Genomic DNA, 111,330 nt, shown 5'->3' with positions numbered 1-111,330 from the left:
CAGGATCCAGACCCCGAACGTGCCGGCAAATTGCACCACAGTGCCGCTCGCCGGGTCCTCGATCCGGCCCAGCGTCATCAGAGACAACCGGCCAAGCAGATAGCCGGCCGCAAGACTGCCGAGCGTGGACAGCAGGATCATCGGAACGGCGCTGCTCAGCAGAATGGAGCCTGCTGCCGCAGAAATCGCCATTCGGTAAATCAGCAGCGCGGTGGCGTCGTTAAGCAGGCTCTCGCCTTGCAGAATGGCAGTGATGCGATGCGGCACCTTGAACTGGCCAAGCACGGCCGATGCCGCAACCGCATCGGGCGGCGCCACGATGGCGCCAAGCGCTATGGCCGCGGCAATCGGCAGACCTGCCATCGCCCAGCCGGCCAGCGCCACCGTCGCTGTCGTGAAAAGGACGGCACCAAGCGCCAGCAGCACAAGCGGCACCTTGTAGCGGTTGAGATCGCGCAGCGACGTGTCATAGGCGGCGTCGAGCAGCACCGGCGCGATGAACAGGGCAAGCGCCAGTTCCGGGTCGATCTCGATGGTCGGCACGCCAGGCACGAAGGCGATGGCCACCCCTGCCAGCGCCAGCAAAGAGGGATAAGGAACCTGCACGCGCCGCGACAGCGCCGTCAGCGCAACGGCGATCAACAGCAGAACGAGTGTCAGTTCGAAAAGAACCATGGCCTCTTATAGCCGGGAAGCGAGATTCTGGCAGCGGCAAAGCGGCTGGAAATTGTTGATTGCCCGGCAAGCTCGAGCCGGCAGAAAATACCTCGAATTGCTTCCTGACAAATCGCCGTCCACACCGACATTGAAATCATCTGATATGGGGCTCGCTTAAACGCGGACTTCCCTGCACTGCAGCCCATGCCACGCGGGCGGAAGCATCCTTCCCCCTTCGCTAACCGGGATACAGCCATTCATTCCAAACAAGCGCAGCAGCCTAGTGCAGCACGAGCATATCGCTCGAAGAAAACGAGATCTCGGCCTTCTCACCAACTGCGGGGGGCGGCGTTGCCGGGCTGTTGAACGTGTCGAGCGAGACCGTGTTGCCGCCGATGCCGACACGAACCCGGATGACCGATCCGAGGAAATGCACTTCGGAGATTTCTCCGGATAGGCTGGAGTCACGGCCAGGCTGGCGGCCCAGCGAAATAGCTTCCGGACGCAGCGCCAGGGACAGCGTGTCGCCCGACTTGGAACCGTTGAGCTTGCCCTTGAGCGAGACCTGTTCGGAATTGACCCGCACCGTGCCCGCGGCGGCATCGGTGACGGTGCCTTCCAGCACATTCAGCGTGCCGACGAAATTGGCGACGAACTTGGTTGCCGGCCGGTTGTAGATCTCGAATGGCGTGCCGACCTGCTCGGCCTTGCCGCCATACATGACGGCGATGCGGTCCGAGATCGACAGCGCCTCTTCCTGGTCGTGCGTGACGAAGATGGTGGTGATGCCGAGCTTCTTCTGGATCGACCGGATTTCCTCGCGCAGCGACACGCGCACCTTGGCGTCGAGCGCCGACAGCGGCTCGTCGAGCAGCAGCAGCTTTGGCTTCGGCGCGATGGCGCGGGCTAGCGCGATGCGCTGCTGCTGGCCGCCCGAGAGCTGGTAGGGATAGCGATCCGCCATCTGCGGCAGCTTGATGATGCCGAGCATCTCGGCGACGCGGGCATCGATGTCCGCCCTCGGCATGCCGGCGACCTTCAAGCCGAAGCCGATATTCTGCGCCACGGTCAGGTTCGGGAACAGCGCATAGGCCTGGAACACCATGCCGACATTGCGCTGGTTGGGCTTCAGTCTCGTAATGTCCTTGCCGCTGACGACGATCGTGCCCGCGCTCGGCTCCTCGAAACCGGCAACCATGCGCAACACCGTCGTCTTGCCGCAGCCGGATGGCCCGAGGAAGGAGACGAATTCGCCGCGCTCTACGTCGAGATTGAAATCCTCCACCACCGTGGTGGCGCCGAAAGATTTTCGAACGTGCTGGATGGAGAGGAATGGGTCGGCCATGGCGTGGTTCTCTCGATCAATTTGGGCGGTTCGCCGATTTCGGCGCGAAGCGGGACAGGATCTGGATCAGCGACATGCAGCCCCAGGTGATGGCGAAGGCGATCACTGCAAGGGCTGCGGGCTCGTATGCACGGTTGGCGCCGATGTTCTGCAGATACGGGCCGAAAGCCGGACGGCTGAGCAGGCTGGCCATTGTAAACTCGCCAATGACGATGGCGAAAGTCAGGAATGCGCCGGACAGCACCGCGATCAGCACATTGGGCAGGATGACGCGGGTGATGATGGTGCCCCAGCCCGCACCCAGAATTTGCGCGGCTTCGGTCAGCGTACGCACATCGATGGTGCGCAGACCGGTGTCAACGGCCCGATACATGTAAGGCAGAGACAGCGTCGTATAGCCAATGACAAGCAACGCGTTCGCACCCCAATTGCTTGCCAAGAATGGCAGCGGCGAGTTCGAGCCGTACATCCTGATATAGCCGAAGACGATGACGATTGCCGGAATGACCAGCGGCAAAAGGGTGATGAATTCGACGATTGGCCTGAGCTGAGGCAGACGCAGCCGGATCCAGTATGCCGCCGGCACCACGATCAGCACCCCCAGGATAATGGTGCAGAGCGCAGCGATGACTGAAAAGAGGAAAGTTGACTGGAAGCGCGCGTCTCCCAGCACGACTTGATAGGCGTCGAAGGAGTGGACGCCGCGCCGCATGCGCAGCGAGAACTCGACCGTCGCCATCAACGGAATAAAGAAATAGGCAGCCCCGACAACAAAGACGACCCAGGCCCAGAACTTACCCGACTTCATTTGAGCCACCTTTCGGACCGAGTCCGAAACCAGATGTAGAAGACATTCGCAAGCCCGGTGATGACGATCATGCCAAAGGCTATGGCATAAGCGAGTTGCGGGTTGTGCAGCACGTCGCCATTCATCTGCGAGTAGAGCTTGATCGGAACGATATTAAGCGTCGGACCGGCAAACGCATAAGCGGTGGCGATGGCGCCGAAGGCGTTCGCAAACAACAGGATGACCGTACCGAGAAAACTCGGCCATATCACAGGGATGACAACCATGCGCCAGTACTGCGCCTGCGTGGCACCGAGCGTGGCCGCAGCCTCGCCCCACTCCTTCTTCAAGCCGTCGATGGCTGGTACGATGATGACCACCATCAGGGGAATCTGAAAGAACAGATAGACCGCGATCAGGCCCGTTGTGGTGAGAAAATTGAAGCCCATCGCGTAAATGTTGATGTTGAGCACGTCACGCAGAAGCGTCGTGACGATACCGACGCGGCCGAGCGTAGCCAGGAACGCGAAGGCGAGCGGCAAGCCGGCAAAATTCGAGGCGACGCCCGAAAACGTCAGGGTCGCGGAGCGCGTCCAGCTTGGCAGTCCGCCGCGCACGATCGCGATCGCGATGGCGAGCCCGGCAAACGCCCCGATGATGGCCGACCAGAAACTGATCTTGATCGAAGACCAGTAGGAATTGCTGATCGACGGATCGCTGACCAGCTGCAGAATATTGTCGAGCGTGAACCCGCCTTCACCGTTCCGGAAGGCTCCCACGACGAGATAGAGCGTGGGCAGGATCAAGAACATTAGGGCAAAGATGAAGAACGGCGCCACGCCGATCCATTGCGTTGGCAAGCGGAAGGCGGTCGCCTCCTTCGGCGGCACCGGCTTGGTGGCGAATGCCTGATTTGAAAGCGAGAGATCGGTCATGCGCCGGCTACCGTCTTCGAGGAAGGACCGGGCGGCCTCGCGGCCGCCCGGTGGATTTCAAGTCTTACTTGACGTTGGCGCCGACAGTGGCGTCCCAGTTCTTGCTGATAGCTTCCTTGGCCTTAGCCTGCTCGTCGAGCGACGGGAACGCGGCCGAGGCATAGGATTCCGCCGGCGGCAGCTTGGCCAGCACGTCCGCCGGGATCTTGCCGTTCTTGGCGAGATCGTTGAAGCGGATCGGGTGGCAATAGCCCTTCAGCCAGCCGATCTGGCCTTCGTCGGAGTAGAGGTATTCCATCCACAGCTTGGCTGCATTCGGATGCGGCGCGTAGGCGCTGATCGCCTGCACGTAGACGCCGGCGACGACGCCGGTCTTCGGCACGATGACGTCGACGGGCGGGTTGCCCTTCAGCGTGTCGCGGCCGGCGAGCGCGTTGTAGTCCCAGTTGATCAGGATCGGGGTCTGACCCTGGGCAAGCGTTGCCGGCTTGCCCACGACCGGAACGAAATTGCCGGCGGCGTTGAGCTTCTTGAAGAAGTCTAGGCCAGCAGTGCCGGCAGCTTCACCGGCTGCGGCGCCACCGGAAAGGCCGGCGGCGTAGACAGCCTGGATGGCCTGGTTTGAAACGCGCGGATCGCCGGCAAGAGCGACCGCGTTGGCGAATTCCGGCTTCAAGAGGTCGGCCCAGTCGGTGGGCGATTCCTTGATCAGGTCCTTGTTCACCATGAACGACAGAACGCCGTAATAGTCGCCGTACCAGAAGCCGTCGGCATCCTTGGCGCTGTCGGGGATCGAGTCCCAGGTCGACACCTTGTAAGGCTGGATCAGGCCATCGGCCTTGGCGGTCGGGCCGAAGGACAGGCCGACGTCGATGACGTCGGGCGCCTGCGGGCCCTTGTTGTCCTTGTTGGCCTTGATCGCCTCGACCTCGTCGCCGGAGCCGGCGTCGGGGTTGAGTTCGTTGACGGTGATTTCCGGATACTTCGCCTTGAAACCTGCGATGACATCGCCATAGCCGCACCAGTCATGCGGCAGCGCGATGGTGGTGAGCTGGCCTTCCGCCTTGGCAGCCTTGACGAGATCGTCCAGCGAATCCGCGGACGAAATCACCGTCGACGCGAAAAGCGCCGCGGCCGAAAGGGAAAGCACTTTCCCCGTGAACTTGAACATGTGTTCTCTCCGTTGAACTGACGCCGTTGGACGCCTGCGATGCGGTATCGTTTTCATGTGACAGCCAGATGAAAGCTTTGTGAAAGCGGCTGCTCGCAGTGCGAAAAAGTAAACTCTTTTTAACCTGATGTAGCAATCGCTCCGCGATTCTTTTTCCGGCTAACTAGTTTGTGCCTTGCCCGTCATCCTCCCCCTTGTTTTCATAGCCCCTTTTCAGATCACTTTGCGGCGCGGAAAACGCCTCAGACCGTGCCGGCAATGGCGTTTTCGAGCAAGGTCAGCGCCGCCTTCTTGGTCAGCTTGACCGGGTTACCGCCGGCGGTCGGATCGACCACCGCCATGTCGGCGATCAGCGCCTTGCGTTTCTTGTCCATGTCGAGCCCCTTGATAAGGCCCGGCAGCGCATGCGGCACCTTCAATTCCTTGCGCAGCTTGATAATCGCCTTGGCGAACCCGTCGAAGCCGCCCTTGATGCCGCAATAGGCGGCGAGCCGGCCGATACGCTCCTCGATGGAGTCACGGTTGAAGGCGAGCACATAGGGCATGAACACCGCATTGGTCATGCCGTGATGGGTGTCATAGAGCGCACCGACCGGATGCGACAGCGAATGGATGGCGCCGAGCCCCTTCTGGAAGGCAGTGGCGCCCATGGCGGCGGCGCTCATCATGTGGGCGCGCGCGACGAGATCCCTGCCGTTGGCATAGGCCTTCGGCAGGTTCTCGAAGACCAGCCTCACACCTTCGACGGCGATGCCGTCGGCCATCGGATGATAGCCCGGCGCGCAATAGGCCTCGAGACAGTGGGCGAGCGCATCCATGCCGGTGCCGGCGGTGATGAAGCCGGGCATGCCGACCGACAGCTCCGGATCGGCAATAACGATTGCTGGCAAAAGTTTCGGATGGAAGATGACCTTCTTGGTGTGCGTCGCCTCATTGGTGATAACGCCGGCGCGGCCAACTTCCGATCCGGTCCCGGCGGTGGTGGGCACGGCGATGATCGGCGCGATGGCGTCCGAATTGGCGCGCGTCCACCAGTCGTCGACATCCTCGAAATCCCATACCGGCCTGACCTGCCCGGCCTGGAAGGCGATCAGCTTGCCGAGATCGAGCGCCGAACCGCCGCCGAAGGCGATGACGCCGTCATGCTTGCCCTTCTTGAACACGGCGATGCCGGCGGTCAGATTGGACTCGACCGGGTTAGGCCTGACCTCGGAGAAGACGCCGTAGGGAACCTTGGCGTCGTCGAGTATCTTCAGCGTCGAGGCAACGACCGGCAGTTTCGCCAGTCCAGGGTCGGTGACGAACAACGGCCGCTTGATGCCGGTGGCCGCCAGCACCTCAGGCAATTCCTTGATGCGGCCGGCGCCGAAGCGGACGGTGGTGGGGTAGTTCCATTTGGAGATCAGCTTGGACATTTTTGTCTTTCAATAAATCAGATGGCTTCGCGCAGATGGAATGATTTCGGCCGGGTCAGATTGTCGTAGCCGATGGCCGACAAGCCCGCACCCTTGCCGGTGTCCTTGACGCCGGTCCAGACCAAGGCGGGGTCGAGGTAGTCGCAGCGGTTCATGAACACCGTGCCGGTCTCGACGCGGTTGCCGATCGCCACGGCATGCTCGGTATCACGCGTCCAGATCGAAGCGGTCAGCCCGTAGGGACTGTCGTTCATCAGCGCGATCGCCTCTTCGTCGTTGCGCACCTTCATGATGCCGACGATCGGGCCAAAGCTTTCCTCGCGCATGACGCTCATCTGATGATCGACTTCTGTCAGCACCTCAGGTGCCAGATAAGGCGAACCAGCCTTGTCGTTAGCCACCTTCATGTTGATGTGCGCCTTGGCACCCTTGCGCAGCGCTTCCGCCTTCTGTTCACGGATCAGGTCAGCAAAGCGCGCTTGCGCCATCGGTCCCATCGTCGTCGCCTGGTCGAGCGGATTGCCGACGACATAGTTCTTGGTCTCGGCGATGAAGCCTTCGACGAATTCGTCATAGACCTTCTCGTGCACATAAACGCGTTCGATGCCGCAGCAGCACTGGCCGGAATTGTAGAAGGCGCCGTCGACCAGATTGGCGACCGCATGGTCCATCTTGGCGTCGGGCAGCACATAGGCCGGATCCTTGCCGCCAAGCTCGAGGCCGAGCGTCATGAAGGTGCCCGCCGCCGCTTTTTCGATGGCGCGGCCGCCGCCGACCGAACCGGTGAAATTGACGTGGTCGATCTTGCCCGAGCCGAGCAGCCTTTCGGTCTGGGCGTGGTTCAGCACGACATTCTGGAACACACCCTTGGGCAGGCCGATCTTGTCGAAAGCCTGCTGAAAGCGCTCGCCGACCAGCAGCGTCTGCGCCGCATGCTTCAGGATCACGGTGTTGCCGGCCATCAGCGCCGGCACGATGGTGTTGACGGCGGTCAGATAGGGATAATTCCACGGCGCGATCACCATGACGACGCCGAGCGGGTCTTTCTTCACATAGCGGCGGAAACCGTCCTTCGGGTTGGAGGCCGGCACCGATTTGAGCGCCTGCTCGGCGATCTCGACCATGTAGTTGGTGCGTTCCTTGACGCCGCCGAATTCGCCGCCATAGCGCACGGGGCGCCCCATCTGCCAGGCGATTTCCGGCACGATCTCGTCGGTCATCGCGACCAGCGCTTCCAGCATAGCCAACATGTACTTGCCGCGCTCGACGATAGGTGTCTCAGCCCACTTCTCTTGCGCCGCCTTGGCGCGTTCCACTGCGGCGTTGATCGCCTGGTCTGTAGCAATCGGCCGCTCGGCATAGATCGAGCCATCGACGGGGGTAATGAGTTTGACCGTCTCGGTCATTTTGTAAGTCCTCGTATTCTACAACAAAATCGTGTGGCCTGGCGCTGCCCCTCGTCTGCCTGCCGGCAGCCTCTCCCCACGGGGAAAGGCTAAGAGTGAAGGGGTGGCGCCGACGAACCGCCGATACCTAATACCGCTCGAAACCTCTGTGCAGTTCCCAATCCGTAATCCGGCGGTCGTATTCGAACTGCTCCCACTTTGCGGTGTGGACATAGTGTTCGAGCACATCCTCGCCGAGCGCCTGCTTGAGCATCTTCGACTTCGCCAGCGTGTCGGTGGCATCGCGCAGCGTCTTCGGAATCTCCGGCAGGCGAGATGCCTGATAGGCATCGCCGACGAACGGCTTCTGCAATTCCAGCTTTTCGTCGATGCCGGCAAGGCCGGCGGCGATCAGGGCTGCGAAAGCAAGATACGGGTTGAGGTCGGCGCCACCGATGCGGCATTCCATGCGGATGCCCTTGGTGCCCTCGCCGCACAGGCGGAAGCCTGCGGTGCGGTTGTCTTCGCTCCACATGATCTTGGTCGGCGCGAAGGTGCCGGCCTGGAAGCGCTTGTAGGAGTTGATATAGGGCGCCAGGAACCAGGTGAATTCCTTGGCGTATTTGAGCTGGCCGGCGGCCCATTGCTGGCCGAGTGTCGACAGCGTCCAGTCGGCCTTTTTGTCGAAGAACAGCGGTGTCTTGCCGTCGGCGCTCCACAGCGAATTGTGGATGTGGCTGGAATTGCCGGCGAGCCCGTAATTATACTTGGACATGAACGAAATCGCCTTGCCCTCGGACTCGGCGATTTCCTTGGCGCCGTTCTTCAGGATGACGTGGCGGTCGGCCATGTCGAGCGCCTCGGCATAGCGCACATTGATCTCTTCCTGGCCAGGACCCCACTCGCCCTTGGAATTCTCGATCGGAATGCCGGCCGCTTCCATTTCGTTGCGAAGCCGGCGCATGACGCCTTCTTCCTTGGTGGTGATGCCGATCTGGTAGTCGCCGATATAGGGCGATGCGGTGTCGAGACCTTGCCAATGCTTCTTGCGGGCCGAATCGTAGGTCTCGTTGAACAGATAGAATTCGAGCTCGGATGCGAAATAGCCGATATAGCCGCGCTCGCTCAGCCGCTTGACCTGCTTCTTCAAGATGGCGCGCGGCGAATGCGGCAGGTCGTCATGCGTGTGGTGGTCGAGCACGTCGCAGATCACGAGCGCGGTCTTTTCCAGCCAGGGAATGCGCCGCAGCGTGGCGAGATCCGGCTTCATGACGAAATCGCCATAGCCCTTCGACCAGCTCGCCGCCTTATAGCCCGGCACCGGCTCCATATCGATGTCTGCGGCCAGCAGATAATTGCATCCATGCGTTTCGTCATGCGCGGAATCGACGAAGTACTGCGCCAGGAAGCGTTTTCCCGCCAGCCGTCCCTGCATGTCGACGATGCAGGCCAGCACGGTGTCGATCTCACCGCTGGAGACCGCTTTCTTCAACTGATCGAACGAGAAATTTCCGGCCATTCCTTTGGCACTCCAGCGCTTGGGCTTTGAATGAGTTGAACGAAACCATGGCCGGCACGATGCCGGCCATGGCCATGATGGTCGAGGTCAGTGGCCGGTTTCGCCGACTGCCTGTTCGGCCGCCTTGATGGCCGCCTGACGCGCCGCAATGATGTCGCCGAGCGGCGGCCCCTGGAAGCGGCGCTTCTCGAAGCCGAACCAGACGACTGCCGTCAGGATGAAGAAGCCGACGGTGATGTAGAGCGCCCAATCGTTCGGCGGCTGGATGCCGATGATGAAGATCAGGATCATTGAGACGATCGACAGGAAGGCGAACAGCATGAACACGCCGCGCCCCATGTTCCAGGGACCCATCTTGTCCCACTTCGGCGTGCCCCAGGCGAGCATGCCGAGCACGATCGGCACGGTGAAGGAGAGGAACAGGAAGATGACGGTGCAGGAAACCACGATGGTGTAGGCCGAAGTGCCTGCGACCGAAACCAGCGTCGAACCCCAGACGAACAGCACCGACAGGATCGAAGCCGTCCAGATCGCCGCCACCGGCGTGCGGTAGGTCGGGCTGACCTTGGCGAGTGCCGCCGAACCCGGCAGGCCGCCGTCACGCGAGAAGGCGAAGATCATGCGCGAGGCAGACGTCACCGTGGCAAGGCCGCACAGCAGCTGCGCGACGAACACGACGAGGTAGACGAACTCCTTGATGCCGGGGCTTACACGCTGGTCGAAGGCCCAGAAGAACACGTTCCAGCCCTGCTTGGCGGCATCGTCCATGTTCGGGATCATCAGCACGAAGGCGGCCAGGAACAGATAGCCGAAAACGGCCGACCAGATCACCGACATGACCATGGCGCGCGGCACGGAAGAAGCCGCCTTGATGGTTTCCTCCGAGGTGTGCGCGGAAGCGTCATAACCGGTGATCGTGTAGATCGGCAGCAACAGTCCGAGCGCGAACACCCAGGCATTCGAGACGGATGGCCACACGCCGGCGCCTGCGTCCCCGGAATAGTTCTTGAAGGTGAAGAGACGGCTGAAATCCCAGGTCTCAGCGGAAGCCAGGCAGACGATGGCGATCAGGATCGAGCCGAAGAAGATGAGATAGCCCGAGAAATCGGTCAGCTTCGCCGTCAGCTTGATGCCGAGATGGTTGATCAGCGCCTGCGCGCCGGTGATGATGATCAGAAAGATCATCTGGTTTGTCAGCGTGCCTTCGATTCCGAGCGTCGGGCCGAAAGCGCCGATGAAAAACGTCCAGGTGCCGACATTGATGGCGCCGAGCACGGTGATCAGGCCGAGCAGATTGAGCCATGCGGTGACCCAGCCGGTGCCGCGGTTGCCGAGGATCGAACCCCAGTGATAGAGGCCGCCGGCCGTCGGATAGGCCGAGCTGATCTGCGACATGGCGACCGCAAAGGTCAGCGAAACGAAGCAGCCGACCAGCCAGCCGATGCCGATGCCGATGCCGCCGGCGCCGGAGGTGGCCTGGGCCAGCGAATTGATGCCGCCCGACAGGATGCAGATGATGGAGAAGGAAACGGCGAAGTTCGAAAAGCGACTGAGGCGCCGCTCCAATTCCTGGGCATAGCCCATGCTGTGGAGGTGCTTTACGTCCTCCGCCTTGTCAACTTCAGTATAACCCGGTGCTGCCATTTTAGTGTCCCCTGTTGGTTTTCGGGTCGGGATGAGATCCCGCCCTAGCTAGCCGATTGAACTGACTTTCCGACTGAATGCGATCTGGTGTGTCCGGCCTCCTCTGGCTCCAGATCCGAAAAAATGCCCGTGAGCAGATCCGCCCATTTCCGCTGCCCGGTCTCGCCGGCGATTTCGTCATTGCGGATTTCGATCATCGCGCAGGGCAGTCCGCGCGAGCGCGCATGCCGTTCCAGCGTGAAATAGACTCGGTCATCAGGTGAATACGGCTCGTTGACCCCGACGGTGACACCGGAAAGCCGCTTCAGCGCCGATATCAGCGGCGCCGCCAGCCGGCGATCCTCGTCATGGATGATGCCGATATGCCAGGGCCGGTTGCGGCCCTTGTATACCGGCGTGAAGGAATGGACCGAAACCAGCCGCGTTTCCTGACCGTGTGACAGCCTGTGGCTGATGATATCCGCAATCGTATCGTGGAAAGGGCGCCACGAAAGCGCGACACGCGCGGCACGCTCACTTTCCGACAGGCCGGCATTGCCCGGTATGGCCGTTGTCTCACTGACCGGCGGCACCAGGTCGGGCGCGTCAAGCGGCCGGTTGCAGTCGATGACAAGGCGCGAAATGCGGGTTTCGACCAGCGTCGCGTCGAGCGCCTGCGCCATGCGGCGGGCAACCGGCAGCGCGCCGGGATCCCAGGCGATGTGGCGCGACAGGTCCTCGACAGCAAGGCCGAGCGTGCCGAATTCGGCGGGCAGGAAGTTCGAGGCGTGATCGCAGGTCAGCACGAAAGGGCTTGATCCGCCGGGGTTCGTCACCCTTACGGTATCAGACGATGCAAGGCTGGCGGGCCGTGCTTTCTCCATACTCTGCCGTCCCCGGGGAGCGCTGTATCGTATGTTACGTATTTTGCCTCATTGCGTCCCTGTGGATGATTTCATACAGTTTGTCCGGCTTTGTCAAATGCGATTTCGGAAAAGACCATCGACCGAGCCAGGGGTGGGGAAAAGATGATTTCCAACATTGCCGAACTGATCGCCGACCGCATCGGCACGATGCCGGCCAGCGAACGGCGCGCGGCCCAGACACTGATTGCCTTCTACCCGATGATCGGCCTGAAAACGGTCGCTGAATTCTCGGCCGCAGCCGGCGTTTCCTCGCCGACGATCCTGCGTTTCGTCGCCCGGTTGGGCTTTCAGAACTATCCGGAGTTCCAGTCGAGCCTGCAGGACGAACTGGCGGCGCAACTGCAATCGCCGGCGACAAGGACGCTCAATCCGCCCTCGCCCGGCGGCGGGACCGTGTCGCCGATGCTGGAAGCGACGCTCGACAATATGCGCGAGACATTCAGGCACCTGTCCGACAAGCAGCTTGCCGACATCGCCGCTCGGCTAGCGGACCGGCGCGGCAAGACCTTCCTGATCGGCGGCCGCTTCACCGATCCGCTGGCGCGCTACATGGCCGCCCACCTCGCCATCGTCCAGCCGGATGTCTTTCACCTCGCCGGGCAGGAAAGCATGTGGCGTGACCGGCTGATCGACATGGGCAAGCGCGACGTACTGGTCATCTTCGACATCAGGCGCTACCAGGACAGCCTCCTCCGCTTCGCCGAGAAGGCGCATCAGCGTGGCGTGCAGATCGTGCTGTTCACCGACCAGTGGCTGTCGCCGATCGCCCGCCTTGCTCGCCATGTCATCGCCGGACGAACCGCAGTGCCGTCGGCATGGGATTCATCGGCGGCCCTTTTCGTCGTCGCCGAAACGCTGATCGGCGCCGTCACCAGGCAACTGGAAGCAGAAGGCGCCAAACGCATTCGCGAGATGGAAAGTCTGCGTTAGTGCATGTGCGATGATCCGAAGCGTTACGCATATTTTCTCAAACGTTACATATATTTAATGTGCGCAGCCCCCGGAGAATTGTCATAAAGACGCGATATCGAGGCGGCTTCTTTGCCTTACAATAGCCTCGCTGCGTCTGCTTCATTTCGGGAAACCGGTAGACGGAAGGATTGTTTTACCAACCGGAGTGCTGATGGCCGCCTGGAAACAGATACTTTTTGCACTCGTGGTGCTGGTGGTGGCGGCAGCCGCCTGGCTGCGCTTTTATCCCGGCGCACCGGACGTGCTGGCACGTTGGGGCATCGACTGGGCTTACGCGGCAACGCCCCCGGCTGAAACCGGTGCCGCCAACGCGAGGCAGGCAAACGGCCGCAACGGCAACCAGCGGGTAAACGTGGTCGCCTTGGCGGCCACTTCGGCTGTTATCAACGACCGCCTGCAGGCGATCGGCACCGGCCGTGCCAACGCCTCGGTGACCGTCAATCCTTACAGCTCCGGCCGCCTCGCCGAACTGCTGGTCGAATCCGGCAGCCATGTCGAAAAGGGACAGATCCTCGCCACCCTCGATTCCGAGACCGAAGTGATCTCTCAGGACCGTGCCAAGCTCGCCTTGCAGGATGCTCAGTCCAAGCTCGACCGCGTCAAGTCGCTGCGTGCCTCCAATGCCGCGACCCCGGTAGCCGTGGCTGACGCCGAGGTGGTGCTGGCGGGCGCCAAGCTGGCGCTTCAGGACGCGGAACTTGCACTGCAGCGCCGGTCGATCCTGGCGCCGATCGCCGGCACCGTCGGCATCCTGCCGATCTCGGCCGGCAATTATGTCACCAACCAGTCGGCCATCGCCACGCTCGACGACCGGTCCTCGATCCTGGTCGATTTCCTGGTACCCGAGCGCTTCGCCGCCGCCGTCAAGGTCGGTGCGCAATTGACGGCGACGCCGATCGCCAATCCCAGCAACGCCTATAGCGGCACCGTTTCGGCCATCGACAACCACATCGATGAAAAGAGCCGCACCCTGCTGGTCAAGGCCAAGATCGCCAACCCGGCCGATTCGCTGCGCGCCGGCATGTCGTTCGGCATCACCATGAAATTTCCGGGGCAAACCTATCCGGCCGTCAGCCCGCTGGCGATCCTGTGGGGGTCGGACGGCGCCTATGTCTGGCAGATCGAGGATGGCAAGGCCAGGCGGGTCCCGGTGCGCATCATCCAGCGCAACACCGAGACCGTGCTGATCGACGCCGAGATCGACAATGGCGACATGGTGGTCACAGAAGGCACCCAGAGCGTCAGCGAGGGCGGCGCGGTTCGCCTTGCCGGCGAAGAGCAGCGCGCCGCGGACGCCGCCGCAGGCTCATGACCGGAACCATCAACACCGCCAGCGAGACCGGCTTCACCGCCCTGTTCATCCGCAGGCCGGTCATGGCCTTCGTGCTGAACACACTGATTGCGGTCGCCGGCCTGGCCGCTTTCTACGGCGTCGAGATCCGCGAACTGCCTGATGTCGATCGCGCGGTCGTCACTGTTTCCACCACCTTCGAGGGCGCGGCGGCCGAGACCGTCGACCGCGAACTGACCGACACGATCGAGGGCGCCGTCGCCCGCGTCTCAGGCGTCAAGTCGATCTCGTCGTCTTCCTCGTTCGGCTCGAGCCGCGTCACCATCGAGTTCAACGACGGCGTCGATCTGAATGTCGCCGCCTCGGACGTGCGTGATGCCGTCGGCCGCGTCGCCAATCAGATGCCCGACACCGCCGATCCGCCGCGCATCGTCAAGGCCGACGCCAATTCCGACGCGGTGATGCGACTGGCGGTGACCTCGGACAACATGTCGATCCAGGACATGACCGTGGTGGTCCAGGACCAGATCGAGGACGAGCTTGCCGCCGTGCCCGGCGTTGCCGACGTCCAGGTCTATGGCGACCGCGACAAGATCTTTCGCATCGATGTCGACCAGAACAAGCTGGCCAGCCTCGGCTTCACGGTTGCCGATCTCAGGGCCGCCCTTGCCTCGGTCGCTTTCGATTCCCCTGCCGGTTCGATCACCACGACCAACCAGGACCTGATCGTCCGCACGACTGCCGACGTGACCACGCCGGAAGAGTTCGAAAACATCATTGTCGGCGGCACGACGCGCATCCGCGACGTCGCCACCGTCACGCTCGGTCCCGACGTCGGCCAGACCACGCTGCGCTCGGACGGCAAGACCGGCATCGGCATCGGCATCATCCGCCAGGCGGAATCGAACACGCTGGACATCTCGACCGGTGTCCAGGCCGCCGTCGCCAAGCTGCAGGAAAACCTGCCCAAGGGCATGTCGATCAAGATCACCAGCGACGACGCCGTCTTCGTCAAGGGCGCGGTGCACGAGGTCGAGATCGCACTCGGCCTGTCCGTGACCATGGTGCTGATCGTCATCTATGTGTTTCTCCTCGACTGGCGCGCGACGCTGATCCCCGGCCTGTCGATGCCGGTCGCCATGATCGGCACCATCGCTGCCATCTATCTGGCCGGCTTCTCGGTCAACATCCTGACCCTGCTCGCTCTGGTGCTGGCGACGGGACTGGTCGTCGACGACGCCATCGTCGTGCTCGAAAACATCGTGCGACGACGCAATGAGGGCATGGGGCCCCGCGCCGCCGCCGTGCTTGGCGCGCAGGAAGTGTTTTTCGCCGTCATTGCCACCACCTTGACGCTGGTCGCCGTCTTCGTGCCGATTTCGTTCCTGCCCGGCCAGACCGGCGGCCTGTTCCGCGAATTCGGCTTCGTGCTTGCCATGTCGGTGCTATTGTCCTGCGTTGTGGCGCTGACGCTGTGCCCGATGCTCGCCTCGCGCATGCTGACCAGCGCATCGCTCCACCACGAAGGGGGCCATGGCATCGGCGCCCGCATCGGCGGCGCGCTCAGTACGGCCTACAAGCGCGGCCTACACGCCTGCCTCGACGCGCCATGGATCGTGCTTCTGGTCGCGGTGCTGTTTGCCGGCACCGCCTTCACGCTGTTCGGCACCATCCGCCAGGAGCTGACGCCGACCGAGGACCGCGCCGCCGTCCTTCTGCGCATCAGCGCCCCGCAAGGCGTCAGCCTCGACTATACGACGCAGCAGATGCAGAAGATCGAGAGACTGATCCAGCCGATGCGCGATTCCGGCGAGATCCGCTCGACCTTCGAGAATGCCGGCCAGAACGGCTCCTACAATTCCGGCTTCATGGTGATGACGTTGGCGCCGTGGAACGAGCGCAGCCGCAGCCAGCAGGAGATCATGGCCGAGATCAGCCAGTTGACCAGGCAGGTGCCGAGCGTGCGCATCTTCCCGGTACAGCCCAACAGCCTCGGCATCCGTGGCGCCGGCAACGGCCTGCAGTTCGCGCTGGTCGGCAACGACCGCAAGGCGCTCGGCGACGCAGCCGTGAAGATCATCGCCGAGATGCAGAAGGACGCGCGCTTCCAGACACCGCGCCTGTCGATCGACCCGACGCAACCGCAGCTCGCCGTGGCCATCGACCGCGAGCGCGCCTCCGACCTCGGCATCGACATATCGGGACTGGCCAACACCTTGCAGGCCATGCTCGACGGCAACGATGTCGTCGACGTCTACATCGCCGACCGCAGCTACGGCGTGAAGCTGGTCTCGACCACCAATCCAATCAACGATCCGACCGATCTGGAAAACATCTTCCTGAAGACGGCAGACGGACGTTTCGTGCCGATGTCGACCATCGCCACGCTGACCGAACGTGCCGTGCCGCCATCGCTGTCGCGCGAACAGCAGCAGCCCTCGGTGGCCATCACCTCCAACCTCAGTGGCGACTTCGCACTTGGCGACGCGCTCACCCGCGCCGAGGAGATCGCCACGCCGCTGCTGCCTGCGGGCAGCCGCATCCTGCCTCTGGCCGAGGCGGCGACGCTGGGCGAAACCAACAGCGCCATGATCACCATTTTCGGCTTCGCGCTGGTCATCATCCTTTTGGTGCTGGCCGCCCAGTTCGAAAGTTTCGTCAGTGCCGTCATCATCATGGCGACGGTGCCGCTGGGACTGGCCTGCGCGATTTTCGCGCTTCTGCTCTCGGGCACCAGTCTCAACGCCTACAGCCAGATCGGCCTGGTGCTTTTGGTTGGCGTCATGGCCAAGAACGGCATCCTGATCGTCGAATTCGCCAACCAGCTGCGCGATCGCGGGCTTGGCGTGCGCGAAGCGATCGAGCAGGCCTCGATCATCCGCGTGCGGCCGGTGATGATGACGATGATCTGCACCGTGCTCGGCGGCTTGCCGCTGGTGCTGGCGAGCGGCGCCGGTGCCGAGGCGCGCGTCGCGCTCGGCTGGGTCATCGTCGGCGGCCTGGGGTTGGCCACCGTCTCGACGCTGTTCCTGACGCCGGTCGCCTATCTCTTGCTTGGCCGCTTCGTCACGCCGAAGACCCATGAGGAAGCGCGACTGAAGCGCGAGTTGGAGGAAGCCGCCTAGACCAATGTGGAACCGGCGGAGTAAAGAAATCCAAGGAAAAGTGTGTAGCGGTTTTCCGTCCGGAATTTCGTAAGAAAAATAGTTCCGCCTATCTCAAGAACCGGCCTTCGATCGACCAGCGCGCGGCGAGGAAATTCAGCACCGCCGCCACCACGACACCGGCGATCTTTGCCGGCCACACTCCGGCGATGCCGGCAAACAGCGCGATGGAGAGGCTGGAGACGCCGAGCGAAATCAGCCCTCCAAGCGAGGCGAAGCGAAGGAATGCGTCACGCAGCCGGATGGCTCGATTGCGCTCGAACGACCAGAAGCCGTTCGCCGCGAAGGAAAAGGTGACGGCGATGAACCAGGCAGCAACGTTGGCCGGCAGCGGCGAAGCACCGAGCTTGAGCAGCAGGAAGAAGCTGGCAAGGTCGATGGCTGTGTTGGCCAGTCCGACAATGGCAAAGCGGACGATCTTGCTGCCGGTCGAACGCGGGGGCCGCTCGGCGTCGTTCATCCCCTGCCATCCATGATTGCGACATTGGCGCGGGCCAGGCTGGCTCCGAACGCGTCCGATGCCAGGGCCGCGAATTCGACCTCGCGCGCACCTTGCATCGTGTCGCGCGCGCGCAGCGTCTCGTCGACATGGCCGGGATGGCACATGAACAGCCCTTGTTCCGGCAACCCTTCGACGGCGGCCTGCAGAACCGCAGTGAACTTTTCGGGCTGCCGCCAGTCATAGATGCCGGCGAGCGGCTGGAAAACGATGAAGCCGGCGCGCTGCATCGAACGGTTGAACCCGGCAGCGAGCGCGGCAATCGCGGCGACCTTCGACCCTGCGGCCAGCGCCGGGCCGCCGCGTAGGGCCGGCCTGTCGGCGCCTTCTGGAAACCGCGCGCGCAGCCATGTGCGCACGACGGGAAGGAAATGCACATGCTGATGCCCGTCGACGAAATCGGGGCGGCGGCCAAGCGCCTCGACGAAGCGGCTGTACTGGGCGTCAAGCTCGGCATGAACATGGCGCTCGCCGATGCGGCCGCGCAAAACAGGCAAGGCCAGTGCGCGGAGCGGTGGCAGCCGGCCTTCCGGCGCCAGGTTCGACCGGCCGGTAATGGCCAACTGGTCGGTCAAGGTGAGATGCAGCCCGACCGCGGCCCGGCCGCACAGCGGTTTTATGCGCGCTGCCTCCGCTTCCCATTCCGGAAACCCGGTCATGCAGCTGGTGCCGGTCAGGCGGCCGCGATCGAGCAGGTCGAGAATCGCGGCGGAAACGCCGGGCGCCAGGCCGTAATCGTCGGCGATCAGGCGGATGCGCCGCGTCATCTGTTCGAAGTGCCCGGCTCCGGCCGATCGGCGGGGGCCACGCTGCGCACGACGTCGCGCACGAGATAGACCGGGCGATCCTTGCTCTCGCTGAGCGTGACCCAGACGTATTCGCCGATCAGGCCAAGCAAGGTCAGGTTGAGGCCGCCGAGCAGGACGACGGCAACCAGCAGGCTGGGGTAGCCCGGAACGGCAATGCCGTAGAAGATCACCTCGAAGAGCACCTTGGCGCCATAGAGCGCACCGGCCAACGCCGCGAGCAGCCCGCTGAGGCTGATGAGACGCAAGGGAATGACGGAAAAGGAAGTAAAACCTTCGAGCGAGAAGGCGATCAGGTTGAGCCGGCTCCATTTCGACGTGCCGCTGGCGCGGCCTTCCGGCGAATAGGGCAACGCCATCTGGCGAAAGCCGGCCCAGGCAAACAGGCCCTTGTTGAAGCGCCGCTTGTCGCGCAGGCTGGTCAGCGCGCGCGCCACGGCGCCGCGCATGACGCGAAAGTCGCCGGCATTTTCGGGAATATCGAAACGCTGGCTCGAGTTGATCAGGCTGTAGAAAAGCCGTGCAAGCTGGCTGCGCCGCCAGCTCGCCTCGCGGCGGTCGTTCTGCGCATAGACGACGTCGATGTCCGGATGGTCCACCAGCTCGGCGATCAGCTTCAGGCTGATGTCCAGGGAATGCTGGAGGTCGGCGTCCATGATCAGCACCATGTCGCCGCGCGACTGGTCGAGGCCGGCGAGCACCGCGACTTCCTTGCCGAAATTGCGGCTGAGGCGCACGATCTCCCACGACCCCGTCAGCGCTTGCGAAAACCGCACGGCACCATCGTCACGACTGCCGTCATCGACGAGGATCTTGTGTACGGTCATGCCGAAGCGTTGTGCCACGGCCACTTCGAGCTCGCCCAGCAGGCACGCGAAGGCCGATGCCGATGCCGCCTCGTTGAAGAACGGTGCGACAATATCGAGGCTCGGCCGCAACTCAACCATTCGCGACTCCCGCATTCACCACCTTTTCCCGTGCCTTGGCCCAGAACCACCAGATCAGCGAACCGGCGATAAAAGTGACGGCGACCGGCCGGAACCAGGGGAAGAGGAAATCGTGCACATGGCGCTCGACGCCGCTCAACCCGGTCACGAACAGCGTCGTCGACAGCACCGAGGCAAGGACGCCGCCCCGTTCTTCGCGCCACAACAGGGCGATGGCAAGACCGGCTGGTACCGCGATCATGGCAAAGGTGTTTGGCTCGACGCGCGGGTTGAAGACGCACATGTAGAAAGTGGCTGTCAGGAAGATCGCCAGCGCCGCCTTTCCCTGTTCGAGCCTGCGGTCGAACCAGATGACGGCAGAAAGCGTAAACAGGGCCATGACCATGCGCACGATCGTTGCGCCGATTTCCGGTATCGGCAGTCCTATCGTGGTGAACGGTGCCGTGAAATCGGTGGGCACGAAATGGCTGGTGTTGTCGACGGCCATGGAGGTCAGCATCTGGATGAAGACACGATACTGATCGTTGAGATAGCCGGCGGGAGCAAAAGCGTAAGGCAGTGCCAGCACGAACAGCAGCGCCAGCACCAGCACCGGTATCAACCGGAGCCGAAGGGCTCCTACCAACAACAGCATTATGATCGCGGTCGGCTTGGCGATGATGGCAAGCGAAGCCCAGAAGAACGTCTCCGCCCGCCGCCCTTCCAGCGCCGACAGGGTGAGAAGCCAGCAAGCGCCGGTCAAAAGGATCGTCGCCTGGCCGTTGCGGATCGCCCCCACCGCCATCGGCAAAGCGAGGAAAAGACCGAAAGAAAGCAGCCATGTCAGTTCGCCGCCGCCGAGCTTGCGCACCTGCCGCATCGCGGCGTAGGTCAGCACCGCAAAGCCAATGGAATGCCAAACCAAGCCGCCCAGATGCGGACCAAGCTTGACTATTGGAGTGTAGAGCGCGGCAAAGGCCGGCGCGTAGAGATACCCCATCTCGGACTGGGTGTCGTAGAGCGGCAGACCGGCCTGAAGCGCCACGCTGCCGTCGATATAGGCCTGCCATACCGTCCGCGTGTGCGGTGACCACAGGACCAGGGCAAGAACGACCAGGAACGCTCCGATCCACAGGCCAAACCCCAAACGGTCGAAAACCGGCTTGGAAATCGTCATCAAGGCGCTCCACACAATCCCGGAACTGGATCAGTCCAGCCTGTCCCGGCATTCGATGGCGGCGGCATATCACGGACGAAGCGGCGTGGCATAGGGGGCTGACGAACGTCAGGGCCGCACCTCCTTCGCCTCGAATATGCGTTCCCACCTTCATGGCTGCCGTCCGAGGCTGGCGACCTGACTAATCGTCAGTGAATTCGGGCAAACGAAAATAGGGGTTGCGCGGATCAAAGGGATATTTCGGCTCGCCCTTACCAGCAAGAACAGCCCCCGGAATCAGCACGCCTTTCGGCCCGAACTGATAGTCGATGCCGGCACAGAGGTGAGCGAGATCCTGGTAGTTGAAACTGCGCAACGCACTGCCACCTTCAAATGCAGCTGTTTTGAGTTGCTCAGGCATGAGCGGCCCGATCATCCTGTCGCGATAGGCTTTGATCTTGGCCTTGTTGAGTCTGGAGGCCTGACATTCGGCGCCGACGACCCGCGCCAGCATGATATTCCTGACCGCAGTCCCGGCAGGATCATCCAGCGGGGCCGAATATTTCTTGAGAAAGTAATTCGTACCGGGATCGTTCGTCATCGCCTTGCGCCAAAACGGCGGGAACTTTTCGGCAGCCTGTTCTCACAAGCAGCCCCTTTTTTGCAGTAACTGGACTTCGCTCGCCAGCCATTTTCGTTCAAGGCCGGATGAACACCTTGCCGTTGGGTTTGGCCAGTTCGGCTGGCAGCCGCGCCATTGCTTCGGCAAGCGGCACCACCGCCGTCACGTCGGTCGACCAGCGCCCATCGGAAAAACGCTTCTGCGCTTCCAGGATCGCCGGGCCGCGACGGTCGCGGAACTGGCGCATCCACTCACTCAGCCAAAACCCTTCGATATGCTTGTGCTGGAAGATCAGTTGGCCGGGCTCGCGGATAACGGTGGCTTCGGGATCGAGCCGCCCATAGATGATCCAGCGCGACCGCTTCGGCATGACGTCGAAGATGGCGGAGGCAAGCGGCCCGGTTACCGCGTCAAGGAAGATGCGCGGCTGTTCGGCCTTCATCACCTCGCGCAGCGCCGCCTTGAAATCCGGCGCCCTTTCATTGAGCACGTGCGCCGCGCCAAGCGCATTCAGAGCCGCGATCTGGTCGTCGCGGCGCACGGTGACGATCGGCCGGAAACCCTCTTCGCTGGCCAGGCCGATGATCAGCTTGCAGAGCTGGCTGGCGCCGGCGGTCATGACGAAGGCCTTCTCGCCTTCCTCCTTGACGATGTCGAACATGGCGAGCGCCGTGAGCGGGTTGACGATCATCGCCGCACCGTCCTCGTCGCGAACGGTGTCGAGCAGCGGGATGCAGGCAGCCGCCTCGGCGACGGCATAGTCGGCCCACGAGCCCCAGTTGGTGACGCCGGTGGCAAAAGCCACGCGCTTGCCGATCAGGCTTTTGGGATAGGGCTCGTCCCCGCTGGCAACGACAATGCCGACACCCTCGAAGCCGGCCGGCTGGCCCTTGGCACGCGGCTGGCCGTACTGGCCCTTGACGAAGGCGACATCGGACGGATTGATCGAGGCGAGGCTGACCTTGATCAGCACCTGGCTGGGGCCCGGTGTCGGCACCGCGATGCTGCCCGGCTCGAGATAGGGCTCCATCGCCTCCAGCACACTGCCGCTCCGCGTCCTGGTGTAGCCATCGCCGACAAGCAGCAGCGCCTTCATTTCGGATGGGACGGTCATCGGAACACTCCTCGCTCGAGCCTCGGGTCGCGCCCGCATGACGATGCCGGCGCTCAGACCTTCTCCTGCGTGTATTTCCTCAACTCCGTCCGCGCCACCTGACGGCGATGCACGGCGTCCGGCCCGTCGGCAAGGCGCAAGGTCCGCAGATGCGTCCACGACCGCGCCAGCGGTGTGTCCTGGCTGATGCCTTGCGCGCCGAACATCTGCACCGCCTCGTCGGTGACCTTGAGCGCGACGCGCGGTGCGACCACCTTGATCTGGCTGATCCAGGGAGCAGCGGCCCGCGCATCGCCCTGGTCGATCATCCACGCCGCCTTGAGGCAGAGCAGCCGCGCCATCTCGATCTCCATGCGGCATTCGGCGATGATGTCGAAATTGGCGCCGAGCTTTGCCAGCTTCTGGCCGAAGGCCTCGCGGCGCACGGAACGCTGGCACAGCATCTCGAGCGCCATCTCGGCCTGTCCGATGGCGCGCATGCAGTGGTGGATGCGGCCGGGACCGAGCCGCCCTTGCGCGATCTCGAACCCCCTGCCCTCGCCGAGGATCAGGTTCGACGCCGGTACGCGCACATTGTCGAAGCGAAGATGCATGTGACCATGCGGCGCGTCGTCATCGCCATAGACCTGCATGGCCCGGACCTTGGTCACACCTTTCGTGTCGGAAGGCACCAGGATCATCGAATGACGGCGGTGCTGCGGCTCCTCATCGCCCCCGGTCCTGACCATGACGATGTAGATGGCGCAGCGCGGATCGCCGGCGCCCGAAGCCCACCATTTCTCGCCATTGAGCACATAGTCGCCGCCGTGGCGTTCACAGCGCATGGCAATGTTGGTGGCATCGGATGAAGCGACATCCGGCTCGGTCATCAGATAGGCCGAGCGGATATTGCCGTCGAGCAGCGGTTCCAGCCATGCTTTCTTGTGGTCGGCCGAGCCGTATCGCTCCAGCACCTCCATGTTGCCGGTGTCGGGCGCCGAGCAGTTGAAGGTCTCGGCGCCGAGATGCGCCTTGCCCATCTCTTCGGCCAGATAGGCGTATTCGACGGTGGAAAGGCCATAGCCGCGTTCCGAGCCGGTCAGCCAGAAATTCCACAGGCCGCGCTCTCTTGCGGTCTTCTTCAGCCCTTCGAGGATCTCGCTCTGACGCGCACTGTAGACCCAGCGGTTGCCTGCCTTGCCCACTTCGCTGAGGAATTCATGGTCGAGCGGCATGATCTCGTCGCGCACCATGGCCGCGACGCGCGCCTGGATTGGCTTCAGCCGCTCGGTCATGCCGAGATTCATCTCCGTCATCGGTCGCTAACCCTTCATACACGCCAGGCATTTTGTCAGTGGCAAGGATGACCGTACTTCGGATAGCCTTGTCAACGAACTGTTTGCCCGCATGCCGAGCGCGGAGAATTGTGATGAGCTATCTGGACGAACTGTTTTCGGTGGCCGGCAAGACCGCGCTGGTGACGGGTGCGGCGACCGGCATCGGCCGCATGGCGGCGACCGCGCTGGTCAGGGCCGGCGCCAGCGTGATGATCGCGTCGCGCAAGGGCGAGGATTGTATCAAGGTCGCCGAAGAGTTGAACCAGCTTGGTGCACCGGGCCGGGCCGACGGCTTCGTCGGCGACGTTTCCAGCGAAGCCGGCATCGCCGCACTCGTCGCCGAGGTCAAATCGCGCACCGAACGGCTGAACATTCTGGTTAACAACGCCGGCGTCTCCTGGGGCGCGCCGCTGGAAAGCTTCCCCTATTCGGCATGGGCCAAGGTGTTTGGCGTCAACGTCACCGCGGTCTTCCACCTGACGCGCGAATTGCTGCCGCTGCTCGATGCCGCCGCCAGCGACGCCGATCCGGCCAGGGTGATCAACCTCGGTTCGGTAATGGGCACGCAGCCGCTGGCCGACGACGCCTATTCCTACACCGCCTCGAAGGCTGCGGTTCATCATCTGACGCGCACACTGGCGCTCGAGTTCGCCGCCCGCCGCATCACCGTCAACGCCTTTGCCCCCGGCCCCTTCCAGAGCCGGATGACGGCATTTGCCACCGCCACAGAGGAACAGGCCAGGCACGTCGGCAGCCATGTTCCGATCGGCCGTATCGGCGCACCGGATGACATTGCCGGCGCAACGCTCTATTTGTGCAGCCGTGCAGGCAGCTATGTCACTGGCGCCATCCTGCCGATCGACGGCGGACAGTCGGTGCAGCATGGGCTGACCTTGTTCAAGGAATGACATTTTCCGGCCACAGAAGCCGGGGGTGAACTGGAGGACATGAGCGTGGAACCGATCAGTCTCGATGTGCTTCTGGCCAGTGTCGGCAAGGAGGTCGGCGTGTCGCCGTGGCGGGTGGTCACGCAACGCATGATCGACCAGTTCGCCGACGCCACGGACGACCATCAGTTCATCCACTGCGATCCGGAGCGGGCGATGCGTGAAACGCCGTTCGGCGGCACCATCGCGCACGGCTTCCTGTCGCTGTCGCTGTTGTCGGCGATGACCTTCGAGACCATGCCGCCGCTGGAAAACGGCAAGATGGGCGTCAACCACGGCTTCGATTCGCTGCGCTTCCTGGCGCCGGTGAAAACCGGCGCGCGCATCCGCACGCGTTTCGTGTTGGCCGACGTCAAGGTCAGGCCGTCGGGCTGGGTGCAGACCGCGCATGACGTGACGATCGAGATCGAGGGTTCGAAGAAGCCGGCACTGACCGCGCGCTGGCTGACGCTGACCTTGATCGAACGCCAGCCCGAGACGGCATGAGTGATCCCGTTCTCGACCAGGCAGCGCTTGCGCCTTACCTCGAGGCGAACATACCGGGCTTTTCCGGGCTTGCGGCAGTCGAGAAGTTCAAATCCGGCCAATCGAACCCGACCTACCTTTTGACGGCGGCAAGCGGCCGTTACGTGCTGCGCGCCAAGCCGCCGGGGCAATTGCTGAAATCGGCGCACCAGGTCGACCGCGAATTCAGGGTGATGAGCGCGCTTGCCGGCACCGCCGTGCCTGTGCCGGCCATGCTGCATCTGTCGGCGGAAGGCTCGCCCATCGGCCGCATGTTCTACGTGATGGATTTCCTCGACGGCCGCATTTTCTGGGATCCGGCCCTGCCGGAGGCTGGCGACAATGATGAACGCGCCGCCATCTACGATGCCATGAACGACACCCTCGCCGCCCTGCACGAGGTCGATGTCGAAACAGTGGGACTCGGCGATTTCGGCCGGCCGGGCAATTATTTCGAGCGCCAACTGGCGCGCTGGACGAGCCAGTACCGTGCCTCGGAAACCGGCACCGTCGCCGACATGGACCGGCTGATTGCCTGGTTGGAAACGCATATGCCCGTAGATGACGGCCGGATCTCACTGGTCCATGGCGACTACCGGCTGGACAATCTGATCTTCGCGCCGGACCGGCCAACGGTTCTGGCAGTGCTCGACTGGGAACTTTCGACATCAGGCCACCCCTTCGCCGATATCGCCTATCAATGCATGCAATGGCGGCTGCCGCACGCTTCCGGCTTTCGCGGCCTGGGCGGTATCGATCGTTCCGCACTCGGCCTGCCTTCCGAAGAGGACTACGTCGCCGCCTACTGCCGGCGGCGCGGGCTCACCGGTATCGGCAACTGGACGTTCTTCCTCGCCTTTTCCTTCTTCCGGCTGGCTGCCATCTGCCAGGGCGTCTTCAAGCGGGCGCTGGACGGCAACGCCTCCAATCCCGAGAAGGCGAAAACCTATGGCGAGGCGGTGAAACTGCTTTCGTGTCTTGCCGCAGAACTGATCAACAGGGAGGCGTGATGGGCCATTTCGAGAGAGGAACGGTGCTGATCACGGGGCTGCCAAAATTCGAAAAGCGTCGGCACGATCCGAAGCATACCGTTTGGGAACTTCCCGTGCCCTTGTCCGTTTCCGTACAGCGTATATAATTTAGCCAGCCACCAACCCAACCGAAGGCACCAGATCTTGCCGCAGAGCGTCCAGACACGCCGCGAGAAACAAAAAGCAGAACTGCGCTCCGAATTGCTCGAGGCCGCGCATAAGCTTGTCCAGGAAGAGGGCTATGAGGGCCTGACCATCCGCAAGCTGGCCAAGCGGGTCGGCTACGCCCCGATGTCCGTTTATTCCTACTTCGCCGACAAGCAGGACATCCTGTTCGCTCTGGCCGAGGACGCATTCGAGACGCTCGCTCGCCGCATCGAGGAGCATCCGTCCGACGATCCGATCGCAGCCTTGCAGGCGGTGATGACGGAATATGCCGCCTTCGGGCTCGGCAATCCCAACGAATACCGCACCGTATTCATGACCGAAAAGACCAAGCTGCCGGAAGGCAGGAGCTACGACGACATGGAAGAGAGCAACCCGGCGATGAAGGCGCTGATCAGCCGGGTCGAGGCCTGCGTTGCCGCCGGAAAATTGCAGGGCGATCCGCGCGCCATCGCCACCATGCTGTGGGCGGTCGGCCACGGCACGATCTCGCTGCTCATCACCTTTCCATTCTACCCCTTCGGCGACCCGCAGGCCTTCGTGAAGCGGATGTGCGATTTCACGCTCGCCACGCTCAGCACGCAAAACGTCCCGCCATTGACCGAGACACCGGTCAACTGCTGAACGCCGTTCCCTTTCATTTCCATATTTTCTCTCCGCCCCAGCCAAACCCTGGGGGGATTTCTTGGTTAACGAAAAATTTATCGTACGCGTACGGTTTTCCCTTGAATTCCCAATCGACGGTGTATACGTACAGCCTATCGTACATGTACGAGAAAAATTCACCCGTCGGTACGAATTGAATTCGACCCGGAAACCGGAGACTGACAATGAAAAAGACACTCCTCACCCTCGCCGCCGTGCTGGCACTTTCGGGCTCGGCTTTCGCCGCCAACACCACCCCTCCGGTCAAGCATGCGCCGGTGGCGGCCTGCGTTGACACCAAGACCAATCTGAAGCTCGATTGCGCTTCGACCGGTTCGGTCGAGAAGAAGGGTGCCACGGAAAACACCGCTGAAGGCAAGGGCCCGCGGCTCGGCATCAGCATCAATCCGTGGATTGTGCCGAGCGCATTCTGATATCAGCAAAGATCACGTCTGGCCGGCACAAGCCGGCCAGCTTCAAGCGACCGAAATCGGCAGCTTCGCCGCTGAACTCTCAAAGGCTGCGTCGATCAGCTTCTGCATGTCGGCGGCGCGCCGGAACGACGGATCGCCATTCCGGCCTGCATCCAGCGCATCGGCAAAGCGTCGCGCATTGCGCTTGACACTGGGCAGATCCAAAGTCCGCCAGCGCTGAAGATCGACATCCCCGCCGAGGCAGGCCGACAGGCTCGATGCCTTGCCGTCGGTCTCGACCTTGATGGCGCCCTGGGTGCCGTGCAGGGCCAGCGACAGATCGTTGGCGTGGCCGGTCATATAGCGGCTCGCCACGATCGTGGCGAGCGCGCCGCAATCGAGCCGCGCCGTCATTGCCACGCTGTCATTGGCGTCCAGCACATAGTCGCCGATGCGCTCGCCCTCGGCCTTCGGAAACGTCACCAGATCGGCATGCAGGCTGACGATATCCTGGCCGGCGCCATAGGTGGCGAAATCCAGGATATGGATGCCGACATCGCCCAGCACGCCGGTCGAACCGTGCCGGCTGGACAAGCGCCACAGCCATTTGTCCTCGACCCGCCAGTCACCCCATGATTTGCTGACCAGCCAGCTTTGCCGGTAGCTCGCCTCGACATGGCGCAACGCGCCGATCGCGCCGGCCTGAACCATGCGCCGCGCCTCGTGGATCGCCGGTGAGTTGCGATAGGTAAGGTTGACCATGTTGATCACCCCGGCAGCCTCGGCCGCTTCGGTCATAGCAAGTGCGTCGGCATGATTCGGCGCCAGCGGCTTTTCGCAAAACACATGTTTTCCCACGCCGAGCAGCGCCAGCGTCGTCGCCCTATGCGCACCATCCGGCGTCGCGTTGATGGCGGCATCGAACTGGCCCCAGGCGATCGCCGCCTCCAGGCTCTCGAAAGAATCGCCGATCTTGCTGGCCGCGGCGAACGCCGCAGCGCGACCGGGCACCTGGTCGACACAGGCGACGATGCTGCAGCCGGGAATCCCGGCAAACTCCTCGACATGATGCCCGGCGATACCGCCGGTGCCGAGCAGAAGAATTCGATGCATTAGCCCCAAGCCCCCAAAATCAACTCACGCCTTGGGCAACTCAGGCCCCGATCAGCTCAGGCCGCCCCAATCAGCTCAGGCCCTTATCGCCATCGGCATGCAGGCGCAGCCCCTTCTGCACGATCTTCTCCTTGGCCGCATCCGTCGGCACGTTCGGCGCATTGGTGATGCCGGACCATGCCGGCGCCGGGTTGTGCGCCCAATGGACGGCGTTGCGCAGCACCTGCTGCACGCCCTCATTGTGATAGATCGGATAGGTCTCGTGGCCGGGCGAGAAGTAGAAGATCCGTCCCGCGCCGCGCTGGTAGGTCAACCCGGACCGGAACACCTCGCCGCCCTCGTACCAGGAGACGAACACCGTCTCCAGCGGCTCCGGCACCGCGAACGGCTCGCCATACATTTCGGTCTCGCCGATCTCCAGGCACTCGCCAATGCCTTGCGCGATCGGGTGGCCGCGGTTGATCGCCCAGACGCGCTCGCGCTCGCCCGCCTCGCGCCATTTCAGCGAACAGGGCGTGCCCATCAGCCGCTTGAAGATCTTTGAGTAGTGACCGGAATGGAGCACGATCAGGCCCATCCCTTCCCACACCCGCTTCTGCACCCGCTCGACGATCTCGTCCTTGACCTCGCCATGCGCCGCGTGGCCCCACCACAAAAGCACGTCGGTGGCCGCCAGGCGCTTTTCGCTCAGGCCGTGCTCGGGCTCCTGCAAGGTGGCGGTGGCCGCCTCAATGTCCTTGTCCTGGTTGAGCGCGGCGGCGATGGTGCCGTGCATCCCCAAGGGATAGAGTTCGCGCACGGCTTCATTGGTCTGCTCGTGGACGTTCTCGCCCCAAACGATCGCTTTTGTCGGCATTTTCATCTCCCAAAGCGCTTTAAATAGCACGCCCAAGGAGATTGAGAAGGTCCGATGCGATCTGGCCCGATGGAATACTAGGTCTTGCGCTTCTTGCGCCCCGGCACGGTCTTGGCCTTGCCCGGTTTCGCCGGTGCGCCGGGGATGGCGGTTCCGGTAATGGATACCGGATCGCTGGCCGGGAACGTGTCTTCAAGGCCTTCCTCGAGTTCCTCTTCGGCGCTCGGGGCTTCACGTCGCTCATGTTCGAGCGAGCGGACGGCCGATGTCTTTTTGACCGGCGACTTCGGCGCGGAATTCGACGGCATCGGCATTCTCCCTCGGCGTGCGGATGCAGAACGAGCGCGCCCTGCAAAACGTTCCGAGCTCAGACCGCCGCGTCCCGCGATCCCTCGGACAGGAAAGTAAAGACATAGTCCGAGAAGGAACGCCAGCATTCGACCCGGAAGGCATCGGCGGCTGTGCGCAACAGCACGATCTCGGTCTTGCCCAGGATGGTGCGCGACGCCGCGCCCACCGGGAAGGCGTCGAGCGACAGATCCTGCGGGCAGCCCGCATTGATTGTCGCCGCTGCCCCAGTGCCCGTCACTGATATCGCGATGTTGCGATGCGAGACGCCAACCGCCGAATGCAGCGCGGATACTTTGGCGCAATCGGCGAGCGGATCGTTGCCGGCCTCATCGATGACAAGCCATTCGTCGGGGCCGAGCCACAGAGCGATGCGCCCACCCTTCGAGGCGGATGTCTTCGGCTTTTTCGGCAAGGTCACGCCGAGCACCTTCGAAAGCGCTGCGACCGAAGCCTCCGGCGCACGCAGCGAAATGCGCTCGGCCGGCGGCAGCACCTCGACCTTGACGGCGGCGGCAGTGGTGCTGCGACCGGCCAGCGCCGGACGGCGTTCTACCGAAGACGATGCAGCTGGCGTCGTCTTTCTTGCAGCGGCCTTAGCCATTGAGGCGCCCTCCCGTTTCGTCGAAGAACACCATGCCGGTAACCTCCACTTCGATCACCCCGTTCGGCATCGGCACGTAGAGTGTCTCGCCCATGCGGTCGCGACCGCCGGCGACCAGCGCCAGCGCGATCGAGCGGCCGCAATTTTCCGACCAGTAGCTCGAAGTGACATGGCCGATCATCTTCATCGGGATCGCCTGCTTCGGATCCTCGACGATTTGCGCGCCTTCTTCGAGCACCACCTTGGGATCTTTGGTCTTGAGGCCCACCAGCTGCTTGCGGCCCTTGGCGACAAGGTCCGGCCGAGTCAGGCCGCGGATGCCGACGAAATCGGCCTTCTTTTTGCCGACCGCCCAGTCGAGCCCGGCGTCGTTCGGCGTCACCGTGCCGTCGGTGTCCTGGCCGACGATGATGTAGCCCTTTTCAGCGCGCAGCACGTGCATGGCCTCGGTGCCGTAGGCGGCGGCGCCATGCTTCTGGCCTTCGGCCCACAGCGCTTCCCAGACCGCCTGGCCATAATCGGCCGGCACATTGACCTCGAAGCCGCGCTCGCCTGTGAACGACATGCGGAACAGCCGCGTCGGCACGCCGCAGATCTTGCCTTCGCGCACCGACATGTGCGGCAGCGCCTCGTCCGACATGTCGATGCCTTCGACCAGCGGCGCGATGATGTCGCGCGACTTGGGTCCCTGCACGGCGATGACCGCCCACTGCTCGGTGATCGAGGTCAGCCAGACATTGAGATGCGGGAACTCGGTCTGGAGATAGTCCTCCATGTGGTTCATGACACGCGGCGCGCCGCCGGTCGTCGTCGTCACATGGAAACGGTCGGGCGCCAGCCTGCCGACGACGCCGTCATCATAGATGAACCCGTCCTCGCGCAGCATGATGCCATAGCGGCAGCGGCCGGGTTCCAGCTTCTCCCAAGGGTTGGTGTAGAGCAGCTCCATGAATTTGGCCGCATCCGGCCCGGCCACTTCGATCTTGCCCAGTGTCGAGGCATCGAACAGGCCTGCCGTCTTGCGCACGGCGACGCATTCGCGGTCGACCGCGGCATGCATGTCCTCGCCCGCCTTGGGGAAATACCAGGCGCGCTTCCACTGGCCGACATCCTCGAACACCGCGCCTTGCGCCTCGGCCCAGGGATGAATCGCCGTTTTGCGCGTGGGGTCGAACAGCGGCCCGCGCGCATGGCTGACGATGGCGCCGAAGGTCACCGGCGTATAGGGCGCCCGGAACGTGGTCAGGCCGACCTCCGGGATCGGCTTTCCCAGCATCTCGGCGGCAATCGCCAGGCCGTGCATGTTGGAGGTCTTGCCCTGATCGGTGGCCATGCCGTTGGTGGTGAAGCGCTTGACGTGCTCGATCGAGCGCATGCCTTCGTGCACCGCCTGGCGGATATCCTTGGCGGTGACGTCGTTCTGGAAGTCGACAAACGCCTTCACCGTGGTGTCCGGCCCGGCGCCAGGAGCCGCACCCAGCATGCCGCGCGACCAGCTCTCGGAGGTGTCGACCTTCGGCTTCGTACCCTTGGCGGTTTTCGCGCCCGCATCCCTGGCCGCTTTGGCGCCCGCGGCATAGGCCTCGTCGACCGTCGCCGATAGGCCGTCGGTACCATTGCAGGCGCCGACAGAGACACAATCCTGCGCATAGGTGCCCGGCACGAAGCGCTTGGTCTCGTCGTTGAAGGCGACCTTGCCGCGCGACTGCGAGAACAGATGCACCGACGGCGTCCAGCCGGCCGACATCAGGATCGCGTCGACTGGAATGGTGCGTTCGCCGCCGCCATTCTTCGGCTGCACCGTCATCGAGGAAACGCGCAGCTTGCCGCCGGCGCGGATCACCGCGCGGCCGAAATTGACCTCGATGCCGAGCGCCCTCGCCTCGTCGATCACCGGTCCGGTCGGATTGTCGCGCAAATCGACGATCGCCGCCACGTTGACGCCGGCCTTCTTCAGGTCGATCGCCGCTGCATAGGCGGAATCATTGGCGGTGTAGACGCCGACATTCCTGCCGACCGCGACGCCATAGTGGTTGAGATAGGTGCGCGCGGCACCCGCCAGCATGATGCCCGGGCGGTCGTTGTCGGCGAACACCATGTGGCGCTCGATGGCGCCCGAGGCCAGCACCACGCGCTTGGCCCTGACCTGCCACAGCCGCTCGCGCGCCAGATCGTGGCCAGGAGCCTTCAGATGATCGCTGACACGCTCGACCAGGCCGACGAAATTCTGCGCGTAATAGCCGAACGCCGTCGTGCGCGGGAGCACGCGGACATTGTCCATCGCGGCGAGCTTCGCCACCGCAGCTTGCGCCCAGGCAAAGCCGTCCTGGCCGTCGATTTTCGCGCCGCTCTCGAAACGCAGGCTGCCGCCGAACTCGGCCTGCTCGTCGGCGAGGATGACGCGCACGCCGGTCTCCGCCGCTGCCAATGCCGCAGCGATGCCCGCCGCACCGCCGCCCAGCACCAGCACGTCGCAATGCGCATAGCGTGACGAATAATGGTCGGGATCGGGCTGGTCCGGGGAAACGCCAAGACCGGCCGCGGCGCGGATCTTTGGCTCGTAGAGGCTCTTCCATGCCGCCTTCGGCCACATGAAGGTCTTGTAGTAGAAGCCGGCCGAAAACATCGGCGACGCAATGTCGTTGACCGCACCGACGTCGAAGGACAGCGACGGCCAGCGGTTCTGCGACTGCGCCTCGAGCCCGTCATAGAGTTCTTGCACAGTCGCGCGCACGTTCGGCGTCTTGCGTGCCGCGTCGCGCCTGATTTCGACCAGCGCGTTCGGCTCCTCGGCGCCCGCCGACAGGATGCCGCGCGGACGGTGGTACTTGAACGAACGGCCGACCAGATGGACGCCATTGGCGAGCAGCGCCGAGGCCAGCGTGTCGCCCTCGATGCCGGCATAGGACTGGCCATCGAAGCTGAAACGCGCGGTCTTGGCTTGGCTGAAGCGGCCGGCGCCGGAAATGCGGTACGACGCGCCGCTCATTTGCCAACTCCCGGCAGCTTGGAGGGTTTGGGTTCGCCGGCCTTGTAGGTCATGACGAACCTGTCGGTGACGGTGTCGCGCACGGCATTGAAGAAACGCGCGCAGCCATGCATGTGCCGCCACCGCTCATAGATGATGCCCTTGGGGTTGGAGCGGATGAAAAAGAACTTTTCGAAATCGTCGTCGCTCTCGCCGGCCATATTGGCCGAGCGCGCGATATGCGCCTCGCCGGCGTTGCGAAACTCGAGTTCCGGACGCTCTTCCTCGCAATAGGGGCAGCGGATGAGAAGCATTTGTTCGTTCCTACAATTCGCCGTGGCCGACGCGGGCGCCCGCCGGTTGATCGCAAAGCTTCTGTCCCAGGGTCGCGAACGGCGCGACGAGCCGGATACGTTCCTCCAGGCTTGCAGCGGGACGAAACAGATCGCGCGACGCCATGTTGCCGAGAGTGAGTTGCATCGGATCGGTGGTGACGATGACTTGACGCGGCTGGAATGTCTCGTCTTCGTCAAGCCCTTCGGGACGTCCCTCGAAGAACATCACCACCCGCTGGCCGCCGCTCCAGACGCAGGCCAGCGTGCCGTCGTCGACCGAAAACGGCCAGACGGTCTCGTTGCCGGTGCGGCTGATCGGTTGCGTGCGCACTTCGTCAGCCGACGGAAAATGGAACATGCCCCGTTCCCCCGCCAGCACGTGTTCCCCCGCCAGAATCAGCGGCATCGCGACAGCCATCCCAGCCATCATCAGTGCGCCACCGCCGCCGCCGCCGCCTCGTCGATGAGCCGGCCGGTGCGGAAGCGCTCGATGGTGAAGGGCGCATTGATCGGATGCGGATCGTCTTTGGCGATGGTGTGGGCAAAGACATGGCCCGAGCCCGGCGTCGCCTTGAAGCCGCCCGTGCCCCAGCCACAATTGACATAAAGCCCGGGCACCGGCGTCTTGGCCAGGATCGGCGAGCGGTCGGGCGTGACGTCGACGATGCCGCCCCACGAGCGCAGCATCTTCATGCGCGTGAAGATCGGGAACATCTCGCAGATGGCGTCCAGCGTGTGCTGCAATATGTGCAGGCCGCCGGTCTGCGAATAGGAGACATACTGGTCGGTGCCGGCGCCGATCACCAGCTCGCCCTTGTCGGACTGCGAGATATAGGCGTGCACCGTGTTCGACATGACCACGCAGGGCACCACCGGCTTGACCGGTTCCGACACCAGCGCCTGCAATGGATAACTCTCCAGCGGCATGCGCACGCCGGCCATGTTCATGATCACTGAGGAATGGCCGGCGGCAACGACGCCGACCTTCTTGGCACCGATGAAGCCGCGCGTCGTGTCGACGCCCATGACCGCGCCATTGGGCGCCCGCTTGACCCCGGTGACCTCGCAATTCTGGATGATGTGCACGCCGCGCGCCGAGGCGCCGCGCGCATAGCCCCAGGCAACCGCATCGTGGCGCGCCGTGCCGCCGCGCCGCTGCAGCGCCGCACCGACCACCGGATAGCGCGCGTCTTTGGAGGTGTTGAGCGGCGGGCAGAATTCCTTCGCCTGCTCCGGCGTCAGCCACTCATTGTCGATACCGTTCAGCCGGTTGGCGTGCACGTGGCGCTTCAGCACCTGCACGTCGTGCACATTGTGCGCGAGCATCATGACGCCGCGCGCCGAATACATGACGTTGTAGTTGAGCTCCTGGCTCAGCCCATCCCACAGCTTCAGCGCATGGTCGTAGATGCCGGCGCTCTCGTCATAGAGATAGTTGGAGCGGATGATGGTGGTGTTGCGGCCTGTGTTGCCGCCGCCGAGCCAGCCCTTTTCCAGCACCGCGACATTGGTGATGCCGTGAACCGTGGCGAGGTAATAGGCGGTGGCCAGGCCATGGCCGCCGGCGCCGACGATGATGACGTCGTATTCTTTCCTGGGCTCAGGCGAGGACCACTGTTCTTCCCAGCCCTTGTGACCGCGCATGGCTTCACGGGCGATGGCGAATACCGAATATTTCTTCAACGTCCCAACCTCGCCCCAAAAAGGCTTCGCGAATGGCGGCCGGCGTTCATTCGGTCCCGGCGCGCGAGGTGTATCACTAGCGAAACAGCGCTTCCACCCTTGCGCTGTTTGCGACGGCGCTTGCCGTTTTGCGCCGTGGTGAAAAAGACGCATCCGGCGCGTCGGCGCTTTCCAGCATCTTGGCGGGTATCGGGTGGCTCGCCTGGCCTCGATCTGCGACCAAGCATCCCAACTGCCGGTCAAGCCGGCGCGAAGAAAAGGATGCAAAAATGTTCGCACTCGCCAACAAGGTCGCCATCGTCACCGGCGCCAGTTCCGGCATCGGCCGCGCCACGGCAAAACTCTTTGCCGAGGAAGGCGCCAAGGTCATCGTCGCCGCCCGCCGCCAGGCCGAGCTCGACGCGCTTGTCGCCGAAATCGCGGATGCCGATGGCATCGCCATCGCGCTTGCGGGCGATGTCCGCGACGAAGCCTACGCAAAGGCCCTTGTCGATCTGGCGGTCGAAAAATTCGGCGGGCTCGACATCGCCTTCAACAATGCCGGCGCTGTCGGCCTGATGGGACCGATAGCCGAACTGCCGCTGGAAGGCTGGCGCGAGACGCTCGACACCAATCTCACCAGCGCGTTTCTCGGCGCCAAATACCAGGTGCCGGCAATGGTCGAGCGTGGCGGTGGTTCGCTGATCTTCACCTCCACCTTCGTCGGCCACACAGTCGGCATGCCAGGCATGACCAGTTATGCCGCGAGCAAGGCCGGCCTGATCGGACTGACACAGGTGCTGGCCGCCGAATACGGCCCGAAAGGCGTGCGGGTCAACGCGCTGCTGCCCGGCGGCACAGACACGCCGGCGGCAACCTTCAAGACTCCGGAATCACGGGCCTTCGTCGAAGGCCTGCATGCTTTGAAGCGTGTCGCTATGCCGGAGGAGATTGCCCGTTCGGCGCTCTATCTCGCCTCCGATGCCTCGAGCTTTACCACCGGAGCCGCTCTGTTTGCCGATGGCGGCGTGTCGATCAACCGGACGTGAAGACTTTTCGCGTCCGGAATGCATGTTCATAGCCGCCAGGCAGACGGCCGGTCTTGATTTTTTGCCGCGATTTGGCGATTCCGTTTCTGTCCAAAAGCGGGGTCTGGAACCATGTTGCTGATCAGAACCTATGTGACTGCGAGTGCGATCGAAGGCGTCGGCGTGTTCGCTGCGGAGCCGATCAGGAAAGGGGCTTCGATCTGGCGGCTCGATCCGGATTTCGACCGACTGGTCCCCATGGACAAATACGAAGCGGCACCCCCGCATCTCAGGGAACTGCTCGACCGCTATGCCTATCCCAGCCCCGACCGGCCAGGTTTCATGGTCTATGAAGTCGACAATGGCCGCTTCATGAACCATTCCAGCAATCCGAATACGGATTTTTCGCAATATGGCGGGGCCACCGCGACCCGCGACATCGCCGTGGGCGAGGAGATCACCTGCGACTACGGCGAGTTCTTCGAGGATTTCGAGCTGCTGCACCTCGCGACGGCCTAGTCGGCTCCTTATCTCAAGGCAAACAGACTGCGGCTGGCACCGCAAATTCATTTCCGCTGTGGACAGCGCGGCATGATTCTGCTATCAGCCGCCACAATTCGTGGTGTAAACCGCCGCGGAGGCTAGCGGCTATGATCGCTTGCCTGTTGATATCAAACCCGAAAGACAGGATTGCCCGTGCAGGTACTCGTCCGCGACAATAACGTTGATCAGGCGCTTCGCGCTCTCAAGAAGAAGATGCAGCGCGAAGGCATTTTCCGCGAAATGAAGATGCGCGGTCACTACGAGAAGCCGTCCGAGAAGCGCGCCCGCGAAAAGGCTGAAGCCGTTCGCCGCGCCCGCAAGCTGGCCCGCAAGCGCGCCCAGCGCGAAGGCCTGCTGCCGATGACGCCGCGCCCTGTTGCTGCCGGCGCCGCTGGTGGTGCAGCTGGCGCTCCGCGTCCGCCGCGGTTCTAACGCCAATTTTTCGTCCTTTTCGAAGGATATCAGAGGTGGCGCGATGTGGAATCGCCGCCACCTTTTTGTTTTGATGTGACCGGTCCGGAGGGGGAGCCGGATCTGAACGACGCGGCTTGAAGTGAGGACAGGGCAGACATGAACGCAACGAGCGTGGAGCGCGGGACCGCATTGCGTGGTTTCGCCCTGACAGCGGCCCTGCTCTCCGGACTGGCGCTTGCCGGCTGCCAAACGGCGGGCCCGACCGGTGAATTCAACAACATCGACAAGGCGCAAGGCTCGAGCGAGAACATTTCCTCGCTGTCGGCGGTCATCCAGCGCAATCCCCAGGATCCCGAAGGCTACAATGTGCGCGGCTCGGCCTATGGCCGTGGCGGTCAGTACCAGGCGGCGCTCAAGGATTTCAATCAAGCCATCCAGCTCAATCCGAATTTCTTCCAGGCCTATTCGAATCGTGCGCTCATCCAGCGCTTCCTCGGCAACCAGGAAGCCGCGCTCGCGGACTACAACCGTTCGATCCAGATCAACTCGAACTATGACGCCGCCTATATCGGCCGCGGCAATCTCTACCGCAAGGCGGGTCGCACCCAGGACGCCTTCAACGACTTTCAGAAGGCGATCCAGCTCGATACGACCGACGCGCGCGCCTACCACAATCGAGGCCTGATCTATCAGAGCCAGGGCCAGCACAAATTCGCCATCGAGGATTTCTCGACCGCCATCTCGCTGGCGCCGGACGCCGCCGAGCCCTACAACGGCCGCGGCCTCTCCTATCTGGCGACCAATGACGAGGACAACGCCTTCTCCGATTTCAACATGGCGATCAAGCTCGACGGCAAGAACGCCGAGGCCTGGGCCAACCAGGCGCTGATCTACGAGCGGCGCGGTGACAAGGCGAAAGCCGCGAAATCCTATAAGGAAGCCGTTCGCCTCGACCCGACCTACCAGCCGGCCAAGGATGGCCTCGCCCGCGTCAGCTGATCTCGGTTTCGGCAAACGCTTCCCATACAAATCCGCGTGACATCCAAATGCCGCGGGATCCTTGGCGTGTCCGAAAAGACGCACTTCGCAACCGCGCATTAACCCCGGCAGGAGGCTTTCGGCCCCTGCCTTGATCGCGCCAAGTTTTCAGCGGAACGGTCTGGCCTCCCAAGCCGTTATCGAAAAGCAATTTGCGAAAGGACCCTCCCATGATCAAGAAACTCGCCTGCGCCGCTGCCCTCGCCACGACGATGTTCGCGGTGGCTCCAGCCAGCGCCGGCAAGCTGCAACTCGGCACGCTCGATTGCACCATCGACGGCGGCACCGCTTATATCGTCGCTTCCAACAAGGGCGTGTCCTGTGTCTTCCGGCCTCATCATCACGGGCCGTCCGAGGTTTACACAGGCGTCATCTCCAAGATCGGCCTCGATGTCGGCCAGACGCATCAGGGCCAGCTCGTTTGGGCCGTGCTGGCTGCGACCCGGGACCGTGACGGAGGCGATCTCGCCGGCAGCTATTACGGCGTCAACGCCGAGGCGAGCGTGGTGACCGGCGGCGGCGCCAATCTGCTGGTTGGCGGCTTGGACAGCGCCTTCATGCTGGAGCCGCTCAGCGTCCAGGCGCAGACCGGCGTCAACCTTGCCGTGGCCGTGACCTCGCTCCAGCTGATCCATTCATTCAAGTGATCGCATGGAGCCGTGCGCTCCATGACCCCTCACCCCGCGGCGCGGAACCAGATAGGATGGTTCCGCGCCGTTGATTTTTGAGGGGACCATCATGCTGAAGACAGCCATCGCTGCCATATTCGCTACCGTGTTTGTCGGAGCAGCGCAGGCGCAGGACCGAGGCATAGAGCTCGGTACGCTTGACTGTGCCATTGGCGGCGGCACCGGCTTCATCTTCGGCTCGAGCAAGGATCTGAGCTGCACCTTCAACCCCGCCGACAAGAGCTTCGCGTCGGAAGCCTATTTCGGCGCCGTCAACAAATACGGCCTCGACATCGGCACGACGAAGCAGACGGTCATGCAGTGGATCGTGCTGACGCCGCTGAAGAACATCTACGCGCCGGGTGCGCTGGCCGGCGACTACATCGGCGCCAGCGCCGAGGTGACGGCCGCCGTCGGCGCCGGCGCCAATCTGCTGGTCGGCGGCTCCGCTCAGGCCTTCACCTTGCAGCCGCTCAGCTTGCAGACGCAGACCGGCATGAACCTCGCGATCGGCGTCAGCCAGTTCCAGCTGCGCAGCACCGAGAACTGATCGCGCAACGAACCCGCCAATCGGAAAGGCTGCCGCGCGAACGGTCCTCAAAAAACCGCTTGAGCTCAACCCCGGTTGAGGTTTTACAAGCCTGCCCCGAACGAAACAACGCCTCGATGCGGCGCCCGATCCGGCGCTGTCGAACCGCATGGTCCTGCCGGAAAGCCGCACTGGCTTCTGGCGTCCTGCGCTGGCGTCGAGATATGCAAGACAGGGGTGGAAATGACCGAGATCAGCACAAACAAGGTCGACTGGCGCGGATTATGGGCAAGCGGCGACCTGGCGCGCTTCTGCTTCATCAGCCTCGGCATCCTGTTGCACGCCACCAACGAGACGATGGTGGCAACGGTGATGCCGGCCATGGTCGGCGAACTGGCGGGCGTGCAGCTCGTCGGCTGGTCGCTGGCGATCTACGAACTCGGTGCCATCGTTGCCGGCGCGGCCGCCGGACGGCTGGTGAGTTATGTCCCCTTGCGCACCAACATGGTGGTCGCAGCCCTGCTCTACGCAGCAGGCGCCCTGATCTGCGCCACCTCGCCTTCCATGCAACTGTTCCTCGCCGGCCGCCTGATCGAAGGACTTGGCGGCGGTGCGCTGGTGTCGCTGGCCTTCGTCTCGGTCGAACGACTGTTCTCGCGCGCCATCTGGCCGCAGCTTTTCGGCATCATGTCGGCGATCTGGGGCGTCGCCGCCTTCAGCGGACCATTGCTCGGCGCGATCATGACCGAGCTTTTGTCATGGCGCTGGGCCTTCGGCATCTTCACCCTCGGCGGCGCAGCCATGGCGCTGGCAAGTTTCATCGTGCTCGACACGCCGGAGGCGACGAGGCCGAAGGCGAGCGCAGGCGGGGCGCCGCCCTTCCCGTTCGCGGCCCTTGCCTGCCTTGCCGTTGCCGTGGTGCTGATCGCCTCGGCCGGCGTCGACATCGCCTTGCTGCGCTCTTCGCTGCTGATGGCCTTCGGCCTCATCGGCCTGCTGCTGTTCTTCACCATCGACGCGCTGAAGCCGCTTTCGCGGCTGTTCCCGGCGCGGCTGTTCTCATGGCGCACGCCGGTCGGCGCCGGCATGACCATGGTTGCCGCTTTTTCGGTGGCCACCTGTTCCTTCGGCGTCTACGGGCCGCTGCTGCTGACCAGCCTTCACGACATTCCGCTGCTGACCACCGGCTACATCATCGCCGCCGAATCGATCGCCTGGTCGATCCTGTCGATCCTGGTCGCCAACGCGCCGCCGCGGCGCGAGCGGCTGATCATCATCGGCGGCGCGGTGATGATCGCGGCCGGCATCGCCGGCTTTGCCTACACGATACCCCTGGGCTCCATCCCGCTCATCCTGATCTGTGCCCTGTTGCAAGGCGGCGGCTTCGGCATCGCCTGGCCGTTCCTGACACGCGTCATCGTCGCCTCCGCCCCGAAGAGCGAGCAGACCATCGCCTCGGCGGCGGTGCCGACCATGCAGCGCATCGGCTACGCCGTGGGTGCAGCCCTTGCCGGCATCGTCGCCAATGCCAGCGGCTTTTCGCAAGGTTTGAACCACGACGCGGCGGCGAATGTCGCGTCCTGGCTGTTTCTTGCCTTCGTCCCGCTCGGCATTGTCGGCTGTCTCGCGGCCTTGCGGGTTTCCAGGCCGCTTGGCCAGCAGCTGGAAGCTACTGGCTAGAAGCGCCCAACCCGCTCATTCGACCTCGCGCAGGCGGTAGCCGACGCCGGTCTCGGTGGTGATGTAGCGTGGCTGGTCGGGGCTCTTCTCGATCTTCTGCCTGAGCTGGCGCACATAGACCCTGAGATACTGCACGTCGGACGAGTCGCCCCAGACCTGCTTCAACAGGAAATGGTGGGTCAGCACCTTGCCGGCGTGCTGCACCAGCATGCGCAGGATGTCGTATTCCTTCGGCGACAGCTTTACCTCCTTGCCCTCGACCTTGACGATGCGCTTGACCAGATCGACGCTGAGATCGCCGGTCTGGAAAATCGGCTTCTCTCCCTGCTGCTGGAACTTGTGGCGGAGCGCCACGCGGATGCGTGCGACCAGTTCGTTCATGCCGAAGGGTTTGGTGACATAGTCGTCGGCGCCGAGCTCCAGGGCCTGGACGATACCGGCCTCGTCGGTCCGGCTGGACAGGATGACCACCGGAATGTCGAGGCCGTCGTCGCGCCATTTGCGCAGCAACTCATGGCCGCTCATGCCGGGCAGGCCAAGGTCGAGCAGGACGAGGTCCGGCTTCTCCGCCTCCATCAGCTCGATGGCCGCCCTGGCATTCGGCGCCTCGCTGATCGCGTAGCCCTGGCTGCCGAGGCCGACGCGCAGCAGCTTGCGGATCGGCGGCTCGTCATCGACGACCAGTATCCTGACGTTCGAGTTTGTCATGCCAGGTCACCCACATCGTCGGTATTCGAAGCGTCGAAGTTGGGCGGATTTGCCGGCTTGGGCATTTTGATGGTGAAGACCGCGCCCGAACCGTCGGTCCGGTTTGCCGCCGTGATCGTGCCACCCATCGCCTCTATGAAGCCGCGGCAGATCGACAGGCCGAGCCCGGTGCCGGCGCGGATCTGGTCGCGCTTGCGCACCCGGTAGAAGGTGTCGAAAATCCGTTCCAGATCGCCGGGAGGAATGCCCGGCCCTTCATCCATGATCTGCAGCAGGACGGAGCCATTGTCGGTCCAGCCCTGGACGCGGATCGTCGAGCCGGCCGGGGCATATTTCGCCGCATTGTCGAGAAGATTGAACAACGCTTGCTCGAACAGCACCGGGTCGACCTTCAACATCGGCAAATCCCTGGGGATGTCCGTCTCGATCTTGTGCTCGCCGATGATTTTCCTGGCCCTTTGCAGGGCGGAGCCGACGATGTCGCCGACATAGTGAAAGGCGCAGTTCGGCTCCATCGCGCCGGACTCGATCTTGGTCATGTCGAGCAGATTGGCGATGAAGCGGTTCAACCGCTCGGATTCGTCGAGCACCGTCGACAGCAGTTCGGCCCGATCCGGTTCGGGAAGTGCTGCTGAAAAATCCCGCAGCGTGCCGGCGGCGCCCATGATGGCGGCGAGCGGCGTCTTCAGATCATGGGAAATGGAGGTGAGCAGCGCCGAGCGCAGCCTGTCCGCCTCGGCGGCGAGCTTGGCCCGGTCGACGTCGGCGACCAGTTGGATACGCTCGATGGCGACTGCCGCCTGGTCGGCCAGTGCGTCGAGAAGCCGCTGCTGCTCGGGCGTCAGCAGCGGTCCCTGCTTGTCGTTGTCGAGGCCGACGACGCCGATGGCCGTGCGCCCGGTCCGCAAGGGCAGATAGAGGCGCTTGGCACCCGGAAGCGTGTCGGCGCCGCGACCTGCGGCACGATTGTGCTCCCAGGCCCAGCGGGCGGCGGCGATGTCGGCTTCGGCCAGCGTGTCATCAGGCGGATAGCCGGCCTTGACGGTGATCGTCCCGTCTTCCGGCAAAAGCAGCACCACGCGCAGCTTCAGCATCGAGGCGATCTGGAAGGCGGTGGCCCAGAGGACGTCGTCCAGCGTCCCGGCGCCGGCGAGCTTCTTCGAAAAGAGGTAGATATCCTCCGTCGCCCGCGCCCGCGAGCGGGCGGCGACCGCCTGGCGCTGCACGCGCGCCGTCAGATTGCTGGCAATGACCGCAACGACGAGAAAGACGCCAAGCGCGACGATGCTCTCCGGATCCCTGATCGTCAGCGTATAGCGCGGCTCCAGGAAGAAATAATTGAAAGCAAGGGCGCTGACGAAACAAGCATACAGAGCCGGCCACAGGCCGCCGGTCACCGCCGATGCCAGCACCCCGATGAGCAGAATGATCGCCAGATTGCGAACGTCGAGAAACTGATCGAGAAGGACGGCGAAGGCGAGCGAGCCGATGACAAAGGCCGTCGCCTTGAGATAGGGCCAGATTTCGAACTGCCACTGCTCGTCGGCCGCCTTGACGCTCCGCGACGCCGCCTCGGTGCCGCGTTCGCTTCCCGAAATGACATGGACGCTGATATCGCCGGCATTGCGGATGAGATCGTAGGTGAGCGAGCCTTCGATCAATTCGCGCCAGCGCGACCGGGTCGGCCTGCCGACGACGATATGGGTAAAATTGTTCGCCGTCGCATAACGCACGATGTCCTGCGCCACATTCTGACCCGGAATGGTCGTCACCTCGGCGCCAAGCTGCTGGGCAAGGCGCAGGTTCGTCGCCAGCCGGTCCTTGTCATTCTCGGGCATGCTGGCCGAGCGCGTGCTGTCGACGTGCAGCGCCGTCCAAGGAGCACGCAGCCGGTCGGCCAGCCTGCGCGCATAGCGCACGCGGGCCGCTCCTCCAGGTCGCGCGTCGAGGCAGACGAGGACCCTTTCGCCTGCCGCCCACGGTCCTGGAATGGCGTGCGCCTGCATATGGATGAGCAACTGGTCGTCGACACGCTGCGCGGTGCGGCGCAGCGCCAGTTCCCTGAGCGCCGTCAGATTGCCCGGCGAGAAATAGTTCTCGATCGCGCGCTGCGCGGTGTTGGGGAAATAGACCTTGCCTTCCTCGAGCCGCTTGATCAGGTCGTCGGGGGTGAGATCGATGATCTCGACATCGTCGGCCTGGTCGATGATGGAATCGGGAACCGTCTCGCGAACCCTGACCTTGGTGATCTGGGCGACGACGTCGTTCAGGCTTTCGACATGCTGGATGTTAAGCGTCGTATAGACGTCGATGCCGTGCGTCAGGATCTCCTGGACGTCGAGGTAGCGCTTGGGGTGGCGGCTGCCGGGCGCGTTGGTGTGGGCGAGCTCGTCGACAAGAACCAGCGCCGGGCGCCGGGCGAGGATGGCGTCGATATCCATCTCGTCGAGGATACGCCCCTTGTAGTCGACCTTGCGGCGGGGAATGACCTCATAGCCCTCGACCAGGGCCGTTGTTTCCTTGCGGCCATGCGTCTCGACGACGCCGATCACCACATCCACGCCGTCGGCCAGCCTGGCGCGGCCCGACATCAGCATCTCATAGGTTTTGCCGACGCCCGGTGCCGCGCCGAGGAAAATTCTCAGGCGGCCGCGACCCTCCCGCTCGGCATGGTCAAGCAGTGCGTCGGGCGAGGGTCTGGTGTCGCTGCTTCTGTCGTCAGGCATCGGGATCGATCATGGATGGCGCCGGGGGTACTGTCGATCCCCGGCCGCCGCCATTCACTCTTTCGCTACGTCCAGCGCAAGGTTGAGGCCAAGCACATTGACCACAGGCTCGCCCATGAAGCCGAGTTCCCTGCCCTCGACTTGGGCATCGACAAGCGCCTTGACCCTGGCTTCCTCGATGCCCCTGGCCTTGGCCACCCGAGCGACCTGGAAGTAGGCGGCTTCCGGGCTGATGTCGGGATCGAGGCCACTGCCGGACGTCGTCACCAGATCCATCGGAACAGGCTGGTTCGGGTTTTCCGCTTTCAACTTCTCGGCGTCGCCCTTGATGCGGTCGATCAGCTTGGGACTGGTCGGGCCGAGATTGCTGCCGCTCGAGGAGGCTGCATTGTAGCCGTCGCCGGCAGCCGAAGGGCGGCCGTGGAAATACTTGTCGCTGGCAAACCCCTGGCCGATCGATTCGGAGCCGATGATCTTGCCGTCCCTCTCGACCAGGCTGCCATTGGCCTGCCGCGGAAACAGCGCCTGGGCGATGCCGGTCATGCCCAGGGGATAGATCAGGCCGGTCAGGACCGTGAAGAAGACGATCATGATGATCGCGGGTCTTATCTGGGTGAGCATGGAGATGTTCCTCAAAGCAATTCCAGGAAAAGTGTGAAGCGGTTTTCCCTAGGGAATTGCGTTAAAACAAAGAGTTAAGCGAGGCCAAGCGTGGTGACGATCATGTCGATCGCCTTGATGCCGACGAAAGGCACGATGAGGCCGCCGAGGCCGTAGACGAGAAGATTGCGGCTGAGCAGCGCGCCGGCGCCGATGGCCCGATATTTGACGCCCTTCAGCGACAGCGGGATCAGCGCGATGATGATCAGCGCGTTGAAGATGATGGCCGACAGGATGGCACTCTGCGGCGTCGCCAGATGCATGACGTTGAGTGCCTGCAGCGGACCGGTCGTCTGTCCCGGTGCGACGTAGAAGACGGCGAACATCGCCGGGATGATGGCGAAATATTTGGCGACGTCGTTGGCGATCGAGAAGGTCGTCAGCGAACCCCGCGTCATCAAGAGCGCCTTGCCGATCTCGACGATCTCGATGAGCTTGGTCGGATCGCTGTCGAGATCGATCATGTTGCCGGCCTCGCGGGCGGCGACCGTGCCGGTGTTCATGGCGACACCGACATCGGCTTGCGCGAGGGCCGGCGCATCGTTGGTGCCGTCGCCGCACATGGCAACCAGCTTGCCCTTGGCCTGTTCGTCGCGGATCAGCTTCAGCTTGTCCTCCGGTGTGGCCTGGGCGAGGAAGTCGTCGACGCCGGCTTCCGCGGCGATCGCCGCCGCCGTCATCGGGTTGTCGCCGGTGATCATCACCGTGCGGATGCCCATGCGGCGCAGTTCGGTGAAGCGCTCCCTGATGCCGCCCTTGACGATGTCCTTGAGGTGGATGACGCCGAGCAGGCGGCCGTCGCGTTCGACCGCCAGCGGCGTGCCGCCGGACTTGGCGATCTCGTCGGCGATGGCCTGGAGATCCCTGACGGTATCGCTGCCGGGCCGCGTGGCATGGGCTGCGACCGTCGATTGGTTGACATGGGCAAGCACGGAATCCACGGCGCCCTTGCGCACCGACGAACCATCGATGTCGACGCCGCTCATACGGGTCTGTGCTGTGAAGGGCACGAAGGTGGCGTGCAGCGTTGCCATGTCGCGGGCGCGGATGGCGTATTTCTCCTTGGCCAGCACGACGATGGAACGGCCTTCCGGCGTTTCGTCGGCGAGCGAGGCAAGCTGGGCCGCGTCGGCCAGTTCCTGTTCGGTGACGCCCTTGACCGGGCGGAACTGCGTCGCCTGGCGGTTGCCGAGCGTGATCGTGCCGGTCTTGTCGAGCAGCAGCGTGTCGACGTCGCCTGCGGCTTCCACGGCGCGACCCGACATGGCCAGCACGTTGAATCGCACCAGACGGTCCATGCCCGCGATGCCGATGGCCGAAAGCAGCGCCCCGATCGTGGTCGGGATCAAGGTGACGAACAGCGCCACCAGAACGGTCACCGAAATATAGCCGCCCGAATAGGAAGCAAAACTCGGGATCGTCGCGGTCGCCAGCACGAAGATCAGCGTCATGCCGACGAGCAGGATGTTGAGCGCGATCTCGTTCGGCGTCTTCTGGCGCTCCGCACCTTCGACCAGCGAGATCATGCGGTCGAGGAAGGTGTGGCCGGAAGCCGCCGTGATGCGCACGCGAACCCAGTCGGACAGCACCTGCGTGCCGCCGGTGACCGCCGAACGATCGCCGCCGGATTCGCGGATCACCGGCGCGGATTCGCCCGTGATCGCGGCCTCGTTGACCGAAGCGACGCCTTCGATCACTTCGCCGTCGGACGGGATGATGTCGCCGGCCTCGACCAGCACGGCATCGCCGACCTTGAGGCTGGTGCCGGGCACAAGTTTGTATTTGGTGCGGTCTTCACCGGTCAAAAGCTTGGCCTTGGTCTCGGTGCGTGCCTTGCGCAGCGAATCCGCCTGCGCCTTGCCGCGGCCTTCTGCGACCGCTTCGGCGAAGTTGGCGAACAGCACGGTGAACCAAAGCCAGATGATGATCTGCAGCGTGAAGCCGAGATTGCCGCCGCCGGAGACCAGGTCCTTGACGAACAGCACCGTGGTGAGCGCCGAGACGACGGCAACGACGAACATCACCGGGTTCCTGGCCAGCGTGCGCGGGTCGAGTTTGCGGAAGGCGCCGCCGATGGCGGGAACCAGGATGCTGGCATCCATGATGCTGGCTGATTTCGAGTTGCTCATTTTGAAGCTCCGGCTTCGGTGTTGTTGGACGGCACCGGATGATCGGATGCCGAAAAGAGATGGGGCGGCCCGTAGGCCAGCAGCCAGAGGACGAGCATGACTGCCGCAAGGCCGAGAAACGTCGACAGGGTCGGGAAAGGAGGAGGTCCCTCCTCCTTTCCGTGATCGTCCCTGTGGGCGACCTTGCGGCGCATGGCATTGAACCACGACATGGCGGCCTCAGAAGGTCTGCCCGTGAGCCATCGCCAGGTGCTCGATGATCGGCCCGACGGCGAGCGCGGGAAAGAAGGTGAGGCCACCGACGATCAGGATGACACCGACCAGCAGCCCGACGAACAGCGGGCCATCGGTCGGGAAGGTGCCGGCGGAGGCCGGAACCGTTTTCTTCGCCACCAGCGAGCCGGCAATGGCCAGCGCCGGGATGATGACCAGGAAGCGGCCCATCAGCATGCCGATGCCGATGGTGATGTTGTACCAGGGCGTGTTGCCGCTGAGGCCGCCAAAGGCCGAACCGTTGTTGGCCGCCGCCGACGTGTAGGCATAGAGGACCTCGGAGAAGCCATGCGGGCCGGCATTGCCCATCGACGCCACGCCGGTCGGCAGCACGACGGCGATGGCCGTGAAGATCAGCATCGCCAGCGGCAGGCACAGTATGGCCAGCATCGCCATCTTGACCTCCTTGGCCTCGATCTTCTTGCCGAGATATTCGGGCGTGCGACCGACCATCAGGCCGGCGACGAAGACGGCGACGACGATGTACATCAGGATGCCGTAGAGGCCCGCGCCGACACCGCCGACGATGACTTCGCCAAGCTGCATGTTGATGATCGGGATCATGCCGCCGAGCGCCGTGAACGAGCCGTGCATGGCGTTGACGGCGCCGCAGGAAGCGGCCGTGGTGATGACGGCAAACAGCGCCGACAAGGCGATGCCGAAACGTGTCTCCTTGCCCTCCATGTTGCCGCCGTCGATGCCCAGCGCATGCACCAGCGGGTTGCCGGCGGCTTCCGCCCAGTAGCAGATGGCGACACCGGCGATGAACATGACGCCCATGGCCGAGAGGATCGCCCAGCCCTGGCGCTGGTTGCCGATCATGCGGCCGAAGACATTGGTCAAGGCGGCGCCGATGGCGAAGATCGACACCATCTGGATCAGGTTGGAGATCGCGTCGGGGTTCTCGAACGGGTGCGCGGCATTGGCGTTGAAGAAGCCGCCGCCATTGGTGCCGAGCATCTTGATGGCCACCTGCGAAGCGACCGGGCCGACGGCGATGGTCTGCTGCGCGCCTTCGAGCGTCGTGGCGTTGACATAGGCGCCCAGCGTCTGCGGCATGCCGAGCCAGACATAGGCCAGCGTCAGCACGACGCAGAACGGCAGCAGCAGATAGAGTGTGGAGCGGGTCATATCGACCCAGAAATTGCCGATCGACTTGCCCGAAGCCCGGGCAAAGCCGCGGATCAGCGCGATGGCGATGGCAATGCCCGTGGCCGCCGAAACGAAGTTCTGCACCGTCAGCCCGGCCATCTGCACGAGATAGGACATCGTGCTCTCGCCACCATAGTTCTGCCAGTTGGTGTTGGTCATGAAGCTGGCGGCGGTGTTGAAGGCGAGCCCTGGTTCAACCGCTGTCATGCCGGCCGGGTTGTAGGGCAGGCTGCCCTGCAGGCGCTGCAGGGCGTAGAGCACCAGGAAGCCGGCAAGGTTGAAGAGCAGCAGGGCGACCGCATAGGTGGTCCAGTGCTGTTCCTCGCGTTCGCTGGTTCCGCAAACACGGTACAGCCCGCGCTCGAGCGGGCCAAAGACGGGCGAGAGCAGCGTCCGGTCGCCGTTGAAGACGCGGTGCATGTAGCCGCCGAGCGGCTTCACCAGCAATATGACGATCCCGCAATAGACCAGGATCTGTATCCAACCGTTCAGTGTCATGGCTGTGGCTTTCCGTGCCTTCAGAAGCGTTCTGGACGAACGAGGGCGTATGTCAGGTAGGCGAGCAGGAACAGCGTAACGCCGCCACCAAGAATATAGTCGACGATCATTTTTTCAGCCTCGCTCTAGAGCGCGTCGCAAGCTTTGATGTAGGCGAAACAAAGGGTGAAGAACAAAATTCCGATCACGATAACGGCTATATCCATTGTGTTTATTCCTGTTGTTCTTTTGTACTTTGCGAATTTGACAGGGGATTTCGCAATATATCGGAAGTGGCCCGTCGCATCTTTGACGACGGAACCGGCTGTGTTTTCTGAGGGGAATATGGACCCGATCGCCATAAAGGTTCGAGACGGGGCGCAGTGGAAAGAAATAGGAATTTCATAAAGATTTTAGCGCGGGCTCTTCCCGACACGCAGGGATTGTCGCGCAAGACACGCGGCCAGCCACAGGATTGCGATTTCCTTGCGAACTGCCGGAAACGGGAAAGCCCGGCTGGGGCCAGCCGGGCCTTCTATGGTGGTGTGGCTTTAGCCGCCACGGAGGGTATCGATCTTCAGGCGGCGTAGCCGCCATAGCCACGCGCAACGGCGTGCACGCCCGCCACCGGCTCGAGGTCCGGCCACAGGATACAAGAAGCTTGCGCAAACTGGACGAGCGCGTGGCGGGCCTGCTCGATGGTCACGTAGCCTGGGATGGCGAGTTCACATGCTTCCACCGCGTTGCGGTAGAGCGGGCCGCGGCGGGAGGTCGTCCAATTGGTGAGGAAGTCGTGCATTTCGGCCAGCGACGCAATCTCGCGTTTGAAGCCAAGGCCGACCGAGAGTGCGACCGGGGAATGAAACAGCTTGTCGTGCATGAAGCGGGCTCCTGGTTTTTTTGCGCGCTTGGAGAGATATCCGGCGGGTCCGCGAACGGGACGCCCTGAAACGCGCAATGAGGCCGGAGGTTCCAGACTTGGGTCTTGGCGGTTTTTGATTGTGCCTGGTCGGCGAAATTATCAATTTCGCAGCGCAACGATCATGTGCCGGACGCTCAACGGCTCCGCTTCCACTTGGCGACGGCAGGCTCTCCAAAATCCCGAAGGAGCCATCGAGATCGCTTGCCGCCCTGAGGCTCACGCCTTCTTCACGAACTCGGTCTTGAGCACCAGGCCTTTCACTTGCTTGGTGTTGCATTCGATCTCGCCGGGATTGCCGTTCAGGCGGATAGCCTTCACCAACGTGCCGCGCTTGATCGTTTCCGAAGTGCCTTTGACTTTGAGGTCCTTGATCAGCGTGACGGAATCGCCGTCATTCAATTGAGCGCCATTGCTGTCGCGCACGATTACATCGTTCGGCATGCCATCTCCTGTGATTGGCAGGTTTTTAGGGCAGAGCGCGGCGGGATGTTTACCGCCCTGCTTCGCGCAAAGGCTCGGGCTTGTCCTGCGAAGCTCGTAGAGCGAAGCAGGATGGCGGAGAGAGCGGGATTCGAACCCGCGTTACGGTCTCCCGTAAACACACTTTCCAGGCGTGCGCCTTCAACCACTCGGCCACCTCTCCGTCCATGCATGTCGCGTCGGCCGGTTTTGCCGCGCGGGTTGGGGAGATGCACCTCCCTTGGGGCAAGACGGAACTTTCGCCATCGGCGTCGCCAACCAGCAAACGCCTTCCCCTGCACCTGAGCCGTCGAAGCAACAGGCGCGGGGCTCATCTAGTCGATCCGACGGCGAATGCCAAGCCATAACGGCAGTCTATTCGCTTTGCCGGCCACACAGTCTTTCACGAGGCCGCCGGCATGCCCGTTTTTGCGGGCGCCGCCGCTGCAATGGTGTGCACAGGCAGGACCGCAGGGACGGCCGCCCTTGACTTCCCCCGGAGTTGCCTGTCGGGTGCCGAGGCTTTGCGGGGGCATTGTGCGGAGATGACATCGAGCAATGGACAGACGCCAGTCAGGCGGCCGGACAGCGGGCTGTCCTTCGTGCCGGTGGGCTGGCTTGTCTTCGTCATGGCGTGGTCGGTCTACGGCCTGATCTCCGTCTGGCCCGCGGTCGGCGCCACCGGCCTGCCAGACAGCGTGCTTTACCTTATCTATGGCGGGCTCGTCGTCGACATCGTCACCATCCTGTGGGGGCTTTACCTGCTCGGCCTCGCCTTCGGCCGCTCGGCCCGCTTCCCGCGCCAGTTCACGATCTGGCAGATTGCCATAATCGTCGGGCTGCTGGTCATCCATGCCTATGCCCCTACGGTGCCGGGATTCGTCTTCTCGGGCCAGGCGCTTGTCATCACCGGCGCCGAAATCGCCATCGGTGCGCTCTGCATCTATCTGCTGCGCCATGGATCCGAAGCCGATGCCGTTTATGTCAATCCGAAAACCGAGAGCCCATCGGCCTTCGTCTCGGTCATCGCCGCGCTGCTCGGCATCGTCCTGGGCGCGGTCATCGGCGCCGTGGGCGGATTCGCCATCGGCTCGGTGATCGCCGATGCCACCGAGATGAGCTGTTTCGAGGGCGCCTGCGGCTATTTCGCCGTGTTCACCGGCCTGGCCGGTCTGGTGATCGGCGCCATCGGCGGCGGCGTTTTTGCTGTCTGGCGTGTCCACCGGCACAAAAGGAAGCCGGCCGCATAATTCGCGCGGGCAACAAATCCGGGTTCACACGGTCTTTGGAGACTTCGCCGGCGCGTCGGCTTGCGAGCACCAAACGCAAAAACCCGCCTGTGCGGCGGGTCCTCGGCGCAAGTCAACGCCATACCGAAATTATTAGCATAGCTGCCCTCACATGTCAATGAAAAGCGACCCGACTGACTGTCGTCCGGCCCTCCGTTGACCTGAGTTTGGAGTCTGCAAATTCGCGTATGGCGATTGCGATCCAGCCATGCGCATTCTATTTCTGAAAAGCCCCTCGGGAGAGGACCAGCCCGGAGGAGGGTTCTGATGTTTCGCTTCGTCTTTCGTCTTGCCGCAATGATCGCGCTGTCGATTTCCGTCATCATGGCGGTGCTCGACGCGACACGCACAGTGGCGGCCTCCGTGCTGGTGCTGACCCCGCTCAACAGCAGTTGGCTGGCGGTCTCGCCCGACACGCGGGCCGCCTTCGAGACCTTCATCCGAACCAAGACCAGCCCGCTGCTGTGGGATGGCGCCATCGCCTGGGTGCTGAACCAGCCGGGCTTCGCCGTGTTCGCGGTGCTGGCTTTCCTGCTCTATGCGATAGGCTACAGGCGGCAACGTCGCGCCGGACAGTTCGTCGCAAACTGATCCGCTTTCCGCGAAGAGAGGGAAACCCGCGCATGTTCTTTCTCAGCGACATGCTGAACAAGAAGCTCAATCTGCCGAAGCCCTCCGAGGCCCTGCCGGGCCGCGCCAGGGCGATCCCGACCGCATCCAGGCACAAGGTCTTGAAAAGACCGCTCAAGGGTCCTTATCCCGAGGGGCTGGAGACGGCCATGTTCGGGCTCGGCTGCTTCTGGACTGCGGAGCGGCTGTTCTGGCAGATCGAAGGCGTCTGGGTCACCGCGGCCGGCTATGCCGGCGGCTTGACGCCCAATCCGACCTATCAGGAGACCTGCACCGGGCTAACCGGTCATGCCGAAGCGGTGCTGGTGGTCCATGACCCCGGGATCGTCTCCTATGCTGGGCTTCTGAAGCTGTTCTGGGAAAGCCACGATCCCACGCAGGGCATGCGCCAGGGCAATGATGTCGGCACCGCCTATCGCTCCGCGATCTACACGAGCGACGAGGCGCAATTGTTGGCGGCGAGCGCCTCACGCGATGCGTATGAGACCTCGCTGCGTGGTGCCGGCCACGGCAGGATCACCACCGAGATCGCCCCGGCGGCCGAATTCTACTTCGCCGAAGCCGATCACCAGCAATATCTGGCGAAGAACCCTTACGGCACGTGCAACCTCAAAGGCACCGGTGTCGCTTGCGCCATCCCTGCCGCCGCCTCCGGCGCAAGGACAAGCTGAGGTGCGGCTTGCCCGCACCAAGCTTTTCCAAAAGGTCAAAATTCCGCGTGAATTTTGTTTCGGGCCATGCCAGATTGCCGCCGAGCGGGAGGGAATACACTCCTGGCTGACGTCGCATGCCTGCCGGCGAACCGGGCCGGCATGCGGTGCGTAACGGAAAAAATAACCGACAGGGTGTGGATCACATGAAACGTATCGTTCTCGGCCTCCTGGCCGCAACCGCAATGGTTCTTCCGGCTTTCGCCGCGGATGTCCAGCCGGCCATCCTCTATGATCTCGGCGGCAAATTCGATAAATCCTTCAACGAGGCTGCCTATCACGGCGCCGAGAAATTCAAGACGGAAACCGGCACGGCCTACGTCGAATTCGAGGTCTCCAACGCCTCGCAGCGTGAGCAGGCGCTGCGCCGCTTCGCCGAGGACGGCCACAACCCGATCGTCATGGCCGGCTTCGCCTGGGAGGATGCGCTGAAGAAGGTCGCGGCCGAATATCCCGATCTCAACTTCGCCATCATCGACGACGCCGTCGACATGCCCAATGTCCGCTCGCTGGTATTCAAGGAAAACGAAGGCTCCTATCTCGTCGGCATCATGGCGGCGATGGCCTCGAAGTCGAAGAAGGTCTCCTTCGTCGGCGGCATGGACATCCCGCTGATCCGCAAGTTCGAATGCGGCTATGTCGGCGGTGCCAAATCGGCCGGCGCGACCGATGTCATCCAGAACATGACGGGTGACACGCCGGCTGCCTGGAACGATCCGGCCAAGGGCGGCGAGATCGCCAAGACGCAGATCGACCAGGGCTCCGACGTGGTCTACGCCGCGGCAGGCGGTACCGGCGTTGGCGTGCTGCAGGCGGCGGCAGATGCCGGCAAGCTTGGCATCGGCGTCGATTCCAACCAGAACGGCCTGCAGCCCGGCAAGGTGCTGACCTCGATGCTGAAGCGCGTCGACGTCGCCGTCTACACCGCCTTCATGGACGGCAAGAACGGCACCTTCAAGGGCGGCGTCGAGAATCTCGGCCTCAAGGAAGGCGGCGTCGACTACGCCATGGACGACAACAACAAGGCGCTGGTGACGGACGAGATGAAGGCGGCCGTCGAAAAAGCCAAGGCCGACATCATTGCCGGCAAGGTCGAAGTACACGACTATACGACTGACAACGCCTGCCCCTATTGAGCGGCACGAACACACAGCCATGATCTGCAAACCGCCGGGCGCCAGCCCGGCGGTTTTGCCTTTACCGGATCGAGCGAAACCTTCGCTCCGTGCCGGACACCGTTTCGAGATACAGATGCAGCCGACGATCGGACCCATGGGCGAGCACGACGTAGCAGCGGTCGCGCAACTGCGCCTGTCTGCCTTTTTCGAGGGAACCGGAAGGACTCTCGGGGAAGATGCGGCAGGGCTTCGCGACTTGATCGCCGGTGACGGTTTCGAGGCGGCATTCGTGGCCCGGATCGGCGACACCCCGGTCGGGACATGCCTGCTGGTGCGCCACGAACTGGAGCCCGCGCATGATCTGACGCCATGGCTGGCCGGGTTGGTTGTCGATGCAAGGTATCGACGCCGAGGCATCGCCACCGCGCTGGTCAAGGCAACGGAAGCCCATGCGGCGTCACGGGGCGTCGAGATGCTCTATCTCTACACATGGGATGCGCGTGGTTTCTACGCGGCCCTCGGCTGGAACATCGTTGAGATATGCCGTTCGGACGGCGAGACGATGGCTCTGATGTCTCGCCGGCCTCGCCTATAGCAGCTTCGCGGCGAGACAACCGAGCACGAACGCCACCATCAGTCCGGCGGCAACCACAAATCCACGCCGGCCGCCCAGCGCGTGGACGCCCACGCCGTATGGCCGCTGCGACAGGCTTCGGATCACGGTTGGCGGCCTGGCGTCGCTCAGGCCAGAACTACGCATCTGCGGCAGCTCGCCAATGCGCTGCGTGATCTGCTTCCAGCGCTCTTCGCCATCCCCCGGTTCGGCACGGTCGAAGACGTGCATGCGCTCGGCAAGTCGCACGACCTCGTCGCGGAAGGCCGGGTCGATCTCCAGATCACGTTCGGCCCGTTCGCGCTCCGCATCGTTCATCAGGCCACGCACATAGTCGCTGGCCCGTGCAATGCGATCGCTTTCACTGGCCATGGCATGCGCCCTTCCCTTTTTCCTCACCAGTGCGGCGGCTTGGTTACAGGCACTTCATCTCCCGTCTGCTCCTCCAGCGCCAGGAAACGATCCGTCAGCGCGTCGAGCTTGCGCTGCATGCGCTCGATCACTTTCCACTGCTCGGCGATCTGGCCGGACAGTTCCTCGATGGTCTTCTCCTGCTCGGCGGCGCGGATTTCCAGCGTCGTCAGCCGGTCGGCGGGTATGGTCATGTGAATTCCCCAGTCTTCACCGCGATGTCGTTCACCGCGATGTCTTGCGCCGCAATGCGAATTTCGGCTCCGCCATACTAGCGAATGTGAAGGCCCCGGCCACGTTGCAAATTGACAAGCGCACCGGGATTTGTCGAGAGTGAACCTGCTCCGCCAATTGGCACGGGCGGAGCGTCATGCTAGGCGTTTTGACCAAGCGATAAAAAAATAAGAGTGGGACAGGCTGCATGGCGCAAGCCGCAATCGAGTTGATCGGCATCAACAAGAGTTTTGGTGCGGTGCGCGCCAACCGGGACATCAATCTCGAGATCGGTCGCGGCACGATCCACGGCATTGTCGGCGAGAACGGCGCTGGCAAGTCGACGCTGATGTCGATCCTCTACGGCTTCTACCAGGCCGACAGCGGCGAGATCCGCGTTGGCGGCCAGCCGGCTTCGATCAAGACCCCCAATGACGCCATCGCGCTCGGCATCGGCATGGTGCATCAGCACTTCATGCTGGTCGACAATTTCACAGTGCTGGAGAACGTCATCCTCGGCGCCGAAAGCGATGCGCTCTTGAAGAAGAGCATCGCCAAGGCGCGCTCCGAACTGGAGCGGCTGGAGCGTGAATACGGGCTGGAAGTCGATCCCGATGCAATCATCGAGGAACTGCCGGTCGGCCTGCAGCAGCGTGTCGAGATCCTGAAGGCGCTCTATCGCGGCGCCGAGATCCTGATCCTCGACGAACCGACGGGCGTTTTGACGCCGGCCGAAGCCGACCATCTGTTCCGCATCCTTCGGCAGTTGAAGGACCAGGGCAAGACGGTGGTGCTGATCACCCACAAATTGCGCGAGATCATGGCCATCACCGACACGGTGTCGGTCATGCGCCAGGGCACGATGGTGGCGACGCGCGAGACCAGGAAGACGACTGTCGAGGAACTGGCCGAGCTGATGGTCGGCCGGCGCGTGCTCTTGCGGGTCGAGAAGGGCGAGGCAGAGGCCGGCGCCGTCAAGCTCGCAGTCAAGAACCTGACGGTCAGGGATACGCGCGGCGTCACCATGGTCGACGACATCTCCTTCGATATCAGGGCCGGCGAGATCGTCGGCATCGCCGGTGTCGCCGGCAACGGACAATCCGAACTCCTCGAGGCGATTTCCGGCATCAGGCGTGCCGTTTCCGGCTCGGTCATGCTGGATGGCAAGCCGATCGACCTGACCGGTGCCGCCGACCCCGGAGAGTTGCGCGACCGTGGCCTGGCGCATGTGCCGGAGGACCGCCATCACGTCGGGCTGGTGCTGGCCTTCGAGGAGAACGAGAATTCGATCCTCGGCTATCACGATGATCCCCGCTATTTGAAAGGGCCGTTCCTCAACATCGATGCCATCCGCAACGATGCCAGGGACAAGATCGCCAAATACGACATCCGCCCGGCCGACTGCCGGCTGAAGACCGCCAATTTCTCCGGCGGCAACCAGCAGAAGATCGTGCTGGCACGGGAGATGGAACAGGACCCGGGCGTGCTGATCGTCGGCCAGCCGACACGCGGCGTCGATGTCGGCGCCATCGAGTTCATCCACAAGCGCCTGATCGCCATGCGCGATCAGGGCAAGGCGGTGCTGGTGGTGTCGGTCGAGCTGGACGAGATCCGTTCGCTGTCCGACCGTATCCTGGTGATGTTTGCCGGCCGCATCGTCGGCGAGCGCGGCTCCGAAGCGACCGAGGGCGAGCTCGGCCTGCTGATGGCCGGCATCGAGCACCAGGAGGCAGCACTTTGAGCACGCCTTACGCCAAACTGCCGGCCTGGGCCGACTATGGCCTGATCCCGCTGATCAATCTGTTCGTCGCCTTCGTCGTCGCCGGCTTCGTCGTGCTTCTGGTCGGCGAGAATCCGTTGCGCGCCGCCGTCATCCTGGTCGAAGGCGCCTTCGGCAAAGGCACAGGCATCGCCTTTACCCTGTTTTATGCCACCACCTTCATCTTCACCGGGCTTTCGGTGGCGGTGGCCGCGCATTGCGGCCTGTTCAACATCGGCACCGAGGGGCAGGCCTACATCGCCGGCCTTGGCATCGCCATCGTCTGCCTGAGCTTCGACAGCACACTGCCATGGTGGCTGACCTTCCCGCTGGCGATCATTGCGGCGGCGGCGGTGGGCGCATTGTGGGCGCTTATCCCGGCCTATCTGCAGGCCAAGCGTGGCTCGCACATCGTCATCACCACCATCATGTTCAACTTCATCGCCGCCTCGATCATGGTTTACCTGCTGGTCGGCCCGTTGAAGCCAGCCGCCTCGCAAGCGCCGCAGACGCGCAACTTCCTCGCCGGCGCGGAACTGCCCAAACTCAACTGGATCATCGAGCTGTTCGGCGCCAAGATCCGTTCGGCGCCGCTCAACGTCACCTTCCTGCTGGCGCTGGTCATGGCCTTCCTGGTCTGGCTGCTGATCTGGCGCACCAAGCTCGGCTACGAGATGCGCACCTACGGTCACAGCCCGAAGGCGGCACGCTATGCCGGCATTTCCGAAACCCGCATCATCATCACCGCCATGATGATCTCGGGCGCGTTGGCCGGCATGATGGCGCTCAATCCGGTGATGGGCGATCAGCACAATGTCGCCATCGACTTCGTTTCCGGCGCCGGCTTCGTCGGCATCGCCGTGGCGCTGATGGGCCGCCTGCACCCTGTCGGCATCGTATTGGCGGCGGTCCTGTTCGGCATGCTCTACCAAGGCGGCGCCGAACTCGCCTTCGAGATGCCGGCAATCAGCCGCGACATGATCGTCATCATTCAAGGCCTGGTGATCCTGTTTGCCGGTGCCCTCGAGCACATGTTCCGGCCCTACATTCAGGCGCTGTTTGCCTCGTTCAGTCCGCGATCGGTCGGCATGGAAGCGGTCAAGGGGAAAGGTGCCTGAGATGGATGTGTTCAACGCGATCATCCAGACACTGGACTCCACCATCCGCCTCTCGGTGCCGCTGTTGCTTGCCTGCCTCGCCGGGCTCTATTCGGAACGCGCCGGCATCTTCGACATCGGCCTGGAAGGCAAGATGCTTGTCGGCGCCTTCGCCGGAGCGGCCGCAGCTTCCGTGTTCCATTCGGCCTTTCTCGGCCTCGGCATGGCGGTCGTGATCTCGGTCGCCTTCGCCATGATCCACGGCTTTGCCTCGATCACTCATCGCGGCAACCAGATCGTCTCCGGCGTGGCGATTAATTTCATCGCCGCCGGCTCGACCATCATCCTCGGCCAGGCCTGGTTCCAGCAGGGCGGGCGCACGCCGGCGCTGCAACCGGGCGAGCGCTTCGAGGCCATCACCTTGCCGGGCGCCGAGGCCATCCGCGACGTGCCGATCATCGGACCGGTCTATGCCGAACTCCTGTCGGGCCACTCGATCCTGGTCTATCTTGCCTTCCTGATGGTGCCGTTCACCTGGTGGGTGCTGTTTCGCACCCGCTTCGGCCTGCGCCTTCGCGCCGTCGGCGAGAACCCGGCCGCCGTCGACACCGCCGGCATCTCGGTCGCCTGGCTGCGCTACCGGGCGCTGATCTGCACCGGCATCCTCACCGGCATTGCCGGCGCCTACCTGTCGATGGTGCAAAATGGCGGCTTCGTGAAGGACATGACTGCCGGCAAGGGCTATATCGCGCTGGCAGCCTTGATCTTCGCCAAGTGGAAGCCGGTCAACGCCATGTTCGCCTGCCTGCTGTTTGGCTTCCTGGACGCTGCGTCGATCCGCCTGCAGGGATCCCCGCTGCCCATCATCGGCAAGGTGCCGGCGCAGTTCATGCAGGCGTTGCCCTACATCCTCACCGTCATCCTGCTCGCCGGCTTCATCGGCAAGGCAATCCCGCCACGCGCCGGCGGCGTGCCTTACGTCAAGGAACGTTGAGCGACGGGTCGGCTTTGCGCCGGGTTTTGAACACGATCATCGGAGAGAACGCTGAATGTCGCATGATCTGTTCGAGGCCGCCAAGGCCGCCATGGCCAAGGCCTACGCGCCCTATTCTAAGTTTCCGGTCGGCGCTGCCTTGCGCACCGAGGACGGTCGCGTCTTTACCGGCGCCAACATCGAAGTCGCCTCCTATCCGGAAGGCTGGTGCGCCGAGACCACGGCGCTCGGCCACTACATTATGGGCGGCGGCGGCAAGATCGTGGAAATCGCCGTGCTTGCCGAACGCATGGCCAAATGCTCGCCTTGCGGTGGCTGCCGCCAGCGGCTTGCCGAATTCTGCCGGCCGGAAACAAAGCTCTATCTCTGCGACAATGCGGGTGTGGCCGAAACCGTGACCATGGGTGACATGCTGCCTTACGGCTTCCGTGGCGATATTTTGAAATGAGCAACGGGCTCAAATGAACAGCTGGCAACGATGACGGAAAAAGCCCTGGATCATCTCGTCGAAAAGCTGGACGGCCTGGCGCCGGCCACGGCACTGGTGCTCGGCTCGGGCCTCGGCGGTCTGGTCGACCAGATCGAGGACCCGATCCGCATCTCCTATGCCGACCTGCCCGGCTTTCCCAGAAGCGGTGTCACCGGGCACGCCGGCGAAGTGGTGGCAGGGCTGTTTGCCGGCGTGCCGGTGCTGCTGCTGTCGGGCCGTGCCCATTACTATGAGCACGGCAACGCCGCGGCGATGCGGCCGGTGCTGGAAGTGCTTGCCGGCATCGGCATCACGAAACTGATCCTCACCAATGCCGCCGGCTCGGTCGATCCGGACATGCCGCCGGGCTCGGTGATGCTGATATCGGACCACATCAATTTCTCGGGCACCAACCCGCTGATCGGCGAACCAAGCGACCGGCGTTTCGTCGGCCTGACCGAAGCCTATGATGCCGGCATCCGCCAGGCCATCGAGCGGGCGGCAAAAGCGACCGGCACCACCCTGCACAAGGGCGTCTATATGTGGTTCTCCGGCCCATGCTTCGAAACGCCGGCCGAAATCCGCATGGCGCGCATCATGGGCGCCAATGCGGTCGGCATGTCGACCGTACCGGAGGTCATTCTCGCCCGCTTCCTCGGACTGCGCGTCGCCGCCTGTTCGGTCATCACCAATCTGGGGGCCGGCATGACCGGGGCCGAGCTTTCGCACCAGGAGACCAAGGACATGGCGCCGGTCGGCGGCGCGCGGCTGGCGACGGTCCTGCAGCGCGTGTTCCGCGACGGACTGCTGGAGATCTGATGCTTCCCCAGGAAATCATCCGCCGCAAGCGCGATGGCCTCAGGCTGTCGGAGGAGGAGATCGCCGGCTTCGTCGCGGGCGTGACGTCAGGCGCCGTTACCGACGGCCAGGCCGGCGCCTTCGCCATGGCGGTGTTCTTCAACGGCATGAACCGCGACGAGGCCGTGGCGCTGACGCTGGCGATGCGCGATTCCGGCGATGTGCTCGACTGGTCTGACCTGCCTGGCCCGGTCACCGACAAGCATTCGACCGGCGGCGTCGGTGACAATGTCTCGCTGATGCTGGCGCCGATCGTCGCCGCCTGCGGCGCCTATGTGCCGATGATCTCGGGCCGTGGCCTTGGCCACACCGGCGGTACGCTGGACAAGATGGATGCCATCCCGGGCTACGTCAGCCAGCCCGATGTCGCGCTGTTTCGCAAGGCGGTGCTCGAAACAGGCTGTGCCATCATCGGCCAGACCGCCGACCTCGCACCCGCCGATCGACGACTCTATGCGATCCGCGACGTCTCCGGCACGGTCGAATCGGTGCCACTGATCACCGCTTCGATCCTGTCGAAGAAGCTGGCGGCCGGGCTGCAATCGCTGGTGCTCGACGTCAAGGTCGGCAACGGCGCCTTCATGGAAAAATCGCGCGACGCCACCGCACTCGCCAACAGCCTGGTTGAGATCGCCAACGGCGCCGGACTGAAGGCCTCGGCGTTGATCACCGGCATGAACGAGCCGCTGGCGTCGGCCGCCGGCAACGCAGTCGAGGTGCGCAACGCCGTCGATTTCCTCACCGGCCGGTATCGTGACCGTCGGCTCGAAGATGTGACGCTGGCGCTGGCCGCCGAAATGCTGCAGTCGGCCGGGCTGGTGTCGTCCAACCAGGATGGCATGCGGCGCGCCACCGAGACGCTCGCCAGCGGCCGCGCCGCCGCCACTTTCGCACGCATGGTGGCCGCGCTTGGCGGCCCCGCCGATTTCATCGAGAAACCGGAAAAATATCTGCCTGCGGCGGCGATCGAACTTGCCGTCAAGGCGACCGCAAATGGCTTCGTCACCGGCATCGTCACCCGCGATATCGGGCTCGCCGTGGTCGGCCTGGGAGGTGGACGCACGCGGCCGGACGACCAGATCGACCCTGCGGTCGGCATCACCAGACTATTGCCGGTCGGTGCGGAGGTTGGGATCGGCGAGCCGCTGGCGCTGATCCATGCCCGCTCATCGGCCGATGCCGAGGCCGCCGCGGCAACCGTGCTTTCGGCCTATATGGTCGGCGCCTCGAAGCCGCCCGCCGACAAGTCGGTCATCCGGCGGATTCTGCCGCGCGGCTAGAGCAATTCCAGGAAAAGTGTGAAACGGTTCTCCCTGGGAAAAAGCGCATAGCGCTTTCCCTTGGGAAATTGGAAAACGAATAGCCTTACTGGACGAGCAGCAGCGTGCCGTTCTCGACCTGGTATTTGTCGAGCCGGTTGAGGAAGCTCATGCCGATCAGATTGGTGCGCAGCGCCCTGTCGTCGAGCACGATGGTCTGGACGTCATTGACGGTGATGCTGCCGATCTGCAGGCGGTCGATCATGGCCACGGCCGCCTTGATGGTGCCGTTGGCGGTGTTGACCTCGCGGTTGAAGTCGGAAGCGTTCAGCGACAGGCCGATCCTGCGTGCCGTCGAAATGTTGATGGCGACCAATGTGGCGCCGGTGTCGATCATGCCGTCGACCTGACGTCCGTTGAGCTTGAAGGGTGACGAGAAATGCCCGCGTTCGTCTGCCGCGACTAGGACCTTGCGGCCCATCGGCAGCGGTGCCGCGGGCTTGTTGGGCACCGATGCCAGGTTGACGTTCGGCTGGGCTTCGACCGCTTGTTTGCCCGGCACCGCCGACCTCAGCAGGTTTTCGACGAGTTGCGGATTCGACTGATACACAATCGGTATCGATGCCGATGTACCGGCGAAAACGGCGAGGATCAGAAGTTTGCGCAGCATGGATCGGCCTCGCCGCATGACCCCGAAAATCGGGAACGATTTTCGGAAAGGCTCATGCACAAAATCAAAGTGCTACAGCGTCCTTTGCGCGTCCGAAACGGACGCGCGGCGCTGTAGTGACAGCCGATCGTTAAGCCCGGATGGTGTTTGCCGCTTTAACGCGCGCCAAAACCGCGCCTTTGCGTAAATATTTGGTAAATCGTACCAGGCGACTTGGTCTGATATTACTTGGTCCCGTACATGCGGTCGCCGGCGTCGCCGAGGCCGGGCATGATGTAGCCCTTCTCGTTGAGCTGGCGGTCGATCGAAGCGGTGAAGACGGGAACGTCCGGATGCGCCTTGATGAAGCGCTCGATGCCTTCGGGCGCCGCCAGCAGGCAAAGGAAACGGATGTTGGTGGCGCCGCGCTCTTTCAGCTTGTCGATCGCCGCGATCGCCGAATTGGCGGTGGCCAGCATCGGATCGACGACGATCACCAGCCGGTCGGCGAGGTCGCTCGGCGCCTTGAAGAAATATTCGACCGCCTCCAGCGTTTCGTGATCGCGGTAGAGACCGACATGGGCGACGCGCGCCGCCGGCACCAGGTCGAGCAGGCCTTCCAGCAAGCCGTTGCCGGCGCGCAGCACCGAGGCAAAGACCAGTTTCTTGCCCTCGAGCGTCGGCGCTTCCATCGTTTCCATCGGCGTTTCGATGGTCGTCGTCGTCAGTTCGAGATTGCGGGTGACCTCGTAGCCGAGCAGCAGCGAGATTTCGCGCAGCAGCCGGCGGAAGCCCGCCGTCGAGGTTTCCTTCTTGCGCATGATGGTCAGCTTGTGCTGGACAAGCGGGTGGTCGACGACGGTGACGCCCTGCATGGTGTTCTCCTGATGCCTGCGCCCGAAAATGCGCGCATCGCCCTTTCGGACGCGCCGCTTCAAGCTGCCTGGGCGAACCCTAGCGGCAATGCGCCGGCCAAGGAACCGCTTGGCCCGCACCGACCACAGCTTTGTCGGCGGAAATCAGCGTGCCGCGCTGTTCAACCGGGCAAGAAGTGCCGTCTTTGTCTTTCTATCGACGAAAGCGGCCTCGATGGCCGTTCTGGTGACGGCGGTCAGCGCCTTGTCGTTCATCGAGAAATGCTCGGCAGCGATATCGTATTCACGCTTGAGCGAGGTCCAGAAATAGGGCGGATCGTCGGAATTGAGCGTCACCTTGCAGCCTGCCGCCTGCAGGGCCGGAAACGGATGATCGGCGAAACTGTCGAACACCTTGAGCGCGATGTTGGAACCGGGGCAGCATTCCAGCACGATGCCCTCGTCGGCGATGCGCCGGACGAGGTCCAGGTTCTCGATGGCGCGCACGCCATGGCCGATGCGGGACGGACGGATGTGATCCAGCGCCGCCTGGACGGTCTCCCAGCCCGTCAGTTCGCCGGCATGGATGGTGATGCCGAGCCCGGCTTCGCGAGCGATCTCGAAAGCCCTGACATAGTCCTCCATATCACCGATCCGCTCATCGCCGGCAACGCCGAAACCGGTGACCAGCGGATGCCCGCAGCGCGCCGCGAAGCGCGCCGCCTGCTCGATCGACTCGACGCCGACATGGCGCACGCCGGTGACGATCATGCGGCCCTCGATGCCGGTCTTGGCCTTGGCGCGGGCCATGCCTTCGCCGAGCGCGTCGGTATAGGCCTTGGGCGACAGGCCGGCTTTTTTAGCGTGGTCCGGCGAGGTGAACACCTCGGAATAGATGGCGCCATCGCGGGCAAGGCTGGTCAGATAGTGGTCGGCCAGCCGCGCATAGTCCTCCTCGGTCCGGAACAGATCGGCGGAAAAATCATAAGCCGCCAGGAAGGAGGTGAAATCGTGCCAGACGAAGGACCCGTTCTGGATATAGGGCGAGGTGTCCTTGCCGTATTTCTGCGCCTGGCGGATGACGAGTTCGGGCGCCGCTGCCCCTTCGATGTGGCAGTGCAGTTCCGCTTTCAAAGGCATTCAATCATCCCGTCGGTCCGTCCAGGTCTCGAAAACCCGCCACCTGGAAGCGCGGCTGAACACCGCGCCTTAAACAATAGCGCCCGCACCATCGATCGGCTATGGTCCCGCCGGTTTTATGACGGATCAAAAAAATGTCAGTTGAGAGAACCACGGCCGCGGGCGGCATGGAAACCTCCTATGGTTTCAAGCGTGTAGGGGCTGGCGACAAGCAGTCCCTGGTCAACGATGTTTTCCACAAGGTCGCCAACCGCTACGACCTGATGAACGATCTGATGTCGGCCGGCCTGCACCGGCTGTGGAAGGACGCCATGGTCACCTGGCTCAATCCGCCTAAACGGGCGGGCTGGAAGGTGCTCGACGTTGCCGGAGGCACCGGCGACATTGCCTTTCGCATCGTCGATGCCAGCCACGGCAATGCCCATGCCACCGTGCTCGACATCAATGGCTCGATGCTGGCTGTCGGCCGCGACCGGGCCGAAAAGAAGGGCCTGTCCGGCAACACCGATTTCGTCGAGGCCAATGCCGAGGAACTGCCCTTCCCTGATGCCACATTCGATGCCTATACCATCGCTTTCGGCATCCGCAACGTACCGCGCATCGAGGTGGCCTTGGGCGAAGCGTTTCGCGTGCTGAAGCCCGGTGGGCGCTTCCTGTGCCTGGAATTTTCCGAGGTCGAGATGCCGCTGCTCGACAAGGCTTATGAAGCCTGGTCGTTCAACGCCATTCCAAAGATCGGCAAGATGGTCACCGGCGACGGCGAGCCCTATTCCTATCTGGTCGAATCGATCGCCAGGTTTCCCAACCAGCAGAATTTCACGACGATGATTTCCCGCGCCGGCTTCGACCGCGTTTCCTTCCGCAACTATTCCGGCGGTATTGCAGCACTTCATTCGGGCTGGAAGCTTTGAGGCCGGACCGCATTTCTCACAATCGACGCGTGCTATGCCGGTTCAAAGAGCCGGCAGGGTTGGCGCTGCCATGAGCAATGTCAGTGCAGGATTCCGGCTCGTAAGGGCCGGCTGGGTGCTGGTCCGCGAGGGTGTCGTCGCCGCTCTGCCGGGTGAGGAACTGTCCGGCCTGCCGAAGTTCGGCTGGCGGATGGCACGGCTGTTCACGCGCCGCCGCGCGCTGGCCTATGAGCGCAGCGACCGGCTGGCCAAGGCGGTCGTCCGGCTCGGCCCCTCCTATGTAAAGCTCGGCCAGTTCCTGGCGACGCGGCCCGACGTCGTCGGCAACGACATGGCGCTCGATCTCGCCATGTTGCAGGACAAGATGCACACCTTTCCGAAGGCCGAAGCCATAGCGGCCATCGAAGCCTCGCTCGGGCGCAAAGTCGGCGATCTCTACGCGCAATTCGGCGATCCGGTCGCCGCCGCCTCCATCGCCCAGGTCCATGCCGCCGATGCCATGCATGACGGCGTTGCCACCAAGGTGGCGGTCAAGGTGATCCGGCCCGGCGTGCGCCGCCGCTTCTTCCAGGATCTCGAAAGCTATTTCCTTGCCGCTCGCCTGCAGGAGAAATACATCCCCTCGTCCCGCCGGCTGCGGCCGGTCGAGGTCACCCAGACGCTGGCTCAGACCACCAAGATCGAGATGGATCTTCGCCTCGAGGCGGCGGCCCTCTCGGAGCTCGGTGAAAGCACCAGGCACGACCCCGGCTTTCGCGTGCCGTCCGTCGACTGGGAGCGTACCGGCCGCGACGTGTTGACCATGGAGTGGGTCGACGGCGTCAAGATGAACGACATTGCCGGACTGGTCGCGGCGGGCCACGATCTGAAAACCATCGCCACAAACCTGATCCAGTCGTTCCTGCGCCACACGCTGCGCGACGGATTTTTCCACGCCGACATGCATCCGGGCAATTTGTTCGTCGAGGCGAACGGCACCATCGTTGCCGTCGATCTCGGCATTGCCGGCCGGCTCGGCAAGAAGGAGCGCCGCTTCCTCGCCGAAATCCTCTACGGCTTCATCACGCGCGACTATTTGCGCGTCGCTGAGGTCCATTTCGAGGCCGGCTATGTGCCGCGCCAGCACAATGTCGCGGCCTTCGCGCAGGCGATCCGGGCGATCGGCGAGCCGATCCATGGCCAGCCGGCCGAGACCATCTCGATGGCCAAGCTTCTGACGCTGCTGTTCGAGGTTACCGAGCTCTTCGACATGGCGACGCGGCCCGAACTGATCCTGCTGCAGAAGACCATGGTGGTGGTCGAGGGCGTGGCGCGCACGCTCGACCCGGCCTTCAACATGTGGAAGACTGCCGAGCCGGTGGTCGGCGACTGGATATCAGGCAATCTTGGGCCGCGTGGCATGATGATGGATGCGCGCGATGGCGCCAAGGCGCTGCTGACGCTGGCCCGCCAGGTGCCCGAGCTTGCGGCGCGCACCGACCGGCTGTCGCGCGAGATCGACCTGATGGCCGAGCATGGCCTGCGCTTCGACGAGACCACCGCCCACGCCATCGGCAAGGCCGAAGCGCGCTACAGCCGCTCCGGCCGCTGGGCACTCTGGGTGATTGCCGTGACGCTGGTCTATATCGCCTGGAAGATCATCTGAGTTCTCGGTGACAGCAGTGCCGGCATTGCTATCATTGAAAGCAACGCTTTCATGGACTAGGTTGAGGTAAGGAGCAAAAACATGAGCACACTTACCATCCGCAATCTCGACACCAACGTGAAGCAGAAACTGCGTGAGCGAGCTGCCGTGAGGGGAGTCTCAATGGAAGAGGAAGCGCGTAGCGTTCTTGCCAAGAGTGTTCTTTCGGACGGTGTGGACCAAGACCCTCGGGGAGAGTCACTCTATGCCGCGATTCGTAGGCTGGTTGAGCCCCATGGCGGTTTCGATGTCGAGTTGCCGGAGCGCGGCCCTACGCGCGAGCCACTGAAATTTGACTAACCATGTTCGTGCTGGATACGAATGTTATCTCGGAAACCTTCAAACCACGGCCGGATGCAGGGGTGGCTACCTGGATGGATAGCTCGCTCGCGACCCGCTCATATGTCACGGCGATGACCAAGGCAGAGCTGCTCGTTGGGCTTGCGAACATGCCGGACGGAACGCGTAAGGCTGCACTGGGTAGTGTCATCGGGGCCTTTTTCACCAAATGGCTCAAGACCCCAGTGCTCGCGTTCGGTGACCGCGAAGCCGAAGCATACGCGGAGATTATTTCGAACAGACGATTTCTGGGACGTCCTATACGCGAATTTGACGCACAGATCGCCTCGGTTGCTCGCTCGCGGGGCTTTGCGATGGTGACTAGAAATGTTGCTGACTTTTCCGATTGCGGTATTAGCATAGTCAATCCTTGGGAGGGTGCATGAGCCTCTCCGGCAAGCGCATCCTGCTCATCATCGGCGGCGGCATCGCCGCCTACAAAGCGCTGGATCTGATCCGCCGGCTGCGCGAGCGCGGGGCCGCGGTTCGGGTGGTCATGACATCGGCCGCGCAGGAATTCGTCACCACGCTGTCGGTCGGCGCGCTCTCCGCCGACCATGTCTTCACCGAGCTGTTCGACCGCAATGACGAACACGATGTCGGCCATATCAGGCTGTCGCGCGAGGCCGATCTGCTGGTGGTGGCGCCCGCCACCGCCGACCTGATGGCGAAGCTCGCAAACGGCCACGCCAACGATCTGGCCTCCACCGTGCTTGTCGCCACCGACAAGCCGGTGCTGATGGCGCCGGCCATGAACCCCAGAATGTGGGCGCATCCGGCCACCCGCCGCAACCGCGCGACGCTGCAGAAGGACGGCGTCACCTTCGTCGGTCCGGCCAGGGGCGAGATGGCCGAAAGCAATGAGGCGGGCGAAGGCCGCATGGCCGAGCCGCTGGAGATCGTTGCCGCGGTCGAGGCGCTGCTCGATGTCGGCCCGAAGCCGCTGTCGGGGCGCAAGATCATCGTCACCTCCGGCCCGACCCATGAGCCGATCGACCCGGTGCGCTACATCGCCAACCGCTCGTCCGGCAAGCAGGGCCATGCCATCGCGGCAGCACTGGCCAGGCTCGGCGCCGATGTGCGCCTCGTCTCCGGCCCTGTCGGCATCGCCGATCCCCCCGGAGTGAAGACCATTCACGTCGAGCGGGCGCAGGAGATGCGCGACGCGGTGGAACGGCTCTTGCCCGCAGATGCGGCGGTGTTCGTCGCCGCCGTGGCCGACTGGCGCACCGAGAACTCGGCCGGTGAGAAGATCAAGAAGGTCGCGGGCGAAGGGCCGCCGGTGCTGCGCATGGTCGAGAATCCCGACATCCTCGCCGGCGTCGGCCATCACAGCCAGCGACCCGGCCTGGTTATCGGCTTCGCCGCCGAGACACAGGATCTCCTGCGCAACGCCGAGGCCAAGCTCAAGAAGAAAGGCGCCGATCTCATCGTTGCCAACGACGTGTCGCAGGGAAGCGGCGTCGGCTCTTCGGGCGTGATGGGCGGCGATCGCAACCGGGTGCGGATCGTGTCAAAGGCCGGTGTCGAGGAATGGCCGGAGATGAGCAAGGACGAAGTGGCGGCTCGGCTTGCCGCCCTGATCGCCGAACGGCTTAAAACAATCGTCGTTTGACTGAAAAATGTTCTGCTGCAGTGACGCACCGCCCTGCCGCGAGACTGCGTTCAGGCGGCGCGCGCTTTAAGTCCTGCGGCTCACATCAATTGGTCAAAAGCTCCGCGGTTCGGGCAAGTGCGCCGGCGAAGCCGTTGAGCGGAATGGAAAAGCTCACCGCTTGTCCGGTGTCTGCCGCGAAAGCGTCGATCTTCAGCGTGGTGCCTGATTTCAGCAGCGGCGTGACAGTCGCATCGAACACCACCGGCACCAGACAGCCGACGACCTGGCAGGTGTTGAACGCCAGGCTGCCGTCCAGCTTCTGATCGTCGATGGTCAGGCTCACCCCCTTGGCCAGCGCCAGGCCGAACGGCAGCGCAAGCGTTCCCGTGGCATCCTCGCCGGTCTTGCTCGACAGCTCGATCGCCAGCAGGCGCTGATTGTTTTGCTTGTTGAATTGCTGATGCGACAGGCTGCAGGTTTTGGTCGCGCCTGATATCTGGCAATTGACCGTCCAGTCGCCGTGGGTTTCGGACAGTGCCGACGCGCCACCGGGCAACTGCGGCGCATCGGCGGCAGCCGGTGCCGCGACCGCCTTGTCGCTCTTGGTTTGCGCCGCCACGGCCGGCACACCGACGGTGCAGGCAACACCCAGCATCGCCAAGAAATACGCGAACTTCCTCATCAAGACCCCTCCCGCCCGGCTCCGCCTCGGGCCAGCTAGAAGTTGACCTTGAGAGACGCGCTGATCGCGTTCTGTTTAACCGTTTCGCCGAAGGCGCCATTATATCTGACGGACATGCCGACGCCATTGACGCCATTCAGTTCAAGGCCGGCGCCGACCCGATAGAGCGGCGAATCGACGGCCTCCGTCAAGTGCAATGCGGGGTTGCCAGGCAGATTCTCCGCCGCCGCGAAGCGACCTTCGATTTCCCACTCCTTGTTGGAAAACTCCGCCCCGGCCTTGCCGTAGACGCGAAGGCTGGCAATGTCGCTGAGCGCGATGTCGGTGCCGATCTCGATTGCAGGGGTTGCAGAATAGTAGGTGTTGGCCGAGCCATCGAAGTTGAAGGCGGCGACCGAACCCTCCTCCGTGCCTGAGACACGCAGCCAGCGCGCGTCGAACTGCACTGTCGGCTGCAGATAGAACGCGCCCATCTCCCGGGTGAAACCCAACCGTGCCGAGCCGCCGAACATCGCGGTCTTCTGTGTGTAGGTGACGCTGCTGCCGATGCCAGGCAGCATTACCTCGTCGAGATAATCACCCGCCAACGTTTCGCCCGGAATGTAGAATGCCGGGTCGATATGGGTGTCGCGTTCGCCCTTGAACGAGCCCGTGCCGCCACCGAGTGCAAAGTCCACGAAGTAATTCTTGTTGGTATATTTGGCCAGCGCATAGGCCTGCCAGGCCTCACCGGTGGTCTCCGACAGCAGGTCGCCATCAAAGCCGATCTTGGAATCGAACTCTGTGCGGCCGATGGTGGCACCAAGCGACCAGTTCTGGCCGATCTCGCCAATGCCGCCAAGCGACATCGTCTTCAGGACGTCGTCGCGGCTTGTAGTGCCAGCGCCCGCGTCGCGGCCGTACTCGGCCTGCGGGCTGATCGTTGCCCAGACGCAGCGGCCGTCGGGATTCTTGTAGGCAGGTACGCCAGTACACTCACGCGCCGCTTCCAGCATCATGTCGGCTTCGCGGTTGATCATGTCGAACGTATGCACGGCATAATGCGGTGTGAGCCGGGTCAATGCTGCACCCAGTTCCTCTTCATTGGGCAGGAAGCGCAGCATGTTGATCAGCCTGGCCATCGGGTTGTCCGGGGTCGATGCTGCCTCGACATCGTCAAGGTACTGCGCCATCTGGAACACGCCGGGATCGGTGGTGCCGGACCCCGGATCCTGCGCCAGTTCCAGGAATGTCGGGTTGTCGGCGTAAAGAACGAGATCGGTGCCGCCATCCACCCGGAACTGGAAGTTGAAGCCCACTGCCGGATGCAAGGTCTTCGCTGCTATGCCGGAGTCGGTCATCCCCGAGCCATTGGCGACCACATATTCCGTGAACAGCTTATCGATCGACAGGAAATTCAGCGGCGCTTCGCCGTTGAAGTCACCGGCCGCCGTTAGTGCCAGGGCATCCGTGATCTGGTTGTTGAGATCCACATCGGTGACGAAATCGCCGGAGAGGTTTTGTTTGAAGCCGCCGCCGACATCCACCTTCGCCACCACGCCGATGCCCTGGTTGGTATAGAGCCCGTCATTGGTGAACAGCCCGCCGCCGAGATCGATGGTTTTCAGTCCGACCATCGAGGCATCGGCAAAATTGTGGAAGCTGTTGTTGCCGCCGCCGAGATCGATGTTGCCGACGACGCGTCCCAGCGCGTCGCCCAGCGGCGAATTGTCGACATGGTCATCACCCGACGTGCCGGTAATGGCCAGCGGACTGAAGTCATCGAGCAGCGATTCCAGGATCGCATTGGTCGGCACGACGGGACCGGGCGCCAACAGGAAGGTCTGGAATGCCTGGATATCCGCTGCCTGGATCTCGAATGTCGGCGTCGCTCCCATTGCGTAGAGCAGGCTGTGGTTGGTCAGCGCGTTGTTGGCGCCGCCGACGAGCATGGCGGCAACGCCGGTTCCGGCGCCGCCAATCGTGTAATGACCGTTGAGATTGATGGTGATGTTGCCTTTCGCGCCGTTGGCTGTGCTTTCGCCGTAGGCGGCCACGGAACCAGCACCCTGCGCGAACAGGCTGTCGCCCGCGGTCAGCGTAACCGCGTGCGCGTCGCCGATGCCGGTCGCGCTCTGTCCGAACATGGCATACGAGCTCGCACCCTTGACCCAGACCTGGCTCATGGCCGTCGCCGTCGCCGCCGCGGCATCGCCGATGCCACCGCCGGAACCGGCAGCGCCGGTGGAGAGCGTGCCGGCCAGGCCGCCGCCGCCGCCCACCGCCTGGGCCACGATGCCGTGCGCCCGCTCGCCATCGGTGACGATCTCGCCGTCCTGCTGGATGGTCACCGTGCCGCCATTGCCCTTGGCACCCGCAAATGTGTTGAAGCCGATGGTGTTGTTGTCGATGCCGCTGCCGCCATCCGCCGTGGCGCCGAAGCGCCCAAAGCCGGCGCCGCCGATGCCGCCACCGCCGCCGACCGACTGAGCGATGATGGCGACCGCATCGACACCATGCGTGGTGATGGTGCCGGTGCGGATCACGGTCACGTCGCCGCCATCGCCGCCATTGCCGCCAAGGCCGCCGATGCCGAGCGCGTTCGAGGTTTTACCTTTTGCGTCGCCGCCGACACCGCCGCCGCCGCCCACCGACTGCGCCACGACGCCATGCGCGCGGGCGCCGAAGGTTTCGATCGATCCGGAAACCTCAACCCTCACATCTCCGCCATCGCCGCCGTTGCCGCCCTTGCCGCCCAGGCTGAGGGCAAAAGAGTCGGACCCGGCGAAGTCGGACGAAACCGTGCCGCCATATCCGCCACCGCCGCCGATGGACTGGGCGAAGATGCCGTATGACCCATCCTTGTGTGTGATGATCTCGCCATTGTTGGTGACGGTGACCTTGCCACCATCGGCCTCGTTGTCGGGGTCGTTGGGGTCGCCGACCACCGGGATCGGAATCCCGTTGGGTATGCTGGCACCGCCACCGATTGTCATGTCTGCTTCCGATGCGCCGGTCGCGGCACCCGAGGCACCACCGCCACCGCCGATCGACTGCGCAAAAATGCCGTGCGAGATATAGCCCAGTGTTTCAATCTTGCCGAAGTTGTTGACCTCGACCTCACCGCCGATGCTGCCACTGCCGCCTTGGCCGCCGATATACATGGTAACGGCCGTCTCGGCCTTACCGGTCTCCGTCGAGCCAGCGCCACCCGCACCACCGCCGCCGCCCACCGACTGTGCGAAGATGCCGTGCGAGTTGTCGTCCTGCGTCAGGATCGAACCGCTCTGGAAGTTCTGGACGTGAACCTTGTCGCTGGTACCGCCAGCGCCGCCGGCGCCGCCGAGGCTCAGCGTGATGGCGATCTTCGAGTCGGTGGATGACGTGCCGGACGCCCCGCCGACGCCACCGGAGCCGCCGATCGACTGCGCCAGGATGCCGTGGGAATTGGCCTTGTCGGTCTGGATTATGCCGCTGTTTTCGACATTGACCTTGCCGCCGTTGCCGCCGACCTCACCCGAGCCGCCAAGCGACAGGTTTACCGCGACCTCACCGCCATCGCTCTTGCCCTTGCTTTCGCCGGCACCACCTGCGCCGCCGCCGCCACCGACCGACTGCGCGAAGATGCCTATCGAGCGCTCCTGCTTGGTCCATATCGTTGCGCCGGCCATATTGGCGACATCGACCTGGTTGCCATTGCCGCCCTTGCCACCCGCACCGCCAAGCGAGCCGCCGATTGCGTAAGTGCCAAGCACGCCAGAGCTGGACGAGCCGCCGACACCGCCGCCGCCACCGATCGAATTGGCGCTGATGCCATAGGAATCGGCGCCGTCCGTGACGATCAGATTGCGGTTGGTCACCGAAACCGTGCCGCCATTGCCGGCGCCGCCGGCACCGAGGGCGATCGCCGCGCCGATACCGACCGAAGTCTCGCCAGCATCGCCTGGGCCGACGATATCCTCTTTGGTCGAAGCCGAGCCGCCGCCGCCGCCACCGCCGCCGATGGACATGGCGAGGATGCCGACCGAGTTGAACCCGCTTGTGCGGATCTCGCCCGAATTATCGACTGCGACACCGACCTTGCCATCGAAACAAGTGGCATTGCCACCTGCGTCCGCGGCACAGGCGGCATCGTTGCCTTCGCCGCCATTGCCGCCGATGCTGACATTTGCGGTAACGCTCGTGCCGGCGGTGCCGCCGACGTGGAAGGCCTGCGTGTTTGTCGCACCGCCCATGCCGCCACCGCCGCCGATCGATTGGGCAACAATGCCGGACGAATAGTCGCCGTCGGTGGTCAAATTGGCGGAATTCGTAACATCCACGGCACCGGACTTGTTGCCTGTGCCACCCGCCCCACCAACACCAACGTTGACGGCGACGTTGACGCCGTTTTCTGTACCGAGATCGGCCGTCGCGCCATTGGTCGCTCCGCCGTTGCCGCCGCCGCCGCCGATCGACTGGGCAACGATCGCGGCGCTCATGTCCCCACCCGTCTTGATCGTCATGGCGTTGTGAACGGCGACATCGCCGCTGATGTTGCCCTTGCCGCCGCCGCCACCGATGGTGACCGTCGCATTGATGCTGGCGTTGACCCCGAAGCCGCCTGCAGCTCCCCAGGAATCGCCGCCATTGCCGCCGCTACCGGCCACCGATTGCGCGAGGATGCCGATCGCGTTGGCGCCTTTGGTAACGATGCTGCCGCCGCCATTCATGCCGCTGTCGACGATGACGAGGTCGCTCTTGCCACCGTCGCCACCCCAGCCACCAACAGTGACACCGAGTGAAACGCTGACTCCCGTGCTGGCTGCACCCGAAATCGTGGCAGCGCGGCCGCCATTGCCGCCGCCGCCGCCGATGGACTGGGCAACGATGCCGCCGGAACCGGCTGCGTCGGTGTCGGCAATCAGGTTGCCATCAGCCCGAACCGTTACCTTTCCACCATTGCCTCCGTTGCCGCCCTCGCCACCCACGGCAACCCCGACCGAAGTGGACACGTAGAGACCAGCGCTGACCGCGCCTGAATAAGCCGAACCGCCGTTGCCGCCACTGCCACCGACCGATTGCGCAAGGATGGCCTTCGAGCCCATGCCGCCGACATGAATGTCACCTTTGTGGGTGACCGTGACCTGGTTGCTGAGATTGCCATCGCCGCCACCGCCGCCGATCGCCACGGAAGCGGCGCCGAACAGACCGACGGCAAACGTTCCGACAGATCCGCCATTGCCGCCACCGCCGCCGACCGACTGGGCGAGAATGCCGTGTGAGAGGGAGCCCACGGTCGTGATGTTGGTGGTGTTCTTGACCTCTACCTCGCCGGCCGCGCCGCCGGCCCCGCCTTTGCCACCGATGCCGACCGCGGCAAAGGCGCCGGCCGCCATCGCAAACCCGCCGTCGCCGCCCGAGCCGCCGACCGACTGCGCGAAGATGCCGATCGACATATCCTTGTCCGTGCTGATCAGGCCTGTGTTTTCGACATAGACCTTCTTGCTCCCGCCGCCCGACGCGCCATCGCCGCCAAGCGAGAAGGACGGCCCGCCAACCGAGACGGCAAATCCGCCTGAGCCGCCACCGCCGCCGATCGACTGCGCCAGGATGCCATGAGACTGGACACCTTCGGTGTGTACCGCCGCGCCATTGGTGACATCGACGGTCCAGCCCGTGCCGCCGCCACCTCCCTTGCCACCGATTGTGACGTTGGCGCCGAGGCCGGCGGAAGCCGTGCCGCCGCCATTGCCGCCGCCGCCGCCGATCGACTGGGCGATGATACCCGTGGAGCGGTCGCCAAGCGTGTGAATCAGCCCTGAATTGATGCCGACCGTCACTGCCTTGGCGTCGCTGGCAGTGCCGGCCTTGCCGCCGATGCTGACAGCAGCCACAAGACCCGCGCCGTTCAACGAGAAGCCGCCATTGCCACCGCCGCCGCCGACCGACTGCACGATGACGCCGGCCGAGTCCGACTGATGGGTCGTGACGTCAAGTGTTGTCGTCGAGAAGAACTTTGCCGTCCCGGCTTCGCCGCCCCCCGCGCCCGAACCACCGATGCCCACGCTTGCGTTGACGCTCAGGCCGAACTGGCCGCCGCCATTTCCACCACCGCCACCGATCGACTGCACGATGATACCGGCCGACCTTTCGCGGAAAGTCTCGACCGAACCATTATAGGTGGCTTCCGTCGCCACGCCCTTGCCGGCCGCGCCGCCTCTTCCCCCCATGCCGAAGCCGGCAATCGCCGACAGTGTACCGGAAAAGCCGCCATTGCCGCCGCCGCCGCCGACCGACTGCACGATCAGGCCGGCCGAATCCGCGCCGTCCGTGGTGATCGATTGCATCGCGCCATCAGCCGTGCGCAGCGTGACGGCATCGGCATCGCCGCCGCCTGCGCCACTGCCGCCGACACCCACACTGGCGCCGAAGCTGGCAGCGCCGGAAAAGCCGCCATTGCCGCCGCCGCCGCCGATCGATTGGGCAACGATGCCGGTCGACCGATCCCCGGAGGTGTTGACGGTGCCGCCGACGGTCGCGTCGACCACGCCGCCTTTACCCGCCTTGCCGCCACTGCCGCCGACGCCCACTGCTGCGACGGTCGAGCCGGAAAGTGCAAACCCGCCATTGCCGCCGCCGCCGCCCACCGACTGCATAAGCACGCCGATGGAATCGTCCCCGAGCGTGGTGACCTTGGCGTTCGCAACGTTGTAATTCACCTTGTCGCCGTCACCCGCCGCATCGCCTGATCCGCCTACCGACACACCCACCAGGCCGCCAATGGCAATGGCGCCGCCGCCATTGCCGCCGCCGCCGCCGACCGACTGTGCGATGATGCCGCTAGCGGAACGGCCGTTCGTCTCGACGGTCACACCGTTGCCGGCCTGATTGACGTTGACCACGCCACCCTTGCCGCCAGTGCCGCCGCCACCGCCGATGGCGACCGAAATTGCAGGCGCTACGCCGATGGCGTAGCCGCCATTGCCGCCGCCACCGCCGACCGACTGGATCAGAATGCCATGCGCGCCGTCGCCGCCGTTTCCATCGACGCCGGTCTTGATGACGCCGCCAATATTGCCGGTCGCCGTATCGCCCTGGCCGCCACCGCTTGCCTTGCCACCGATCGACACGAGACCTATAGCGCCGCCGCCATCGCCGCCGCCGCCGCCCACCGACTCGACCAGCATGCCGATGGCGCCCAGGCCACTGGTGGTGATGTTGCCGGTGTTGGTCCCCGTGGCTGCCCGGCCGTCATTGCCATCCGTACCCGCGCCGCCACCGCCGAACAGACCTAGACCGCCACCGCCGTCGCCGCCGCCACCGCCCACCGACTGCACGACCATGCCGCTGGCAAAATCTCCCCGAGTTGTGATGGTCCCGGAATTTATCCCCTCGGCATTGCCGCCGATTGTCGGCACGCCCCCATTGCCGCCGTTACCCACGATACCGAAACCACTTGCACCATCACCGGCAACGCCGCCCGCCGACCGCACAAGCATACCCTTCGAGAAAGCCCCGTCCGTGGAAATGGAGCCGGCATTATCGCCTTTCGCGTCACCGCCGAAACCGCCATTGCCGCCATTGCCACCCTTGCCGGCACCGATCGCAGCGCCCAAGCCGCCATTGCCGCCGCGCCCTCCGCTGGAATTGACGGTGATGCCGTTCGAATTAACCCCGTGCGTGATGATATTGCTTTCGATCGTAGTGGTCACGGTCGCCGTGCCGCCATCGCCACCCCGCCCGCCGACGCCGCCCTTACCGCCTACCGCGATGGCGAATGCCCATGCGCCGTTACCACCATCCCCACCGCCGGCGTCGCCCGATATGCCGGGAGCATTGTCCCCCGATGTTTCGAGGGCGCCAGATGCGTTGTTTGTTATATCGACGGTTCCGCCCTTGGCGCCATCGCCGCCTTTACCACCCTTGATCTCCACAAAAGGCGGGACGGCTGTTGCATGGACAGCCGAGCCGCCATCGCCGCCGCGCCCACCCCGGGCGCTGCCAACGAAAGCGGCCTCCCCGGAGGTCGTGCGGCCGACACTATTCGTTCCCGTAGCCGGCGCCACCGGCGAATGGCCATCTCCGGCGTCAGCAGTACCGATTCCGTCATCACCATTGTCGCCTGGTGCACCATCCGTATTGATGGACAATTGCTGCGCATGGACCGGAGATTGAGCGTAAGGAAAGACCAGCCCCACCAGTGCCGTAGCGCAAAGCAATCGAGCTATCAGTTTGGGCAGAGTGGCGAGACATTGATTCGGCCGGCCGGGCAAACCCTTCTGAGTCGCCGCGGCATCACGAAGAACTTCCTCAGACCATGCCCTGGCTGAACCGTCGTCGGCCGATGCGCACGACAATACGGCAACGCGCTCTGTGAACAAAGCCATGCACTTACCCCCCGTTTTACGGGGGCGCGCCTCAATGCCTGCTTGAGTCCGACGCCACCGCTATGCTCTGCTCATGCAATTGCAATAAGGATGCCGGCACTGTGCAATAAGGTTCAATGCATTAAAACAGGGCATCCGTATTCCCACTTGCGGAGCTCTGACTCAATTAGAATACATTAACTTATGCCGGATGAAACCAAAAATTTACGTGGGGAACACTGACCAAAGCAACCGACGTTTCATAGTCATCATATGATGACTATCTGCCGTTTCGCGGCCGAAATCGCAGAACAAAGCGATTGGACCGCCCGATTTCGTGATACTCGACCCGCTGGCCATGGCATCGACGCGCAAACGCCCTATATCAAAGGACAGAGTTTTTGCGCGGGAATGAACGGATGTCGGCACTTCGGCCATCAACGATCTTCACAGTGGCAATGCTGGCCACGGCAGTGCTGGCGGGCGTTTGCCTGCCGGCTTCCGCGCAAGCGCTCAATCCCGCTACCGGCAACAATGCGCTGATCCGGCAGAACGACCTGCAAATCCTGCAAAACAGGATACAGCGGCAGCAATATCAACAGCAACAGCAGCAGAATCGCGCCCAGGACCGCCAGATCTTTCAGCAACCGCCACCGGTCGTGCAGCAGCTCAAGCCAAGCTGCCAGACCCAGATAATCGGCACCACCGCCGTGAGCAATTGCCGCTGACATCAAGGCCTTTTTCGTTTATTTAGCCGACTTATGTATTTCGAGTGTCGTTGGCACATGCGAAAGTTTTGGTTTTGCAACGACGCCTTGTCGCGCTATGCGGCATTGCATCGACTGGATTGACGAATGGCAGCCACCAAGAAAAAGGCCGTACGCAAGGCAAAGAAGGGCGAGAGAATCCGCCAGGTGGCGGCTATTCCCTTCCGGCTGACCGCGCGTGGCGACATCGAGGTGATGCTGGTCACGTCGCGTACCACCAGGCGCTTCATCGTCCCCAAGGGCTGGCCGATGAAGGGCAAGAGCGGACGCAAGGCGGCCACCATCGAGGCGCAGGAGGAGGCCGGCGTGCTCGGCAAGACGCTGAAGCAGCCGGCGGGCACCTATTCCTACTGGAAGCGGCTGGCCAATCGCTTTGTCCGCGTCGACGTCATCGTCTACCTGCTCGAGGTGAGCGAGGAACTGGCCGACTGGCAGGAAGCCAAACGACGCCAGCGGGCCTGGCTGGCGCCAGCCGATGCGGCCATGCTCATCGACGAGCCGGATCTTTCAACGTTGGTGAAGACGCTGAAGATCCCCGTGCAGGTGGATCAGGCGTAGAGCCTCACTCGCCGGGGTCATCGCTTTCGGGAAACGGCCGCACCGGCGTGCCGGTATAGGCCCACAGCCACTCGCGCGGCAGCGGCCCCTTGTTTCGCTCGCCATGCTGCGACTGCTCCCAGGCATGCGCCAGGATGCCGACCGAGCGCGACAGCACGAAAAGCCCTCGCGTCAGCGGCGGCGGAAAACCGAGTTCGCCATAGATGACGGCGGTGGCGCCATCGATGTTAAGCGGTATTTTTTTCCCCTTGCGGCGTTCGACGTCCGCCTCGACCGCTTCGGCGATATCGGCGAAACGCCCATTGACGGCACCGCGTGCGGCAAATTCGCGGGTCAGTTCCAGCAAGCGCGGCGCGCGCGGGTCGACGGGATGGAAGCGATGTCCGAGCCCCGGCACATACCCCTTCTCCTCGGCGAAGAACCGGTCGAGCCGCGCCGAGACCGCCTCATTCAGCGTCATCCCGGCATCGATCGCCTCGGCAATGTCACCATAGAAGGAAAGCGCCTGCTCGCCGGCGCCTCCATGCACGTCGCCGAGAACGTTGATGGCCGAGGCCATGGCGCTGTTGATACCGACGCCGCAGGTTGCAGCCATGCGCGCGATGGCGATCGATGGCGCCTGAGGTCCATGGTCGACGGCGGCAGCCAAGGCAATGCCGAGCAATTCTGCCTGGTCCTCGCTGGGCAGTTCGCCGCGCAGCATCAGCCAGATGACAGCCGGAAAGCTGACGCGGCCGATCAGATCCTGGATCTCGTAGCCGCGCAGCCGGATGACACCAGGCCGCATCTCGATGATATCGGTCTGCCACCATTCCTCGCCGCGCTCACGGCCCGTCTTCTTCTCCGTGCCGCTCATGCGCGTGCCTTTGTCCTGGCGTGGGGCGGCAGGTCGGCGAACACCTCACCCATATGTTCGCCGAGCGCCGGCGGCGGCTTTGTCGGCAAGGGCGCCTCGCCATCGACCATGAAGCCGCCGCGCAAAACGGTCAGCGGCTTGTCCATGCCAGCCACATCGTCGAAATGCGCGGTCACCTGGCGCTCGAGGACTTGGGGCTCGGCCAGCACTTGCGGGATCGTCAGCACCCTGCCGGCAGGCACGCCGGCGCGATTGAGCGTCTCTTCCCAGGCCGCCGCCGAGGCGCCCGCCAGGGCGTCCTCGATCTCGACTTTAAGCGCCGCACGGTTGCGCTTGCGCGTCTCGCGCTCTGCATAGCGGACATCGGAAGCCAATTCCGGCCGGCCGATCAGCCGGCACAGCGCCACGAACTGCTCCTGCTTGTTAGCGGCGATGTTGATGAGCCCGTCGCCGGTGCGAAACGCACCGGAGGGTGCCGCCGTCATGTTCTCGTTGCCCATCGGCATGGGGTCGATACCTGCGGTCAGATAGTTGGAAACCGGCCAGCCAAGTGCGGAAAGTGTGCATTCGAGCATCGAAACGTCGAGAAAGGCACCCTCGCCGCTCGTCTTCTGCCGCACCAGCGCCGAGGCGATGGCGAACGCGCCGACCAGTCCGCCAAGCGTATCGGCGACGGGATAGCCGACCCGCAGCGGCGCCGTTTCCGGTGTGCCGGTGATGCTCATGATCCCAGACAGGCCCTGGATGATCTGGTCATAGGCGGGATTATCGCGCATTGGCCCGGTCTGGCCGAAACCCGATATCGCGCAATAGACGAGGCCCGGACGGACCGTCTTCAGTGCCTCGTAGCCAAGCCCCAGCCGATCCATCACGCCGGGGCGGAAATTCTCCACCAGTGCGTCGGCGCTGGCCACCAGATCGAAAAAGCGCTCGCGATCGGCTTGCTTCTTGAGGTCGAGCACAACCGACCGTTTGCCGGCGTTCTGAGCCAGGAACGAGGCGCCCATGCCGGCGCTGTTCAGCTTCGGCGAGCCGCCGAGCTGGCGGGCGAGGTCGCCGCCTTGCGGCGCCTCGACCTTGATCACGTCGGCGCCCAGCAGCGCCAGCTGATAGGCACAGTAGGGACCGGCCAGGACATTGGTCAGGTCGAGGACGCGAATACCGGAAAGCAGTTCTGTCATGGCATCATGGATCGATCAGGCATCGCCGGGCACATGCTCCGGTCCGCGCCGACGACGATGCTCGATGAAGGCCCAGATATGCGGGCCGGCGAGGCCGATGAAGGCGAGCGTCAGCAGTGTCAGCGACAGTTTGTGGGTGTAGAACACGGACCAGTCGCCATTCGAGATGGTCATCGCCCGGCGGAACTGGGTTTCGGCGAGCGGCCCAAGGATCATGCCGATGATGACAGGCGCGGTCGGAAAATCGAACCGCCGCATCAGGAAACCGGCGGCCCCCAGCAGATAGAGGATGACGAGGTCGATGGGCGATTGCGAAATGCCATAGGTGCCGACCGTGGCGAACACCAGGATGCCGGCATAGAGCTGCGGCGCCGGGATTTTCAGCAGCCGCACCCACAGCCCGATCAGCGGCAGGTTGAGGATGACCAGGATGACGTTGGCGATGAACAGGCTGGCGATCAGCCCCCAGACGAGGTCGCCCTGGGTCGTCAAAAGCAGTGGTCCGGGATTGATGCCGTAGCTCTGGAACGCCGACAGCATGATCGCCGCCGTCGCCGAGGTCGGCAGGCCAAGCGTCAGCATCGGCACCAGCACGCCGGCTGCGGACGCATTGTTGGCGGCCTCGGGGCCGGCAACGCCTTCGATGGCGCCGACCGTGCCGAACTCCTGCTTGTGCTTCGACAGCTTCTTTTCGATGGCATAGGACAGGAACGTCGGGATTTCGGCGCCGCCGGCCGGCATGGCGCCGATCGGGAAGCCGATCGCGGCGCCGCGTAGCCAGGGTTTCCACGAACGCCCCCACTCGGCCGCCGTCATGTAGAGCGAGCCCTTCAGCGGCACGATCTCGTCCTTGCCGGCATAGCGGCGCGAGGCCATGTACAGCGTCTCGCCGACCGCAAACAGGCCAACGGCGGCGATGATGACGTCGACGCCGTCGAGCAGTTCGGTCATGCCGAAGGTGAAGCGCGGCTGGCCGGTCTGCAGGTCGACGCCGATCATGCCGATGACGAAGCCTGCGAACAGGCTGGTCAGGCCGCGAACGGAAGACGAGCCGAGCACCGCCGAGACGGTGATGAAGGCCAGCACCATCAGCGAGAAATATTCGGCCGGGCCGAAGGCCAGCGCGAATTTGACCACCACCGGCGCCAGGAAAGCGACGCCCATCGTGCCGATCGTGCCGGCGACGAACGAGCCGATCGCCGAAGTGGCGAGTGCCGCACCGCCGCGGCCGGAACGCGCCATCCTGTTGCCTTCCAGCGCGGTGACGATGGTGGCGCTTTCGCCGGGCGTGTTGAGCAGGATCGACGTCGTCGAGCCGCCGTACATGGCGCCGTAATAGATGCCGGCAAACAGGATGAAGGATGCCTCCGGCGCCACCTGATAGGTGATCGGCAAAAGCAGCGCGATGGTCAGCGCCGGCCCAAGACCGGGCAGCACACCGATGGCGGTGCCAAGCGTGGTGCCGAGCAGGCACCACAGAAGGTTGACCGGGGTGAAGGCGACCGAGAAGCCGTGTGAGAGATGTCCGAGCGTTTCCATGGCGTCAGCCCCTCAACATGGTGATGAACGCATCGATGACCGTGTTCAGCTGGTTCTCGATGAAACCGGCACCGATGTTGACGCCGAGCGCCCTGGCGAAGCCGAAATAGGCGGCCAGCGCCAGGATAAGGCCGAGCACGACGTCCCGCAGCGTACGCTTGCTGCCGAAGCCGTAGCAGACGAGCACGAACATGATGACGGATGCCGCCGTGAAGCCGAGCGGTTGGATGAGCAGCAGATTGGCGATCAGGCCGATGACGACGAAGCCCATTGCCTTCCAGTCGGTCGGCGTCTCCTTTTCCTCCTCCGGCTGCCACCCGCCGCGAAGCGCGGCAAGGATGAGCAACAGCGAAAGAACCACCAGGCCAACCATGGTGAGGTAGGGAAAGACGGTCGGGCCGACCTTGGAGTAGAGCGGCGACACCGGGATCGCCAGCGTCTGCCAAGCGACGGCGCCGGCGCAGGCCAGGAGCCCGATGCCTATCAACAATTCCGGCACGGCAAGCCGCGACGGCGCCGCCTGCTGGTCGCTGGTGCTCATGATTGTCCTCCCCAGGAGAGCTGGCCAAGTATGGTTGGCGGAAATGCCCGGCGCCGCATGCTTGCTCCCCACCGCAGGGTCATGCCGGCTTGCATTTCATGCGAGAAGGGGCGACCTGCGCCGCCCCTATGACGATGGATCAGGCGAGCCCGAGATCCTTCAGGATCGCCTCGATGCGGGCTGAATCCTCGGTGACGAACTTCGCATAGTCGTCGCCGGTGAGCAGGATCGGCGTCCAGTTGCGGTTCTTGCATTCGGTCGCCCACGCGTCGCTCTTGGCCATGGTCTCGATCAGGGTGATCATCGCTGCCTTGTCGGCGTCGGAAATGCCCGGCGGTGCGAAGACGCCGCGCCAGTTGAACAGTTCGACATCGATGCCGGCCTCCTTCAGCGTCGGCGCATCGATGCCGTCCTGGCGCTTGTCTGCCGAGATGGCGAGCAGCCGCAGCGCGCCCGCCTTGACCTGCTCGGAGAACTCGCCAAAGCCGGATATGCCGGCCGCGACCTGGTTGCCGAGCAGCGCCGACAACGCCTCACCGCCGCCGGCGAACGGCACGTAGGACAGGTTAGTCGCCGGCACGCCGACGGTCTTGGCAATCAGGCCGAACAGGATGTGATCGGAACCGCCTGCGGAGCCGCCGGCGACAGGAACCTTTGTCGGATCGGCCTTGAGCGCGGCGACGAAATCAGCGGCCGTCTTGAACGGCGACTCCGCCGGCACGACCAAGGCCTCGAACTCGCCGGTAAGGCGGGCGATCGGGGTGACCTGCGTCAGATTGTTGGCGGCCTTGTTGGCAATGATGGCGCCAACCATGACCATGCCGGCAACCATCAGGGAATTGCCTTTGCCGTTCCACTGGCTGATGAATTGCGGCAGCCCGACAGTCCCGCCGGCGCCGCCGACATTGGTGATCTGCGAACCCGAGATGAGCTTTTCACTGCGCAGCACCTGGTCGATCGTGCGCGCCGTCTGGTCCCAGCCACCACCCGGTGCGGCAGGCACGAAGAGCTGTATCTGGGGCGCGCCTTCGGCGAAAGCGGGAGAAAGATGCGACGTCATCAGCCCGGCACCCACGGCTACGGTGCTCATCAAAAATCTGCGTCTGTCCAGCATGGGATTCCTCCAAATCACGACACCTCCTCCGGTGCCCGCCAAAACGCGCCTGCATCCAGACCCGTCATCGATTTCAAGCAGATGTTACGGAGTTCTGTCAACGGAAACGATATTCTGCTGGACAGAACGATTTGGCGGCGCGACACAGTCGCGTCGCTCGGCTTTCTTCAAACTGGAACCGCCATGGACTCGCCAAGCAAATCGGCAGATGCGGAAATCGACCGCGCCGAAGGTGTTGCAGCACTCGATCGGGCGATTGCCATCCTCGATGCCTTCAGCACGGAGGACCGGTCGCTCAGCCTGGCCGAAATCGCGGCGCGCACCGGCCTCTACAAGAGCACCATCCTGCGGCTTGCGAATTCCCTTTTGCGCGGGCGATTGCTCGAGCGCCTCGACAATGGGCGCTACCGCGTCGGACCCGCGACGTTTCGGCTCGGTGCGCTCTACCAGCGTTCGGTCGTGGCGGTCGACATCCTGCTGCCGATCATGCGCGATCTTTCCGAGCGAAGCTGGGAAAGCGTTGCCTTCTACGTTCGCTCGGGCGATGTCCGCACCTGTCTTTACCGCGTCGAATCCAAGCACCCGATCCGCTACACGATACGTGAAGGCGACGTATTGCCTTTGCTGCTCGGCTCGGGCGGCCGCGTGCTCGCAGCGTTTTCGGGCCAGCAGGGCGAACCCTACGAGACCATCCGCAAGACCTGCAACTGTCTCGCCGTCGGCGACCGCGACCCCGAGACGGGGGGCGTGTCGGCGCCGGTATTCGGGCCAGGGGGCGTCCTGCTCGGCGCCTTGACCCTGGCTGGACCAAGCACGCGCGTCGACGCGGCCTTTCTGCAGCGCATGAAGCGTCCGCTGCTCGAGGCAGCGGCCCGCGCCACCCGCGCCTTCGGCGAGGACGCCTCAATGCTCGAGCAGGCAAGCCTGGCAGCGGACGCCCTGCCGTAGAATGCGGCCTGATTGGAAGGCTCGCCCAGTTCAACTTGACCAGAACCACACGGCGGTTCTTGGCGCGGCCCGCCTCGTCATCGTTGCTGGCGACAGGTGCCATCATGCCGGCGCCTGCAGCGGTCAATCGCGCCGCTCAGGTCACCGCGCCAGCAGGATGGTCGGAGCGTCGTGATAGGTGGTCTTTACCACTTCCCGGTAACCGCACTTGGCAGCCACCCTCAGCGAAGCGCCATTCTCCGGATCGATGATACAGACGGTCTTCTCGCGCCCGAAAATCACTTCGCCCCATGCCAGGACGCGGCCAACCACCTCGGTGGCGAAGCCCGCCCCGTGCACGGCCGGAACCAGCGCCCACCCGGCCTCGGGAATGCCTTCGATCGATGGTTCCATGTCGCGCTTCAGATCGTGAAACCCGGCCTCGCCGATGAAGCGCCCGGTCGCCTTCTCCTCGATCGCCCAGAAGCCATAGCCAAGCAACGACCACAGGCCGGCGTGACGCAGGAAGCGCATCCAGCTTTCTTCGCGCGTGCGCGGCTTGCCGCCGATGAAGCGGGTGACGACGGGATCGGTCCACATCGCGGCATAGGTGTCGAAATCATCCAGCCGATGTGCCCGCAGGATGGTTCGCTTCGTTTCGATGACAGGAGCACTGGTCGCTTGCGGATTGTTCATGGGATCTGCCTCGCACGGATCGCCAGCGCTTAGCAAATCGCCGGTGCTGCGCAAGGGGCCAGGGCAACACGGCCCATCATCCAGGCGCCGCTATGGGAATTTTGCGCGACGATGTTATTTTTCACCGCAGGCTGATTCAACACCCGCCAGCGCGACCTTTTTTCAGGCGCGCATTGGTGGCGTCAAACCCAGGGAAAAGAGCATGGATACCACCGATCTTGTGCTTGCGATCTTCCATCATCTGCTGGTGTTTTCGCTGGCGGGGATCATCGGCGCCGAATTCGTCCTGATCCGCGGCGACCTGGGTGCTGCGACGCTCAAGAGGCTCGCCGGCATCGACCGCCATTACGGCGTCATCGCCGCGCTGATCATCGTCGTCGGCATCGGCCGTGTCTTCTATGGCCTCAAGGGCTGGGAATTCTACGTCTACAACTGGGTGTTCTGGGCCAAGATAGCGGCGTTCGGCGCTGTCGGCCTGCTGTCGATCATCCCGACCGTCCGCTTCATATCCTGGAACAGGCAGGCGAGCGGCAATGCCTCGTTCCAGGTGCCGGCGACCGAACTTGCGTCCGTGAAGACCTATATCCGCGCCGAAGCTTTCATCTTCCTGCTCATCCCGGTCTTCGCCGCGGCGATGGCGCGCGGCTACGGCTACTAGGGTGGCGATCACCCTCCGACATTATCCACCCATCGAGTGCGGATGTTTGCGGATATCGGCAGTTTGCCGCCCAGTTGCTATTTGCTAGCTTGCCCTAGTTGTTGCTTCATGCGCAGCCGGTGTTGAGAGGAGTTCCGCGCGGCGTTGGAGATTCATATCCCGGGAGGAGATCACGATGAGAAGATTTGTCGCCACTCTGGCTGCTGCCGCGGCCGTCACGCTTTATGGGTTCGCGGCCAGCGCGCAGACCTATCCTGAACGAACCATCACCGTTGTGGTGCCGTTTGCCGCCGGCGGTCCGACCGACACGGTCACGCGCCTCGTCGCCGAAGCGATGTCGAAGGATCTCGGCCAGCAGGTCATCGTCGAGAATGTCGGCGGCGCCGGCGGCACGCTGGGTGCCGGCCGCGTCGCCAACGCCGAGCCTGACGGCTATACGCTGCTGCTCCATCATATCGGCATGGCGACAAGTGCGACACTGTACAGAAAGCTCGCCTACGACACGCTGAACGCCTTCGAATATGTCGGCCTCGTCACCGAGGTGCCGATGACCATCGTCGGCCGCAAGGACCTGGAGCCGGCCGATCTCAAGGGGTTGGTGGAGTACGCCAAGGCCAACAAGGATTCCATAACCGTCGCCAATGCCGGCATCGGTGCGGCCTCGCATCTGTGCGGCATGCTGTTCATGAGCGCCATCAAGACGCCGCTGGTCACCGTGCCCTACAAGGGCACCGGCCCGGCCATGACCGATCTCCTCGGCGGTCAGGTCGACATCATGTGCGACCAGACGACCAACACCACCAAGCAGATCCAGGGCGGCACAATCAAGGCCTATGCCGTCACCTCGCCGGAGCGCCTCGATGTGCTGAAAGACGTGCCGACGACGGTGGAAGGCGGCCTTCCCGAAGTGCAGGTCGGCATCTGGCACGGTCTCTATGCACCCAAGGGCACACCGGCCGGGATCACCGAACGCCTGTCGAAATCGCTTCAGGTCGCGCTGAAGGACCAGAACGTCGCGGCCCGCTTCGCCGAACTCGGCACCAAGCCATCGCCCGAGGCCGATGCGACGCCCGCCGCACTGAAGGCCAAGCTGGAAAGTGAGATCGCGCGCTGGAAGCCGATCATCGAAGCCGCCGGCCAGTATGCCGACTGAGGTTTGAACAGGGGCGCCGCCGGCGCCCCTGTTCGCTCGGCATCCGCTACGCACCGCGCTTGGGAGAACCATCATGAAACCTTTCGCGATCGACAGGGTCAACGGCCTGTGCGCTGCCCTGTTCATCGGCTTCGGCGGATGGTTCGCGCTGCAATCGCTCGGCCTCGAAATCGGCACCGCGTTGCGCATGGGGCCAGGCTATTTTCCGCTGGTCCTGGCGATCGTGCTGATCCTGCTTGGCGCCGTCATTCTCGTCCAGGCTGTACGCGTCGAGGGCGAAGCGGTCGGGCATATTGCGTGGCGCGGCATGCTGCTCATCCTGCCTGCTCCGATCTTCTTCGGCCTGACGGTGCGCGGCCTCGGATTCATCCCGTCGATCTTCCTGACGGCGCTGATCGCGTCGTTTGCCAGCCGCCGCATGAAGCCGTTGACCGCGCTCGCGCTGTCGGCCGGCCTGACATTGTTTGCATTCCTTGTCTTCAGCTACGCGCTCGGCCTGCCGTTCCGCCGCTTCGGCCCGTGGCTGGCCCCGTGGTTGGTATCGTAAGGCGATGAGCATGGATCTGCTCGACAACCTTGCGCTCGGCTTTTCGACGGCGACGTCGCTGACCAACCTCGGTTTCTGCCTGATCGGCGTCCTTCTCGGCACGCTGATCGGCGTCCTGCCCGGCATCGGCGCCACCGCGACCATCGCCATGCTTTTGCCCATCACCTTCCAGATCGGCGACCCGGTTTCCTCCCTCATCATGCTCGCCGGCATCTATTACGGTGCGCAATATGGCGGCTCGACCACCGCCATTCTCATCAACATGCCCGGCGAATCCTCGTCCGCCGTCACCGCGATCGACGGCTACCAGATGGCCAGGAACGGCCGCGCCGGGGCGGCCCTCGCGATCGCGGCCATCGGCTCGTTCTTTGCCGGAACCGTGTCGACGTTCCTCGTCGCCATCTTTGCCCCGCCGCTGACGGCGATCGCGCTGAAATTCGGCGCGGCCGAGTATTTTTCGCTGATGATCGTCGGCTTGGTTTCGTCCGTCGCGCTCGCCCACGGCTCGATCGTCAAGGCGCTGGCCATGGTCGTGCTCGGCCTGCTGCTCGGCATTGTCGGCACCGACATTTACACCGGCACGCCGCGCTTCACGCTTGGAATCCGGGAATATGCCGACGGGTTGAATTTCGTTGCGGTGGCGGTCGGCGTCTTTGGCATCGCCGAGATCCTGCGCAACCTCGAAAACGAGGATGAGCGCTCCGTGATGATCCGCAAGGTCACGGGCCTTATGCCGACCCGCGAGGACTTTCGGCGCATGGCAGCGCCCATCGTGCGCGGAACGATCATCGGTTCGGCGCTCGGCATCCTGCCGGGAGGCGGCGCGATCCTGGCAGCCTTTGCCTCCTACACGGTCGAAAAACGCGTCTCGAAAAACCCGAAGGAGTTCGGCAAAGGCGCCATCGAAGGCGTCGCCGGACCGGAATCGGCAAACAATGCCGGTGCGCAGACTTCCTTCATCCCGATGCTGACGCTGGGCATTCCGGCCAACCCTGTCATGGCGCTGATGATCGGCGCCATGATCATCCAGGGCATCGTGCCCGGCCCCAATGTCGCAACCGAACAGCCGGCGCTGTTCTGGGGCATCATCGCCTCGATGTGGATCGGCAATCTGATGCTGATCATCCTCAACCTGCCGCTGATCGGGCTTTGGGTGAAGCTGCTGACGATCCCCTATTACGTGCTTTTCCCGATCATCATGGCGTTCTGCTCGATCGGCGTCTACAGCGTCAACAGCAACGTCTATGATCTCTACGCCGTCGCCTTCTTCGGCTTCCTCGGCTACCTCCTGACCAAGCTGCGCTGCGAACCGGCACCGCTGCTGCTCGGCTTCGTGCTCGGCCCGCTGCTCGAGGAAAACCTGCGCCGCGCCATGATCCTCTCGCGCGGCGACCCGAGCACCTTCGTGACCAGACCGATCAGCGCCGGCCTGCTGCTCATAGCGCTCGCCGTGCTCGCCGTCGTCTTCCTGCCGGCGGTCAAGAAAAAGCGCGAAGAGGTGTTTGTGGAGGAGAGTTGAACTACGCCGCCGTTCCGCCTCGGTCCTGAACCTCTTCGACCGGGTCGAGCGGTGCGATCGGCACCAGCGGTGCCGGCACATCGGTCGTCTTGACCTCGGCCTTGCAGATGTCGGCGATGACGCAGGCCGGGCAATCCGGCTTGCGCGCCTTGCAGACGTAGCGGCCATGCAGGATCAGCCAGTGATGTGCATGGCGCATATATTCGTCCGGAATGATCTTCAACAATCCTTGCTCGACCTGTTCCGGCGTCTTGCCGGGCGCCAATCCGAGCCGGTTGCCTATGCGAAGAATGTGCGTGTCGACCGCCATCGTGTGCTGGCCGAAGGCCATGTTGAGCACGACATTGGCGGTCTTGCGCCCCACCCCGGGCAGCTTGACCAATTCATCACGATTATCGGGTACCTCGCCGCCATGGTCGCGGATCAGCGCCTGCGACAGCGCAATCACATTCTTCGCCTTGTTGCGCCACAGCCCGATGGTGCGGATATATTCGCCGACCCTTGCTTCCCCCAGCGCCAGCATCTTGTGCGGCGTATCGGCGGCCCTGAACAGCGCCCGCGTCGCCTTGTTGACGCCGGCATCCGTCGCTTGCGCCGACAGCACCACCGCGACCAGCAGCGTGAAGGCGTTGACATGTTCGAGTTCGCCTTTCGGCTCGGGCCGCTGGACGGAAAAGCGCCGGAATATCTCGTTAACTTCGGCCGGGCTGTAGCGTGACGCGCGTCGCACCGGCCTCGGGCGCGGCTTTGCGTTCGAACCATCGCGTCGTGCGGGCAACGGCTCTTTTTTGGACAGGGAAGAATCTTTGGACTTGGGGCTTGCCATTTCCCTCCTATAATATCCCCTCATGAGCGACACAAACGCCTCGTTTCAGGCCGACGAGCCATTCTTTCAGGCGCTACTGACCCCGCACCGGTCTCTGGGCCGGACAGGCTTCTTCGTCCTGATGGGCGCGCTGCTGTTCGGCTGGCTGGTGACAGGCGCGTTTTTCCTGTCGCGCGGCGCCTGGCCGGTGTTCGGCTTCTTCGGCCTCGACGTGGCCGCCGTCTACATCGCCTTTCGCATCAACTATCGTGCCGCTCGCGCACGCGAAGAAGTCTCGGTTTCGCGCACCAGCCTCGACATCCGCAAGACAGCCCCCTCCGGGAAATCGGAAGCGCATCGCTTCAATCCGTTCTGGGCGCGGTTTTCGGTGGCCCGTCACGCCGAGATCGGCATCACAGGCATGACGGTGCAAGGTGAAGGCCAGAACGTGCCGATCGGATCGTTCCTGGACCCCGATTCCCGCGAGAGTTTTGCCACCGCCTTTTCGCGCGCGCTGGCGACCGCCAAGACACGCTGAGGCAGCCGCGAGCGATTCCTGGACTCGAATCCGGTGCCTATCTGGGTATGCGCCGCAAGAAGGCAAGTTTCGGGTGGCGATCGACGCCCCGAGGGGCGATATTCCGGCTCAAGGAGACAGTTCCATGAGCACACACACCGCAGTCCTCAAAAAGGACATCACGCCTGAGGGCAGCGATTATGAGATCGTGCGCCGTGCCATCGAGAAGATCAGTCTCGACTATCGTGATCAGCCTTCCCTCGAAGAGCTGGCCGAGGAGGTCGGCGAGACGCCGACCGGCCTGCAAAAACTCTTCACCCGCTGGGCCGGCCTGTCGCCCAAGGCCTTCCTGCAGGCGGTGACACTGGACCATGCGCGCAGGCTGCTCGATTCCGGCATGCCGCTGCTCGAGACCTCATTCGAACTGGGCATGTCCGGCCCCGGCCGGCTGCATGACCTGTTCGTCACGCACGAGGCGATGTCGCCGGGCGACTACAAGACACGCGGCGCCGGGCTCACCATCCGCTACGGCTTCCATTCCTCGCCGTTCGGTACCGCCCTGATCATGGCCACCGAGCGCGGGCTCGCCGGCCTCGCCTTCAGCGACCCCGGCGAGGAACGCGCCGCCTTCGCCGACATGTCCAGCCGCTGGCCGAACGCCATCTATGTCGAGGACATGACTGCCACCGGCCCCTATGCCGCCCGTATCTTCGACCCGACGCTGTGGCGCCCCGACCAGCCGCTGCATGTCGTCATGATCGGCACCGACTTCCAGGTTCGCGTCTGGGAGGCGCTGCTCAAGATCCCGATGGGCAAGGCCCGCACCTATTCCTCGATTGCGGCCAGCATCGGCGCACCGTCCGCCAGCCGTGCGGTCGGTGCGGCCAACGGCGCCAATCCGCTCTCTTTCGTGGTGCCTTGTCACCGCGCCATCGGCAAATCAGGCGACCTCACCGGTTATCATTGGGGCCTGACCCGCAAGCGCGCCATTCTGGGTTGGGAAGCCGGGCAGGTATCGTAATATCGATTTTTCTCGATATTGCGAAGAAAAACATGGTTATATCGGCGCTATCAAGTATAAGCGCTATTTACGCTGTGGTTCCGCTTTTGCAACCGAGGGCAACCTCCGGTTCCTGTAGTTGTTATTTTGAGGCGTTATTTTAGGTAACTCTAAATTAACCACGATAAAGTGATGATGCTCTCATATTAATCCGGACGATCCGGCTTGATAGGAGGTCTCGATGACATTGTTTCGCGCCGCCTGCGGCGCAGCTCTGCTGGTTGCCAGCGTCGACGAGGCCGCGTTGGCCACGACGCAGAATGTCATCTTCAACGGCACGATCGCGCCCACCTGCACGCTGGTCGTTGCCACCAACGGTACGATGACGGCCAGTCCCGATCTCCAGTCCCTGAGCTCCCACAACAGCGGCGGCTCGGCTGGAACCGTGACGCTGACGACGACCGGAGGTGTGTCGCTGAGCGTCGACCCGGTCACCACCATGACGGTGCCATCCGCCGACAGCACGTCGACGACCTGGACACCCACCTACTCCGCCGCCGGCGCGCATTCCATCGTCGAGACCGGCTCGACAACCAGCATCACCACCCCCGGCGCAGATCTCGTCTCGGTTCACCTTGCCGGAACCAAGGGCGGCAGCAATCGCTTCGCCAACGGCAATTATCAGGCAACGGTAACGCTGCGCTGCGAATGACGCGAGCGAAGGAGGGGTCGTGAAACATGCTCGAATCCTGGCGACGGCGTTGGCCGTCGGATTGGCGCCCGTTGCCGCCAAGGCTCAGTCGATGTCGCCGATGCGTGGCGAGATCAACAGCTTCACCGACGTCTTTGCGGTTCGCGTCTTCCCCGCCAATCCCTACGACCGCAACATCCGGGTCGAAATTCACGTCTACGATCAGGATTTCCAGCCGGTAGATGCCAGGGTCTCTCCAAATGTCTTCCAACTGGCCTCCCAGGCCTCCCGTTCTGTCCTTGTGGTTGTGCCTTTCGGCGGCGCTGCCGAGCGTAAAGTGCGTATCTGTACCGAAAGCATCCCCTTTCCCAATCAACAGACGCAGATAAGGGCACAGATATGCGGAAAGTTTTTTGGGCGCCGCAAGTCCTGACACTGGCGCTCGCGGCTGTTTGGGCGGGTGCCTCGCCGGCCGGGGCCGAGGACGTCTACAACCTCAACCAGAACGAAAGCGGCTTCAACCTGCCCGGCGTCACCTTGCCCCAGGGCCAGGACGAGGTCCATGCCGCGGATGGCACCACTTGCCGTTCCGCCGTCTCCGGCTCCGGCGCCTATGTCGATCTCGGCGTCATCAGAGGCAACAGCCAGTCCGACAATGATGTCGCCACTTACGGCCGCGTGGTGATCCCCATCGGGCGTACGCCCAAGCGCGTCGATTGCAGCCGTCTCTACGAGCTTGAGGTCGAGCGCCTTCAGCTGGAGCTGAAGCTCCTCAAAATGGGCCTCGGCACCGACGGCCAGACGGCGAGTATTGCCGCCACCGCTCCCGCGACCGCATCACCGGGGTGGGCCAACGAAGGCTGGAGCATCAGAACCGGAAATGGCGATGGCAAGAAAAAGAAGAAGCAGTAGCCGCGCGCTGTTTGCGATGGCGGCACTTGCCGGTTCCTGCCTTCCGATGCAGGCGGCGATCATCGGCACCTGCACCATCATGGTCGGGGCGTCCGGAACGATGAAGGCCAGTCCCGCCATCAGCATACTGGGCTCCAAACAGGCAGGCGGATCGAGCGCCAGCGCCACCGTGGTGGCAAGCTCCCTGTTATGCTCAATACTCAACCTGCTTGACTGCTATTCGGTTTCGGCGCCGGCGCCTGCCGCATTCTCGTCCGCGCCGAGCGGCGGTGGCACCAACGTGACGTTCGCTTCGGTCTTCCGCCTCGATGGCTCGGGGGCCGATGTCAACGGAAGTGTGCCGCAGAGGGTTGCCAACGGCACCCACGCGATGCAGGTCGACCTCACCGCCACCAAGTCGAGCGGTATCTTTCCCGCCGGCAACTATCAGGGCACGGTCACCGTGCGCTGCGAATAAGGCCGCGACAACTCAAATCGGGCTGGACCATGCGCGTGGTCTGGCAAGCCGCGGCCTTACAGGTTAGCTTCCACGCAATCGGAACGATCTGCGTTCGCCCGGACGCACGAAGACGCTCCGGCATTTTGAATTTGCGTTGCCAGGAGGCCCTGCTTGATTATCGTCATCGGCTCGATCAACCTCGACCTTATCGCCAAGGTCGACCGCTTGCCGAGCCCCGGCGAGACGGTGGGCGGCTCGGCCTTCACCACCGCGCCTGGTGGCAAGGGCGCCAACCAGGCCCTGGCCGCCGCACGCGCCGGCGCCTCGGTGCGCATGGTCGGCGCCGTCGGCAGGGACAGCTTCGCCGCCGAGGCACTGGCATTGCTGCGCGACGGCAAGGTCGACCTGTCCGGCGTTGCCGAGACTCACGCCTCGACCGGCACGGCACTGATCATGGTCGCCGACGACGGCGAGAACATCATCGCCGTGGTGCCGGGCGCCAACGCTTCCGTGGTGCCCGGCGATCTCTCCAAGGCCTTTCTGAAAAAAGGCGACGTCGTGCTGCTGCAAAATGAGATTCCGCTGGCCACCGTCGATGCCGCCCTCGACCAGGCAAGGGCGGCCGGCGCCATCGCGGTGCTCAACACAGCACCTTTCCAAGCGCAAGCAGCCGGCTTTCTCGGCAAGGCCGACTATGTCGTCGCCAACGAAACCGAGTTCGACCTGTATGGCGAAGCGCTGTCGCTGCAAGGCCGCGATCGGGCGGCGCGCATGCGGGACTTTGCCGGAAAGACCGGCCGCACCGTCGTCGTCACGCTCGGCGGCGATGGCGTGATGGCGGCGACACCGACCGAGTTCCTGGCCGTTGCTGCGCGCAAGATCGTCCCCGTCGACACGGTCGGCGCCGGCGATACGTTCTGCGGCTATTTCGCCGCCAGCCTGTCGTCGGGCCTCACGCTCGAACAGGCGCTGGCGCGCGCCGGCGCGGCCGGCTCGCTGGCCTGCCTGAAGCCTGGCGCCCAACCGGCGATCCCGCTCGCCAAAGACGTCGATCAGGCGCTGCAGGAAACCCGTTAGAATGCTGCGTCCTCAAACAAAACATGCCGTGCCGCCGGCAGGCGACATCTGCCGCCTGTCCGCAGTCGAACTCGCCGGCGCGATCCGGGAGAGAGAGCTTTCCGTGCACGAGGTGGTGGCGGCATTCCTCGACCGCATCGAGGCGGTCAATCCGCTGGTGAACGCCATCGTCTCCTTGCGCGATCGCGCCGATATCCTGCGCGAAGCCGATGCGGCCGATGCCAGCCCGACGCGAGCCAAAACCAACCCGCTCTTCGGCCTGCCGATGGCCATCAAGGACCTCGCCTCGACCACGGGCCTCAGGACCTCTTTCGGCTCGCCGATCTTCGCCGATTTCGTGCCGCAGGAGGACGATTTCTTCGTCGAGCGCATCCGCAATGCCGGCGCCATTATCATCGGCAAGACCAACGTCCCCGAATTCGGGCTTGGTTCCAACACCTACAACGCCGTGTTCGGGCCGACGCTGAACGCCTTCGATCCGGCCCTGACCGCCGGAGGCTCGAGCGGCGGCGCGGCCGTTGCCCTGGCGCTCGACATGGTGCCCGTCGCCGATGGCAGCGACTTTGGCGGCTCGCTGCGCAACCCGGCCGCCTGGAACAATGTTTTTGGCTTCCGCCCGTCGCAAGGACTTGTTCCCGGTGGACCCGATTTCGAAGTCTTCCATGCGCAGATGGGCGTCGACGGGCCGATGGGCCGCAACGTCCGTGACATGGCGCTGCTGCTCGATGTGCAGGCCGGTTACCACCCGCACGCGCCATTGTCCTACGACAAACCCGGCTCGTTCCTCGAAGGGCTTGGAATACCCGCAACTGGTGGCCGCATCGCCTGGCTCGGTGACCTCGGCGGTCATCTGCCGGTTGAAACAGGCATTCTCGGCCTGTGCGAGGCGGCACTTGGCCGCTTTGCGGAGGCGTCCTTCGCGACCGAGCCCCTGCTGCCGGATTTCGATTTCGAAGCGCTGTGGCAGGCCTTCGTGACGCTGCGCCAGGCCAGCAGCGGCTGCGCGCTCAAAACCCACTATGACGATCCCGCAAAGCGCCGCCTGCTCAAGCCGGAAGCCATCTGGGAAGTGGAGAACGCAACGCGGCTGACGGCGCCGCAGATCCGCGCCGCTTCGGTCATCCGCACGTCCTGGCATCGCACGCTTCTGTCGATCTTCGCCCGCTATGATCTGATTGCGCTGCCGACAGCACAGGTCTTCCCCTTCGACATCGGTACGCATTGGCCGCGTGAGGTCGCCGGACGCACAATGGACAGCTATCACCGCTGGATGCAGGTTTCCGCCTTCGCGACCTTGGGCGGCTGCCCGGCGGCCAATGTGCCGGTCGGCTTCGACGATAGAGGGCGGCCGATGGGCATGCAGCTGATCGGCCGGCCACGCGGCGACCTTGCCGTGCTCAAGGCGGCGGCCGCCTATGAGGCAACGCTGCCCTGGCCGGTCGGCGCCTGAATCGCACGCGTTGGCGTGCCGCGGCGCTTCGCGCACCGGCTTGCATCGCTATCGCCGCCATGCATTGATTATCCTCAGCCGCGCCGCCTCGGCGGTATTCCTGGGGAAAAAGCATGTCGCTCGAACTCTACGCCGCCTATGTCCTCGCTTGCATCGTCATTATCCTGGTGCCCGGTCCGACGGTCACGCTGATCATTGCCAACAGCATCCGCCATGGCTCGCGCGCCGGCCTCGCCAACGTCGCCGGCACGCAGGCCGGGCTTGCCGTGATGATCGCCATCGTCGGCATCGGCCTCAACACGCTGATCGCAGGCATGGGCCACTGGTTCGAATGGGTACGGCTGATCGGTGCCGCCTATCTGATCTGGATGGGTGTGCAGATGTTCCGTTCCAAGGGCACGTTGAATGCCGATGGAACAGCGAGAAAGCCGCGCGGCGGCTTCTTCCTGCAGGGCCTGCTGGTGGCGCTGAGCAACCCCAAGACGCTGATTTTCTTCGGCGCCTTCTTTCCGCAGTTCATTTCGCCGCAAGGCAACTACTCGCTGCAGATCGCCGTCATGGGTCTGACCGCCATGATCTTCGCCGCCTTCTCGGATTCGACTTACGCGCTGGCCGCCGGCCGCGCCGGGCGCCTGCTGTCGGCCGGCCGCATCAAGCTTTTGTCGAGGATCAGCGGCAGCTTCATGGTCGGCGGCGGCCTGTGGCTGGCGTTTTCGCGGTCGAAGTAAAGGCGGCCGAGCCGGCGCCGCAAGGAGTTGCAGCACCCTGGAATGGCAACAGATTGAAAGTGTGCTGTCCCACCACCACATGAATCTGGCTTGAGGGATTCATGTCTGTCTTTTGGACTTGGGATGGTTTGAAGAGGAACGCGCCTGGCGTGATCCTCTTTATTGGTGCGTTTGCGGTTATGATCATGTTGGCGGCAAACAAATGGATCAACGACGCCAGCCCGATCCGATCGGTCGACACAGTCGAGGCAAACGTCGAAAGTGTCCGGTTGGACCATGGCCGCGGCATATATCTGGTTTCTATCGAGAACGGTTCGTCTGTCCTTATCGATGACGATCACCCGCATCTGATCGGCTCGCGCACAAACATCGAACGCGTCACGCGCGACAATGGCTTCGTCTTCTACCGATTCGTGAATTGAATCATGGCAACAGTATCTTCTCTCAGAAACCGCCTGCTTCTGTTTCAGGCAGAATACCGAGACGCAGTCATTGGTGTCGTATTCTTCTGCGCACTGCCCCTGGCGGCGCTGATCCCGATTGCGATGAACCAGGACAATCCGGTTGTGGCAACTCAGAGTGTGATGGGCACTATCGAGTATGTGAGGTTAATGCCCATCAATCCGAAGATGGCTGCCGGGCGCGGGCTGTATTACACATACGATGTCCGCCTTGATGGCAACAGCGCGGTGACATCCATCGATGATGAAGTGGGGATGCCGCACCTTGTCGGTTCGGTCATCCCCATCGAGCGGCAACATCATAAGCGCGGCGGAGACACCTATCGGTTTCTCAATGAGTGAAGACGCGTGCTCACAAGTTCAGTTCTGTTCTGACGGTCAGTTAAGCCGCCCCAGCCTCTCCACCAGCAAGGCGAAAAACGCATCATGGTCGATGTCGCGCATCACCATGGCGTTCTTCGGCCGTTTGGTGACGCCCCACCAGTCGATCACGGTCATGCCCATGGTCAGTTCCGAGGCGGTTTCCACGCTGACGTTGCAGTTGCGGCCCTTGAACAGGTCCGGCTTCAACAGATAGGCGATGACGCAAGGATCGTGCAGCGGGCCACCGTCGGTGCCGTATTTCTCTTCATCGAAGCGCTCGAAGAACTCCAGCATCTCCGCGGTGGCGGTGCCGACCCTGGTGCCCAGCGCGCGGAAGGCCTGCGTGCGCTTGGCGGTGGTCAGCGCCTTGTGGGTGACGTCGAGAGGCATCATGACGATCGGAATGCCGGATTTGAGCACGACATCTGCGGCCTGCGGGTCGACATAGATGTTGAATTCGGCGGTCGGGGTGACATTGCCGCCTTCGAAGAAGCCGCCGCCCATCAGCACGATTTCCTTGATGCGCGGTGCAATGCGCGGCTCGCGGATCAGCGCCAGCGCAATGTTGGTGAGCGGGCCGAGCGCGCAAAGCGTGATCGTGCCGCTTTCTTCGCTCATCAGCGTCTGGACGATGAAATCGACCGCGTACTGGTCCTGCAGCTTCATCGTCGGTTCGGGCAATTGCGGACCGTTGAGGCCGGTCTTGCCATGCACTTCCTCGGCGGTGACCAGTTCGCGCGTCAGGGGCCGGATGGCACCGGCATAGACCTTGATGTCCGGGCGGCCGGCCAGCTCGCAGATCTTGCGGGCATTCTTTTCGGTAAGCTTCAGCGGCACGTTGCCGGCAACGGCTGATATGCCGACGATCTCCAGTTCGGAGCTGCCGAGCGCCAGCAATATGGCGACGGCATCATCCTGGCCGGGATCCGTGTCGATGATGATCTTGCGTGACTGGGGCATTTCAATTCCTTGTTTGGCGAGGTCGTGGACTTGCGTCGATCCGATCGGAACATCCAAATGACGCCGAAGCGGCCGCGAGCTGCCAGGCCGAACCGCTCGACCAGGGAAGACAATCCCGACCCGCGCGCTTTTCCTTGCATCTGCTCGCCGTTTCAAGCGCCATGTCTGTCATTCCTGTGAGTCCACGGCCTGGTCTTTCTGGGCGGGTCTGTTGACGGCTTGAACTTGGTCGCGGGGCGGACCATATCAAGGCCATCGGGAAAAATGCCATCTGGGTTTTTCCACTTTATGTCGCTCTTGAGAGGACAGTGTAACATGAGCCGAATGACGCCCTTTTCCAGCCCGCTTCTGCTTGGTTTCGACGCCATGGAAAAGACCCTGGAACGCCTGGCGAAGTCCGGTGACAGCTATCCTCCCTACAACATCGAACGCCTCAGCGGCGCCGACGGCAAAACCGAAAGGTTGCGCATCACATTGGCGGTCGCCGGTTTCGCCGAAAGCGATCTCGATGTCACCACGGAGGAAAACCAGTTGGTCGTGCGCGGCCGTCAGACCGACGACACCGAGCGCGAATTTCTTCATCGCGGCATCGCCGCGCGCCAGTTCCAGCGCTGTTTCGTGCTGGCCGACGGCATGCGGGTGATCGCAGCGGAGTTGAAGAACGGCCTTTTGGCGATCGACCTCGATCGGCCGGAGTCCGAACGGCTGGTACGGAAAATAAACATATCGGTGAAAGACTGATCTTTACCGATGGCTCTCATGCGGGATGGCCTTGAGCGGCGTCCTCGCGCCAAGGAGGCTTTGAAATGACCAGAACTGAAAATATCACCATGACCAATGGCGAATTCGCTCATCTCGGCGAGGGCTCGGTCGCTTATCTCAGAAAGGTCTCGAGCGACGAATTGCTCGGCCGTTTCCCCAATCTCGGCGAAATCGCTCCCGGCATGGAACTGTGGGCGCTGTTTGCCGCCAATGGCCAGCCGATCCTGCTTTCCGACGCGCGTGACCGCGCACTGGCCGGTGCCATGGAAAACGACCTGACCACGGTCGCCATCCACTAAGACCCAGCGCGCCGCCCTGTTAGGCGCGACCAGCAGGCTCAAACGCGTAGGGCCGCCCGTGGCGGCCCTTGAATGTCGTCTCACCAGAAAAATTAGGCCGCGTGCGAGGCCTGGGTGTCCGATAAAAGCGCGTGGATAGCCGCGGCGTCGCGCGTACCCCTGATCTTGGCCACCGTGTCGGCGTCACGCAGCACTCGCGCGATGCGCGACAGTGCCTTGAGGTGATCGGCGCCCGCCCCTTCCGGCGCCAGCAGCAGAAACACCAGATCGACGGGCTGATCGTCCAGCGATTCGAAATCGACAGGCGTCTCCAGCCGGGCGAAAACACCTGCGATGCGCTTCACGCCGGCTAGCTTGCCGTGCGGGATGGCGATGCCGTTGCCGACGCCGGTCGAACCCAGCCGCTCACGCTGCAGGATGGTGTCGAACACCTCCCGCTCCGGAATGCCGGAAATCGCCGCGGCCCGTTCGGACAGCAATTGCAGCAGCTGCTTCTTGGAGTTCGCCTTCAACGCCGGCAATATCGCCGGAACGTTGATAAGATCGCTCAGATCCATGCTTGAAAATCCCTTGTTCGCCTGCCGTCACCAGTCCTCACCCCTCGTGCGGCCGGCTCTTATCCCAGTGCGACCTCGTCGTCACCGTGCGACCCTTGTCGTCACCGTGCGACCGTTGTCGTCACGCTTGTGCGACCTTGGTCGTCGACGGGTCGATCCAACCGATATTTCCATCGGGTCGGCGATAGACGATGTTGAGATGGTCGGTTCCCGCGTTGCGGAAGACGAAGACCGGGCTGTCCTTGGTGTCGAGCTCGATGACCGCCGACGCCACCGACATGGTCTTCAGCGTCATGGTTGATTCGGCGACGATGGCCGGCGCGAAATTCTCCGGAATGTCCTCGTCGTCATCGGCAAGCGGCGCCATCACCGTGTAGGCTATGTCGGTTGGCTGGCCGTTGGCGGCGCCCGAATTGTGCGATTTCAGCCGGCGCTTGTAGCGCCTCAGGCGGGTTTCCAGACGGTCCGCCGCCGCCTCGAAGGCAAGCGTCGGATCCTGGGCATCGCCGGTGGCCTGCAGCGAAGCGCCGGAATCCAGCCGGATCATGCAATCCGCCGAATAGCGCGAACCCGATTTGATGACCGTGACATGTCCGGCAAAGCCGCGATCGAAATATTTGCCGATCGCTTCGCCGACACGATCGTTGATGCGTGTCCGAAACGCATCGCCGATGTCCATGTGTTTTCCCGATATGCGCAGATTCATCTGAAAACTGACCTTCCTTGCTCAGGCTTCAAACTGGCCCGAGTTTATACTCGTGATCCGTGCGCACAAGCTTTGCGGCGTCACTTGCGCCGATTTTAAATCCAGACTTTCCGGTTGATCACAAGCCGCCCTTTGACCGTCCCGAGGCCAACGTCGTGACGGACCATCCGCATGCGGGCATCTAGCCCGTCTCATGCGGGCGGGCTTCTAGCCAGTTCACCGCGGCTTGTCAATGAAGTGCTGGCTTGTGGAAAATCGACCCGCCTCAGCGCCCGGCGCTGGCCATCGCACGTTTCTCGCGCCGGCGCTGCACCGAGGAGGGGATATTCATGCCTTCCCGGTACTTGGCGACCGTACGCCTTGCAATGTCGACGCCACTTTCGCGCAACATGTCGACGATTGCATCGTCGGAAAGCACGTCGACGGGCTTCTCCTCGTCGATCAACTGCTTGATGCGGTCACGCACGGCTTCCGAGGAGTGCGCATCGCCGCCGCCCGATGCGGCGATCGAGGCGGTGAAGAAGTAGCGAAGCTCGAACACGCCGCGCGGCGTCAGCATGTATTTATTGGCTGTGACCCGGCTGACGGTCGATTCGTGCATGCCGATGGCGTCGGCCACAGTGCGCAGATTGAGCGGCTTCAGCTGCCGCACGCCATGGACGAGGAAGGCGTCCTGCTGGCGAACGATTTCCGAGGCGACCTTGAGGATGGTCTTTGCCCGCTGGTCGAGGCTGCGCGTCAGCCAGTTGGCGTTCTGCAGGCATTCGGCCAGAAAATCCTTTTCCGCCTGGTTCTTGGCCTGCGGAGAGACCTGGGCGAAATAGATATGGTCGACCAACACCCGCGGCAGCGTTTCGGCATTGAGTTCGACCGTCCAGCTGCCGTCATTGGCCGCGCGCACCTCGACATCGGCGACGATCGCGTCGCTGGCGCCGCCCGAAAACGCCATGCCCGGCCGGGGATCGAGCGCCCGGATTTCGGCCAGCATGTCGAGCAGATCCTCCTCGTCGACACCGCAGATCCGTTTCAATGCGTGAAAATCGCGCCGTGCCAGGAGTTCGAGATTGGCGACCAGCGCCTTCATCGCCGGATCGAGCCGGCTCCGCACGGCAAGCTGCAGCGACAGGCATTCGGCCAGGTCGCGGGCAAACAGGCCGGCCGGCTCGAAGGTCTGACACACCGCCAGCACCTTCGCCACGGCGGCGGCATCCGCACCGAGACGAGCGGCGATCTCGGCCAGATCGGCACGCAGATAGCCGGTCTCGTCAAGGCCGTCGGCGAGGTCGGCGGCGATCAGACGTGCAGCCGGATCGGCGAAGGCTAGCGCCACCTGTTCACCGACATGGTCGCGCAACGTGATCGCAGCAGTCGCCATGTCGCCGGCGTCAAACCACTCGGATGAGGAACCCGCGCCATTGCCGGAAGCCGATTTCCATTGCGCCGTCAGGTCGGGACCGAGCCGCTCGCTGGTGCCCGGGTCGTCGGGAAACAGGTTTTCCAGCGACGTGTCGAGCTTGTCCGAGATCGCCTCGGCGCTCCACTGCGTCTCGTTTTCGAACCAGTCGCCTTCGGGGGCGGCTTGCGGCTCCGCCTCGATCTTCTGCGCCTGGTCGCTGGCGGCATCGTCCTGCGGCTCGGCGCGCTCCAGCAGCGGATTGCGCTCGATTTCCTCGTCGATGAAATGCTCGAGCTCGACATGGGTGAACTGCAGCAGCCGAATCGACTGCATCAGTTGCGGCGTCATCACCAGCGACTGCGATTGTCGTAGCTGTAGTTTGGCCGCCAACGCCATGGTTCGGTTTCAAACGCCTCGTCTACGCATCCGGACTTCCGGAAAGGAATTTTGCAGCCGGCCATAGAAACTGGCCCGGCTTTTGCTTGTCAAGGCAATTGGTAGCAAAACTCGCTTACCGGAGCGTTATCTCGGAGCAAAATCGAGGAAAAAGCGCCGCGCGAACCGCAAAAATCGTGTCAGGAAACAAATTTCACGCTCAGAGGGTGAAACCCTCGCCGAGGTAAAGTCGCCGCACATCCGGGTTTGCCACCACTTCGTCGGCCCTTCCATGGGTCAGCACCTGGCCGGCATGGATGATGTAGGCGCGGTCGATGAGGCCGAGCGTTTCGCGCACATTGTGATCGGTGATGAGGACGCCGATGCCGCGCGCCGTCAGGTGGCGCACCAGTTGCTGGATATCCGCGACGGCGATCGGATCGATGCCGGCGAAAGGCTCGTCGAGGAGCATGTAGGCCGGACGCGTCGCCAGCGCTCGCGCGATTTCCAAGCGTCGCCGCTCGCCGCCCGAAAGCGACATGGATGGCGCCTTGCGCAGATGGCTGATGTGGAATTCCTCGAGCAGTTCGTCGAGATTGCGCTCGCGCACCTTGCGGTCCTTTTCGACCACTTCCAGCACGGCGCGGATATTCTGCTCGACATTGAGGCCGCGGAAGATCGATGCTTCCTGCGGCAGATAGCCGATGCCGAGGCGTGCGCGACGGTACATCGGCATCGACGTGACATCGAAGCCGTCGATCTCGATCGTGCCTTCATCCACCGGCACCAGGCCGGTAACCATATAGAAACAGGTCGTTTTGCCGGCGCCGTTGGGGCCGAGCAGTCCAACGGCCTCTCCGGCGCGCACGCCGATGGTGACGCCGCTGACGACCTTGCGGCCCTTGTAGCTCTTGGTCAGCCCCTTGGCGATCAGGGTTCCCTTGAACTTTCCCGCATCGACGGTCACCGTGGCCGGCGCCGAAAGCTTGCCGGCGGCCCGTCCCGGAAGACGCGCCGTCAGCGACGACAGGCTGGCCATCAGGGGTTCGTCGCTCCCGATTTCGGCGGCGGCGTGATCGACATCTGGACACGTTGCCCAGCGCATGGATCCACCTGAGCCAGCCCGCTTTTCATCTGCACGGTAAGCTTGCAGCCCACCAGAACGTTGTCGTTTTGCGACAGAACGACCTTTTTGCCCGAAAGCACCAGCACCTGGCTCTTCATATCGAAACTGCCTTGATCGCCGGTCGCGATCTGCGCATCCGACTTGATATAGACCTTGTCGGAGATCTCCAGGTGGTCGATGTTGGCCGAGCCCGTCATCGCAGCACCTGCGGCCTCCGTGCCCTTGGCAGCGGCGTTGGGGTCCTTGACGTAGTAGACCGTCATCTTGCCGGCCTTCATCAATGTCGGCCCCTGGACGACGCTGACATTGCCCGTGAAGATGGCGACACTGTCGGCCTGGCGGACTTCCAGCTTGTCGCTCTCGATCTGGATCGGCTTGTCGCCGGACAGTTTGAGGCCTGATTGACTGGTCGTCTGCGCCCATGACGGCACGAGTCCGAGCAGCAGCAACGCTGAAGTTGCAGCCGCGAGCCGCGTCGAACTACTGAGCCGCATTGGTTTCTCCGCTGTTTCCCTGTGCCGCCTTCAGGGCGGCGGAATCGATGTTGACGCGCACTTTGTTCTCGAAAACCAGAATCTTGCCATTGTCCTGAACCGACATCCTATCCGCCGTGATCCGCGACCCGCCACGGCTGACATCGACGGGATCTCCTGTCTTCATAGTGCCTTTGCCCATGTCGAGGAAGACCGATTTGAACTTGGCCTGCATGCCGTCGGTCGTGGTGATCGTGACGTCGCTGGTCAGGTTCATCGTATTGCCGTCGCGATCGTAGGTGCCGTGCGAGGCCTTGACCGCCGCCACATTGTCGGACGCGATCGGCACCTTGGCGTCGATGCCTTCCAGCTCGATGATACCTTGCGTGCTGACATCCTGAATGGCACGCAGCGCCGTCATCGAATAAGGCTGCTTCTGCTTGGTGAAACCGTTGAGCTTGGGATTGGCCATCACCAGCTTGCCGTTGGAAAAGGCAGTGCCTTCCGCCTGAATCTTCACCGAGACGGGTGCGGCGAGATAGGAGTAAACCGGGAAAGCGACCGCTATCAGTGCTGCGGCCACCGGCACGGCAAATTTGAGAACGCGCACGCGGCGCGAATGACGCTGTGCACGGTCGAAAGCATCGCCGCGCGTCCGGCCGTCCGCCGGGGGAGCCAACACCGCCTCGGCGTCGGTCGGTTCAATCGGTCGCGCTAACATTCACTGCTTTCTTCTAACCTTGCCCGCCCTCGGGCACCGCCTATAGGTGGGACGCCGGCGCTTTCAAGCAAGCACAAGCCCACGAAAACTGCAAAAATGTGACAGCCGCCTTTGTACAGACGAAAACGAAGTCCGCACAACTGCGTGTTCTCCATAGCAGAAACAGACACGCGGCGTAAAATTTATCAGCCATCGGTCTCGTCGCCCGACCTGGTGGCGATTGCACGAATATGTGAGCAGACCGACGCCTGGAGAGGGCCCGACCCGGCCCCGTCGACTGCCGACGCGGATAGCCACCTCACGTCCAGGCGCCGACTTGTCTCGCCATGCGCAAAAGAGAACTGCTTCCAGATGGGAGGATCATGGTCTAAAAGCGTCTCCTCCCGCCGACTGAAAGGCTGACCATGGCACTGAGAGCCGACGACCTGATCGACCGCCGCCGTTTGCGGCGCAAGCTGACATTCTGGCGCGTCGTCGCCATAGGCATCATAGCCCTTGGGGTGATTGCGCTTTCAACCTGGTTCTATGGCGACGATTTCGGCGGCTCGACGGTCGACCATATTGCCAAGGTCAAGATCGAAGGCACGATCACCGAGGACGAGGAACTGATCAAGCGGCTGGAAACCATCCGTCTTTCATCGAAGGTGAAAGGCGTGATCCTGTCGATCGATTCGCCTGGCGGCACCACCGTTGGCGGTGAATCCATCTATGAAGAAGTGCGCAAGCTGGCCGCCGACAAGCCGGTGGTGGCGGAAGTCGGCACGCTCGCCGCATCGGCGGGCTATATGATCGCCAGTGCCGCCGATCACATCGTTGCCCGCAAGACCTCGATCGTCGGCTCGATCGGCGTGCTGATCCAGTATCCCGACGTCAGCGGCCTGATGGACAAACTCGGCGTCAAGCTGGAGGAGGTGAAATCCTCGCCGCTGAAAGCCGCGCCCTCTCCCTTCAAGCCGACCAATGACGACGAGCGCGCCATGGTTCGCAAGCTCATCCTCGACAGTTACAACTGGTTCGTCGACATCGTCGCCGAACGCCGCAAGATGAGCCGCGAACAAGCGCTGGCGCTTGCCGACGGCTCGATATTCACCGGTCGCCAGGGCGTTGCCAACGGGCTGATCGACGCCGTCGGCGGCGAGGCCGTGGCGGTCGACTGGCTGGCGACCAAGGGCGTCGATGCCAAGCTCAAGGTCGTCGAGTGGAAGGATACCGAACGGCGCGGCGGCTTCCTGTTCTCGAAAGCGATGGCGCAAACGATCGGCAGTGCGCTCGGCCTGCCCGCCTACAGCAGCGACGTCATCCATGAACTCGGAGCCGACCGCTTGTTTCTTGACGGTCTCGTTTCCGTCTGGCACCCTTGAGAAGCCGTTTGGGGCAAGTGAAAAAAGCAAATAAAATCATCCTCATAATTTTGACCGCACTGCTTTCACGGGGACCCGTCTCATGATCAAGTCCGAACTTGTGCAGATTATTGCCACGCGCAATCCGCATCTTTTCCTGCGCGACGTCGAAAACATCGTCGGCGCGATCTTTGATGAAATCACCGACGCCCTTGCCGAAGGCAACCGGGTCGAGTTGCGTGGCTTCGGCGCTTTTTCGGTGAAAAATCGTCCCGCGCGCACCGGACGCAATCCGCGCACCGGCGAATCCGTCGAGGTCGAGGAGAAATGGGTGCCGTTCTTCAAGACCGGCAAGGAACTGCGTGAAAGGCTGAACGGCGGCAAGTAGGCGCGACGTCAGCGCCTGACGGCCTTTCGGACAGGCCAGCTTCCGACGGAAAACATCATGTTCAATCGCTTCATCCTTATCGCGATCTTCGTGCCCCTGGCGATCATCCTGATCGCACTCGCTGTCGCCAACCGCGAACTGGTCGCCTTCACGCTGGACCCGTTCAATCCCGGCAATCCGAAGCTGACCCTGACTTTGCCGCTGTTCATCTTCCTGTTCCTGGCGCTCGCCATCGGCATGATCGTCGGCAGTCTGGCTACGTGGGTCAAACAGGGTCGCTATCGCAAGCTGGCGCGCCAGCGCGGCGTCGAAGCCGAGAACCTGCGCCAGGCGGTCAGCCGTGCGCCGGCGGTATCACAAAGCCAGGCACCGGGGTCCGCCCAAGAGGCAGCATTGCCGAAGCCGACCGCTTGAGCCGCCAATCGGCGGTTTTGTCCTCACGGAGTTTTTCATGCTGACCATTTCGGCCGCAGAGGTCGACCATGCGCTGACCTTTCCCGGACTGGTCGAGACGCTGCGCATGGCGTTTCGCGACGGTGCGGTGCAGCCGGTCAGGCATCATCATACGATCGAGCGGCCCGATGGTGCCGCCTCCACACTGCTTTTGATGCCGGCCTGGACCGATCTCAACGCGGCCGGCACGTCGGCCGGCGGTCACGTCGGCGTCAAGATCGTCACCGTGTCGCCCGACAACAATGCCATCGGCAAGCCCGCGGTGATGGGGCTCTATCTTCTGCTCAACGGCGCCACCGGCGAACCCGAGGCCCTGATCGACGGCCAGCGGCTGACACAATGGCGCACCGCCTGTGCTTCGGCGCTTGCGGCCTCCTATCTCGCCCGCGACGATGCCTCGCGGCTGCTTGTGGTCGGCGCCGGCGCGCTGTCGCCCTTCCTCGCCAAGGCGCACTCGGCCGTGCGGCCCATCAAGACCATCCGCATCTGGAACCGCACCCCGGCCAATGCCGAGAAAGTCGCGGCCGATCTGTGCGCCCAGGGCTTCGCGGCCAGTGCGGCAAGCGATCTCGATACGGAGCTTGGGCAGGCCGACATCGTCTCCTCGGCAACGATCACGACCACGCCGTTGATCAAGGGCGCATTGTTGCGGCCGGGAACCCATGTCGACCTGGTCGGCGGCTTTACGCCGACGATGCGCGAGAGCGATGACGATGCGATCAGGCTTGCCCGCGTCTATGTCGACACCCGCGCCGGCGCCACCAAGGAAGCCGGCGACATCGTCCAACCGCTGACCTCCGGCGTGCTGAAACCGGAAGCCATCGTCGCCGATCTGCACGAATTGGCGCGCGGCCGGAAGAAGGGCCGCGAGAGCGCCGGTGAGATCACGCTGTTCAAGTCGGTCGGAGCGGCGCTCGAGGATCTTGCCGCCGGCATTGCCGTCTACAAGGCGCTCACGGCCTAGTTTACCGCTGCACCCATTTCGGCGCCCATCGCCTCAGCGATCACACGAAAATCGTGATCCCCGATTTCAAAAAGGCCAAAGCGAAGCTGATAACCCCAGTTCGACTTGGCCGCGGTGAAATCCAGCCTGTCGAGCAGCGGCTTGATCGGCGCTTCCTCGGCCTTGGCCCACGCCACATCGCGGCGGAACGGCGTGAAGCCGGCGCCCATATCGCCCTGATAAGGCTCGCCTTCCTGCACGATGCCTATCGCCGTGAAAGCCTGCAGGCCGTCTTTCTCGCCCAAAACAGTGGTCGGCGAATAGTAGACGACGCCATCACCCGGCTTGACGCGACGCAGCGGTGCCGCCTTGCCGTGGTTGACCTGCATGAAGCCGGCTGTGCGACCACGCCGGACATGCTCGGCCGACGCCACCGCTATCCAATACGCGCTCATTTCTGTTCCCCATTGGCCTGTTCCCCGTCGGACAGCCAGTAGACGCGCAGGCGATGATTATCGGGATCGAGCGCGACAAAAGTACGGCCGAAATCCATGTCGGTCGGCGTCTGCAGGATCTTCAGCCCGCGCCCGGACCAGTCGGCATGGGCGGCATCGACCGCATCGGGCGTATCCAGCGCAAACACGATTTCGGCGCCACCGCCTGACGTGGCGGCTGCCGGCTCCACCGTATGGCGCGACCACAGGCCGAGCTTGAAGCCGGCATCGAGCACGAACAGCACGAAGGTCGGCGAACTTTCGACCGGCTCACGACCGAGCAGCGCGCTGTAGAAGGCACCGCTCTGCTGCGGCTGGTCGACATAGAGGATGACGAAATTCGGGGTGGCCATATCTGCTCTCCAAGGTTCGGTGTTTCGACTTGACGAACATACGATAGGCTACTGTCAGAATATGGCAGCAGTCATCGCGAACCACGCGGCTTGTCGAGCGTCGTTCGCCATTCCTTGAGCAGCGCCTGGCGACGACGCGGATAGCGCGTGTCCATTGCTTGGAGTTCGGCGATGCGATCGGCGCGAAAATGCCGGAAATCCTGCCGCATCTCGCACCACGCCACCACCACCCGCACCTTGTCGAAGAAGCCCAGCGCAAATGGCCAGACGACGCGCTGGGACACGGCCCCGCCGGCATCGCGGTAGAGAAAGCCGAGCTTGCGCTCGTTGCGGATGGCCTGCCGCACCAGACCAAGATCGATGCCCTCGGTGGCCGCGGCAGGAGGCCCGACCAGCAGTGTGCTCGCGTCAAGATCCTCGCGCAGATCGTCGGGCAGCACGGCTGCGATCTTGGCCAACGCGTTGGCGGCGGCGGCCGAGAGACGCTGGTCCGGCTGCCTGGCGACCCAGCGCGAGCCGAGCACAATGGCTTCGATCTCCTCGTCGCTGAACATCAGCGGCGGCAGCATGAAGCCGGGCTTGAGCACATAACCCAACCCCGCCTCACCTTCGATCGGCGCGCCCTGGCCCTGCAGCGTGGCGATGTCGCGGTAGAGCGTGCGGATCGAAACGCCCGTCTCGTCGGCAAGCATGTGCCCGCTCACCGGCCGGCGATGCCGGCGCAAGCACTGTATGAGGTCGAGTAGGCGTTCGGAGCGGGACATCGAGCAGATTTGCCTGTTTCTTTGACATTGGTCCATCGCCGGCAGACATAAACCGGAGAGGCCGACCTGTCGGACTTGGTTGCGAAGCCGGTTGCCCTATGTCAAAAGCGGCCACGCCGTTCGGAGTTGCCCCCGCTTGAAGTCTTTTCGCGACAAACGCCGCGACAACCGTCCACATCCATCCGCCAAGAGTGCGGCGGACGTGTCACGCCCGCGTCCCGGCCAGGCTCCTGCCAGACCGGAAGCGCCACCGCGCGAGCGCCATGAGGCGAAGACGGAAAATCGTTCCGAACCGAACTCGGCGCCGCGCATCCTGGCCCGCCGCGAAGGCGCTCTGCCCACTGAACATCTTCCCGTGATCCTGGAAGTGGCGCCCAATGCCGATTATGCGCTGCTCGACAGCGGCACCGGCCAGAAGCTCGAACAATATGGCCCCTACCGGATCGTGCGGCCAGAGGGCCAGGCGATCTGGCAAAAGGCCTTGCCGGCAAA

Annotated in this window: 114 protein-coding genes and 1 tRNA gene (2 of these 115 cut by a window edge); 56 read left to right on the top strand and 59 right to left on the bottom strand. The window is 63.5% G+C overall.

Going from position 1 to position 111,330, the window contains the following annotated elements:
- From LB519_RS24165 to LB519_RS24120, 10 genes are all read right to left on the bottom strand, one after another.
- Positions 1 to 675, bottom strand: the 5' portion of a protein-coding gene (locus tag LB519_RS24165) for a cation:proton antiporter (RefSeq protein WP_027161381.1). 876 nt of this gene lie to the left of the window's left edge; the window shows 675 of its 1,551 coding nt (coding positions 1-675); it begins with the start codon at positions 673 to 675; the stop codon falls past the left edge of the window.
- 262 nt (positions 676 to 937) lie between these two features.
- Entirely contained in the window at positions 938 to 2,002 is a 1,065-nt protein-coding gene (locus LB519_RS24160) for an ABC transporter ATP-binding protein (RefSeq protein ID WP_013529688.1), read from the bottom strand.
- Positions 2,003 to 2,018: 16 nt separating this feature from the next.
- Positions 2,019 to 2,810 (bottom strand): ABC transporter permease, encoded by a 792-nt coding sequence (locus LB519_RS24155; protein ID WP_013529687.1) that lies wholly within the window; start codon positions 2,808 to 2,810, stop codon positions 2,019 to 2,021.
- Positions 2,807 to 3,601 carry an ABC transporter permease gene (locus tag LB519_RS24150; RefSeq protein ID WP_224621361.1) on the bottom strand — a complete coding sequence of 265 codons (795 nt, stop codon included), beginning with the start codon at positions 3,599 to 3,601 and terminating at the stop codon, positions 2,807 to 2,809. The genes LB519_RS24155 and LB519_RS24150 overlap by 4 nt, the downstream gene beginning before the upstream one ends.
- 187 nt (positions 3,602 to 3,788) lie before the next feature.
- A complete protein-coding gene (locus LB519_RS24145) occupies positions 3,789 to 4,895 on the bottom strand; it encodes an ABC transporter substrate-binding protein (protein WP_013529685.1) in 1,107 nt (368 codons plus the stop codon).
- Positions 4,896 to 5,137: 242 nt separating this feature from the next.
- A complete protein-coding gene (locus tag LB519_RS24140) occupies positions 5,138 to 6,310 on the bottom strand; it encodes an iron-containing alcohol dehydrogenase (RefSeq protein WP_013529684.1) in 1,173 nt (390 codons plus the stop codon).
- A gap of 17 nt (positions 6,311 to 6,327) precedes the next feature.
- On the bottom strand, positions 6,328 to 7,716 hold the full coding sequence (locus LB519_RS24135) for an aldehyde dehydrogenase family protein (RefSeq protein WP_224621351.1): 1,389 nt from the start codon (positions 7,714 to 7,716) through the stop codon (positions 6,328 to 6,330).
- 127 nt (positions 7,717 to 7,843) lie between these two features.
- Positions 7,844 to 9,214 carry a glutamine synthetase family protein gene (locus LB519_RS24130; protein ID WP_013529682.1) on the bottom strand — a complete coding sequence of 457 codons (1,371 nt, stop codon included), beginning with the start codon at positions 9,212 to 9,214 and terminating at the stop codon, positions 7,844 to 7,846.
- 87 nt (positions 9,215 to 9,301) lie between these two features.
- Positions 9,302 to 10,858 carry an amino acid permease gene (locus LB519_RS24125; RefSeq protein WP_013529681.1) on the bottom strand — a complete coding sequence of 519 codons (1,557 nt, stop codon included), beginning with the start codon at positions 10,856 to 10,858 and terminating at the stop codon, positions 9,302 to 9,304.
- Between the two features lie 44 nt (positions 10,859 to 10,902).
- Positions 10,903 to 11,721 carry an N-formylglutamate amidohydrolase gene (locus tag LB519_RS24120; protein WP_024502760.1) on the bottom strand — a complete coding sequence of 273 codons (819 nt, stop codon included), beginning with the start codon at positions 11,719 to 11,721 and terminating at the stop codon, positions 10,903 to 10,905.
- A gap of 144 nt (positions 11,722 to 11,865) precedes the next feature.
- Here LB519_RS24120 and LB519_RS24115 point away from each other — a divergent pair, with 144 nt between their 5' ends.
- The 3 genes from LB519_RS24115 to LB519_RS24105 all read left to right on the top strand — a co-directional run bounded on the left by LB519_RS24115 (position 11,866) and on the right by LB519_RS24105 (position 17,151).
- Complete coding sequence (locus tag LB519_RS24115; RefSeq protein WP_127366003.1) at positions 11,866 to 12,693, top strand: MurR/RpiR family transcriptional regulator; 828 nt, start codon at positions 11,866 to 11,868, stop codon at positions 12,691 to 12,693.
- A 193-nt stretch (positions 12,694 to 12,886) separates the two neighbouring features.
- Entirely contained in the window at positions 12,887 to 14,047 is a 1,161-nt protein-coding gene (locus LB519_RS24110) for an efflux RND transporter periplasmic adaptor subunit (protein ID WP_063170332.1), read from the top strand.
- Complete coding sequence (locus LB519_RS24105; protein ID WP_224621350.1) at positions 14,044 to 17,151, top strand: efflux RND transporter permease subunit; 3,108 nt, start codon at positions 14,044 to 14,046, stop codon at positions 17,149 to 17,151. The genes LB519_RS24110 and LB519_RS24105 overlap by 4 nt, the downstream gene beginning before the upstream one ends.
- An 88-nt stretch (positions 17,152 to 17,239) precedes the next feature.
- On the opposite strand, the gene LB519_RS24100 is transcribed toward LB519_RS24105, so the two are convergent.
- From LB519_RS24100 to LB519_RS24070, 7 genes are all read right to left on the bottom strand, one after another.
- Positions 17,240 to 17,650, bottom strand: a complete 411-nt coding sequence (locus tag LB519_RS24100; protein ID WP_127365856.1) for a GtrA family protein — start codon at positions 17,648 to 17,650, stop codon at positions 17,240 to 17,242.
- Positions 17,647 to 18,456 carry a ChbG/HpnK family deacetylase gene (locus tag LB519_RS24095; protein WP_013529675.1) on the bottom strand — a complete coding sequence of 270 codons (810 nt, stop codon included), beginning with the start codon at positions 18,454 to 18,456 and terminating at the stop codon, positions 17,647 to 17,649. The genes LB519_RS24100 and LB519_RS24095 overlap by 4 nt, the downstream gene beginning before the upstream one ends.
- Positions 18,453 to 19,442 carry a glycosyltransferase family 2 protein gene (locus LB519_RS24090; RefSeq protein ID WP_013529674.1) on the bottom strand — a complete coding sequence of 330 codons (990 nt, stop codon included), beginning with the start codon at positions 19,440 to 19,442 and terminating at the stop codon, positions 18,453 to 18,455. Before LB519_RS24090 ends, LB519_RS24095 begins: the two co-directional genes overlap by 4 nt.
- Positions 19,435 to 20,598, bottom strand: a complete 1,164-nt coding sequence (locus tag LB519_RS24085) for a glycosyltransferase 87 family protein (RefSeq protein WP_013529673.1) — start codon at positions 20,596 to 20,598, stop codon at positions 19,435 to 19,437. The genes LB519_RS24090 and LB519_RS24085 overlap by 8 nt, the downstream gene beginning before the upstream one ends.
- A gap of 181 nt (positions 20,599 to 20,779) precedes the next feature.
- The gene (locus LB519_RS24080) at positions 20,780 to 21,178 is read right to left on the bottom strand and encodes a hypothetical protein (protein ID WP_013529672.1); all 399 of its coding nucleotides are present in this window, start codon (positions 21,176 to 21,178) and stop codon (positions 20,780 to 20,782) included.
- Positions 21,179 to 21,275: 97 nt separating this feature from the next.
- Complete coding sequence (locus LB519_RS24075) at positions 21,276 to 22,313, bottom strand: zinc-binding dehydrogenase (RefSeq protein WP_013529671.1); 1,038 nt, start codon at positions 22,311 to 22,313, stop codon at positions 21,276 to 21,278.
- Positions 22,314 to 22,366: 53 nt separating this feature from the next.
- On the bottom strand, positions 22,367 to 23,608 hold the full coding sequence (locus LB519_RS24070; RefSeq protein ID WP_224621349.1) for an acyl-CoA dehydrogenase family protein: 1,242 nt from the start codon (positions 23,606 to 23,608) through the stop codon (positions 22,367 to 22,369).
- A 113-nt stretch (positions 23,609 to 23,721) separates the two neighbouring features.
- On the opposite strand from LB519_RS24070, the gene LB519_RS24065 reads away from it, so the two are divergent.
- From LB519_RS24065 to LB519_RS24045, 5 genes are all read left to right on the top strand, one after another.
- Entirely contained in the window at positions 23,722 to 24,537 is an 816-nt protein-coding gene (locus LB519_RS24065) for an SDR family oxidoreductase (protein WP_013529669.1), read from the top strand.
- Between the two features lie 39 nt (positions 24,538 to 24,576).
- Positions 24,577 to 25,062 carry a MaoC family dehydratase gene (locus LB519_RS24060; RefSeq protein ID WP_263484965.1) on the top strand — a complete coding sequence of 162 codons (486 nt, stop codon included), beginning with the start codon at positions 24,577 to 24,579 and terminating at the stop codon, positions 25,060 to 25,062.
- Positions 25,059 to 26,090 (top strand): phosphotransferase family protein, encoded by a 1,032-nt coding sequence (locus tag LB519_RS24055; protein ID WP_224621348.1) that lies wholly within the window; start codon positions 25,059 to 25,061, stop codon positions 26,088 to 26,090. The genes LB519_RS24060 and LB519_RS24055 overlap by 4 nt, the downstream gene beginning before the upstream one ends.
- A 165-nt stretch (positions 26,091 to 26,255) precedes the next feature.
- The gene (locus LB519_RS24050; protein ID WP_013529665.1) at positions 26,256 to 26,900 is read left to right on the top strand and encodes a TetR/AcrR family transcriptional regulator; all 645 of its coding nucleotides are present in this window, start codon (positions 26,256 to 26,258) and stop codon (positions 26,898 to 26,900) included.
- Positions 26,901 to 27,106: 206 nt separating this feature from the next.
- Entirely contained in the window at positions 27,107 to 27,355 is a 249-nt protein-coding gene (locus LB519_RS24045) for a DUF680 domain-containing protein (RefSeq protein WP_224621347.1), read from the top strand.
- A gap of 42 nt (positions 27,356 to 27,397) precedes the next feature.
- Here LB519_RS24045 and LB519_RS24040 read toward each other — a convergent pair whose 3' ends face one another.
- The 8 genes from LB519_RS24040 to LB519_RS24005 form a co-directional block, all read right to left on the bottom strand.
- The gene (locus LB519_RS24040) at positions 27,398 to 28,447 is read right to left on the bottom strand and encodes a Gfo/Idh/MocA family protein (protein WP_224621346.1); all 1,050 of its coding nucleotides are present in this window, start codon (positions 28,445 to 28,447) and stop codon (positions 27,398 to 27,400) included.
- A 70-nt stretch (positions 28,448 to 28,517) separates the two neighbouring features.
- Positions 28,518 to 29,303: a ThuA domain-containing protein gene (locus LB519_RS24035; protein WP_224621345.1), complete on the bottom strand. Its 786-nt coding sequence runs from the start codon at positions 29,301 to 29,303 to the stop codon at positions 28,518 to 28,520.
- 77 nt (positions 29,304 to 29,380) lie between these two features.
- Positions 29,381 to 29,611 carry a hypothetical protein gene (locus tag LB519_RS24030; protein ID WP_127365848.1) on the bottom strand — a complete coding sequence of 77 codons (231 nt, stop codon included), beginning with the start codon at positions 29,609 to 29,611 and terminating at the stop codon, positions 29,381 to 29,383.
- A 59-nt stretch (positions 29,612 to 29,670) separates the two neighbouring features.
- Positions 29,671 to 30,255: a sarcosine oxidase subunit gamma gene (locus tag LB519_RS24025; RefSeq protein WP_064995594.1), complete on the bottom strand. Its 585-nt coding sequence runs from the start codon at positions 30,253 to 30,255 to the stop codon at positions 29,671 to 29,673.
- Entirely contained in the window at positions 30,248 to 33,244 is a 2,997-nt protein-coding gene (locus LB519_RS24020; protein WP_224621344.1) for a sarcosine oxidase subunit alpha, read from the bottom strand. Before LB519_RS24020 ends, LB519_RS24025 begins: the two co-directional genes overlap by 8 nt.
- A complete protein-coding gene (locus tag LB519_RS24015; RefSeq protein WP_013529658.1) occupies positions 33,241 to 33,537 on the bottom strand; it encodes a sarcosine oxidase subunit delta in 297 nt (98 codons plus the stop codon). The genes LB519_RS24020 and LB519_RS24015 overlap by 4 nt, the downstream gene beginning before the upstream one ends.
- A gap of 10 nt (positions 33,538 to 33,547) precedes the next feature.
- The gene (locus LB519_RS24010) at positions 33,548 to 33,988 is read right to left on the bottom strand and encodes a hypothetical protein (protein ID WP_224621343.1); all 441 of its coding nucleotides are present in this window, start codon (positions 33,986 to 33,988) and stop codon (positions 33,548 to 33,550) included.
- Positions 33,988 to 35,241 (bottom strand): sarcosine oxidase subunit beta, encoded by a 1,254-nt coding sequence (locus LB519_RS24005; RefSeq protein WP_127259922.1) that lies wholly within the window; start codon positions 35,239 to 35,241, stop codon positions 33,988 to 33,990. The genes LB519_RS24010 and LB519_RS24005 overlap by 1 nt, the downstream gene beginning before the upstream one ends.
- Before the next feature lie 269 nt (positions 35,242 to 35,510).
- On the opposite strand from LB519_RS24005, the gene LB519_RS24000 reads away from it, so the two are divergent.
- The 7 genes from LB519_RS24000 to LB519_RS23970 all read left to right on the top strand — a co-directional run bounded on the left by LB519_RS24000 (position 35,511) and on the right by LB519_RS23970 (position 41,120).
- Positions 35,511 to 36,269, top strand: a complete 759-nt coding sequence (locus LB519_RS24000; protein WP_024502779.1) for an SDR family oxidoreductase — start codon at positions 35,511 to 35,513, stop codon at positions 36,267 to 36,269.
- A gap of 111 nt (positions 36,270 to 36,380) precedes the next feature.
- The gene (locus LB519_RS23995; protein ID WP_013529654.1) at positions 36,381 to 36,767 is read left to right on the top strand and encodes an SET domain-containing protein; all 387 of its coding nucleotides are present in this window, start codon (positions 36,381 to 36,383) and stop codon (positions 36,765 to 36,767) included.
- 177 nt (positions 36,768 to 36,944) lie between these two features.
- Complete coding sequence (rpsU, locus tag LB519_RS23990; protein WP_013529653.1) at positions 36,945 to 37,223, top strand: 30S ribosomal protein S21; 279 nt, start codon at positions 36,945 to 36,947, stop codon at positions 37,221 to 37,223.
- Positions 37,224 to 37,361: 138 nt separating this feature from the next.
- On the top strand, positions 37,362 to 38,204 hold the full coding sequence (locus LB519_RS23985) for a tetratricopeptide repeat protein (RefSeq protein WP_013529652.1): 843 nt from the start codon (positions 37,362 to 37,364) through the stop codon (positions 38,202 to 38,204).
- Positions 38,205 to 38,413: 209 nt separating this feature from the next.
- Positions 38,414 to 38,890, top strand: a complete 477-nt coding sequence (locus LB519_RS23980; protein ID WP_024502781.1) for a DUF992 domain-containing protein — start codon at positions 38,414 to 38,416, stop codon at positions 38,888 to 38,890.
- A gap of 91 nt (positions 38,891 to 38,981) precedes the next feature.
- Positions 38,982 to 39,461, top strand: coding sequence for a DUF992 domain-containing protein (locus tag LB519_RS23975; protein ID WP_224621342.1), 480 nt, complete (start codon positions 38,982 to 38,984; stop codon positions 39,459 to 39,461).
- A gap of 222 nt (positions 39,462 to 39,683) precedes the next feature.
- Positions 39,684 to 41,120: an MFS transporter gene (locus tag LB519_RS23970; RefSeq protein WP_224621341.1), complete on the top strand. Its 1,437-nt coding sequence runs from the start codon at positions 39,684 to 39,686 to the stop codon at positions 41,118 to 41,120.
- A 15-nt stretch (positions 41,121 to 41,135) separates the two neighbouring features.
- On the opposite strand, the gene LB519_RS23965 is transcribed toward LB519_RS23970, so the two are convergent.
- From LB519_RS23965 to LB519_RS23920, 10 genes are all read right to left on the bottom strand, one after another.
- Positions 41,136 to 41,828 carry a response regulator transcription factor gene (locus LB519_RS23965; protein ID WP_224621340.1) on the bottom strand — a complete coding sequence of 231 codons (693 nt, stop codon included), beginning with the start codon at positions 41,826 to 41,828 and terminating at the stop codon, positions 41,136 to 41,138.
- Complete coding sequence (locus LB519_RS23960; RefSeq protein ID WP_224621339.1) at positions 41,825 to 44,554, bottom strand: sensor histidine kinase; 2,730 nt, start codon at positions 44,552 to 44,554, stop codon at positions 41,825 to 41,827. The genes LB519_RS23965 and LB519_RS23960 overlap by 4 nt, the downstream gene beginning before the upstream one ends.
- 54 nt (positions 44,555 to 44,608) lie before the next feature.
- Entirely contained in the window at positions 44,609 to 45,175 is a 567-nt protein-coding gene (gene kdpC, locus LB519_RS23955) for a potassium-transporting ATPase subunit KdpC (protein WP_063168981.1), read from the bottom strand.
- 74 nt (positions 45,176 to 45,249) lie between these two features.
- Complete coding sequence (kdpB, locus tag LB519_RS23950; protein ID WP_127365907.1) at positions 45,250 to 47,343, bottom strand: potassium-transporting ATPase subunit KdpB; 2,094 nt, start codon at positions 47,341 to 47,343, stop codon at positions 45,250 to 45,252.
- Positions 47,340 to 47,537: a hypothetical protein gene (locus LB519_RS23945; protein WP_224621338.1), complete on the bottom strand. Its 198-nt coding sequence runs from the start codon at positions 47,535 to 47,537 to the stop codon at positions 47,340 to 47,342. Before LB519_RS23945 ends, kdpB begins: the two co-directional genes overlap by 4 nt.
- A gap of 25 nt (positions 47,538 to 47,562) precedes the next feature.
- Positions 47,563 to 49,266, bottom strand: coding sequence for a potassium-transporting ATPase subunit KdpA (gene kdpA / locus LB519_RS23940; protein WP_024502786.1), 1,704 nt, complete (start codon positions 49,264 to 49,266; stop codon positions 47,563 to 47,565).
- Between the two features lie 20 nt (positions 49,267 to 49,286).
- Positions 49,287 to 49,376, bottom strand: a complete 90-nt coding sequence (locus LB519_RS23935; protein WP_032808122.1) for a K(+)-transporting ATPase subunit F — start codon at positions 49,374 to 49,376, stop codon at positions 49,287 to 49,289.
- A 446-nt stretch (positions 49,377 to 49,822) separates the two neighbouring features.
- Positions 49,823 to 50,125 carry a DUF982 domain-containing protein gene (locus LB519_RS23930; RefSeq protein WP_013529642.1) on the bottom strand — a complete coding sequence of 101 codons (303 nt, stop codon included), beginning with the start codon at positions 50,123 to 50,125 and terminating at the stop codon, positions 49,823 to 49,825.
- 258 nt (positions 50,126 to 50,383) lie between these two features.
- Positions 50,384 to 50,608, bottom strand: a complete 225-nt coding sequence (locus LB519_RS23925; protein WP_013529641.1) for an alkylphosphonate utilization protein — start codon at positions 50,606 to 50,608, stop codon at positions 50,384 to 50,386.
- Between the two features lie 112 nt (positions 50,609 to 50,720).
- Positions 50,721 to 50,810 (bottom strand) — tRNA-Ser (locus LB519_RS23920).
- Between the two features lie 361 nt (positions 50,811 to 51,171).
- Between LB519_RS23920 and LB519_RS23915 the strand changes: the two genes are divergently transcribed.
- The 5 genes from LB519_RS23915 (at position 51,172) to LB519_RS23895 (ending at position 54,968) form a co-directional block, all read left to right on the top strand.
- A complete protein-coding gene (locus LB519_RS23915) occupies positions 51,172 to 51,876 on the top strand; it encodes a hypothetical protein (protein ID WP_164919868.1) in 705 nt (234 codons plus the stop codon).
- Positions 51,877 to 52,182: 306 nt separating this feature from the next.
- Entirely contained in the window at positions 52,183 to 52,506 is a 324-nt protein-coding gene (locus tag LB519_RS23910) for a hypothetical protein (RefSeq protein WP_024502789.1), read from the top strand.
- Between the two features lie 32 nt (positions 52,507 to 52,538).
- Positions 52,539 to 53,216, top strand: a complete 678-nt coding sequence (gene msrA / locus LB519_RS23905; protein ID WP_224621337.1) for a peptide-methionine (S)-S-oxide reductase MsrA — start codon at positions 52,539 to 52,541, stop codon at positions 53,214 to 53,216.
- A 185-nt stretch (positions 53,217 to 53,401) separates the two neighbouring features.
- The gene (locus LB519_RS23900; RefSeq protein ID WP_024502791.1) at positions 53,402 to 54,391 is read left to right on the top strand and encodes a BMP family protein; all 990 of its coding nucleotides are present in this window, start codon (positions 53,402 to 53,404) and stop codon (positions 54,389 to 54,391) included.
- A 115-nt stretch (positions 54,392 to 54,506) separates the two neighbouring features.
- Positions 54,507 to 54,968, top strand: a complete 462-nt coding sequence (locus LB519_RS23895; RefSeq protein ID WP_224621336.1) for a GNAT family N-acetyltransferase — start codon at positions 54,507 to 54,509, stop codon at positions 54,966 to 54,968.
- Here LB519_RS23895 and LB519_RS23890 read toward each other — a convergent pair.
- Both LB519_RS23890 and LB519_RS23885 read right to left on the bottom strand, forming a co-directional pair.
- On the bottom strand, positions 54,963 to 55,358 hold the full coding sequence (locus LB519_RS23890; protein WP_224621335.1) for a hypothetical protein: 396 nt from the start codon (positions 55,356 to 55,358) through the stop codon (positions 54,963 to 54,965). The genes LB519_RS23895 and LB519_RS23890 overlap by 6 nt on opposite strands.
- 23 nt (positions 55,359 to 55,381) lie before the next feature.
- Entirely contained in the window at positions 55,382 to 55,591 is a 210-nt protein-coding gene (locus LB519_RS23885) for a SlyX family protein (RefSeq protein WP_013529634.1), read from the bottom strand.
- A gap of 227 nt (positions 55,592 to 55,818) precedes the next feature.
- On the opposite strand from LB519_RS23885, the gene LB519_RS23880 reads away from it, so the two are divergent.
- The 6 genes from LB519_RS23880 to deoA are packed head-to-tail and all read left to right on the top strand — an operon-like array spanning position 55,819 to position 62,067.
- A complete protein-coding gene (locus LB519_RS23880) occupies positions 55,819 to 57,351 on the top strand; it encodes an ABC transporter ATP-binding protein (RefSeq protein ID WP_013529633.1) in 1,533 nt (510 codons plus the stop codon).
- Positions 57,348 to 58,487 carry an ABC transporter permease gene (locus tag LB519_RS23875; RefSeq protein WP_024502793.1) on the top strand — a complete coding sequence of 380 codons (1,140 nt, stop codon included), beginning with the start codon at positions 57,348 to 57,350 and terminating at the stop codon, positions 58,485 to 58,487. Before LB519_RS23880 ends, LB519_RS23875 begins: the two co-directional genes overlap by 4 nt.
- 1 nt (position 58,488) lies before the next feature.
- Entirely contained in the window at positions 58,489 to 59,460 is a 972-nt protein-coding gene (locus LB519_RS23870) for an ABC transporter permease (RefSeq protein ID WP_024502794.1), read from the top strand.
- Between the two features lie 55 nt (positions 59,461 to 59,515).
- Complete coding sequence (gene cdd, locus LB519_RS23865) at positions 59,516 to 59,908, top strand: cytidine deaminase (protein ID WP_013529630.1); 393 nt, start codon at positions 59,516 to 59,518, stop codon at positions 59,906 to 59,908.
- A gap of 30 nt (positions 59,909 to 59,938) precedes the next feature.
- On the top strand, positions 59,939 to 60,748 hold the full coding sequence (locus LB519_RS23860; RefSeq protein ID WP_224621334.1) for a purine-nucleoside phosphorylase: 810 nt from the start codon (positions 59,939 to 59,941) through the stop codon (positions 60,746 to 60,748).
- Positions 60,748 to 62,067, top strand: a complete 1,320-nt coding sequence (gene deoA / locus LB519_RS23855) for a thymidine phosphorylase (protein ID WP_224621333.1) — start codon at positions 60,748 to 60,750, stop codon at positions 62,065 to 62,067. Before LB519_RS23860 ends, deoA begins: the two co-directional genes overlap by 1 nt.
- Before the next feature lie 85 nt (positions 62,068 to 62,152).
- On the opposite strand, the gene LB519_RS23850 is transcribed toward deoA, so the two are convergent.
- The 3 genes from LB519_RS23850 to LB519_RS23840 all read right to left on the bottom strand — a co-directional run bounded on the left by LB519_RS23850 (position 62,153) and on the right by LB519_RS23840 (position 64,689).
- A complete protein-coding gene (locus tag LB519_RS23850) occupies positions 62,153 to 62,716 on the bottom strand; it encodes a TIGR02281 family clan AA aspartic protease (protein ID WP_024502797.1) in 564 nt (187 codons plus the stop codon).
- A 224-nt stretch (positions 62,717 to 62,940) separates the two neighbouring features.
- Complete coding sequence (gene upp, locus LB519_RS23845) at positions 62,941 to 63,570, bottom strand: uracil phosphoribosyltransferase (RefSeq protein ID WP_013529626.1); 630 nt, start codon at positions 63,568 to 63,570, stop codon at positions 62,941 to 62,943.
- A gap of 144 nt (positions 63,571 to 63,714) precedes the next feature.
- Positions 63,715 to 64,689 carry an adenosine deaminase gene (locus tag LB519_RS23840; RefSeq protein WP_064995582.1) on the bottom strand — a complete coding sequence of 325 codons (975 nt, stop codon included), beginning with the start codon at positions 64,687 to 64,689 and terminating at the stop codon, positions 63,715 to 63,717.
- Positions 64,690 to 64,823: 134 nt separating this feature from the next.
- Between LB519_RS23840 and ubiE the strand changes: the two genes are divergently transcribed.
- The 5 genes from ubiE to coaBC all read left to right on the top strand — a co-directional run bounded on the left by ubiE (position 64,824) and on the right by coaBC (position 69,238).
- The gene (gene ubiE, locus LB519_RS23835; protein WP_024502799.1) at positions 64,824 to 65,600 is read left to right on the top strand and encodes a bifunctional demethylmenaquinone methyltransferase/2-methoxy-6-polyprenyl-1,4-benzoquinol methylase UbiE; all 777 of its coding nucleotides are present in this window, start codon (positions 64,824 to 64,826) and stop codon (positions 65,598 to 65,600) included.
- A gap of 70 nt (positions 65,601 to 65,670) precedes the next feature.
- Positions 65,671 to 67,245 carry a 2-polyprenylphenol 6-hydroxylase gene (ubiB, locus tag LB519_RS23830; RefSeq protein ID WP_224621332.1) on the top strand — a complete coding sequence of 525 codons (1,575 nt, stop codon included), beginning with the start codon at positions 65,671 to 65,673 and terminating at the stop codon, positions 67,243 to 67,245.
- A gap of 81 nt (positions 67,246 to 67,326) precedes the next feature.
- Complete coding sequence (locus LB519_RS23825; RefSeq protein ID WP_013529622.1) at positions 67,327 to 67,584, top strand: FitA-like ribbon-helix-helix domain-containing protein; 258 nt, start codon at positions 67,327 to 67,329, stop codon at positions 67,582 to 67,584.
- A gap of 2 nt (positions 67,585 to 67,586) precedes the next feature.
- Positions 67,587 to 68,009, top strand: a complete 423-nt coding sequence (locus LB519_RS23820) for a type II toxin-antitoxin system VapC family toxin (RefSeq protein WP_224621331.1) — start codon at positions 67,587 to 67,589, stop codon at positions 68,007 to 68,009.
- A complete protein-coding gene (gene coaBC, locus LB519_RS23815; protein ID WP_013529620.1) occupies positions 68,006 to 69,238 on the top strand; it encodes a bifunctional phosphopantothenoylcysteine decarboxylase/phosphopantothenate--cysteine ligase CoaBC in 1,233 nt (410 codons plus the stop codon). Before LB519_RS23820 ends, coaBC begins: the two co-directional genes overlap by 4 nt.
- An 85-nt stretch (positions 69,239 to 69,323) precedes the next feature.
- On the opposite strand, the gene LB519_RS23810 is transcribed toward coaBC, so the two are convergent.
- Together LB519_RS23810 and LB519_RS31260 are read right to left on the bottom strand one after the other, a co-directional pair.
- A complete protein-coding gene (locus tag LB519_RS23810) occupies positions 69,324 to 69,902 on the bottom strand; it encodes an invasion associated locus B family protein (protein ID WP_224621330.1) in 579 nt (192 codons plus the stop codon).
- Positions 69,903 to 69,937: 35 nt separating this feature from the next.
- Positions 69,938 to 78,013 carry an autotransporter outer membrane beta-barrel domain-containing protein gene (locus LB519_RS31260; protein WP_263484961.1) on the bottom strand — a complete coding sequence of 2,692 codons (8,076 nt, stop codon included), beginning with the start codon at positions 78,011 to 78,013 and terminating at the stop codon, positions 69,938 to 69,940.
- 635 nt (positions 78,014 to 78,648) lie between these two features.
- Here LB519_RS31260 and LB519_RS23800 point away from each other — a divergent pair.
- Both LB519_RS23800 and LB519_RS23795 read left to right on the top strand, forming a co-directional pair.
- Positions 78,649 to 78,957: a hypothetical protein gene (locus tag LB519_RS23800; protein ID WP_013529617.1), complete on the top strand. Its 309-nt coding sequence runs from the start codon at positions 78,649 to 78,651 to the stop codon at positions 78,955 to 78,957.
- A gap of 126 nt (positions 78,958 to 79,083) precedes the next feature.
- Positions 79,084 to 79,554, top strand: coding sequence for an NUDIX hydrolase (locus tag LB519_RS23795; protein WP_013529616.1), 471 nt, complete (start codon positions 79,084 to 79,086; stop codon positions 79,552 to 79,554).
- 4 nt (positions 79,555 to 79,558) lie between these two features.
- On the opposite strand, the gene LB519_RS23790 is transcribed toward LB519_RS23795, so the two are convergent.
- The 5 genes from LB519_RS23790 to LB519_RS23770 all read right to left on the bottom strand — a co-directional run bounded on the left by LB519_RS23790 (position 79,559) and on the right by LB519_RS23770 (position 84,785).
- On the bottom strand, positions 79,559 to 80,410 hold the full coding sequence (locus LB519_RS23790) for a citryl-CoA lyase (protein ID WP_224621329.1): 852 nt from the start codon (positions 80,408 to 80,410) through the stop codon (positions 79,559 to 79,561).
- Positions 80,407 to 81,591, bottom strand: a complete 1,185-nt coding sequence (locus LB519_RS23785; protein ID WP_224621328.1) for a CaiB/BaiF CoA transferase family protein — start codon at positions 81,589 to 81,591, stop codon at positions 80,407 to 80,409. The genes LB519_RS23790 and LB519_RS23785 overlap by 4 nt, the downstream gene beginning before the upstream one ends.
- A 15-nt stretch (positions 81,592 to 81,606) precedes the next feature.
- A complete protein-coding gene (locus tag LB519_RS23780) occupies positions 81,607 to 83,130 on the bottom strand; it encodes a tripartite tricarboxylate transporter permease (protein ID WP_024502808.1) in 1,524 nt (507 codons plus the stop codon).
- Between the two features lie 4 nt (positions 83,131 to 83,134).
- Positions 83,135 to 83,671: a tripartite tricarboxylate transporter TctB family protein gene (locus LB519_RS23775; RefSeq protein ID WP_063168998.1), complete on the bottom strand. Its 537-nt coding sequence runs from the start codon at positions 83,669 to 83,671 to the stop codon at positions 83,135 to 83,137.
- A 139-nt stretch (positions 83,672 to 83,810) separates the two neighbouring features.
- Positions 83,811 to 84,785 (bottom strand): Bug family tripartite tricarboxylate transporter substrate binding protein, encoded by a 975-nt coding sequence (locus LB519_RS23770; protein ID WP_224621327.1) that lies wholly within the window; start codon positions 84,783 to 84,785, stop codon positions 83,811 to 83,813.
- 183 nt (positions 84,786 to 84,968) lie between these two features.
- Between LB519_RS23770 and LB519_RS23765 the strand changes: the two genes are divergently transcribed.
- Positions 84,969 to 85,733 (top strand): IclR family transcriptional regulator, encoded by a 765-nt coding sequence (locus tag LB519_RS23765; RefSeq protein ID WP_013529610.1) that lies wholly within the window; start codon positions 84,969 to 84,971, stop codon positions 85,731 to 85,733.
- Positions 85,734 to 85,874: 141 nt separating this feature from the next.
- Here LB519_RS23765 and LB519_RS23755 read toward each other — a convergent pair whose 3' ends face one another.
- Positions 85,875 to 86,408 carry a GNAT family N-acetyltransferase gene (locus tag LB519_RS23755; protein WP_013529609.1) on the bottom strand — a complete coding sequence of 178 codons (534 nt, stop codon included), beginning with the start codon at positions 86,406 to 86,408 and terminating at the stop codon, positions 85,875 to 85,877.
- A gap of 202 nt (positions 86,409 to 86,610) precedes the next feature.
- Between LB519_RS23755 and LB519_RS23750 the strand changes: the two genes are divergently transcribed.
- From LB519_RS23750 to LB519_RS23735, 4 genes are all read left to right on the top strand, one after another.
- Positions 86,611 to 87,066 carry a DUF2214 family protein gene (locus LB519_RS23750; protein ID WP_024502811.1) on the top strand — a complete coding sequence of 152 codons (456 nt, stop codon included), beginning with the start codon at positions 86,611 to 86,613 and terminating at the stop codon, positions 87,064 to 87,066.
- 175 nt (positions 87,067 to 87,241) lie between these two features.
- Positions 87,242 to 88,219 carry a tripartite tricarboxylate transporter substrate-binding protein gene (locus LB519_RS23745; protein ID WP_013529607.1) on the top strand — a complete coding sequence of 326 codons (978 nt, stop codon included), beginning with the start codon at positions 87,242 to 87,244 and terminating at the stop codon, positions 88,217 to 88,219.
- 73 nt (positions 88,220 to 88,292) lie between these two features.
- Positions 88,293 to 88,766, top strand: a complete 474-nt coding sequence (locus LB519_RS23740; protein WP_224621326.1) for a tripartite tricarboxylate transporter TctB family protein — start codon at positions 88,293 to 88,295, stop codon at positions 88,764 to 88,766.
- Positions 88,767 to 88,776: 10 nt separating this feature from the next.
- Positions 88,777 to 90,285, top strand: coding sequence for a tripartite tricarboxylate transporter permease (locus LB519_RS23735; protein ID WP_027161338.1), 1,509 nt, complete (start codon positions 88,777 to 88,779; stop codon positions 90,283 to 90,285).
- A 1-nt stretch (position 90,286) separates the two neighbouring features.
- On the opposite strand, the gene nth is transcribed toward LB519_RS23735, so the two are convergent.
- Complete coding sequence (gene nth, locus LB519_RS23730) at positions 90,287 to 91,111, bottom strand: endonuclease III (protein WP_027161337.1); 825 nt, start codon at positions 91,109 to 91,111, stop codon at positions 90,287 to 90,289.
- A 22-nt stretch (positions 91,112 to 91,133) separates the two neighbouring features.
- Between nth and LB519_RS23725 the strand changes: the two genes are divergently transcribed.
- The 11 genes from LB519_RS23725 (at position 91,134) to LB519_RS23675 (ending at position 98,707) form a co-directional block, all read left to right on the top strand.
- Positions 91,134 to 91,628, top strand: coding sequence for a DUF2244 domain-containing protein (locus tag LB519_RS23725; protein ID WP_013529603.1), 495 nt, complete (start codon positions 91,134 to 91,136; stop codon positions 91,626 to 91,628).
- Positions 91,629 to 91,752: 124 nt separating this feature from the next.
- A complete protein-coding gene (locus tag LB519_RS23720) occupies positions 91,753 to 92,628 on the top strand; it encodes a methylated-DNA--[protein]-cysteine S-methyltransferase (RefSeq protein WP_024502817.1) in 876 nt (291 codons plus the stop codon).
- Positions 92,629 to 92,848: 220 nt separating this feature from the next.
- Positions 92,849 to 93,319, top strand: a complete 471-nt coding sequence (locus tag LB519_RS23715) for a hypothetical protein (RefSeq protein WP_027161336.1) — start codon at positions 92,849 to 92,851, stop codon at positions 93,317 to 93,319.
- A 19-nt stretch (positions 93,320 to 93,338) separates the two neighbouring features.
- Positions 93,339 to 93,731: a hypothetical protein gene (locus tag LB519_RS23710; RefSeq protein ID WP_027161335.1), complete on the top strand. Its 393-nt coding sequence runs from the start codon at positions 93,339 to 93,341 to the stop codon at positions 93,729 to 93,731.
- Positions 93,698 to 94,210: a hypothetical protein gene (locus LB519_RS23705; RefSeq protein ID WP_027161334.1), complete on the top strand. Its 513-nt coding sequence runs from the start codon at positions 93,698 to 93,700 to the stop codon at positions 94,208 to 94,210. The genes LB519_RS23710 and LB519_RS23705 overlap by 34 nt, the downstream gene beginning before the upstream one ends.
- A complete protein-coding gene (locus LB519_RS23700) occupies positions 94,185 to 94,667 on the top strand; it encodes a hypothetical protein (RefSeq protein WP_027161333.1) in 483 nt (160 codons plus the stop codon). The genes LB519_RS23705 and LB519_RS23700 overlap by 26 nt, the downstream gene beginning before the upstream one ends.
- Before the next feature lie 153 nt (positions 94,668 to 94,820).
- Positions 94,821 to 95,726 carry a ribokinase gene (locus tag LB519_RS23695; RefSeq protein ID WP_027161332.1) on the top strand — a complete coding sequence of 302 codons (906 nt, stop codon included), beginning with the start codon at positions 94,821 to 94,823 and terminating at the stop codon, positions 95,724 to 95,726.
- A 1-nt stretch (position 95,727) separates the two neighbouring features.
- Positions 95,728 to 97,176, top strand: a complete 1,449-nt coding sequence (locus tag LB519_RS23690) for an amidase (protein WP_063173089.1) — start codon at positions 95,728 to 95,730, stop codon at positions 97,174 to 97,176.
- A 113-nt stretch (positions 97,177 to 97,289) separates the two neighbouring features.
- On the top strand, positions 97,290 to 97,904 hold the full coding sequence (locus LB519_RS23685; RefSeq protein WP_013529595.1) for a LysE family translocator: 615 nt from the start codon (positions 97,290 to 97,292) through the stop codon (positions 97,902 to 97,904).
- A gap of 101 nt (positions 97,905 to 98,005) precedes the next feature.
- Positions 98,006 to 98,326, top strand: coding sequence for a hypothetical protein (locus LB519_RS23680; RefSeq protein WP_013529594.1), 321 nt, complete (start codon positions 98,006 to 98,008; stop codon positions 98,324 to 98,326).
- A gap of 3 nt (positions 98,327 to 98,329) precedes the next feature.
- Entirely contained in the window at positions 98,330 to 98,707 is a 378-nt protein-coding gene (locus tag LB519_RS23675) for a hypothetical protein (protein ID WP_063169006.1), read from the top strand.
- A 36-nt stretch (positions 98,708 to 98,743) separates the two neighbouring features.
- Here the strand turns inward: LB519_RS23675 and LB519_RS23670 are convergent, their stop codons facing one another.
- Positions 98,744 to 99,688: a nucleoside hydrolase gene (locus LB519_RS23670; protein ID WP_024502823.1), complete on the bottom strand. Its 945-nt coding sequence runs from the start codon at positions 99,686 to 99,688 to the stop codon at positions 98,744 to 98,746.
- 315 nt (positions 99,689 to 100,003) lie between these two features.
- Between LB519_RS23670 and LB519_RS23665 the strand changes: the two genes are divergently transcribed.
- Positions 100,004 to 100,429 (top strand): Hsp20 family protein, encoded by a 426-nt coding sequence (locus LB519_RS23665; RefSeq protein WP_013529591.1) that lies wholly within the window; start codon positions 100,004 to 100,006, stop codon positions 100,427 to 100,429.
- A 65-nt stretch (positions 100,430 to 100,494) separates the two neighbouring features.
- Complete coding sequence (locus LB519_RS23660) at positions 100,495 to 100,749, top strand: DUF1150 family protein (protein ID WP_023760740.1); 255 nt, start codon at positions 100,495 to 100,497, stop codon at positions 100,747 to 100,749.
- A 92-nt stretch (positions 100,750 to 100,841) separates the two neighbouring features.
- Here LB519_RS23660 and ptsN read toward each other — a convergent pair whose 3' ends face one another.
- The 6 genes from ptsN to lptC form a co-directional block, all read right to left on the bottom strand.
- Entirely contained in the window at positions 100,842 to 101,306 is a 465-nt protein-coding gene (gene ptsN / locus LB519_RS23655) for a PTS IIA-like nitrogen regulatory protein PtsN (protein WP_013529589.1), read from the bottom strand.
- A gap of 121 nt (positions 101,307 to 101,427) precedes the next feature.
- Positions 101,428 to 102,012, bottom strand: a complete 585-nt coding sequence (gene hpf / locus LB519_RS23650; protein ID WP_013529588.1) for a ribosome hibernation-promoting factor, HPF/YfiA family — start codon at positions 102,010 to 102,012, stop codon at positions 101,428 to 101,430.
- Between the two features lie 265 nt (positions 102,013 to 102,277).
- Positions 102,278 to 103,804 (bottom strand): RNA polymerase factor sigma-54, encoded by a 1,527-nt coding sequence (gene rpoN / locus LB519_RS23645; protein WP_024502824.1) that lies wholly within the window; start codon positions 103,802 to 103,804, stop codon positions 102,278 to 102,280.
- 199 nt (positions 103,805 to 104,003) lie between these two features.
- Positions 104,004 to 104,822 carry an LPS export ABC transporter ATP-binding protein gene (lptB, locus tag LB519_RS23640; RefSeq protein ID WP_013529586.1) on the bottom strand — a complete coding sequence of 273 codons (819 nt, stop codon included), beginning with the start codon at positions 104,820 to 104,822 and terminating at the stop codon, positions 104,004 to 104,006.
- Positions 104,822 to 105,403 (bottom strand): LptA/OstA family protein, encoded by a 582-nt coding sequence (locus LB519_RS23635; protein ID WP_013529585.1) that lies wholly within the window; start codon positions 105,401 to 105,403, stop codon positions 104,822 to 104,824. The genes lptB and LB519_RS23635 overlap by 1 nt, the downstream gene beginning before the upstream one ends.
- On the bottom strand, positions 105,390 to 106,103 hold the full coding sequence (lptC, locus tag LB519_RS23630) for an LPS export ABC transporter periplasmic protein LptC (protein WP_224621325.1): 714 nt from the start codon (positions 106,101 to 106,103) through the stop codon (positions 105,390 to 105,392). Before lptC ends, LB519_RS23635 begins: the two co-directional genes overlap by 14 nt.
- A gap of 404 nt (positions 106,104 to 106,507) precedes the next feature.
- Between lptC and sppA the strand changes: the two genes are divergently transcribed.
- From sppA to LB519_RS23610, 4 genes are all read left to right on the top strand, one after another.
- Positions 106,508 to 107,464 (top strand): signal peptide peptidase SppA, encoded by a 957-nt coding sequence (gene sppA, locus LB519_RS23625; RefSeq protein ID WP_224621324.1) that lies wholly within the window; start codon positions 106,508 to 106,510, stop codon positions 107,462 to 107,464.
- 82 nt (positions 107,465 to 107,546) lie between these two features.
- On the top strand, positions 107,547 to 107,831 hold the full coding sequence (locus LB519_RS23620) for an integration host factor subunit beta (RefSeq protein ID WP_006200394.1): 285 nt from the start codon (positions 107,547 to 107,549) through the stop codon (positions 107,829 to 107,831).
- 57 nt (positions 107,832 to 107,888) lie between these two features.
- Positions 107,889 to 108,245 (top strand): DUF1049 domain-containing protein, encoded by a 357-nt coding sequence (locus LB519_RS23615; protein ID WP_064995565.1) that lies wholly within the window; start codon positions 107,889 to 107,891, stop codon positions 108,243 to 108,245.
- 37 nt (positions 108,246 to 108,282) lie between these two features.
- On the top strand, positions 108,283 to 109,248 hold the full coding sequence (locus LB519_RS23610) for an ornithine cyclodeaminase family protein (RefSeq protein WP_063173091.1): 966 nt from the start codon (positions 108,283 to 108,285) through the stop codon (positions 109,246 to 109,248).
- On the opposite strand, the gene LB519_RS23605 is transcribed toward LB519_RS23610, so the two are convergent.
- The 3 genes from LB519_RS23605 to LB519_RS23595 form a co-directional block, all read right to left on the bottom strand.
- Entirely contained in the window at positions 109,245 to 109,682 is a 438-nt protein-coding gene (locus LB519_RS23605; protein ID WP_224621323.1) for an EVE domain-containing protein, read from the bottom strand. The genes LB519_RS23610 and LB519_RS23605 overlap by 4 nt on opposite strands.
- The gene (locus tag LB519_RS23600; protein ID WP_013529579.1) at positions 109,679 to 110,074 is read right to left on the bottom strand and encodes a VOC family protein; all 396 of its coding nucleotides are present in this window, start codon (positions 110,072 to 110,074) and stop codon (positions 109,679 to 109,681) included. Before LB519_RS23600 ends, LB519_RS23605 begins: the two co-directional genes overlap by 4 nt.
- A 71-nt stretch (positions 110,075 to 110,145) precedes the next feature.
- Entirely contained in the window at positions 110,146 to 110,838 is a 693-nt protein-coding gene (locus tag LB519_RS23595; RefSeq protein ID WP_063169010.1) for a helix-turn-helix transcriptional regulator, read from the bottom strand.
- Positions 110,839 to 110,974: 136 nt separating this feature from the next.
- On the opposite strand from LB519_RS23595, the gene LB519_RS23590 reads away from it, so the two are divergent.
- Positions 110,975 to 111,330: the 5' end (the start) of a class I SAM-dependent rRNA methyltransferase gene (locus LB519_RS23590; RefSeq protein WP_013529577.1), read on the top strand. It continues 739 nt past the right edge of the window; the window shows 356 of its 1,095 coding nt (coding positions 1-356); it begins with the start codon at positions 110,975 to 110,977; its stop codon lies off the right edge, out of view.

This window comes from Mesorhizobium sp. AD1-1, assembly GCF_020164655.1.
Classification (GTDB): Bacteria; Pseudomonadota; Alphaproteobacteria; order Rhizobiales; family Rhizobiaceae; genus Mesorhizobium; species Mesorhizobium ciceri.
This window is presented reverse-complemented; position numbering and strand designations above follow the sequence as displayed.

Excerpts from the sequence above, each read along its gene's own strand:
- LB519_RS24160 (WP_013529688.1), bottom strand. The coding sequence starts at position 2,002 with ATGGCCGACCCATTCCTCTCCATCCAGCACGTTCGAAAATCTTTCGGC.
- LB519_RS24155 (WP_013529687.1), bottom strand. The coding sequence starts at position 2,810 with ATGAAGTCGGGTAAGTTCTGGGCCTGGGTCGTCTTTGTTGTCGGGGCT.
- LB519_RS24150 (WP_224621361.1), bottom strand. The coding sequence starts at position 3,601 with ATGTTCTTGATCCTGCCCACGCTCTATCTCGTCGTGGGAGCCTTCCGG.
- LB519_RS24145 (WP_013529685.1), bottom strand. The coding sequence starts at position 4,895 with ATGTTCAAGTTCACGGGGAAAGTGCTTTCCCTTTCGGCCGCGGCGCTT.
- LB519_RS24140 (WP_013529684.1), bottom strand. The coding sequence starts at position 6,310 with ATGTCCAAGCTGATCTCCAAATGGAACTACCCCACCACCGTCCGCTTC.
- LB519_RS24135 (WP_224621351.1), bottom strand. The coding sequence starts at position 7,716 with ATGACCGAGACGGTCAAACTCATTACCCCCGTCGATGGCTCGATCTAT.
- LB519_RS24130 (WP_013529682.1), bottom strand. The coding sequence starts at position 9,214 with ATGGCCGGAAATTTCTCGTTCGATCAGTTGAAGAAAGCGGTCTCCAGC.
- LB519_RS24125 (WP_013529681.1), bottom strand. The coding sequence starts at position 10,858 with ATGGCAGCACCGGGTTATACTGAAGTTGACAAGGCGGAGGACGTAAAG.
- LB519_RS24120 (WP_024502760.1), bottom strand. The coding sequence starts at position 11,721 with ATGGAGAAAGCACGGCCCGCCAGCCTTGCATCGTCTGATACCGTAAGG.
- LB519_RS24115 (WP_127366003.1), top strand. The coding sequence starts at position 11,866 with ATGATTTCCAACATTGCCGAACTGATCGCCGACCGCATCGGCACGATG.
- LB519_RS24110 (WP_063170332.1), top strand. The coding sequence starts at position 12,887 with ATGGCCGCCTGGAAACAGATACTTTTTGCACTCGTGGTGCTGGTGGTG.
- LB519_RS24105 (WP_224621350.1), top strand. The coding sequence starts at position 14,044 with ATGACCGGAACCATCAACACCGCCAGCGAGACCGGCTTCACCGCCCTG.
- LB519_RS24100 (WP_127365856.1), bottom strand. The coding sequence starts at position 17,650 with ATGAACGACGCCGAGCGGCCCCCGCGTTCGACCGGCAGCAAGATCGTC.
- LB519_RS24095 (WP_013529675.1), bottom strand. The coding sequence starts at position 18,456 with ATGACGCGGCGCATCCGCCTGATCGCCGACGATTACGGCCTGGCGCCC.
- LB519_RS24090 (WP_013529674.1), bottom strand. The coding sequence starts at position 19,442 with ATGGTTGAGTTGCGGCCGAGCCTCGATATTGTCGCACCGTTCTTCAAC.
- LB519_RS24085 (WP_013529673.1), bottom strand. The coding sequence starts at position 20,598 with ATGACGATTTCCAAGCCGGTTTTCGACCGTTTGGGGTTTGGCCTGTGG.
- LB519_RS24080 (WP_013529672.1), bottom strand. The coding sequence starts at position 21,178 with ATGACGAACGATCCCGGTACGAATTACTTTCTCAAGAAATATTCGGCC.
- LB519_RS24075 (WP_013529671.1), bottom strand. The coding sequence starts at position 22,313 with ATGACCGTCCCATCCGAAATGAAGGCGCTGCTGCTTGTCGGCGATGGC.
- LB519_RS24070 (WP_224621349.1), bottom strand. The coding sequence starts at position 23,608 with ATGACGGAGATGAATCTCGGCATGACCGAGCGGCTGAAGCCAATCCAG.
- LB519_RS24065 (WP_013529669.1), top strand. The coding sequence starts at position 23,722 with ATGAGCTATCTGGACGAACTGTTTTCGGTGGCCGGCAAGACCGCGCTG.
- LB519_RS24060 (WP_263484965.1), top strand. The coding sequence starts at position 24,577 with ATGAGCGTGGAACCGATCAGTCTCGATGTGCTTCTGGCCAGTGTCGGC.
- LB519_RS24055 (WP_224621348.1), top strand. The coding sequence starts at position 25,059 with ATGAGTGATCCCGTTCTCGACCAGGCAGCGCTTGCGCCTTACCTCGAG.
- LB519_RS24045 (WP_224621347.1), top strand. The coding sequence starts at position 27,107 with ATGAAAAAGACACTCCTCACCCTCGCCGCCGTGCTGGCACTTTCGGGC.
- LB519_RS24040 (WP_224621346.1), bottom strand. The coding sequence starts at position 28,447 with ATGCATCGAATTCTTCTGCTCGGCACCGGCGGTATCGCCGGGCATCAT.
- LB519_RS24035 (WP_224621345.1), bottom strand. The coding sequence starts at position 29,303 with ATGCCGACAAAAGCGATCGTTTGGGGCGAGAACGTCCACGAGCAGACC.
- LB519_RS24030 (WP_127365848.1), bottom strand. The coding sequence starts at position 29,611 with ATGCCGTCGAATTCCGCGCCGAAGTCGCCGGTCAAAAAGACATCGGCC.
- LB519_RS24025 (WP_064995594.1), bottom strand. The coding sequence starts at position 30,255 with ATGGCTAAGGCCGCTGCAAGAAAGACGACGCCAGCTGCATCGTCTTCG.
- LB519_RS24020 (WP_224621344.1), bottom strand. The coding sequence starts at position 33,244 with ATGAGCGGCGCGTCGTACCGCATTTCCGGCGCCGGCCGCTTCAGCCAA.
- LB519_RS24015 (WP_013529658.1), bottom strand. The coding sequence starts at position 33,537 with ATGCTTCTCATCCGCTGCCCCTATTGCGAGGAAGAGCGTCCGGAACTC.
- LB519_RS24010 (WP_224621343.1), bottom strand. The coding sequence starts at position 33,988 with ATGATGGCTGGGATGGCTGTCGCGATGCCGCTGATTCTGGCGGGGGAA.
- LB519_RS24000 (WP_024502779.1), top strand. The coding sequence starts at position 35,511 with ATGTTCGCACTCGCCAACAAGGTCGCCATCGTCACCGGCGCCAGTTCC.
- LB519_RS23995 (WP_013529654.1), top strand. The coding sequence starts at position 36,381 with ATGTTGCTGATCAGAACCTATGTGACTGCGAGTGCGATCGAAGGCGTC.
- LB519_RS23985 (WP_013529652.1), top strand. The coding sequence starts at position 37,362 with ATGAACGCAACGAGCGTGGAGCGCGGGACCGCATTGCGTGGTTTCGCC.
- LB519_RS23980 (WP_024502781.1), top strand. The coding sequence starts at position 38,414 with ATGATCAAGAAACTCGCCTGCGCCGCTGCCCTCGCCACGACGATGTTC.
- LB519_RS23975 (WP_224621342.1), top strand. The coding sequence starts at position 38,982 with ATGCTGAAGACAGCCATCGCTGCCATATTCGCTACCGTGTTTGTCGGA.
- LB519_RS23970 (WP_224621341.1), top strand. The coding sequence starts at position 39,684 with ATGACCGAGATCAGCACAAACAAGGTCGACTGGCGCGGATTATGGGCA.
- LB519_RS23965 (WP_224621340.1), bottom strand. The coding sequence starts at position 41,828 with ATGACAAACTCGAACGTCAGGATACTGGTCGTCGATGACGAGCCGCCG.
- LB519_RS23960 (WP_224621339.1), bottom strand. The coding sequence starts at position 44,554 with ATGCCTGACGACAGAAGCAGCGACACCAGACCCTCGCCCGACGCACTG.
- kdpC (WP_063168981.1), bottom strand. The coding sequence starts at position 45,175 with ATGCTCACCCAGATAAGACCCGCGATCATCATGATCGTCTTCTTCACG.
- kdpB (WP_127365907.1), bottom strand. The coding sequence starts at position 47,343 with ATGAGCAACTCGAAATCAGCCAGCATCATGGATGCCAGCATCCTGGTT.
- LB519_RS23945 (WP_224621338.1), bottom strand. The coding sequence starts at position 47,537 with ATGCGCCGCAAGGTCGCCCACAGGGACGATCACGGAAAGGAGGAGGGA.
- kdpA (WP_024502786.1), bottom strand. The coding sequence starts at position 49,266 with ATGACACTGAACGGTTGGATACAGATCCTGGTCTATTGCGGGATCGTC.
- LB519_RS23935 (WP_032808122.1), bottom strand. The coding sequence starts at position 49,376 with ATGATCGTCGACTATATTCTTGGTGGCGGCGTTACGCTGTTCCTGCTC.
- LB519_RS23930 (WP_013529642.1), bottom strand. The coding sequence starts at position 50,125 with ATGCACGACAAGCTGTTTCATTCCCCGGTCGCACTCTCGGTCGGCCTT.
- LB519_RS23925 (WP_013529641.1), bottom strand. The coding sequence starts at position 50,608 with ATGCCGAACGATGTAATCGTGCGCGACAGCAATGGCGCTCAATTGAAT.
- LB519_RS23915 (WP_164919868.1), top strand. The coding sequence starts at position 51,172 with ATGACATCGAGCAATGGACAGACGCCAGTCAGGCGGCCGGACAGCGGG.
- LB519_RS23910 (WP_024502789.1), top strand. The coding sequence starts at position 52,183 with ATGTTTCGCTTCGTCTTTCGTCTTGCCGCAATGATCGCGCTGTCGATT.
- msrA (WP_224621337.1), top strand. The coding sequence starts at position 52,539 with ATGTTCTTTCTCAGCGACATGCTGAACAAGAAGCTCAATCTGCCGAAG.
- LB519_RS23900 (WP_024502791.1), top strand. The coding sequence starts at position 53,402 with ATGAAACGTATCGTTCTCGGCCTCCTGGCCGCAACCGCAATGGTTCTT.
- LB519_RS23895 (WP_224621336.1), top strand. The coding sequence starts at position 54,507 with ATGCAGCCGACGATCGGACCCATGGGCGAGCACGACGTAGCAGCGGTC.
- LB519_RS23890 (WP_224621335.1), bottom strand. The coding sequence starts at position 55,358 with ATGGCCAGTGAAAGCGATCGCATTGCACGGGCCAGCGACTATGTGCGT.
- LB519_RS23885 (WP_013529634.1), bottom strand. The coding sequence starts at position 55,591 with ATGACCATACCCGCCGACCGGCTGACGACGCTGGAAATCCGCGCCGCC.
- LB519_RS23880 (WP_013529633.1), top strand. The coding sequence starts at position 55,819 with ATGGCGCAAGCCGCAATCGAGTTGATCGGCATCAACAAGAGTTTTGGT.
- LB519_RS23870 (WP_024502794.1), top strand. The coding sequence starts at position 58,489 with ATGGATGTGTTCAACGCGATCATCCAGACACTGGACTCCACCATCCGC.
- cdd (WP_013529630.1), top strand. The coding sequence starts at position 59,516 with ATGTCGCATGATCTGTTCGAGGCCGCCAAGGCCGCCATGGCCAAGGCC.
- LB519_RS23860 (WP_224621334.1), top strand. The coding sequence starts at position 59,939 with ATGACGGAAAAAGCCCTGGATCATCTCGTCGAAAAGCTGGACGGCCTG.
- deoA (WP_224621333.1), top strand. The coding sequence starts at position 60,748 with ATGCTTCCCCAGGAAATCATCCGCCGCAAGCGCGATGGCCTCAGGCTG.
- LB519_RS23850 (WP_024502797.1), bottom strand. The coding sequence starts at position 62,716 with ATGCTGCGCAAACTTCTGATCCTCGCCGTTTTCGCCGGTACATCGGCA.
- upp (WP_013529626.1), bottom strand. The coding sequence starts at position 63,570 with ATGCAGGGCGTCACCGTCGTCGACCACCCGCTTGTCCAGCACAAGCTG.
- LB519_RS23840 (WP_064995582.1), bottom strand. The coding sequence starts at position 64,689 with ATGCCTTTGAAAGCGGAACTGCACTGCCACATCGAAGGGGCAGCGGCG.
- ubiE (WP_024502799.1), top strand. The coding sequence starts at position 64,824 with ATGTCAGTTGAGAGAACCACGGCCGCGGGCGGCATGGAAACCTCCTAT.
- ubiB (WP_224621332.1), top strand. The coding sequence starts at position 65,671 with ATGAGCAATGTCAGTGCAGGATTCCGGCTCGTAAGGGCCGGCTGGGTG.
- LB519_RS23825 (WP_013529622.1), top strand. The coding sequence starts at position 67,327 with ATGAGCACACTTACCATCCGCAATCTCGACACCAACGTGAAGCAGAAA.
- LB519_RS23820 (WP_224621331.1), top strand. The coding sequence starts at position 67,587 with ATGTTCGTGCTGGATACGAATGTTATCTCGGAAACCTTCAAACCACGG.
- coaBC (WP_013529620.1), top strand. The coding sequence starts at position 68,006 with ATGAGCCTCTCCGGCAAGCGCATCCTGCTCATCATCGGCGGCGGCATC.
- LB519_RS23810 (WP_224621330.1), bottom strand. The coding sequence starts at position 69,902 with ATGAGGAAGTTCGCGTATTTCTTGGCGATGCTGGGTGTTGCCTGCACC.
- LB519_RS23800 (WP_013529617.1), top strand. The coding sequence starts at position 78,649 with ATGTCGGCACTTCGGCCATCAACGATCTTCACAGTGGCAATGCTGGCC.
- LB519_RS23795 (WP_013529616.1), top strand. The coding sequence starts at position 79,084 with ATGGCAGCCACCAAGAAAAAGGCCGTACGCAAGGCAAAGAAGGGCGAG.
- LB519_RS23790 (WP_224621329.1), bottom strand. The coding sequence starts at position 80,410 with ATGAGCGGCACGGAGAAGAAGACGGGCCGTGAGCGCGGCGAGGAATGG.
- LB519_RS23785 (WP_224621328.1), bottom strand. The coding sequence starts at position 81,591 with ATGACAGAACTGCTTTCCGGTATTCGCGTCCTCGACCTGACCAATGTC.
- LB519_RS23780 (WP_024502808.1), bottom strand. The coding sequence starts at position 83,130 with ATGGAAACGCTCGGACATCTCTCACACGGCTTCTCGGTCGCCTTCACC.
- LB519_RS23775 (WP_063168998.1), bottom strand. The coding sequence starts at position 83,671 with ATGAGCACCAGCGACCAGCAGGCGGCGCCGTCGCGGCTTGCCGTGCCG.
- LB519_RS23770 (WP_224621327.1), bottom strand. The coding sequence starts at position 84,785 with ATGCTGGACAGACGCAGATTTTTGATGAGCACCGTAGCCGTGGGTGCC.
- LB519_RS23765 (WP_013529610.1), top strand. The coding sequence starts at position 84,969 with ATGGACTCGCCAAGCAAATCGGCAGATGCGGAAATCGACCGCGCCGAA.
- LB519_RS23755 (WP_013529609.1), bottom strand. The coding sequence starts at position 86,408 with ATGAACAATCCGCAAGCGACCAGTGCTCCTGTCATCGAAACGAAGCGA.
- LB519_RS23750 (WP_024502811.1), top strand. The coding sequence starts at position 86,611 with ATGGATACCACCGATCTTGTGCTTGCGATCTTCCATCATCTGCTGGTG.
- LB519_RS23745 (WP_013529607.1), top strand. The coding sequence starts at position 87,242 with ATGAGAAGATTTGTCGCCACTCTGGCTGCTGCCGCGGCCGTCACGCTT.
- LB519_RS23740 (WP_224621326.1), top strand. The coding sequence starts at position 88,293 with ATGAAACCTTTCGCGATCGACAGGGTCAACGGCCTGTGCGCTGCCCTG.
- LB519_RS23735 (WP_027161338.1), top strand. The coding sequence starts at position 88,777 with ATGGATCTGCTCGACAACCTTGCGCTCGGCTTTTCGACGGCGACGTCG.
- nth (WP_027161337.1), bottom strand. The coding sequence starts at position 91,111 with ATGGCAAGCCCCAAGTCCAAAGATTCTTCCCTGTCCAAAAAAGAGCCG.
- LB519_RS23725 (WP_013529603.1), top strand. The coding sequence starts at position 91,134 with ATGAGCGACACAAACGCCTCGTTTCAGGCCGACGAGCCATTCTTTCAG.
- LB519_RS23720 (WP_024502817.1), top strand. The coding sequence starts at position 91,753 with ATGAGCACACACACCGCAGTCCTCAAAAAGGACATCACGCCTGAGGGC.
- LB519_RS23715 (WP_027161336.1), top strand. The coding sequence starts at position 92,849 with ATGACATTGTTTCGCGCCGCCTGCGGCGCAGCTCTGCTGGTTGCCAGC.
- LB519_RS23705 (WP_027161334.1), top strand. The coding sequence starts at position 93,698 with ATGCGGAAAGTTTTTTGGGCGCCGCAAGTCCTGACACTGGCGCTCGCG.
- LB519_RS23700 (WP_027161333.1), top strand. The coding sequence starts at position 94,185 with ATGGCAAGAAAAAGAAGAAGCAGTAGCCGCGCGCTGTTTGCGATGGCG.
- LB519_RS23690 (WP_063173089.1), top strand. The coding sequence starts at position 95,728 with ATGCTGCGTCCTCAAACAAAACATGCCGTGCCGCCGGCAGGCGACATC.
- LB519_RS23685 (WP_013529595.1), top strand. The coding sequence starts at position 97,290 with ATGTCGCTCGAACTCTACGCCGCCTATGTCCTCGCTTGCATCGTCATT.
- LB519_RS23680 (WP_013529594.1), top strand. The coding sequence starts at position 98,006 with ATGTCTGTCTTTTGGACTTGGGATGGTTTGAAGAGGAACGCGCCTGGC.
- LB519_RS23675 (WP_063169006.1), top strand. The coding sequence starts at position 98,330 with ATGGCAACAGTATCTTCTCTCAGAAACCGCCTGCTTCTGTTTCAGGCA.
- LB519_RS23670 (WP_024502823.1), bottom strand. The coding sequence starts at position 99,688 with ATGCCCCAGTCACGCAAGATCATCATCGACACGGATCCCGGCCAGGAT.
- LB519_RS23665 (WP_013529591.1), top strand. The coding sequence starts at position 100,004 with ATGAGCCGAATGACGCCCTTTTCCAGCCCGCTTCTGCTTGGTTTCGAC.
- LB519_RS23660 (WP_023760740.1), top strand. The coding sequence starts at position 100,495 with ATGACCAGAACTGAAAATATCACCATGACCAATGGCGAATTCGCTCAT.
- ptsN (WP_013529589.1), bottom strand. The coding sequence starts at position 101,306 with ATGGATCTGAGCGATCTTATCAACGTTCCGGCGATATTGCCGGCGTTG.
- hpf (WP_013529588.1), bottom strand. The coding sequence starts at position 102,012 with ATGAATCTGCGCATATCGGGAAAACACATGGACATCGGCGATGCGTTT.
- rpoN (WP_024502824.1), bottom strand. The coding sequence starts at position 103,804 with ATGGCGTTGGCGGCCAAACTACAGCTACGACAATCGCAGTCGCTGGTG.
- lptB (WP_013529586.1), bottom strand. The coding sequence starts at position 104,822 with ATGGCCAGCCTGTCGTCGCTGACGGCGCGTCTTCCGGGACGGGCCGCC.
- LB519_RS23635 (WP_013529585.1), bottom strand. The coding sequence starts at position 105,403 with ATGCGGCTCAGTAGTTCGACGCGGCTCGCGGCTGCAACTTCAGCGTTG.
- lptC (WP_224621325.1), bottom strand. The coding sequence starts at position 106,103 with ATGTTAGCGCGACCGATTGAACCGACCGACGCCGAGGCGGTGTTGGCT.
- sppA (WP_224621324.1), top strand. The coding sequence starts at position 106,508 with ATGGCACTGAGAGCCGACGACCTGATCGACCGCCGCCGTTTGCGGCGC.
- LB519_RS23620 (WP_006200394.1), top strand. The coding sequence starts at position 107,547 with ATGATCAAGTCCGAACTTGTGCAGATTATTGCCACGCGCAATCCGCAT.
- LB519_RS23615 (WP_064995565.1), top strand. The coding sequence starts at position 107,889 with ATGTTCAATCGCTTCATCCTTATCGCGATCTTCGTGCCCCTGGCGATC.
- LB519_RS23610 (WP_063173091.1), top strand. The coding sequence starts at position 108,283 with ATGCTGACCATTTCGGCCGCAGAGGTCGACCATGCGCTGACCTTTCCC.
- LB519_RS23605 (WP_224621323.1), bottom strand. The coding sequence starts at position 109,682 with ATGAGCGCGTATTGGATAGCGGTGGCGTCGGCCGAGCATGTCCGGCGT.
- LB519_RS23600 (WP_013529579.1), bottom strand. The coding sequence starts at position 110,074 with ATGGCCACCCCGAATTTCGTCATCCTCTATGTCGACCAGCCGCAGCAG.
- LB519_RS23595 (WP_063169010.1), bottom strand. The coding sequence starts at position 110,838 with ATGTCCCGCTCCGAACGCCTACTCGACCTCATACAGTGCTTGCGCCGG.